Source organism: Pseudahrensia aquimaris, assembly GCF_042676045.1.
GTDB classification, from domain to species: Bacteria; Pseudomonadota; Alphaproteobacteria; order Rhizobiales; family Rhizobiaceae; genus Pseudahrensia; species Pseudahrensia aquimaris.
Genome location: NZ_JBHTJV010000026.1, coordinates 114088 through 225329, shown reverse-complemented (window position 1 = coordinate 225329; position 111242 = coordinate 114088). Strand labels below are relative to the sequence as shown.

Sequence of the window (111242 nt, the reverse complement as noted above, 5' to 3'; positions counted from 1 at the left end):
ATGAGCGAAGAGGAGGCCTATGAGGTGTTGGGGCTTTCGCCGGGGACTGGTCCTGACGAAATCCGGAAGGCCCACCGACGGCTGATGAAGCGGGCGCATCCCGACAGCGGCGGCTCCACCTTTCTGGCGGCCAAAATCAACGAAGCTAAGGATGTTCTTCTCAAAAGACATACCTGATTTTCCTTTACGCAAAACAAAAGCGGAAAACTGGTTATTGGACAGAGCGCTGTACGAGCGTTCCTATGGAGTGGGGAGTGGCTAACCGCTCCCGTTCTTTCGGTGTTTCATTCGCTCCTCACAATTTCAAAGCGATGCAGCGGAAGTCCTGTTTTTTCAGAACCTTGCATGCGGAGTTCGCGGCGCTTTGGCTTTCAAAGCCAGACATGCGCGCGCGGTAGAGTTTGTTGCCGTCGCGAACGACCTTTTCGGTATAGGCGGCCATCCCGCGCAGCATTTTGGGATTTTTAATTTGAGCCGTTTTAAGCACTTCTTCTGCACGCTCGCGTTTGTCGCTGGCGGCAAGCTGTATCTGCCAACCGCTTGGCTTGACCTTAGCCATCGTTGCAACGCTGGCAGTCACGACACTGTCGATAACTTTCTTGGGCGCTTTTTCCTCGGTTGAAGGACGTGGATCAGGAGTAGGGCGCTTGGACTTCTTCAGATTGGCGACCTTATTAGCAACGTCTTTAATGCTCTTTTTGGGCGTGGTGTGAGCGGCGACAACACGCTTGTTGACCGCTTTACGCGCATCGGCGTTGAGCTTCGCAGTGCGAACGTTGGACGATGAGCGGAACCGAGCGACCAAACGGCGTTGGTTGCCCCGTGACGCCTTTGGCAAATATTTGCCGATCAGCTTTTTCATGTGCGCGTTGCGCGAACGGCCAGAGCGACCACCCATAACAACGGCAACGATCTTACGACCGCCATGGCTAACAGATGAGACGAGGTTGAAACCCGAGGCACGTGTGTACCCCGTTTTGATGCCGTCAACGCCGCGGACGCGGCCCAGCAGCTTGTTATGGTTGCCCATGCGACGCTTGCCGAACTTGAAGGAACGGGTTTTGAAGTATGAGAACTTGCGTGGAAAATGTTCTCGCAGAGCAAGGCCCAGCTTTGCCATATCGGCAGCCGTGGTTAGCTGGCCACGAGCGGTCAGGCCGTTGGCGTTTTTGAATGTAGTGCTTTTCATACCAAGCTGGCGCGCCTTCAACGTCATGCGGCGAGCGAAAGCTGGCTCCGAACCGGAGATGTGTTCTGCGATCGCAGTTGAGACATCGTTGGCCGATTTGGTGACGAGCGACAAAATAGCTTGCTGCAGCGAAATGCTCTGGCCAGGGCGGACACCCAATTTCGATGGTGGGCGCTTTGCAGCGTTGCGGGTCATTTTTATTCGGCTGGATTTTTTCAACCGCCCGGCGCGCATCTCTTCAAAAACGATGTAAAGCGTCATCATTTTGGTGAGAGATGCCGGATAGCGCTTGGCGTTGCCGTTGCGTGAAAACAGGACTTTACCCGTTTTGGCATCGATCACGTAAGCAGCGTATTTTGGATTACCCTTCGACTTTCGCTTTTTCGCATCAGCATCTGCCACAGGAGCTAGGATAAGCGCTGCGGCCAAAAGGGCTGTGAAAATGGAAGTGAAAAACGTGCGGCCCTTGCGGTCCGGCTTTTGTTTTTTTGAGAAGAACACGGTCAATCCCTGAATTCTAAGGGCCGAGTTGTGGCCCTACGCATTTACAGCGGGTGACGCGCCAAAGAGGCTGAACACCCAATCAAGGATCGAAAGTAAACAGGTGTGGTTGCCAAACCTTTAAGCGTTCCAAGAAAATTCTCTCAATCGTGCGCCGCGTCCTTATGCCGTTAGCGCTGATGATCAAAAAATTGGTCTGGCTGTTGTTTGGTGGAAATGAGGGGCTTAAACTTGGCTTGCGACGCCCTATATCGGGTCGTACGGAATTTTGGCGGTTGAGGGATCTTGTGCCCGGCCGCAATCAGCGAAGACGACATTGATATGAGACGTCGGACAACGTGGCATATGATGTGGAGTGGTAATTTGAAGGTGCACAGCCGGTTGGAAATGAACGCAAATTTGCTGGTGATGCAGTCGAACGATGATGGCGATAACGGCGATGCAGATGGTCGCAACGACACATCGGTGATCACGCGCACCAAGCCGCAGGTTAAGAAGCCGAGCCTTTATCGGGTTTTGTTGTTGAATGACGATTTCACGCCGATGGAGTTTGTGGTGGACGTACTGGCTAGATTTTTCTCCATGAATTTGGAGATGGCAACCAAGGTCATGCTCCATGTCCATCAAAACGGCGTCGGAGAATGCGGAGTGTTCACCTACGAAGTGGCGGAAACCAAGGTAACGCAGGTTATGGACTATGCCCGCGAAAACCAGCATCCTCTGCAATGTGTGATGGAAAAAAAGTAACGAATGGGCAGCCCGCCGGGCTGTTCGAAACCAAAAGGAACAGCTTTTGCCGAGCTTCACAGAGTCACTGGAACGTGCGCTGCACAACGCGCTGACTTTCGCCAACGAACGCAACCAAGAGTACGCAACGCTGGAGCATCTGCTGCTGGCGCTTTGTGATGATGGTGATGCGGTCGCGGTTTTGGAGGCTTGCGGCGTAAAGCTCGATCAGCTCCGCCGTGATTTGTTCGAATATATCGATACCGAACTCGCCAATCTCGTGGCTGACGGAAACATCGATAGCCAGCCGACCGCTGGCTTCCAGCGGGTGATCCAACGTGCGGTCATCCACGTTCAATCGTCGGGCCGTGAAGAAGTTTCCGGTGCCAACGTTCTGGTAGCTATTTTTGCGGAGCGGGAAAGCCACGCCGCTTACTTCCTCCAAGAACAGGACATGACGCGCTATGACGCAGTCAACTACATCTCACATGGTATCGCCAAAAAGGCGGGTGCTTCCGAAGCCCGGCCGGTGGAAGGCGTGAATCAATCTGGTGCCGCTGATGCTGATGGGGATGCTGACAAAGCCGATGCGCTTTCCGCCTATTGCGTGAATTTGAACCAGAAAGCGTCTGATGGAAAAATTGACCCGCTGATTGGCCGCATGGAGGAGGTCAATCGCACGATCCAAGTTCTGTGCCGCCGCTCGAAGAACAACCCGCTTTATGTTGGCGACCCCGGCGTGGGCAAGACTGCGATTGCAGAAGGCTTGGCTAAGCGGATCGTTGATAAAGACGTGCCGGAAGTGTTGATCGATGCGACGATCTATTCGCTTGATATGGGCGCTTTGTTGGCTGGCACGCGTTATCGCGGTGATTTCGAGGAACGCCTTAAACAGGTGATGAAAGAAATTGAAGAGACACCCGGCGCAATTATGTTTATCGACGAGATACACACGGTGATTGGTGCGGGCGCGACTTCTGGCGGCGCAATGGATGCGTCGAATCTTCTTAAACCGGCGCTTTCCGGCGGTGCGATCCGCTGCATCGGTTCGACTACCTATAAGGAATACCGTCAGTTCTTTGAAAAGGACCGCGCCCTCGTGCGTCGTTTCCAAAAGATCGATGTGAACGAGCCGACAGTGGAAGACGCTATCGACATCATGAAAGGGCTGAAGCCTTATTTCGAAGACTTCCATAAAGTGAAATACACCGACGAAGCCATCGTCTCGGCTGTTGAGCTTTCATCGCGCTATATCAACGACCGCAAACTGCCGGACAAAGCCATCGACGTGGTGGATGAAACAGGTGCAAGTCTGATGTTGGTGCCTGCAGAAAAGCGCAAGAAAACGATTGGCGTGACGGAGATTGAGGCGACCATCGCTACAATGGCCCGGATACCACCGAAGTCTGTTTCGAAAGACGATGCCGAAGTGCTCAAAAACCTTGATGAGCAGCTCAAACGCATGGTTTACGGGCAGGGTAAGGCAATCGAGGCGCTTGCTTCGGCGATCAAACTGTCCCGCGCTGGTTTGCGTGAGCCAAACAAGCCGATTGGTTCCTATCTGTTCTCCGGCCCTACCGGCGTCGGCAAGACGGAAGTGGTGAAGCAATTAGCTGCCTCCATGGGCGTAGAATTGCTGCGCTTTGATATGTCGGAATACATGGAACGCCACACGGTTTCGCGCCTGATTGGTGCGCCTCCAGGCTATGTAGGTTTTGATCAAGGTGGTCTTCTAACAGACGGTGTGGACCAACATCCCCATTGTGTGCTTCTGCTCGACGAAATCGAAAAAGCGCATCCTGATCTGTTCAACATTCTGTTGCAGGTGATGGATAACGGCGCGCTGACCGACCACAATGGCAAGAAGATCGACTTTCGTAACGTCATTTTGATTATGACGACCAATGCGGGTGCCTCTGAAGCACAGCGCGCTGCCATTGGCTTTGGCTCAACAAAGCGCACGGGAGACGACGAAGAGGCGATCAACCGCCTGTTCACGCCGGAATTCCGCAACCGTCTCGATGCGATAATCCCGTTCGGCTCGCTGCCACCAAGCGTGGTTCATCAGGTTGTTCAGAAATTCGTCATCCAGTTGGAAGCACAGCTTTCCGAGCGCGGTGTAACGTTCGACTTGGACGAAGCGTCGATGAACTGGATTGCCAAAAAGGGCTACGATGAGCGCATGGGTGCACGGCCTTTGGGGCGTGTCATTCAGGAATATATTAAAAAGCCACTCGCGGACGAAGTTCTGTTTGGTAAGTTGACCAAAGGCGGGATTGTTAAAGTAACGGTTGAAAAGAAAAAGGACGGTGAAACCGGCCTGAAACTCGAAGCTGTGAAAGACACGCCTGTTAAGCCGAAGAAAGAGGCGGTTCCGAAACGCAAGACGACCGCCAAAAAGGCGGACGCTAAAACTGCGCCGAAGAAAACAAAGGCCGCCGCTAAGAAGACGCCGAAGCCAAAGGGTGGCGGAACGGCCAAAGCCAAAAAACCAACGCCGAAAAGCGGTGGCGGCGGAACGGTGCCGAAAGTTCCGCTAAAGAGCTGATTGGCCTCTTTTTTTAAAATTATCAACGCCCGGTCCGTTCGCGGATCGGGCGTTTTTGTATGGGGAGTTAGATATGGCAACCAATGTTTATTTCAAACGGATTGTGCGCGATTTTGCTTCATTGGAACCGTCAGCAGAAATAGCCATTGGAACGACCGGCTTCTCGGGTGACGGTCAACGTCTCTTCATTCAGCACAATGGAGTGGGATTGCTGATGAGCAATGACGATGCAAGAGACTTTCTTCGTGCTGCTATGCGGGCAGCCGCCGAATTGGGTGTTGAACCTAGCATTGACTAGAACAATGACGCTGAAAGATCTGGTGAGGTAGGTTTGTTGCCCACCAACAACTTGCCTGGCGTGGATTGTCGCCGCAATGTGAGGCTATCCGCCAAACTCCTGATTGCCAACTATTGTCCCCTCCAAAAACCCCAATCGAAGACCCTATAGACAGCGTGCAGGGCTATGATTGGTCCTATGCGCTTAAGGGACTTGCTATGATGTTTTCCCTGCCCACGCTGGTCTTGCTGTCGATGTTTCTTGGCTATGGCGGTGTGGCTCATGACGCAGGGTTGAGCCTGTGGCAGACTGCGTTTTCAGTGGTCACTATCTGGGCTTTGCCATCCAATTTGATCCTTGTGGCGGGTATCGCGTCAGGAGCGTCGCTGTTTGCTATTGCGCTTGCTGTGGCATTGGCCGCTTTGCGCATGATGCCGATGACCATCGCCTTGGTGCCGGAAATACGCAGTCCGAATACGCGGCGTTGGCACCTTTATCTGGTTTCTTGCCTCGTTGCTGTGACTGCTTGGGTTCACACGCTGCAAGTGGCCCGTGAACTGCCGGTGCGGGGGCGGTTGCCATATTTTGTAGGCTTCGGGCTCGCTTTGATGCTGTGCGCGACCGCGGTTTCGATGATTACGTGGTCCATTTCATCCCAGTTGTCGCCAATTGCGATGGCTGCGCTGTATTTCCTCACGCCGCTCTATTTTGCCATTTCGATTTGGCGTGCGGCGCGGCTTTGGGCAGAGCATTTGGCGCTGGTGTTTGGCTTTGTTCTAGGACCGCTTTTGGCCCTTGTTGCACCGGGTGGCAATATCTTGATTGCCGGAGTTTTGGGCGGTGTCGGGGCGTATGGAGCGCACCGCATCTGGCGCAATCGGGAGGCGACGCAATGACATGGTCTGCCGATCCCTCTTGGTGGCCTTTTGTTTTCATTCTGTTGGCGGCATCCCTGCCGACAATGGGTTGGCGCTGGCTTGCGGTGGCGATTGCCGCTGATATTGACGAGGATTCCGAGCTTCTGATCTTTGTCCGGTGCCTATCCACGGCACTGGTGGCGGCTGTCGCTGCGCAGTTTATCTTTTTTCCCAATGGTGCTTTGGCCGAAACTTCATTCCTGCTGCGTGGAGGCGCGGCTGTTGCGGGGTTTAGCGCCTATTTAATCAGCCGCTCGTTGTTTGTTGGAATTTTGGTGGGCGAGGTTCTTCTGGTTGCGGGCATGGTGCTCAACTAAGCCCTACTGTCACTTTTTAAGCGCAGCTTTGATCTTCGCTGCATTTTCCTGAAGTCTGGCGGTATCTTCCATTTGGGTGTTGGAGCGGTTCAGCCGGTCACCCTCATGGCGGGGTATGACGTGGACATGGAGGTGAAACACCACTTGGTTGCCAGCAGCTTCGTTGTTCTGCTGGATTGTAACGCCGTCTGCGCCGAAGGCTTGCACCACCGCGCGTGCCAGTTTGCGTGTGGTTTCCGCAACTGCGGCAAGCGAATCGGGTGCTACGTCCAACATATTGCGCGCAGGGGCTTTTGGCAGAACGAGGCAGTGGCCGTCACACCATGGCATGATGTCCATAATTGCGATGGTGTGGTCGTCTTCGTAGACGCGTACGCTTGGAATTTCGTCGCGCAGAATTTTGGCGAAGATGTTGTCTGGATCGTAAGGCTGGCTCATCAGGTTTCGCTTTCGCTTGGCATGGTGCCACCTTTTTTGAACGGCCCGTGTTTGGCAATCAAGCGCGCTTCGCGTTCGACTGCGCGTTTTTCGTTTTCCAAATAGTCTGCAACCGCACGGCGGAAGTCCGGGTGGGTGATATAATGGGCCGAATGGGTGATTTGGGGCAGGTAGCCACGGGCCAATTTATGGCCTCCCTGTGCGCCCGCTTCCACACGATCAAGCCCGTTTGCGATGGCGTAATCTATGGCTTGATAATAACAGACCTCAAAGTGCAGGAACGGTACTTCCTCAACGCAACCCCAGTGGCGGCCATAGAGTGTGTGGGAGCCGATGAAATTGATTGCGCCTGCCACATAGCGTCCGTCGCGCTTAGCCATGACCAAGAGAATGTCTTTCGAAAGGCGCTGGCCCACAAGGTTGTAGAATTCGCGGGTCAGATACGGGCGCCCCCATTTGCGCGACCCAGTGTCGACGTAGAAGCGGTAGAAAATATCCCACACGTCTTCGGTCAATTGATCGCCCGTCAGCCACTCTATGGTGACGCCGCTGGCTTCCAAAGCAGCTGCACGTTCCTTTTTGATGTTCTTGCGCTTGCGAGATGAAAGCTGGGCAAGGAAATCATCAAATGTCTTGTAGTTGTTGTTCAGCCAATGGAATTGCTGATCTGTTCGATGCAGGTATCCGCTCGCCTCCAAAGCGTCGGCTTCCTCAGGTTCGATAAACGTTACGTGCGCTGATGAGACGCCAAGGCGGGTGCAGACCTGTTGCAATCCGCCTGCCAAAACGTCGCGCCTAGCGTCGGATTCTTCGCCATTGCCCACCAAAAACCGCCGGCCGGTTGCTGGCGTGAAGGGCACTGCGCATTGCAGCTTAGGGTAATAAGCGCCGCCTGCGCGCTCGAAAGCGTCTGCCCAGCCGTGGTCGAAAACGTATTCGCCCTGGCTGTGGTTTTTCAAATAGCAGGGCAGAACACCGATGACGGAATTATCGCCAGCACGTTCCATGACGAGGTGTTGGCCGAGCCAGCCCGTCTCCGCGACCGCTGATTTTGACTCTTCAAGCGAGAGGAAGAATGCGTGGGTGAGGAATGGATTATACGGGAAGTCCGCGCTGGCCTTGCCAACAGGGTTTGCACATTCGTCCCAAGCAGTTGCATCGATTTCCGACATGGAATCCACAACGCGAATGGTGACGTCATCGGGATCGGGTTTTTCGTCGGTCACTTCAACCATGATTGTTGCGGTTGAGGGTGTTGGGTGGCGTAAAGCCTTCAAACGTCATTTGGTCTGCGTGGGCGAAGGTTGCCTCCACCTGTTCGGGGGTGCGCACGGTCCATGTGATAACAGGCAGTCCCAGTGATCGCATATCGTTCACAAATGTGCTCGGCAGTTCTTTCACATTGTATGAGACGAATTGCAGATCGAATGTATCCATAGCCTCGCGGTGAATTTGTGTCGTGTCTGCTCCGCCATAGGCAGTGAGGCCGCGAGGAGTGTTGGGCATCCGGTCGGCAAATTGGGCGCAAATCCAATGGTCAAAGGACATAACAGCGACTTGACCATCATATCCTTCCAGCGCTTTCGCCACGCCTTCAACAAAGCCCGCATCTTCGCCTTCCACGCCCTTGAGCTCCAACACCAAAGGCACGCGGCCTGCGACCTGCTCCAGATGTTCTGACAAGGTGTGAATGGTGTCGTTCGTGTCGAGCAATTTATGCTTTGACAATTGTTGTGGCGTTTGACTTCGCACGGTGTCGGTCGCGCCTGTCATTCGTTCCAGATCGGGGTCGTGAAAAACGACGCTTTCGCCGGTTTTGGTGACCTGCAAATCGCATTCTATGGCATAGCCCGCATCAATGGCAGCTTGAAATGCGCTCCACGAGTTTTCCGCACGGCCTTTGGTGCGGTCATGAAGTGCGCGATGGGTTATGGGGCGCTCAATCAGCCATGATGGGGCAGGGGTTAGCATGGCCTCACGCGATCTCGATCACTGCATCAACTTCCACTGCCACACCGCGTGGTAGAGAGCTCATGCCGACGGCGGCGCGGGCGTGGCGACCGGCATCGCCCAGAACGTCCGCAAGCAGGTCGGATGCGCCGTTGACGACTTCCGGATGGGCTGTGAAATCGGGTGTCGCGTTCACGAAGCCTTGAATTTTCATCACCTGTTTGATGTTGGCCAAGTCACCCAGCGCCGCTTTGGCCTGCGCCAGAATGTTGAGCGCGCACAGGCGGGCTGCGTCTTTGCCCTCTTCAACATCCATCGTATCGCCAAGTTTGCCGACAAATTCCACACCGTTTGGCCCTAAAGGTATCTGCCCTGAAATGGTCAGGATTTTACCCGCTATTGTGTAGGGAATGTAGTTGGCCGCAGGCGCAGGCGCATCGGGAAGGGCGAGGCCCATGGCTTCTAGTTTTTGTTCCGGTGTTTGCGCCATTGTAGTCGTATCCTGTGAGGCATTAGCAGCATTAGGCGTATCGCTTTTGGGCTTGGTGTGAAAGAGCGTTCCCGTGTCGCAGGGCTTCTGTTAGAGCTTGTGCGCAGCGCCAATGAATCGCCGCAGCCTCCTTTGAAAGAAAGACATTATCCATGACCAAGGCCCTTTTCGCGTCGGTCCTTATCGCGTCCCTATCTGCCAGCAGCGTTGGCTACGCCGCTTCGTCTCTGAAGCCGCACCGTGCAGTTTATGATTTGGTGCTGGATCAGGCCAGCAACCGTTCCGGCATCACCTCAATGGAAGGGCGTATCGTCTATGAGGTCACCGGGTCTGCGTGTGAGGGCTTTGCGTCGCGGTATCGGTTCCAAACAGAGGTGAGAGTCGGCGGCAAAGACTTCATCAACGACCAGCGCAATACCACCTTTGAAAGTGGCGACGGCACGAGCTTCAACTTTGTCACGCAATACTATCTCAACGGCCAGTTGGAACAGGATATGCGCGGCGCTGCTGAAAAGACAGACGAGGGGCTTGAGGTGAAAATTTCCAAGCCGGAAGAGCGCGAGGTTGTCTTGGAGGACGCTGTCTTCATGAACACCCATATGGAGATGATCATGGAAGCCGCCACGAAGGGCGAAACGGTCATGCAAGCGCGGGTCTTTGATGGATCTGATGATGGCGACTCGTTGGTCGATACCACGACCATAATCGGAGTTGAGCGCAGCTTGGACAACGCGCAGAAGGACGAGCCGGAAACTGTCTTAAAAGCTCTTGGCACGAAGACAGCTTGGCCTGTCTCGGTCAGCTATTTCAATGCCGATCAAATCATCGGTGGCGGAGAGCGCATACCGCACTATCAGATTTCGTTTTTGCTTCAGAGCGATGGCATCTCGCGGGATCTGAAAATGCGCTACACGGACTATTCGCTTTTTGGCACACTGGTGAATATTGAATATCTGCCGAGCGAACCCTGCAATTAGGCTAGTCCGGTTTCGTCTCTCGCTTGGACTTTGAGCCAAAGGTGAGGCCGAGTTCTACCGCCTCGCCGCCGAAACGATCACGGACTTTGTCCATGGCTCGTTCCACCGCCGCGCGGCGGGTTGCGCCTTCGTCGATTAAATCGCCGGGGTCGGCGCGTTCATCGGATTGAATGTCGGATACGCCGATGCCGAGCAGTCGGAATTTTGTGCCATCGAGTTCTTTTTCCAAGAGCGTTCGGCCAACGCTGAACAGTCGGTCTGCCAATTGGGTGGGGTCCGCCAGTGTGTGATTGCGAGTGCGGCTTTTGAAGTCCTTGGTCTTGAGCTTTAGAACGACGGTCTGTCCGGCTTGCGAAGCGCTCTTCAACCGTGCGGACACCCGTTCGCATTGGCGACGAAGGATGCGGGTGAGTTCTTCGCGGTCTGAAATATCTGTGTTGAAGGTCGTCTCTGAACTGACGCTTTTGGCTGAGGAGCGCCCCTCAACGCGCCGATTGTCCATGCCGCGTGCCAACCGCGAAATATGCTGCCCCATTGAGCCATATCGGCGCATCAGGTCCGCTTCGTCCGAATTTTGTATGTCGGAAATCATGGTAATCCCGTCGGCGGCTAATTTTGCCTGCATCGCTTTGCCGACACCCCAGATGAGCGAGACGGATTGTTTGCCGAGAAACTTGTAAGCTTCGGCTGCGCCAATGATTGAAAATCCACGGGGTTTTTCAAAGTCGGACGCCACCTTGGCAAGGAATTTGTTGGGGGCAAGACCAACAGATACGGATATGCCGACCTCTCTCTCCACCCGCTTGGAAAACCTCGCCAGCGTTAGCGCCGGCACGCTGCCGTGGAGCCGGGTTGTGCCTGACAGATCAAGAAATGCCTCATCGATGGATAGCGGTTCAACGGCAGGCGTGAGCGAGCGCATCATCTCACGTATCTCGCGGCCTACGGCGCTGTAGTGATCCATGCGCGGTCTGATAATCACTGCCTGCGGGCATTTTTCCAGAGCCTTGAACATCGGCATGGCGGAGCGCACGCCATTGATGCGGGCGATGTAGCAGCAGGTTGTGACAACACCCCGTGTTCCACCACCCACAATAACTGGCTTGTCGGCCAAGCTGGGGTCGTCGCGTTTCTCCACCGAGGCGTAAAAGGCATCGCAGTCGATGTGGGCAAGGGACAGTTCGGTTAGTTCCGCATGACGCAGGATGCGCGGGGAGCCACAGGCTTGGCAGCGGCGATGGGGGGCGTCTTGCACGGCAAGGCAATCGCGGCAAAAGCCGTTTGTGCCTGTCAGTGGTGTTGTGCAGTCCGCCATTGGTTTCGCTGATAAGGGGTTAGGTTTCGGCCATTAAGACACTGCGGATGCCGCTGACAGCTTCACCCCAATGACCCGTTGAGAAATGGGCACCTTCAATGCCCTGTGCCATGGCGCGGAAGCGATCGTTGGCCATGAAGTGAAACAGGTGCAGATCGGGAAGCGATTCACGTGCTTGAATGAGGTTTGTTGGCGTATCATCGATGAAACCGACCTGCGCCTGGCGTGTTTTCATCAAGCGATCCATCGCGGGCACTTTGGAGCCCGAATTGGTAACGAGTGGATGGTTGAGGCCGTGCTCGGCCAGATAGTCGATGCGAATTTCACGGTAGGCATGGGGCAGATTGGTGAGAAACACGATGTCGATTTCTTCCGCCAGAGTATTCAGTCCATCGATTACACCATCAACGATGCCTTGGCGGCTGGCCTGCTGCTGGAACAGCACGTCCAAACCATTCCAGACCTCTTCCTGCGTCGCTTCACGGTGGGTTTCGCTGCAAAACACGTTACCGGTTAGCTGAAACGAATGGGATTTCAGATAAAAGCCCTGTTCGTTCAACACCTGTTCGAACGGGTCCACCAGATGCAACACGACTTCGTCAACATCGCAAATGAGGAGCGGGCGCGTGCCGTGATCGGCGCTTTCATGGAAGCCGAGACTTTCCAATTGTTGCGTCGTTTCCGCGCTCATAGTGCGGTTTTTTTTTGGTTCTGTCATCTTATTCAAAGCCTGTCGCATCTTCCGGAGCCAGCGCAAAACGGGCGCGCGCTGCCTCTTCAGGGTTAAAACCATCGGCCTCTGCCCATGCCAGTAAGTCAGGCTCGTGGGAAAGGTAAAAATCCAGAACACCAACCATGAAGCCTGGATCGCTTGCCGCCTCACGAATGTCGTTGGGCAAAATACCGGTAATCGAAGAAAACCGCATCAAAAGATCGTCATCGCCGGCCAGACGCACCAACCCGGAGATTGCAAGGGTTTCGGCATGGTCTTTGGAGAGTGGTGTCACGTTTATAAGTCCTAAAGGAAACCGATGTTAATGTCTTATCAAAGAATCAAGCTGTAGGCCGTTCGTGTCCAGCAGGATAGGGCGGAAAGGTCATCTATATGCCGAAGCGCGTATTGATCGTTGAGGACAACGAATTGAACATGAAATTGTTCAACGATGTGTTGGAGGCGCAATCCTACGAGACGATTCAAACCCGCAACGGGTTGGAAGCTCTCGATTTGGCACGCAAGCATAAGCCGGATTTGATCTTAATGGATATACAACTTCCGGAGGTTTCCGGGTTGGAAGTGACGAAATGGCTGAAAGAAGACGACACGCTGCGCAACATTCCGGTGATCGCAGTGACAGCCTTTGCGATGAAGGGCGACGAGCAGCGCATACGCCAAGGCGGTTGTGAGGCATATATTTCCAAGCCGATCTCGGTGAAGAAATTTCTCGCAACGGTAAAATCGTATCTCGAGTAGATGCAGCGCGACTGGGGTTCTCAAACGTTGTTTGGGTACGGATTGGAAAGTTTGGAGTAGCAAGACGTGACAGCTCGAATATTGGTCGTCGATGACGTCAAAGCGAATGTAAAATTGATGCAGGCTCGCCTGATGGCGGAATACTTTGATGTGGTGTCAGCCTATAATGGCCCTGACGCACTCGATATCTGCCGACGAGGCTTGGTTGATGTTGTACTGCTCGATGTGATGATGCCCGGCATGGACGGTTATGAAGTATGTCGTTCGCTTAAAGCTGATTCGCGTACCGCGCACATTCCCATTGTCATGGTGTCTTCGCTGGATCAGCCCAGCGACAAGGTCGAAGGGCTGTCCTGCGGCGCAGATGATTTTCTCACCAAGCCGGTCAATGATCTGGCACTAACCACCCGCCTACGCTCGCTTTCGCGGCTGAAAATGGTCACAGACGAGCTTCGTCTTCGGGTGAGTTCCAACAACGAAATGGGCGTGAAGGAAGAATTTACCGACGACCATATCGATCCGAAGGACGGTCGTGAGGGCAGAATCCTCGTGGTGGATGAAAGGCAGTTTTCGTTCAAAAATCTCGTCAAACCGCTGGAACGTGAGCACACGGTGGACGTCGTGACCGTGCCGCAAGAGGCGTTGTTTCGTGCAGCTGAAAACGAATATGATCTGATCATCGTGTCGCTGGCGCTTGAAGAGCTGGATCCGCTGCGCTTGTGTTCGCAACTCCGCTCGCTGGACCGCACGCGCAATACGCCGGTTTTGGTGGTTGCCAATGAAGGGGATGACTCCATTGTCATCCGAGCCATTGATCTGGGTGTGAATGATTACATTTCCCGGCCGCTGGACAAGAGCGAACTGCTGGCCCGTGCACGCACGCAGGTGCGACGCAAGAGGTTGAACAACCGGTTGCGCGACAACATGCAGGCGACGATGGAATTGGCCGTGCGCGACTCGCTGACGGGAATGAACAATCGCCGCTATTTCGACACCCACATGGAAAGCCTTTTCAATCAGGCGTCCGTGGGTGGTCGTCCGCTCTCGCTGATCTTGGTGGATATCGATCACTTTAAAGCGGTCAATGACACGCATGGACACCAAACGGGCGACGATGTGCTTCGCCTGTTTGCTCAGCGTTTGGTCAAAAGTGTCCGCTCGCGCGATTTGGCTTGCCGCTATGGTGGCGAGGAATTTATGATTGCCATGCCTGATACTGACAGTGAATTGGCGATGGTGGTGGCCGAGCGCATGCGCCGCGAAATCGAAGGGCAGCCTTTGGGCGTCCGCAACGGTGAAATGCATGTGTCGATCACCATGAGCGCAGGAATCGCCTCCATCCAGGGGCCGGACGATACCATTGAACAGATGGTGGCGCGTGCTGACAAGGCGCTTTACGAGGCTAAGAAGTCTGGCCGTAATCAGGTTCAACTGGCCGCTTGATAGTTTGAATTTGTTCTAAATTTGAACGGTTTTTGCAAGCAGACGTTAAGCCTGTAAATTTACCTTAACCCTTTACTACACAACGATAATTAGCTTTATCGAACATTGCGATACGCTGCCGTTTGGCCCATTTTGCGCTCTCTAGCGCAAGGTGTGGTCTCGCACTCCATCTTGCCCTTGAAATACCCCTCGGGGACGCCCAGGCCCGCCGCATCTCCTGGGTCCGTGGGGTCGGTCGGCCGGCAGTGCAAGATGTGCCTCCTCGTACGTTTCGCATATGCCGACCGGCCACTTTCATTCTCAGATTTTGCTATCTTCAGACACAAAAAAGCCACCGGCAAAACGCACAGTGGCTTTCGAAGTTCTTTTTGGCCTTACGCTAGGCCACGGAAAACAAGATCTACTTGATTTTGCCTTCTTTGAACTCGACGTGCTTTTTGGCAATCGGGTCGTATTTCTTTTTGGTCAGCTTTTCCGTCATCGTGCGCGAGTTCTTTTTCGTCACGTAATAAAAGCCGGTGTCAGCGGTCGAATTCAGCTTCACCTTGATCGTGGTTGCCTTGGCCATCGTTTTGTCTCTTCAGAATAAGCGCGTGTCGCGCGAAAATGCTTGCGCAGAGCAGAGGCTCGCGCTGTGTGATGCGTGTTTAGAACGACTGCGAGATTTGTCAACCTTCACAACCGCGGCAGATGCCTCATTCAGTCGGGCCACCAGCCTCTTTCCAGTCTCCAAACCCACCGACATTGGTGACTGATGCATATCCCATGTCTTTAAGCGTCTTGCCAGCGAGTGCGGCTTGACCGCCTGCGCCACAGACGAGGTAAATATCTGCGTCCTTTTTCAGCGCCGGATTGTGGAAGTTTTCCATCGACGCATCGGCAGCAAATTCCATCATGCCACGGGGAACGCGCACCGCGCCTGCGATTGTGCCGCTTTGTTCGATGGATGCGCTGTCACGCACGTCGATGAACACAGCATTCGGCGCACCGTGCTTTGTTACGGCTTCTTCTGCGGATATGCGGGGGACGACCGCGTTGGCTTCAGCAAGATAGTCTTTAGCACTTTTCATCGGATGGTTTCCTTTGTGGAGGTCAAATCATATCGCGCAGGAATTGCTTACCGCGCAGGTGGAAAAACGGCAGTTCTGTTTCGGGCTTCAAATCGGGGTCAGCAGCGAGGCGTTCTTGTAATTCTTTGAGAACCGTCACCGTAATGACTGGCAATTCAAGTTTGAGCGCGTCTTCCAGAGTGAGCCAGTGAATGTCTTCCAGCTCCTTCGTTGGAAGTTCTTCGAGCCGGTGGGCGATGGTTTCGGCCCTTGCGGTGAAGAACCACGCATCAAAGCGCCGGTTGCGACCTGGCGGAGTTATTGCACGGGCTATCAAGCGCAGTTCGCTAAGAGACGGCATAACGCTGTGGTCGGCAAAGGCGCACCAGTCCTTATGGTCGATGGGTTTGTCGTGATCGCACTTTTCGCCAAGCAGAAGCCCCGTTTCCTCATAGGTCTCGCGGATGCTGGCCAAAGCCAAGGCACGGGCGCGGCGTTTGGTGGGGCGCTTGCGCAAGGTGTTGACGATCTTTGCTTCGACAATGGGATGCAATTCGCTTGATGCCGGGGCGGAGCCGTCGAATTTGTCCACACGGCCGCCGGGAAAGACGAAAAGGCCGGGCATGAATTTGTGTTTCAGGCTGCGACGGCCCATCAACACCTTTGGATTTGAGCCTTTGCCATCCAGCACAATCAGCGTTGAGGCATCGCGCGGCGGCATGTTGGGGCTGCGCTTGGAACCGTCCATCGCCGCAGCCTCGTCCATCTCGTCGCGAGTCATGCCGCCTGACAGGATCTTTGGTGCTCTGTCGTTCATTGATCGCCACCCTTGTCATCAGGATGCCCGCCGAATCCGTGCATGCGCGTGGCCCATTGCATGCCGATCACGCCGCCTTTGAGCGGCTGCAGAAGCGCCAGCGACATGGCGATGGTGAGCGGGATCCAAATGGCGAGATGCGCCCACGTCGAGATCGCATAGCGAACCTCAACCAGCAAAACACCAGTAATTATGACGTGGCCAACGATGAAAATAACAAGATAAGGCGGAAAATCATCGGCACGGTGGTGGTGCAATTCTTCGCCGCAAGAAGGACATTCGCCGTTCACTTTCACAAATGAAGAGAACATTTTACCTTCGCCGCAATTTGGGCAGCGGCTGCGCAGACCTCGTTTGATCGCGGGCCAGATCGGGCGTTTGGTTTCGGTGAAGGTGGTTGTGCTCATCGTCTGCCTTGTCCCTATTAGCGCCCGCGTGAGGAACGCTTCTGGCCGAATTTGTTTCCACCACCTGCTCGCTTCGGCGGCCGTTTTGGCTTGCCCGAAGGCGAACCCGGTCGGGAACGCTTGGTGCGGGGCAGGGCATCGCCTTCGCGCCCTTCGCTAATCATCTGGAAAAGCAGCGCCCCTGCCAAGGGGGTGGCTTCTATCAATTTGACGCGTACTTCATCGCCCATTTGGAACAGTGTGCCAGAGTGTTCGCCCTGAACCGCATGAGTTGTTTCGTTGTAGATATAATAATCATCGCCCAATTTGGAAATCGGGATGAAACCATCCGCACCGGTTTCGGTGAGCGTAACAAACAAGCCAGCGCGGGTGACGCCGTTGATGCGTCCATCGAATTCTGCGCCGATCTTGTCCGCCAAATGTGCCGATATGAGGCGATCCACGGTTTGGCGTTCTGCCAGCATGGCGCGCCGTTCGGTGAGAGATATTTCTTCGGCAATCACGTCCAGCCGCGCTTCTTCCTCCGGCGTGATGGCGCCGTCACCCAGTCCCAATGCGCCGACGAGCGCGCGGTGGACGATTAAATCTGCATAACGGCGGATGGGTGAGGTGAAGTGGGCATATTTAGCAAGGTTCAGGCCAAAATGGCCGATATTGCCTTGGGTATAGGCCGCTTGCGACTGTGAGCGCAGCACAACCTGATTGACCAATTCCTTGTGCTCGGTTTCTTCCACCTGCCGAAGAATGTCGTTGAAATGGGTGGGCCTTAATTGCCCAGCGCGGGCGAGCGGAATGGCAAGCGAACGCAGAAATTCGCGCAGGCTTTCCAGCTTCGCCATAGAAGGTGCATCATGGGTGCGGTAGATCAGCGGCTGCTTTTTGCGCTCCAGCGTCTCAGCTGCGGCCACATTGGCCTGAATCATGAATTCTTCGACCAGTTTGTGCGCATCCAGCCGTGGGGGAACGATCACGCGGTCAACGTTGCCGTTCTCATCCAGCAGGATTTTACGCTCGGGCATGTCGAGTTCCAGCGGTCCCCGATCATTGCGCCCTTTGCGCAAGGCGAAATAAGCCTGCCACAGCGGCTTGAGCACATTTTCAAGCCACGGTTGGGCGCGGGGCGCGTCGCGCCCGTCTATGGCGTCCTGAGCCTCGGTATAGGCCAGTCGGGCATGGGAGCGCATCATGATGCGGTGGAACGTGTGGCTGCGTTTGTGGCCGTCTGCGTCGAAAATCATTCTGACGGCAAGAGCAGGGCGGTCGACGTCTTCCTTCAGTGAGCACAATTCATTGGAAATACGCTCCGGCAGCATCGGCACGACGCGATCAGGAAAGTAGACAGAATTGCCGCGCTTTTGGGCTTCCTGGTCCATCTGCGAGCCGGGGCGCACATACCAAGATACGTCCGCGATAGCCACAGTGACAACGAAACCGCCTTTGTTGTTTTCATTATCATCGGGCGCGGCATAAATCGCATCGTCGTGGTCTTTGGCGTCAGCCGGATCGATTGTTATGAGGGGCAGTTCGCGCCAATCCTCGCGCTTTTTCATGTCAGCGGGGCCAGCCTTTTCGGCCTCTTTCATCACCGCATCGGGAAAATCGATGGGGATCTTATGCTGATGCAGCGCAATCAGTGACACGGCTTTTTCCGAACGGTAGTCGCCTATCACGCGCTCGATTTTTGCCCGTTTCAGGCCATAGCGACCTGATTTTGCGATTGTTACCTCGACCAAATCGCCGTCCTGAGCGTCACCCACTGCGTTTTCCAGCACCATCAATTCGTCTTGCTTGCGCTCAACGGGCTCAATGCGACCGGCCATGCCATCTTCGGGCTTTTTGTTGGCGCGGTAGACGCCGAGCACCGTGCCACGGTCTTTATCCAAAATCTTCATGACTTTGGCGCGGTAGGAGCCGCTTTCGTTGCGTATCCGTGCAAGAACGCGGTCGCCTATGCCTGCCGTTGGCCCTTTGGCATTGCGGTCTTGGACGATGGCAACGGTGGGCGCTTTGCCGCCTGTGGCCTCGTCCCAATCAACAGGCTTGGCCAGAAGTCCGCCGTCGCGATCGCGGGTGAGAATATCCAGCACTGTCACGGTCGGCAGTGTGCCGGGTTTGGCAAAACGTTTGCCCTTTTTCTCCAGCACACCGTCTGCCGCCAGATCTTTGAGCATGGCCTTCAGGTCAATCTTCTGTTGTCCCTTCAAATTGAACGCACGGGCGACTGAACGCTTGTCCGTCTTGTCGGGATTGTCCTTGATCCAAGCAAGTAGAGCCGCCCGCGAGGGCAGGCCGGGTATCTTCTTTCGCTTTGGAGACGGGGCCACGCGGCTTTATTCAGCCGCCTTGGCAGGCGCTTTCTTTTTGGCGGGAGCCTTCTTCTTCGCAGGCGCTTTTTTCTTGGCCGCAGGCTTTTTCTTGGCAGGAGCCTTCTTCGCTGTACCGCCAACTTTCTTGCCGTCTACGCCTTTGCCCGTCTTCTCGATGCGGGCGTTGATGAGTTCTACCGCAAGTTCGGCGGTTACAGCCTGAGGGTCCGTGCCCGAGGGAAGTGTGGCGTTGACCTTGCCTAGATTGACATAAGGCCCATAGCGGCCGTCCTTTACGCTCATCGCGCCGCCAAGCGTCGGGTGATCCCCCAGTTCTTTCAGTGCAGCAGCGCCCCGGCCTCTGCCTGGACCTTTGGCGGCTTTTTCCGCGATTACGGTCACCGCGCGGTTCAACCCAACGGTAAAGACCTCATCGACTGATTCCAGATTGGCATATTTGCCTTCGTGCAGAACGAATGGGCCGTAGCGACCAATGCCTGCCGTGATCATCTTGCCCGTCTCTGGGTGCGCACCCACTTCGCGTGGAAGCGACAGCAGCCGGAGCGCTTGTTCTAGATCGATTTCCGATGCGTCCCACCCCTTTGGAATTGACGCACGTTTTGCCTCTTTGCCTTCGCCGCGCTCCACATAGGGGCCGAAGCGACCTGTCTTGAATTTTACCTCTTCGGAGAAATCCGGATCGACGCCGAGCACCTTGTCTTCTTGGGCCGCTTGGCTTTGTTCCAGACCTTCTGCGCCCAATTGGCGGGTGAATTTACACTCTGGATAATTGGAGCAGCCAATGAATGCGCCGTAGCGGCCGACCTTCAGGCTCAAGCGGCCTTCGCCGCAGGTTGGGCATTCGCGGGGGTCTTTGCCGTCGCCTTCGTCTGGGAAGGCGAGCGGACCGAGCGCTTCGTTGAGGGTATCCAGCACTTCCGTGATGCGCAGGTCTTTCGTTTCGTCCACATGCGCGGAGAATTCGGTCCAGAAATCGCGCAAAACATCTTTCCACTTCAAATCACCGGCGGAGATTTTATCGAGTTTCTCTTCGAGGCTGGCGGTAAAATCGTATTCCACGTAACGGCTGAAGAAATTCTCCAAAAACGCTGTCACCAAACGTCCCTTGGCGTGGGGGGTCAGGCGGCGCTTGTCGATCGTCACGTAGTCCCGGGCCGCCAGAGTCGCCAGGGTTGATGCGTAGGTGGACGGGCGGCCAATGCCCAGTTCTTCCATCTTGCGGATGAGCGATGCTTCCGAATAGCGGGCAGGCGGCTCGGTGAAATGCTGCTTGCTCTCGATGGATTCGCGGCTGATTGCTTCACCTTCGGTCAGTGGAGGCAAACGCTTGTCTTCGTCGTCCCCCTCTTTCTTCATGTCCTGATAGACGGACAAAAAGCCATCGAATTTAATTACAGAGCCATTGGCGCGCATCGTGGCGATTTTGCCATCAGCACGGCCTTCAAGCTCAACGGTTGTGCGTTCGATTTTGGCTGATGCCATCTGGCTGGCAATCGTGCGCTTCCAGATCAGATCGTAGAGTTTTGCACCGTCTTGATCGAGCTTTCCGGCGACATCGCGGGGGTGCCGTGTAAGATCGGTTGGCCGAACAGCCTCGTGCGCTTCCTGTGCGTTCTTGGCCTTTGACTGATACAGTCGGGCTTTTTCTGGCAAGTAAATTTTACCGAATTTTTCGCCGATGACCGAACGGGTCTGATCAATGGCTTCCGGCGCCATCTGCACGCCGTCGGTTCTCATATATGTAATCAGACCGACCGTCTCGCCACCCAGATCAATCCCCTCATAGAGCTTCTGCGCCACTTGCATGGTACGCGAAGCGGAGAAGCCCAGCTTGCTGGATGCGTCTTGCTGCAATGTCGATGTGGTGAAGGGGGCATAGGGATTGCGGGTCGTGGGCTTGGCCTCAACTGACTGCACTTTGTAATCCGCTGCCATCAGCATTTTACGGATGGTCTCTGCCATGTCGCCGTTTGGAATATCGAGGCGCTGTAGCTTCTTGCCTTCAAAGCTGGAAATTTTCGCTTCAAATTCCACACCCGACTTGTTTTTGAACACGCCGGTCATCGACCAATATTCTTGCGGCTTGAAACGCTCAATCTCGTTCTCACGCTCGCAAATCAGGCGCAGTGCGACCGACTGCACGCGCCCAGCCGAACGGGCACCGGGCAGTTTGCGCCACAAAACGGGGGAGAGTGTGAAGCCTACGAGATAGTCGAGTGCGCGGCGGGCGAGATAGGCGTCGACCAATGGCACGTCCAATTCGCGTGGATGCTCCATAGCGTCAAGAATCGATTTTTTGGTGATTGCGTTGAAAACAACGCGCTCAACTGTCTTGTCCTTGAGAACCTTTTTGTCACTTAGCACTTGCAGCACGTGCCACGAGATCGCCTCGCCTTCGCGGTCGGGGTCAGTGGCGAGGATGATGCGTTCGGCGTCTTTGGCAGCTTTTGTAATGTCTGCCAGTCGGGTCTTTGCCTTGCCATCGACCGTCCATGACATCGCAAAATCTTCGTCCGGCAAGACTGATCCGTCTTTAGGTGGCAGATCGCGCACGTGACCATACGAGGCCAGAACTTTGTAATCGGACCCAAGGTATTTGTTGATAGTCTTCGCCTTGGCAGGGGATTCAACAATGACAAGTTTCATGTCAGGAACGCGCACTTTATGATTGGAGATTGGCGGCAGGACATAGTGCGCTTCTTGCAGGAACGCAAATGCGCACGCAGCCGCAGCACTAAAAAGCGCCGCAGCACCTGCGCGTCAAATACACCAAAAAAGTGTGTATGTTGCATATTGCAATCAATTTTAGGTTGTGACACCTTCCGTCATGTTGGGGGGCAATCCTGACAATTGAAACCGGGCGGTTTGTGGTGCGCGCGCTTAGCGGGTGCAAGATGTAGGATGTCGTTATGTCTGATAAGGGCGCGTTGGTGAGTGCTGATGCATTGGAGTATATTGAGGAAATGCTGACCCAATTACGTTCCCTTAGCGAGGAGCAGAATCAGCATTTTCTGAGTTATCTTATTGAAATGGCAATGGTTGAAGCCGGGACACTGCACAAGATCTCCGCAGGCGAAATTCTGACGAACGAAGGTTCTGCTTCACCGGAAGAGCTCGCCCGAGCTTATATGGATGGCACGCTCTAGTATCAGATGATGGAGACTTTGTTTCCGGGGTGTCGCTCCAGCCTTCCTGCAAGATCCAGTTCCAACAACAGCATGTGGAGGTTGGCGGCCTCAATATTTGTGAAACGGACGATTTCATCGACATGAACCGGCGTTCGGTCCAGTGCGTCTATCAGGCGCTGGCGTTCGCTGTCGCTGGGGTTTGCATCAAGCGGCTGACGCTCGCCTTCTTCTAATGTGTAGGCGCTCTGCATATTTATATCGCGGAGAGGCGAGAGCGTTTCCACGATGTCTCTGGCCGATGTGATCAGGGTGGCTCCCTGTTTGATGAGGTGGTTCGCCCCTTCGCTGCGTGGGTCCAGCGGCGAACCCGGGACTGCAAAGACGATGCGGCCCATTTCGTTTGCCAGACGGGCAGAAATGAGCGAGCCGGAGCGTTTCGCTGCTTCGACAACAACCAACCCCAAAGCTATGCCCGCGACTATACGATTGCGCCGTGGAAAGTCTTGCGCCCTTGGCTGCCAGCCAAGCGGCATTTCGGAGACGATGGCACCGGAATTTGCGACTATGGCTTGAGCGAGCTCGGCGTTTTCGCGGGGATAGATATGATCCACACCACCGGCAAACACTGCGATGGTTCCTGTCTCAATGCTGGCATGATGGGCTGCGGCGTCGATTCCCCGCGCCAGTCCGGAGACGGTGGCGAAGCCTGACTTCCCGGTTTCTGATGCCAATTGGCCCGTCAGCTTGATGCCGGAGAGGGATGCGTTGCGTGAACCTACGAAAGCGACTGTGTTTTCTGCGAAAATCATTGGGTTGCCGATAACTGATATCACCGGTGGCGGTGCGTCCACAGCCCGTAAGGCGGCGGGATAATCCGGTTCCCCAAGGCAAATGACTTGGCCGTTGAGTTGTGAGAGAGCTTCCAGTTCCTGCGCAGCTTGATCTTCGCTCGCAATTGTAATGCGTTTTCCAGATTTGGCACGGGCGGCAAGGTCTGGAAGGGCATCGAGAGCAGCCGACGCTGTGCCGAAATAGTTGATCAAATCTCGGAACGTTGCCGGACCGACACTTTCGCTGCGCACGAGCCGCAACCAGGCGAGCCGTTGAGTGTCGTCCAGACGGATGCCGGAGCGGGGTGAGAGAAGGTCGCTCATAAACGATTCACGGCTTGTCTTTGGATTTGGTCCCGATCTTGCTTTCGGTTCCATTCAGAAGGCGTTGGACGTTTGGAATATGTTTGAGCCATGCCAGCGTCGTCATAAGCGAAAAGGCGAATGCGATTTCGAGCCTTCCGGCGAACCAGAAGGCAAGCGTAGTGGCTAAGGTGGCGAGGATCGCGGCGAGAGAGGAATAGCGCGTGGTCGCAGCAACGATCAGCCAAACAGCTGCGAAGGCTGCTATGCCTTGCCACCAAAACGCTGCGGCGACGCCCACAAATGTCGCTATGCCTTTGCCGCCTTTGAATTTGAGCCAGATTGGGAACAGATGGCCCACGAATGCGCCGAAGCCTGCGGCCAGCGCGGCTTCGCCGTTTGGTAGAAAAAACAAGACGGGCAGGGTGCCCTTCAAGGCATCGCAGATGAGAGTGGCGGCGGCCAATCCCTTTTTGCCGGTGCGCAACACGTTTGTAGCGCCGATATTGCCGGAACCGATGGCCCGCACATCGCCGGCACCGCCAAACTTGGCGATCAGCAGGCCGAAGGGAATTGAACCCGCCAGATAGCCCACAAGCAGAGGAACAGCGATGATGCCAAAAATTGCAGAAATCATGCTTTCACCCCCGACAGCGCGCAGTTGCGCTTCACAGTGAAAACACCTTGCGGCCACCCACCCACGTTTTCAAGACACGGCCCATCATACGTGCGCCTTCAAAAGCGGTGTTTTTGGAGCGGGAGCGCAAGTCGTCTTCGCTGACCACCCACGGATGATCCGGGTCGAACAAGATCAGATCAGCTGGCGCGCCCGGTGCAATGCGCCCCGAAGGCAGGCCCAGGCGGTTGGCCGGGCCTGTGGAAAGGCAATGGAGCAGGCGGGTCAGCGGTATATCCGATGAGTGGTGAAGACGCAGACTTGCGGCAAGTAGCGTTTCGAGGCCAACCGCGCCATCTTCAGCTTCGGCAAACGGGTGGCGCTTGGTATCGACGTCCTGCGGATCGTGGTTGGAGCAAATGACATCGATCGTGCCGTCTCGCACCCCTTCGACAAGCGCCAGCCGATCATCTTCGCCGCGAAGCGGCGGAGAGACGCGGAAAAATGTGCGGTAAGAACCGATATCGTTTTCGTTGAGGCTTAGGTTTGCAATCGCGACGCCTGCGGTTACGTCTAGTCCATCACTTTTAGCTTTGCGTACAATATCAAGCGATTGAGCCGCCGAAAGTGTGGCAGCATGGTATTTGCCACCAGTCATAGCGACCAGCCGCATGTCGCGTTCAAGCGCGATGAGTTCTGCCTCTTGCGGAATGCCGGACAAGCCCATTCGGGTAGCATTTGCGCCCGAATGCATGACACCGGAGCCAGAAAGGGTCTTTTCCTGCGTTGTGGCCATAATCAGAGCGTCAAAATCGCGGGCATATTGCAAGGCGCGACGGAAAACTGCTGCGTTTTCGATTGTGTTGCGGCCATCGGTGAAGGCAACGGCGCCAGCTTGGCTGAGCAACCCCATCTCCGTCATTTCCGTGCCTTTAAGCGCACGTGTAACCGCTGCTGTGGGGTAGACGTGGACTTTGGCGGTGTCGGTTGCCGTGCGACGCACGAATTCGACCAGCGCGACATCGTCAATGGGCGGGTCTGTGTCGGGCATCATGACAAAGGACGTGACGCCACCCGCAGCTGCAGCCTCAGCCGCGGAAGCTATGGTTTCGCGGTATTCCGTACCCGGTTCACCTACAAAAACGCGGGTGTCGACCAAGCCCGGCGCAAGAACAAAACCACTGCAATCAATAGCTTTCACATTTTTCTTGAGCGATGACTTATCAACTGACTTGGCGACCGCAGTTATCTTGTCGCCTTCGACAAGAACTTCACCGGGACCATCAAAGCCCGAGGCGGGGTCGATCACACGTGCGTTGATGAAATGACGCTGGTTCATGTTTCGCTCCGCTGACGCACTTCCATAAGCGCTTCCATCACAGCCATACGGACGGCAACGCCCATCTCGACCTGTTGAAAAATCACGCTTTGCGGTCCGTCAGCGATATCTGATGCGATTTCGACGCCGCGGTTCATGGGCGCCGGGTGCATGACAATGGCGTCTTGCTTGGCGTATGCCAGCTTTTCACGGGTGAGGCCAAAGAAATGGTAAAACTCGCGCACAGATGGCACATACGCTCCGCTCATCCGTTCATTTTGAAGGCGTAACATCATGATCACATCGCAACCTGAAAGGCCTTCTCGCATTGAAGTGAACGACTTAACGCCGAGTGAGGTTATGGAACCAGGTATGAGGGTTGATGGTCCGATAACACGCACTTGTGCGCCAAGGGCGTTTAGAAGTTGAATGTTTGAGCGGGCAACTCGGGAATGGAGAATGTCGCCGCAAATGGCAACTGTCAGTCCTTCAATCCGCCCTTTGGCGCGGCGGATTGTAAGCGCGTCCAGCAGCGCTTGCGTCGGGTGCTCATGAGCGCCGTCTCCTGCATTTATGACGGCGCAGCCAACCTTTTGGGCAAGCAGTTCCACAGCACCAGAAGCGTGATGGCGCACGACCAGTAGGTCTGGCTGCATCGCGTTCAGCGTCATTGCGGTGTCTAGCAGGGTTTCGCCCTTTTTCACCGACGAATGGGCGACTGCCATGTTCATCACATCCATACCAAGCCGCTTGCCTGCGATCTCGAACGACGACTGCGTGCGGGTGGATGCTTCAAAAAACAGATTGATCTGTGTGCGGCTGGAAAGCGTGTGGCGCTTTTTTTCTGCTTGGCGCGAAACGCTGACCATTTCGTCCGCGCGGTCGAGCAAATAGGTGATTTCAGAAGTGCTCAAGCCTTCTATGGCGAGCAGGTGCTGCAAAGCAAACGGTTTGGGCTGGAAGGCCGCTGCGTCGGTTTCGCGTGGTTTTGATGTATGTGCCATTAAAAACGGGTCTATAGGCGCTTGTCGTGCTTGCGGCAAGCGGCGCTTGCGTTTTGGGTGGGCTGCATGTTTCTTCTCCCCAGAACGTTGCAAAAAGGGGTGCTGTGCTTTGAGCCAGACCATTACGAATATCGCGCCGTTGCATGAGAACTATAACGCATACACCAGCGACGGCGTTTTGCTGCATCTGACTAATGCAATGGGCCAAGATGTGCACCAGGAATTGATGTCTCACGGGCGCTGGGTTGGCTCCGCAGAGGCGCTTGATTTGGCGAGGATGGCAAACGAGAACCCGCCTCGGCTCCGTTCCCTCGATGCGCGGGGTGAACGGCTGGACCAAGTGGAGTTTCATCCTGCCTATCATGCGCTGATGCGCAAGGCGGTATCCCAAGGCTTGCACTATTCGGTTTGGGATCGCTCTGATGACGAGGCGGGACAACGACACCTTCGCCGCGCATACCGCTTTATGCTCACATGCCAGTTGGAAGCGGGGCACACATGCCCGATTACCATGACAAACGCTTCTGTTGCCATCTTTCTTGCTGATGAAGCGCTCGCCCGCGATTGGCTGCCACGCATCAGTACCCGCACCTATGATTCGTCCAACAAGGCACCCGGTAACAAGCGCGGACTGACTGTCGGCATGGGAATGACTGAACGGCAGGGCGGCACGGACTTGCGCCAAATCACCACTCGGGCCGAACGGGCCGGTTCCGGCGCTAATGCTGGCATGTGGCGGCTTTCGGGAGAAAAATGGTTTTTCTCCGCGCCCATGTGTGACGCTTTCTTTGTTTTGGCGCGCACAGACAAGGGTATTTCTTGCTTCCTCCTGCCTCGACTCTTGCCCGACGGCAGCAACAATGGACTGCGCATCCAAAGGTTGAAAAACAAGCTGGGCAACCAATCCAATGCGTCTTCTGAAATGCTGCTCGACAATGCCTTCGCGACGTTGGTGGGGGAGGAGGGGCGTGGTATCGCCCTGATGCTGGAAATGGTGACGCTTTCCAGGCTCGATTGTGCTGTATCGTCAGCCGCCCAAATGCGCACGGCCCTCGCTGAGGCTGTTCATCATGCCCGCCACCGCAAGGCTTTCGGCAAGCCGTTGATCGACCAACCGCTGATGGAGCGCGTGCTGGCCGACATGGCGCTTGATGTCGCTGCCGCACAAGCGCTGACGCTGCGTCTGGCGCGGTCTTTTGATGCTGCTGCAACGTCTGATGCTGAAGGAGCCTACGCGCGTCTTATGACCCCTGTTGTCAAATATTGGGTCTGCAAAGCGGCTCCTGCGCTTGTGGTTGAGGCGATGGAGTGTTTGGGAGGCAACGGCTACGTCGAAGATGGCATCATGGCGAGGCTTTACCGTGAAGCGCCGCTCAATGCCATTTGGGAGGGCTCTGGTAACGTCATGTGCCTCGACGTTCTGCGCGCTATGGGCAAAAGTCGTGGCTCGGTCGATGCGGTGCTTGAGACAATTTCCCAAGGTATGGGCGCAACCAGCCAACAAACCATCGATGTTCTGCGTATCACGGCCGACATGGCGATGGCTGATGAGGGCTCTGCCCGGTTGTTCACCGAACAATTGGCGCTAACGGCTGCTGCCGCTGAAATGCGGTTGTCTTTGCCTCCAATGCTGGCTGATGCGTTTGTCGAGAGCCGTCTTGGTCGACCCTGGCGGCACACCTACGGCATGATGGATGCACGAATGGATGCCCGCGCTATCATCGATTTTGTCCTACCAGAATAATCGGGCGGGGCTTTGTGCACAGACGTTAAGGTTAACAATTAGTTATCGTTGCGGCGCCGTTCGCAACACTTCAGGTTGAATTGGTAATCGAGCGGCACTGGATACGACGAACAATGAAAACCTGGTTGAAACTTTGGAGTTTGCCCCTTGGTTTTTTAATCGTCTGGTTCACCCTTTCCTACAATGACTGGAATTTTGGCACGTTCCTTTTTTCACGCGAAATGCACGATCAGTTCCTTGAATTATACGCCCGCATGCTCGGGGTTGAGATTTCCGAATTGCCGAGTTTACTGCTCAAGGCACTCGTATTTGATGGAGCCCTGCTGCTGACGATCTATCTGTTCGTCAAAAAGCGAAAGCGAATTTTCGCTTGGGCGAAGCGCAAAATCGCTGCTTTTCGTGAGCGCGGCGACGCTACCGCCTGAATTCGTACAATCTGTCCAAAGCTGCTTGCAGGATCACGCTTGCTGCGACCGAGTCGATGCGCTCGGCGCGTTTGGCGCGGGAGAGGTCGGCTTCCAGCATGGCCCGTTCTGCTGCAACGGAGCTGAGGCGCTCGTCCCAATACATCATCGGCAGTGCCATGAGCCTCGACAGATTGCGCTGGAAAGCACTTGTGGCCTGACAGCGCGGGCCTTCGGTGCCGTTCATGTTGATCGGCCAACCGATGACGAGGCCATGGATGTATTCCCGCGCTACAATCTCTTGAAGCGCGGCAGCGTCCTTGCTGAATTTTGTACGCTTGATCGTGTGCAGTGGCGAAGCGACTGTCCACATGCTGTCGGAAATCGCCAAGCCGATGGTTTTGGACCCCAAATCAAGCGCGAGCAGGCGGCCAGCCCCTTGCAGCCGGGCGGCGAAGGCTTCAACGTCGTGCAAATCGGACTGGTTCACGAATGGAGGCTTTCGCAATGAAGATCACTTGGTATGGGCATTCCGCCTTTCGCATCGAAACGCAAGAGGCACGCATTCTCATTGATCCGTTCTTTAGCGGCAATCCCGTCTTTCCCGAAGACAAACGGGCGGAAGCAATCAACGGGTTGACTCATATTTGCCTCACACACGGGCACGGCGATCATGTGGGGGATACGATTGCCATCGCCCAGCAAACCGACGCTACCGTGATCGCCAACGCAGATCTGGCTTCCTGGCTGGGCAAACGCGGTGCGGAAAAGCTGGATGTGGGCAATACGGGCGGCACAGTTCACCACGACGGCTTTTCTATGACATGGGTTCAGGCATTCCATTCGTCAGCGCATGTAGATGAAGACGGCATTGCCCACGATCTTGGCCTGCCGAACGGGCTGGTGTTTCACTTTGCGGATGGAAAATCTCTCTATCACATGGGCGATACGGATATTTTCGGCGACATGGCGCTGATAGAAGAATTGCACAAACCGCAGATTGGCATCGTGCCCGTGGGAGACCGTTTCACGATGGGTGGGGCTGTGGCAGCGTTGGCCTGTCAGCGGTTCTTCAATTTTGATACAGCAATTCCGTGTCATTACGGCACTTTCCCGCTGATCGACGCAACACCGGATACGTTTGTTCAGGGCATGAAGGGCCACAAGACTGCTGTGAAAGTAGCGACAATTGGCGAGGCTTTCGATGCGTAGAGCTTTGCTGTTTTCGGGCGCGATTTTGGCGCTGTTTCTCGGGCCTGCTACAGCGCAATCGTTGGAAGTGCGAGAAGATTTGAACTGGATCGAAGGCATCTACGCCACGCCGGATGGTTGCGCGAAAATGAAAGCACGTGTGGCGGCCGGCGAACCGCGCTCTTTTGCTAACGCGGTCAGCTATCTCACCAAGGACGGCTTCACGGACGGATGGGAAGGATCATGCGATTTCCACGCTGTGTTTGTGCGTGGTGATTTCGCAACGGCGCAGTCGATCTGCCAAGAGGGCGCTTCTGTCTCGTTTACGCAATTCTTATTTTCCAGAGAGCAAGTCGACAGTGAGAGAGCGGACATCTATGTTTTCTACGATGAGAGCTCAAACGCTGACCCTGCCACCATCCAGCCCGAAGGCGAGCTGCACCGCTGGTGCGAAGTCCATCCGCAATAGCGTCGTTTCAATAGCAAAGCGTTCGAGCAGGCGTTGCGCGGGCTTGTCCGCTTGCCTATAAGCGGCGCAGAATTTCCCAAGGTTTTATGAAAAAGAGCAGGGCCAATGTCCGTCGATATCGCCACAGTCAAACGTGTCGCCAAGCTGTCACGCATCGCCATCACCGACGAGCGTGCGGCCTCCATGCAGGATGAGTTGAACACCATTCTCGGCTTTGTCGAACAGCTCAACGAGCTTGATGTTTCCGGCGTGGAGCCGATGACATCGGTGGTCGATATGACCATGCGCAAGCGTGCTGACAAAGTAACGGACGGTGACAAGGCCGACGATATCGTCGCCAACGCGCCTGCAACCGAAGATCACTTTTTCCTTGTTCCTAAAGTGGTGGAGTAAGCGCTTTGACCGATCTGACCGCACTCACTATCGGCGAGGCCCGCGACGGGCTCAAGGCCAAGACATTCACTTCCGCCGAACTGACGGATGCCTATTTGGCGGCAATTGATTCCTCCAACGACGCCTTCAACGCTTACATCAAAGTGACGCCGGAACTGGCGCGTTCGCAGGCTGCGGCCTCGGATGAAAAGTTGGCCAAGGGTGAAGGTGGGATTCTCGAAGGTATCCCACTGGGAATAAAAGATCTTTACGCCACTAAAGGCGTTCATACGCAGGCTTGTTCGCATATTTTGGACGGATTTGAGCCGCGCTACGAATCGACCGTGACGCAGAACCTGCTGGACGATGGCGCTGTAACCCTCGGCAAGCTGAACATGGACGAGTTTGCGATGGGCTCTTCCAACGAGACATCGTATTACGGTCCCGTGGTGAACCCTTGGCGCGGTGCGGATGGTACGAAGCTGGTGCCGGGCGGTTCGTCTGGTGGTTCTGCTGCGGCGGTGTCTGCGCATCTATGCGCTGGGGCGACCGCATCTGACACGGGTGGGTCCATTCGCCAGCCTGCTGCGTTCACAGGGACTGTTGGAATTAAACCCACTTATGGCCGCTGTTCGCGCTGGGGCATGGTGGCGTTCGCTTCTTCGCTCGACCAAGCGGGACCGATTTCCCGCGATGTGCGCGATGCTGCAATCATGCTCAGTTCGATGGCCTCGCCAGACCCCAAAGACACCACCTGCGTGGACATTCCCGTGCCGGACTACGAAGCGTTTATTGGCAAAGGCGTGAAGGGCATGAAGATTGGTATTCCCAAGGAATACCGTCTGGATGGGATGCCTGCGGAAATCGAAGAGCTTTGGCAGAAAGGCATCGCGATTTTGAAAGATGCTGGTGCCGAAATCGTCGATATCTCGCTGCCGCACACGAAATATGCTCTGCCAGCCTATTACATCGTTGCGCCGGCCGAGGCGTCTTCGAACCTCGCGCGCTATGATGGCGTGAAATACGGGCTCCGTGTTGATGGCAAGACCATTGACGAAATGTATGAAAACACCCGCGCTGCCGGTTTTGGCGAAGAGGTGAAGCGGCGCATTATGATCGGGACTTACGTTCTGTCTGCTGGATATTACGATGCCTATTATTTGCGGGCGCAGAAGGTTCGCACACTTATCAAGCGTGATTTCGAAACTGTGTTTGCCCAAGGTGTCGACACGATCCTGACGCCTGCTACACCATCAGCGGCGTTTGCGATTGGCGATAAAGAAATGGCCGCCGATCCGGTGAAGATGTATCTCAACGACGTCTTCACGGTCACGGTGAACATGGCTGGATTGCCGGGCATTGCCGTACCTGCGGGACTATCTGCTGACGGCTTGCCGCTGGGCCTCCAATTGATCGGACGGCCTTTCGAGGAAGGCACTTTGTTTCAGGCTGGCCATGTGATCGAAGAAGCCTGTGGCCGCTATACGCCGGAGAAGTGGTGGTAGCGCTTAGCTGCGGGCGGTCGTCAAGCTTTTAGATGACTGCCTACGAGGGTTTACCCGCCAGCAACCGATCCAGGGACAGTGCGCCCGCTCCTTTGACGATGAGAATAGAGAGCAACACGAACCAAAGAGTGCGCTGATCCATGATGGCGGATGCTGAGTCGCGGTCAAACCATGCGCCGATTGTTTCTGCTCCGACCTTATGAACCGTCAGGTCTACGAAGGTCTGCACTGCGACGAAGCCAACCATTCCCAGTGCGGCGATCCGGGTGAACAGGCCAACGATAATCAGCGCAGGCAGGATGAATTCTGCCCATGTGCCAGCATATACAATGAGATCGTAGAAGAACGGCACGTTGGCGGTGTCGAAGTCGTATGCAACCAGTGTTTCTTCGCCGAGAATGGAAATATAAGCGCCGGTACTGGGGTTGAGAAACCCAAAAAAGCCTTCGCCTAGTTTAGTGATAGCTGATTGCCAGAAATAGCCTGCCAAAACGGTGGCGAACGCGAAGCGGGCAAGCGTTGGCAGGAACCAGTCTCCTGCGATGCGTTCTATAGCTGAAAAGATGGAATGATGAATATTTTGAAGAAATGACATGGTGCGCAATCTCGCATCTAGGATGATTTGGATTTTGAAGAAGTGTCTCTAAGTGTTTGAAATAGTGAAAATTGAAGGCTCAAGGATATGAGCTCGGCAGGGTTGTATGCGGCATCGATTTCCATCGCGTTCGCAACAGCCTTTCCCAGCGGCTCCCCGTCAAGCAGGGACGCCAGACAGGCAGAATCGGAATGAGAAAGTGGGATGACCTGCACTGAAAAATCGCTGCGGGTTATCAGCACATTTTGTGGCGTGTTGAAGTCAACGTCTTGTGCTAGAGGCTCAAAGCGGCATTGGAAAAGGTCAAATACGCACCACTGTGAGCGGATTAGGTGCGTGGCATTGGAGGGCAAAAGAGTCAGCTGTGTTGATTGCTCCGGCGTCAGCCCCGCCAACTCGTCTGCTGTCAAAGGCTCTTGATCGAGCGCGTGGTATGCCTTGTTCCACGCCCATTCGACGCCTGTGAGGTCGGCGACGAAAGGCAGTTCGCTCAGAGCGGCTAGTTCTGCAGTGAATTGGGGGAATTCTGCACCATAGTTCTGCATCATTGGCGATTGCGGTGGATGCAGTGCCACGAAAGCGCGGGCGATGCGGTCGAAGTTCTCGTCGCCCAAAAGTGACTTTGTGGAGGGGTAGGCGGCGGCCAACGCTTCCATCAGGCTGACAACAACATTGTTGCGATAGACGGAAAAGCGCTTTGGCGCGGCCTCGGCGTCTTTTCCTACGCCATCGGGGACGAGCGTATCAGGATCCAGCAATGCGCCAGCAAAAGCACCGCTGCGGGAGGGCCAATGTGGGGATTGTGCACTCATTGGATTGGTCTACGCAGCGTGACGGTCGCGGGCGGATGCGCGGTCAAGATGGCTTTGAGTGCGTGTGATCTCTTCGGCCAATACCGACCATTTAGGCACTTCGTTGTCCCATTCTACGAGGCTTGGGATTTTGCCAGTATGGCCGAGTGTCCGCTCGTAGAGTGTCCACACATCGGTGGCGACTTCACGGTCATGGGTGTCGATCAGCAACGGGTTGCCATCGTCGTCCACATCTTCCGCATGGCCTGCCAGATGAATTTCCTCGACCAAGTGCAGCGGGTAAGCGTCGATATAGGCCTCTGCGGAGAGACTGTGGTTCTTGGCGGAGATGTAGACGTTATTGACGTCGAATAGCAGGCCGCAGCCGGAGCGCTTGGCCACTGCAGCCATAAAATCGACTTCTGCCCAAGTGGATTCTTCAAACGCCACATAAGTAGAGGGGTTTTCAATCAGTACCTTGCGTCCAAGCGCAGTCTGCATGTGATCGATGTGATCGACGATGTTTGCCAGCGTTTCATCCGTATAAGGCACTGGCAGAAGGTCGTTGTAGAAAACATCGGTGTGGGTCGACCAAGCCAGATGTTCGGAGACCATGCCCGGCTCGTAAATCTCCACAAGGCGTTTGAATCGGGCCAAGTGGTCTGCGTTTAAATCGCTGGGTCCGCCAATCGACATGCCGACACCGTGGAGTGAAATTGGATAGTTTTCGCGGATGGCTCGAAGTTGTGCGTGGGGCAGGCCGCCGCCGCCCATATAATTCTCCGCATGAACCTCAAAGAAGCCAACATCGGCTTTGGCTTCGAGAATTTCTGCGACGTGTTCGGCCTTCAGGCCGGCGCCTGCTTTGTCGGGCAGGGCGCGGGGTGCATAGCGGGGGGAGTGCAACGGGGCGTCAAGAATTGTGTCGACCATCGTTTTCTACCTCCCGCTATGCGTATTGTTAGGATCGGTCAGCGATTAGCTGAGGTCGCGCTTCAGTGGCTTGTCTGAGCCTTTGCGGCCACCTGGCAGAGCGATCTTGTCGCATGATTCGGCTTGCACGTATTTCCATGCATTACCTTGATAATCCACTTTCGACGTGCCGGCGCATGTGGTGCCGGGGCCAGCTGCACAATCGTTCTGGCCTGCTTTGGAGACGCCGTAGCATTTCAGTTTGGCGGCTTCGGCAGTTGTTGTGGTTGCCATGGAAAGGCCAGCTGCGAGTGCGCCTGCGACGATGGCTGCGGATGCGATAGATGTTTTGGACATGGGGTCATTCCTCAAAAGTTGGTTCGTTTCGGTTAGCGCCAGTTGTGGGTGAAGCAGTGTGCCTCGGCTGTGGTGCTGCGACAAGTTGGACAGGCTCGCCGATCAATGGGAAATCAACTAAATGTTAGACGAGGGTGAATGAGGAACCGTGTGGTTCCGAATTCTTGTCCGTCAATGTCGTGATTTTGACGGGCATGCTGCTTGATTTTGTGGGCTTTTCGGCGAGACTCGCGGTAGGGCCGTGGAGTACATTTGTTCACGGGTTCTTGAAATTCGCCAAATCGAGTGACGAAAATAAATTTAAGCAGAACCAAATGGGGACTGGAATGGATCTGAACGACATCATAGACCTCGAAACCTATCCGATTTTTGATGAGACATTTTGCGAAAAGTCAGCAGGCACGCTCGATTCGAGCGGCGCATTGGTGTTGCCTGGTTTCATTTTGCCCAAAGCCCTCAGCGCCATGCAGGCAGAAGCGGAGGAAAATGAGAGTAAGGCTTACTTCTGCGCCCAAAACCATACTGTCTATCTGGGGCCGGTTGATGAAACTCTGCCAACCGATCATCCCAGAAACCGTATGGTTGAATCGTCCAAGGGCTGTATTTGCGATGATGATGTGCCGCAAGCCTCGCCCCTTCGTGCGCTATACGATGCCGATGGCTTCCGCGCTTTCGTGAAAGCGGTCACGGGTGAGCGCGAGTTGCACCCCTATGCGGACCCGCTGTCGTCAATCAACATTCACTACGCCAATCGCGGTCAAGAACTTGGCTGGCATTTCGACAACTCGTCCTTCGCCATCACCTTATTGATACAAAAGCCAGAAGCGGGAAGCCGTTTTGAATATATCAAGGACCTGCGTGACGCTGATGCTGGCGAGATGAACTACGATGGCGTCGGCGCGCTTCTTGATGGCGCTTTGGAGCCAGATGTTTTGATGATGGAACCGGGAACGCTGGTTCTGTTCCGCGGTCGCAATTCTATTCACCGCGTATCGCCCAACCAAAGCGACAAAACTCGGATGCTGGCCGTGCTGGCCTACAACAATGCGCCGGGAGTGGAATTGTCCGAAAACGCGCGGATGACGTTCTATGGGCGGTTAAGTTGAGTGAGGAAACTAAAGTGTCCGTTGAACCATTAGGCGTAAGCCGCATTAAACGCAGTTTCAAAGGCAGTGCACTAGGCATCGAGATTCCCGCTCGAAAACGGGTTATTCAATTGCCATTTTTGGCTATCTGGCTGGCTGCATGGACTGTGGGCGGCATTATGGTCATGGGAGGATTATTCGGTTCTTTTGGGAACAGTATCAATTTGTTTCTTGCTTTTTGGTTGTGCGGGTGGGCGATTGGCTGGTGCTATGTTGCCTTCAGCATATTTTGGATGCTTTTTGGACGGGAGCGGATTTTCTTAACCTCTGGCGTTTTGACTCACCAGTTCCATCTCTTTTTTCCTTGGCGTACCAAGCGATACGAAGTTGCCCACATTAAACGTGTGCGCAATATAGGCGAACCGTCGAGCGGTTTTGCGTCGCTGACCAGAAACCGAAGAAATCCGATGGGAAGTCCCGGTCTTTCGTTTGACTATGGCAGCAAGAGCCGTGCGTTCGGCTATGGGGCGGACAGCGCCGAAGCTTATGAAATCATCGAAATTTTGAAAAAACATATGCCATCGGTTTTCAAACAGCATGGTTCTGACTAGATACGGGGTAAGAATTTGATGGCGGTTACAGCGCCGCGCTCAGGACCAACGATATGACCGAATTGATTGACGTTCGAACGCCGAACCCGAAGCATTTTTTTCCTGGTGAAGACCACGACTGGGAATTGGTGATCGGACTCGAAGTCCATGCTCAGGTGACATCGGAAGCCAAGCTGTTTTCCGGGGCCTCGACGCAGTTTGGCAATGAGCAAAATGCAAATGTGAGTCTTGTAGACGCGGCGATGCCCGGCATGTTGCCTGTCGTCAACGAAGAGTGCGTTCGCCAAGCGGTGCGTACCGGGCTTGGCATGAATGCAAAGATCAACAAGCGTTCTGTCTTTGACCGCAAGAACTATTTTTATCCTGATCTCCCGCAGGGCTATCAGATCAGCCAGTTGTATCACCCAATCGTGGGCGAGGGCACGATCACTATTCAAGTGGGCCCGGACAAAGAAGGCAATTTTGAAAGCGTCGATATCGGCGTTGAGCGGCTGCATTTGGAACAAGATGCGGGCAAGTCGATGCACGACCAGCACCCGACGATGAGCTATGTGGATTTGAACCGTTCAGGCGTCGCGCTGATGGAAATCGTGTCCAAACCCGACATTCGCTCCATCGACGAAGCCAAGGCTTACGTCACCAAGCTGCGCTCCATCGTGCGGTATCTCGGCACGTGCGACGGCAACATGGAGCAGGGTTCCATGCGAGCCGATGTGAACGTGTCGGTGCGCAAGCCGGGCGGAGAGTTTGGCACGCGCTGCGAGATCAAGAACGTCAACTCGATCCGCTTTATGGGGCAGGCGATTGAGTACGAGGCCAAGCGCCAGATCGACATTCTGGAAGATGGCGGCCAAATCGATCAGGAAACGCGGCTGTTTGACCCTGTGAAGGGCGAAACGCGGTCCATGCGCTCGAAGGAAGAAGCGCATGACTATCGCTATTTCCCCGACCCTGACCTGTTACCGCTGGAATTTGATGACGTATTCATCGAAGAAATCCGCGCAACGCTGCCGGAACTGCCGGACGAAAAGCGTGCGCGTTTTCAGGCTGAGGGTTTGTCTGAATACGATGCTTCGATTTTGGTGTCCGACAAGGCAATTGCTGATTTTTACGAAAAAGTGGCCGATGGCCGCGATGCGAAAGTCTCTGCCAACTGGGTTATCAATGACCTGCTCGGCGCGCTGAACAAGGCTGGACTTGATCTATCTGACTCTCCGGTGAGTGCCGATCAGTTGGGCGGGATTGTTGAACTGATCAAAGATGGAACGATTTCTGGCAAAATCGCCAAAGACCTCTTCGAAATCATCTGGAACGAAGGCGGCGACCCCGCCAAGATCGTCGAAGAGCGCGGCATGGCGCAGGTGACGGACACAGGGGCTATCGAGGCGGCTGTTGATGAAATCATCGCTGCCAACCCCGACAAGGTTGAGCAGGCACGCGAAAAGCCAAACATGATCGGCTGGTTTGTTGGTCAGGTGATGAAGGCGACCGGCGGCAAGGCTAACCCGCAAGCGGTCAACGAATTGCTGCGCAAGAAGATCGGTGGCTGAGGCTGATCAATTTATCGTTCGGCAAGCGACCGCCGATGAAGTCCAAGCGGCGCGTGATGTAACAAATCGCTCATGGCTGGTGACATATCCGTCATTGATCGGGCTGGAGGAAACGCGGGCATTGATTGCTACCAAGCACTCGGTTGAGAAGTTTCATCATCAATTTGAAATTGGGCGTGATCAGTTTCTTGTGGCCGTGCAGAAGGACAGGGTTGTCGGACATGTCTGGGGGTTCGAGAAAGATGGGTTCTATGTGGACCGTCTGCATGTCGATCCGAATTGCAAAAGGCTTGGTATTGGCAGTGAACTGCTAAGCGCGTGCGAGGCAACGCTTCCGGAAAAGAGCCGGTTTTGGCTGGATGTGCTTAAAGGCAACGACGCTGCGCTGACCTTCTATCTCAATTTTGGGTTTGAGCGCGGGGCTGAAGTGGAAGGTTTGGTGGGAGTGAACGCTATCGTGATGGAGAAGACCGTTCGTAGGCCATCCTAATATTTTCGCGTCTCAGCGTCCACGCGAACAGCGCAACCCAGCCGAATTGAAGTGTGCCTAAGAGACGTTCAACAAGACCATCCCAACCCGTGCCCATGTTGAAATAAAACACCGCAACCGCGATCCAAGCGACACCCCCGATCAGGTTTAGCGCCACCCAAAAGCTGTTCCATCGGCGCAAGACGGGCAGTGTGGTTAGAAGCAGTGCAATGAAGGCGAAGCCGTAGGTGTAGACAAGATAGGAGTGGATGACGATGCCTTGTGGAGCATCCTTACTGTAGCGTTCAACGCTCGCCATCAGCATTAGTGCTGCGGCCATCGCGAGCAACATCATGCAAGCCAATTTCCAGCATAAGCCACGCCCCACACCAACGAACATTGCAATGGCAAGCGCAGCCAACGCCAGTGCTTCGATGTGCAATGCAGCATCTTGGACCCAGTCAAATGGTCCGGCAGCAACATCGCTGATCGTATCTGCAACTGCATTGGAATTGGGTGTCATCAAAGGCGCTAGAGCGGACAGCACGAAAGCTATGGCCAATCCGATGAGGGCAGCTACAGCCAAATTGGCGGCGCCCGAAGAACGACGGACGATATTGTTATCAATCAAAGTGGTCACAGCGTTTTCCTTTTCTTGGCTAAAAGGAAAACGTTTTTACCCGTCCCGGGTTCCGTGATGATGAGTGCTTATTATTGAAAAGCCTATTTACCTATCGCCTCCAGTCGGGCCAACAATGATGATGTATCCCACCTATTGCCGCCCATACGCTGCACATCGGCATAGAACTGATCGACGAGTGCGGTGACTGGAAGGCTTGCGCCTTGGGCATTGGCTTCTTCGAGGCAAATCGCAAGATCCTTGCGCATCCAGTCGACGGCAAAGCCGTGTTCATAGTGGCCTTCGTTCATCGTCTTGTGGCGGTTTTCCATCTGCCAGGAACCGGCAGCGCCTTTGGAAATAACGCCAACAACTTTCTCAATATCGAGACCGGCTTTTTTACCCAGATGGATGGCCTCGGAAAGACCCTGAACGAGGCCCGCGATGCATATCTGGTTCATCATCTTGGTCAGTTGGCCAGCGCCCGTGTCGCCCATCAGGCCGACCATTTGCGCATAGCAATCTATGACTGGTTTAGCTTTGTCGAACGTCGCCTGATCGCCGCCGACCATAACCGTCAAAACACCATTTTCCGCGCCTGCCTGACCACCTGAAACAGGGGCATCGAGAAACCCAAAGCCGCTCTCTGCGGCAATGGCTGCCAGTTCGCGGGCGACATTGGCGGAAGCGGTCGTGTTGTCGATAAAGATTGCGCCTTTGGTCATGCCCTTAAACGCGCCATTTGCGCCGATGGTCACCTCGCGCAGGTCATCATCGTTGCCGACGCAGCAAAATACATAGTCAGCACCTTCAGCGGCGGCACGAGGGGTAACCGCAGCAGAGCCGCCGTGTTCGTCAGCCCATTTTTTAGCTTTTTCGCTGGTTCGGTTGTAGACAGTGACATCGTGGCCGCCTGCCTTCAAATGTCCTGCCATTGGATAACCCATTACGCCCAAACCGATGAATGCGACTTTTGCCATGCGTGAAAACCCTCTAACTACGTAAAACGAATTTGTCGGGAGGGTTTAGCCCAATGACGCGCTTGTTGAAATGGTTTGTTGGTGGTTTCCTCACCGTTGTCGCTTTGGCTGCTTTGGCAGGCATTGTGCTGTTTGCAATTGCAACCCGCAGCGTGCAGCCGCTTTCCGGTGAGGCAAAGATTGCCGGGCTTACAGCGCCCGTCTCGGTTGTGCGTGACGCCGATGGCATTGCCCATATCGAAGCGTTGACCCAAGAGGATGCCGCGCTTGCGCTTGGCTTCACCCATGCGCAAGACCGATTGTGGCAGATGGAATTGCTGCGCATGACGGGGCAGGGGCGGTTGTCTGAAATGTTTGGCGTCAATGAAGACGTCCAGAACGTCGATTTGCTTTTGCGAACATTGGGTTTTCTCGACCAGTCGAAAGCCTCCATTTCGGCCTTGTCGCCCAAAAGTCAGGCCGTTCTTCGGGCCTATTCGGCAGGTGTGAATGCCTTTTTGGGGCGTAAGACCGGGTTGGCGGAGCCGTCGCTGCCACCTGAATTTTTGATCCTGGGCCACGCGCCGGAGCCGTGGTTGCCCGAGCATTCGCTTGTGGTGCTGAAGATCATGGCGCTCAATTTATCGAAAAATATGAGCTTGGAGATCGATCGTTTGAAGCTGGCCGCTTACGGCCTTACGCCCGGTGAGATTGACGATATTTTGCCCTATCACAAAGGTGATGTTCCACCGCCTTTGCCTGATCTGACGAGCTATTATCCACTTGTGGCACCAAAAGAGAAAACGGCTGCCAATGATTTCTCACGTTACGCTGGCATCACACAGCGATGGCTAGAAGAAAGAGGACGCTTCGCCTCTAACAATTGGGTGTTTTCCGGTTCGCGCACGAAAAGCGGCAAACCTTTACTGGCAAACGATCCGCACCTCGCCTTAAACGCGCCCAGTCTTTGGTATCTAGCGCATATGCGTTGGCAGGGCGATGACGGCAAACCAGTCAACGTGATCGGCAGCACGATCCCATCTGTTCCGGCTGTGATTTTGGGGCGTAACGATCATATAGCGTGGGGTTTTACCAATGCCGGTGGCGATGCGCAGGACGTGTTTGTTGAGAAGGTAAAGCCCGACGACGCTTCGCAATATCTCACCCCCGATGGTTGGAAACCGTTCGAGAGCCAAGAGGAAGTCATCCGCGTAAAGGGCGGTATGGATATCACTTTCAAAAGGAAGGTGACACGGCACGGCCCAGTCTTACCCGGTAGCTACAAAGACCACAGCGAAGTGCTGCCGCCCAATCATGTGCTTGCTCTGGCGTGGACCGGGCTATCGAACAGTGACCGAAATTTCGATGTGGTAAGTGGCTTCGCAACAGCCAAGAGTGTGGCAGAATTTGGCGCGATCGTTGAGCCCTCGGTCGCGCCGATGCAGGTAATGGTGGTGGCTGATACGCAGGGTGATATTGGCTTGTTTGCCAAAGCGGCTCTCCCGAAAAGGGGGGCAGACAATGCATTTGCAGGCCGCGCGCCTGCACCGGGTTGGTTGGCACAATACGATTGGCAGGGGTTGGTTTCGCCGAGAGCGATGCCGGCTATCGTCAATCCTGCCAATGGCGTGCTGGGAAGTGCAAATTCGAAGTTCGTCACCGAAAACAAAGAGCCGTTTTTAACGTATGATTGGGCTGAACGTTTTCGCCACGAGCGCATGACAAGCACGATCCTGAACCGCAACGATAAGGCCGATATGGCCGCAATGATCGCCGGGCAGAACGATAGATACTCGCCAGCGATGATTGCTGTGCGCGATCGCGTGTTGAGCGCACTTGGTGACAGACCGAACGAAAAGGCGCGGATTGACGGCTTGCGCGCTTGGGATGGGCTCATGTCGGCCAATGCGCCTGAACCTCTCATGATGACTGCGATCTTCCGCCATGCGCTTAAGCGGATACTCAAGGACGACCTCGGGCCGCTGTACAACACCGCGCTCTCACGACCAGCTGAGGCTTTGATCGGCATTTTGGATTCTGGTGGCTCTCGAAATTGGTGCGACTTGCGCACGACCCCACGAACCGAGACATGCCGCGAAGCACTGCAAGGTGCTTGGGATGATGCGATGGCTGAGCTTGAAGCGGCGCATGGTTCGAATTGGAAAGCGTGGCGTTGGGGCAGTGCACACATCGTATCGAACGAGCATCAGCCTTTTGGTAAAGTGTTCCCTCTCAATATGCTTTTTGACATCGAACGCCCCGCAAACGGTGGTGCGTATTCTCTTCAACGGGCGAAGAACAAGCTATCGGATGATCGACCTTACAGAGCTGTGCACGGGGCTGGGTTCCGTGCGGTCTACGATTTTGAGGATTTGAACAAGTCGGTGTTCATTCAGACCACGGGCCAAAGCGGCAATCCATTTTCCCGCTTTTATTCCTCGATGGTCGACCGTTGGGTCGCTGGAGAATATGTAACGATGACCACGCGAGAAGAGGACTACCGAGCTAAAGCCGCCGGAACCTGGAATTTGGTGCCAGCGGATCAGTCGAAGCTGGAGTAGGGCAAAAAGCGCACGGGCGTGCCACGGTTGAGGCTGGTTGTTTCTTCGTCGATTTCGATCAGTCCGTGCGATTGCGTTAGCGATGAAATGAGGCCTGAACCGTCGCGCGGAAATCTTTCAACAGCGAGCTCTCCCGTTTCATTGGTGGTAAGAACACCGCGTAGGAATTCGCGTCTGTCGGGCTTCTTGCTAGTGATTTCGAAGTTGGCAGGGACCATGAAAGCCGCGATGGGCTGCGGGTTTGCTCCTGCCAGACGTAAGACCATTTCCCGTCCATACAGCAGAAAGCAGACAAAGGCGGCAACCGGGTTTCCCGGAAGGCCGAGATAAAGGCAGTCACTGCCTTCAACTTTCTGAATCTGGCCAAACATCATCGGGCGGCCGGGCTTGATAGCCAATTGCCACAGATGGCGTTTACCTAGCGCATCAAGGCAGCTGAGCATGTGATCTTCTTGTCCGCGCGATGCGCCTCCTGTTGTAATGATGAGGTCGCACTTGGTTGACGCAAGTTCTAGGGCGTTTCGGACGACAGCCTCGTTATCCTGTATGATTGATTGATGGACGAGTTCGACGGGTAACGCCGCCAGCAGACCGCGCAACATCGCAGCGTTGGTGTCCCAAACTTCACCGGTGATGAGCTCGCCTTTCTGATCGCCCGGAGTGCGCAGTTCGTTGCCGCTTGAGAGAAGCGTTACGCGCAGCTTTTTGTACACCGCGACTTGCGCTGCGCCAACCGAAGCCAGCGCCGCCGCATGGACGGGGCGTAAGCGAGTGCCTTTTTCGACAGCTACATCCCCCTTTTCTAAATCCTCACCCGCCAAGCGGCAGTTCGCGCCCGACTTGAGGCCGAGAGGCAGAGTGACGAAATCAACATCTGTCGTGCAATCCTCCTGCATTGCGACGCTGTCAGCGCCGTTTGGCATCGGTGCACCGGTGAATATCCGAACGGCTGTTCCAGCCTTGAGGGGAGCTATCGCTGTGTCGCCCGCAGCAATTTTGTTGGAGATGGGCAGTCTCTGTCGAACCAAATCGACATGGGCGAAGGCGTAGCCATCCACGGCGGCATTGCGGTGCAACGGGACCGCGTGCGGAGCGATGATGTCTTGTGCCAGAACACGGCCCAAAGCGTCCGAGCTGTTGATGGTTTCCGTCCCAACAACGGTGGAAAGATTGGCCCGCAATATTGCCACCGCCTCGTGATGGCGCAGCCGCTCCTGGTCATGAAGAAAGCAGTCATTGATGAGGCGGGGTTCGTTCATCTGTCTGGCGTCGTGCTGATTATATAGTCCGCGATAGCGGTGACGTCGTCGATTCTGAAGAGGGACCTTCCTTGCGGGTCAACATCGTGGTCCGCCGCAATCGCAATTACGGTTTCATTGGTTTCCCACATTGGCGTGTGCTCGCGAGCATCACTACGCATTGTTTGGAGCTTGGGAATAGCGCTCGTCTTAAAACCTTCCACAAGGACCATATCGCATGGCGTGAGGCGTGCCAGCATCGTCTCCAGTGTTTGTTCCGGCTCAGAAGCATCAGCCTCATGCATAACAGCCCAGCGAGATCCTGCGGCAATTGCCACCTCGTACGCGCCCGCTTTTTTATGTGCGAATGTGTCGGTGCCATCATGGTCCAGTGTGTAGGTGTGGCTCGCATGCTTGATCGTGCTAACGCGCAGCCCACGTTTGGTAAATTCCTCCACCAACCTAGCAACCAGTGTGGTTTTGCCAGAATTTTTCCAGCCCGTGATGCCGAAGACTTTAGTCATGTGAACCGCCGATACGCCTCTGGGCGGCATGAAGATCTTCTGGCGTGTTGATATTAAAGAAGGGGTCTTCATCTTCCCCATCGAAGACGACTTCCAGCAAGTTATAGCGCTCGGCGAAGGTGAGGATCTTACGCTTGTTTTCGATGCGCAGATATTGCTCCAGTGACATCGCCAAATGAACAGGCCATAGCGCAAAAACGGGGTGAATACGCCCGCCGCTCTTGGCCATCACGATAGAGTATTCGGTGCGCAGTGCCGCGCAGAGGCGTTCACGCAGGTTTAGCGGGAAAAAGGGGGTGTCGGAGGCGACAGTAAGAATGTGCGAGAAGCCGTGTGCAGAACCCCAGTTCATACCGGTCAACACGCCTGCCAGCGGGCCTGCAAAGTCTTGCTCGTCATCTGGAATTACAGGCAATTCAAACGCGCTGAAACGGGTTGCGTCGCCATTTGCATTGAGGGCGATTTTGGAGACTTGAGGAGCCAGACGCTCCCATGCGTGGGCTAGAAGCGGGCGATCGTTGAGTGAAAGCATCGCTTTGTCCGCACCGCCCATGCGTCGCCCCTGACCGCCTGCTAAAATGATGCCGCCAACGCCTTCAACTGCATAGCTCATGATTGGGCTGCCTTGCGCTTGTGGCGTTTGTCTTCATCGATGCTATCTGCGGGATTGGCGTCGAAGACGATGCGGTCCTCGCCAGCTAGAACGAGAAACCGTGAACCGCGCGCCCGCCCAATCAGTGTAAGCCCAGCCTGGCGGGCAAGTTCCACACCCCAAGCGGTGAAACCGGAGCGAGAGACGAGGATAGGAATACCCATCATGACGGTTTTGATCACCATTTCGCTGGTGAGACGGCCTGTTGTGTAAAAGACTTTGTCGTGCGCAGGCTCATCGTTTACCGCCATCCAGCCTGCGATTTTGTCGACCGCATTATGACGGCCTACGTCTTCCATATAGACAAGAGGTTCGTCCTGACGGCACAAAACGCAGCCGTGGATTGCGCCAGCTTCCAGATATAGGCTTGGCGCGGTGTTGATTTTCTTGGTGAGTGAAGCCAGCCAAGAGGTGTTGAGTTGCGTGGTGTTTGACAGTTTCACATCAGCAAACGCGTCAATAACATCGGCAAAAACGGTGCCTTGAGCACAGCCCGATGTTCGGACTTTTTTCTTCAGTTTCTCCTCAAACTGCGTCTCCACTGGCGTGCGCACGACAACAACGCCGAGTTCATCATCATAGTCGATTTTGGTGATTTCATCGGTCGGTTTAAGCATGTTCTGATTGATCAGGTATCCAAGCGCCAACAGATCTGGATAATCGCCAATGGTCATCATGGTGACGACCTCTTGGCTGTTGAGATAGAGCGTTAGCGGACGTTCGGTGACAACGTTAAGAGATACCGCTGCACCCGTCTGATCAATGCCAGTAACAGGTGTGGAAAGACGGGGATCTTTCGGGTTCGGCTGCAGTAGGAATTTGGTTGGCTCGCTCATGCGCAAAGCGTTAGCGTCTTGCAGCCTGCGCTGCAATCAAAAGGCGATCAGTTGGCAATCCCAGCCCGCGCGCGCCGCCACATCCAGATGGCAGAAAACGTCCCGCTCAAGGTTGATAATGCCATGACTATATACAGTGGCATGGCAGCATTTTCGACTGATATTAGCGAACCGGCAATCGTCGCCAGCACAGCGCCGATGCCTATCTGTAGCGAACCGGCAAGGCCGGAAGCGGAGCCTGCAAGGTCCGGCCTGACGCTGACCGCGCCAGCGTTTGCGTTGGGCAGCATCATACCGTTGCCGAAGCCAACAAACATCATGGGAACGAACAGAAACAGCGGGTGAGGTGTGAACAGCCCCATAAGAAAGAGTGCGATAATTGTTCCGAGCAACCCAATCAGTGATCCGTAGAGCATCATTGGCTCAATGCCGATACGTTCTGCGAAGCGGCCGGTTATGAAATTGCCGCCCATGTAACCCAGCGCAACGAGAGCAAAATAGGGTCCGACCTCGGATGGGCTTAGTCCGAGGATATCCAAGCCGACGAAGGGTGCTCCGCCAAGAAATGAGAAATATGCGCCTGAGCCCAAGGTTGCGGTAGAAATGTAACCCCAGATGGCTGGCTCTTTCAGCAGTGATTTGTAGTCAGCAACTTGTCTTGACACCGAGCTTTGCGAAGGCGTGTGGGTTTCGCCCAAGTCAAACCACGTCAGCAGCAACATCGTTATGCCAAGGGCGAAGAGTATCCAGAACGTCGCCCGCCAGCCAAAAGCCTCGCCTATGTAACCGCCCAATGTGGGTGAAATCATCGGCATGACAGCCATTGCCATGGTGATGTATCCGATCATGCTGGCAGCGCGTTCGCGGCCATGCATGTCTCTCACGATCGCTCGTGACAGAGCCATGCAGGCGGCGGATGATGCCTGTAGCAATCGACCGATCAGCAGCCACGTAATGGATGTGGAGAAGATACACACCAGCGTGCCCAACAAAAAAATCGCGATAGCCCAAAGAATCACTGGACGGCGGCCATAGCGGTCTGACAGTGGCCCGATGAACAATTGTAAGATGCCAGTCGCAGCGAGATAAAGTGTGAGGACGTATTGTGTCGTCGCATCGCTCACCCCCAGATCGCGCCCGATGAGGGGCAGCACCGGCAGAAATACGTTCATCGCCATAACCGACGCACCTGCGATCAAAATCAGCGTGAACACGTGAGGCGGCGTTCGTGCGCCAGTGGTCAGCGATGGGGCGGAAGGTGTGGTCATGTTTTGAGATTTTGCGCAAAATAAGAGAAGCAGGGATACGCTTCATGCTGCTCAGTGTCCAATGTCAGCGTGGCGCGACTTGCCGCAGCTTTGTGCGACGCTCGCGGTAAAAAGTGAAAAGGCCCGACGCCACGACAATCGAAGCACCCAGTAATTCCAGCAATGTTGGGACGTCTGAAAAGACGAAATAGCCGATCAGCAATGCCCAGATCATAATGGAATAGCGGAAGGGCGAAACGAAGCTCACTTCCCCATTGCGCATCGTCAGCACTGCGCAAATATAGCCAAGCGCTATCGCAGCAGCTGCGAGGGAGAGTGAAAGAACATGGACAGGCGCGATGGCTTCCCATGGTTTGCCCAGCGAACCAGCAGCGCCAACGATAGCGATTACTATTGCTGTGACGAAGCTGACGAAGAGCGAGGGAATTTCATCAGGCATTTTTCGGGTTGCCAAATCGCGTACGGTGACAGCGACAACGGCACCAAGTGCATAAATTGAGTAGATTGAAAATTCGCTTGTCCCCGGTTGCAGGATGAGCAGAACGCCGAAAAACCCGACTAAAATAGCGCCGTAACGCCTCCAGCCAACCGCTTCGCCGAAAAAGAGAGCTGCACCAAGTGTAATCGTCAGCGGTAGCAATTGAAGCACCGCGGTTACATTTGCGATGGGCAGATTGAACAGAGCTTCAAGAAAGAGAAATGTAGCGGTTGCTTCCGCGCAGGTTCGGGCGACGAAGGCGGGGTTCGTCATCGTCGCGCGTAGCCCTAAAGGCAGGGTGAATGCATTTCGCCATCGCGCTATGAAATAAAGCAGAGTGACGGCGAACAGGCCACGAATGAGAATTGCCTGAAAAATCGTCACATCTTTGGACACGAGCTTCATGAAAGTGTCGTTAAGCACGAAGCCGGCCATCGACAGCATCATAAAAACCGCACCCAAGGCGTTGGCGGAGAGGCCGCCGGATGACGATGCGGTTTGTCCAGAATTGCTCATGATACAGCGGTGCGCCGGAACGCCGCCGCTGTCAAAGAGAATTTATTGTTTGAGGAAAGCGAACCTCAGCCTTCGTCCTTCTTGATGGCCTTTGCTTCCTTCACTTCCTTGCAAAGCTCGGAGACTTTCCAGCTTGCCGAGAAATTGATTTTACCAGCAGCACTCCAGCCTGGCTTCACATCCACAGTTGCCGTGATGGTTTCAGGACGGCGTGGTTGCTCGCACGTCGTTTCGCGTGCCGCTTCCATGAAGGTTGTAAGCTGGCTAGCCAGCTGCAATTTCGACGGGAAAACCTTAAAGAAGGAATTGGCTGGATTGACCTTAAGCAAACCAAAACCATCGCCCATGCTGCGCAGTACGGAAGAGGGCAGCGCCTGATTGCGCGGAACGGTGTAAATACCCTGCATTGTGCCATTGGGGTCTACCTGAAGATACCAATCTTGGCTGTGCAGAAGAATTTCGGTGAATCGGACATCGGGTGCGAAAACCGTCATCACGTCGCGTGGCTTTGCATTGGACGTTGATTTTTCTTCGTCAAATTCAACGACGATCCGGCCCTTGTCGTTGACGCTGCTTTTGTAGCGTAGCAGCGGCACAGGCTGTTGGGGTTTTTTGTCTACCGCGCCTGTTGTCAGGCCATCTTGATTGTCAAATGCAAGCGGCAAGGTCTGCTCGACGAGTGCGCCTTCAGCCATTGCGGCCATCGTGGCCACGCCGAACACTGCGGTTGCCAGAAGAGCTGTTTTGATCATGGTATCCGCCCAAAATTGGATCAACTTTGATTAAAGTTGTCCCACAAGAAACTTAATGGCTTCTTTCGATTGCGCGTTTCCCGGCTAGCCCAGATTCAGTTCCGAGAAGAAGTCGTTGCCCTTGTCGTCAATGACGATGAATGCTGGAAAGTCCACGACTTCGATTTTCCACACGGCTTCCATGCCAAGTTCCGGATATTCCAAAACCTCAACCTTGGTGATGCAGTCTTGCGCCAAGCGCGCAGCCGGTCCGCCAATGGAGCCCAGATAGAATCCACCATGCGTTTTGCAGGCTTCCCGCACTTGTCGGGAGCGGTTTCCCTTGGCGAGCGAAATCATTGAACCACCGAAACTTTGGAATTGATCAACATAGCTGTCCATGCGGCCTGCCGTTGTCGGACCGAATGAGCCGGATGCCATTCCATCCGGTGTTTTCGCGGGGCCGGCATAGTAGACTGGGTGTTGCTTCATGTAGTCTGGCATTGGCTCTCCCGCTTCCAGCCGTGCCCGAATTTTTGAATGGGCAAGATCTCGAGCAACTATAATGGTTCCGGTGAGTGACAAGCGGGTTTTGACAGGATGCTTGGATAATTCAGCCAGAATTTCCTTCATCGGACGGTTGAGATCGATTTCCACAACGCCCTGTTCAAACTCGCTCTCATCGATGTCCGGCATATATTTTGCCGGTTCCGTCTCCAGCGCCTCAAGAAAAACGCCGTCCTTTGTGATCTTTCCCTTGGCCTGACGGTCCGCCGAGCAGGATACGCCAAGCCCGATGGGCAGCGAAGCGCCGTGTCGAGGCATGCGGATGATACGCACGTCGTGGCAGAAATACTTGCCACCGAATTGTGCCCCAACGCCCATTGATTGTGTGAGCTTGTGAACTTCCTTTTCCATTTGCACATCGCGGAAGGCGTGACCATCTTCCGAGCCTTGCGTGGGCAGGTCGTCCAAATATCGAGTTGAAGCGAGCTTGACGGTTTTGAGGTTTTGTTCAGCCGAAGTGCCACCAATTACAATGGCGAGGTGATAGGGTGGGCAGGCGGCTGTTCCCAAAGTGAGAATTTTTTCCGCTAGGAAGTCGATCATGCGATCGTGTGTCAGCAATGATGGTGTTCCTTGATAGAAGAAAGTCTTGTTTGCCGAACCGCCACCCTTGGCGACAAAGAGAAATTTGTAGGCGTCTTTACCTTCGGAATAGACGTCGATCTGCGCTGGAAGATTGTTTGCAGTATTTTTCTCCTCAAACATCGAAAGCGGTGCGAGTTGTGAATAGCGCAGGTTCTTTTTGAAGTAGGCATCCATAATGCCTTGGCTGATCTCGTCTTCATCCAGCGACTGTGTGAGAACATTGCGTCCGCGCTTCGCCATGACGATGGCCGTGCCGGTGTCCTGACACATTGGTAAAACGCCGCCCGCGGCGATGTTCGCGTTTTTCAGCAAATCAAAAGCGACGAACCGATCATTGGGTGTGGCGTCGGGGTCTTCCAAAATGGCGGCAAGCTGCTTCAGGTGACCGGGGCGGAGCAGGTGATTGATGTCTATGAACGCCTGTTCGGAGAGTAGCCGGATTGCCTCTGGCTCCACTTTTAAGAAGGTGTGGTCACCCAATTTCTCAACTGAAACATGGTCTGACGTTAGTTTCCGATAGGGCGTGGTGTCCTCGCCTATGGGTAGAAGATCGACATAGGCGGTTTTTGGAGAAGCGGACATTTATGGTGCTCTTTTCGCTCAACAAATGATCTGTGTCGCCTTAATGGCATACTTTTTCGCCGTTGTTAGCTATCCTTTGATCTAACGTTTGCTGAATTGACACACGCAGGCCATGCGTTATGGCTGAAACTTACGTTAGGTCAGCCATATTGCGGCGGCACTGCGGGATATGGATATGAGCGACTATCTGAAATTCGTTGAAGTTCAACTGAAACAGAAACCACCAGGCGCTGTTCAGCTTGCTGTGGCGACCTTTCTATTCAAAGTCATGCCGGTTGATGGCGAGACCCATCCCAAAGAGCTCGAAAGGTTGAAGCGTATTTTGAGCGACGAGTTTGGGCTTGAGGAAGACAACGCTGAAAAACTGATTGAGTATGCTCGCAACGAAGCCAACAGCGCTGAACGTCTTAACGAACTGGCTTCAATGCTGAAGGCAAATGCGGGCCATCAAGAACTGCTAACGCTAATTTCCCATATGTGGGAAATGGTCTTTGCTGACGGGCGGATGCACGAAACGGAAATCCTGTTCGTTGAACGGGTGGCGGAATTGTTGGATATTCCTGAAGAAGACGTCGCAGCAGCAATGAGCTTATAGGGTGTTCTAACTCTCGTCGGACTGTAATGGTGGGCGATACTGGGATTGAACCAGTGACCCCTGCCGTGTGAAGGCAGTGCTCTCCCGCTGAGCTAATCGCCCGGAACCGTTTGCGCTTTGTTGGAGCGCGGACCCCGTTGGCGCTCTTCTATTGAACGAGCCGCCCTAAGGTCAAGCGCAGAATTGGCAGTCCCTCAGGTGAACCTTTGCGCCACCAGAGCAGTCAGTGCCGCATCGAATTCATCGAAATGAGAGATCACGATATCCGGGTCGAGATCGGTGACGGGAATATCGGTATAACCGAAGTCTACTGCGATCACCGGGATGTCTGCGTCTTTTGCTCCCGCAATATCGCTGATCGAATCTCCCACCATCACCGTGGCGCTTGGATTACCGCCAGCAAGTGCCGCAGTTGCTGCGATGTGTCTGCCATCAGGTTTTTTGAAATCAAACGTGTCGCCACCCGTCAGGGCTTTGAACCGATGCCGTTCGCCCAAGGTTTTCAAAAGACTTTCAGCCAAGTGTGCGTATTTGTTGGTGCAGACTGCCAATATCCAGCCATCTGCTTCCAGTCGGTCTAACAATGGCAGGCAGCCGTCGAAGAACACCGTATGCTCTGCGGTATGTTTTCCATATTGGGCGAGGAAAACTTCTAAAAGCTCTTTGTGCAAGTCAGGCGTGAGCGGCTTACTTTGCAGATCAAACGCCCGAGCGATCATTTTCAACGCGCCTTGTCCGACCACTTTTCCAATTTCTTCGGCCTGAATGGGGGCGAGTCCTTGAGTATCGATAGTATAATTAAGCGCGGGCAGAAGGTCGCGGATGCTGTCCACCAGTGTTCCGTCGAGATCAAAAACAATGGTGCCGCCGTCGGGTGCGGTGGGAAGTGAATTTTCTGCGGACAAGGCGGGTTCTCCAAACAAATGCAGGCGCATGCTGTGGTTTCGACCCGCGTTAGCATGATAGGAGCGAACTTGCACAGTGATGGGCTAGACGCAGCGGAAAAGACATGAGTGAAGATCTGAAACGCGAAGCGGGTAAGGCCGCGCTATCCTTCGTTAAGCCGGGCATGAGGCTGGGTATCGGTACAGGTTCGACGGCCGAAGCTTTCATTCGGGAGCTCGCGCCCAAAGTGAAAGCGGGCCTCGAGATCATCGGCGTGCCAACATCAGAAAGGACGAGGGCGCTTTGCGAGGAATTGTCTGTTCCTTTGACCACTCTGGAAGAGACGCCACAATTGGATTTGACAATTGATGGGGCTGACGAACTGGATGGTCGCCTGAACCTGATTAAAGGTGGCGGCGGCGCGTTGCTACGTGAGAAGATTGTCGCGCAGGCGTCGAAGTCTATGATCGTGATTGCAGATCAATCAAAAGTTGTTGAAGTGCTTGGCGCTTATCCTCTGCCCATTGAGGTCAACCGATTTGGTTTGACCGCAACACGCAACGCAATTGATGCCCTGGCCTCTTCGTTGAACCTTTCCGGCGAAATTACGTTACGTGAGACAGATGCCGGTAAATTGTTCGAGACCGATGGCGGACACCTTATCGTTGATGCATCTTTTGGCCGCATTCCGCAGCCACAGGCTCTCGCGGTCGCGCTAAACACAATTGCTGGTGTGGTCGAGAACGGATTATTTTGCGCACTTGCTGACAAGGCCATAATCGCCGCTGCTTCGGGTGTGCAAATTATGGAGCCGATGAAGTGATGCGCAATTGTTTTTGAAATTTCTTTGCACGGAAGCGTCTGCAAGGCTAAACCCGCCTTTGAGGGCTTTTTGGCGCTAAGGCTCGCAACCCTGCCGGTTCCTTTCGGCCAAACCAAATTTGGAGACTAAAACCAAAATGTTCCCAACCATCCGCAACGCTTTTGTCTCTGCAGCTATTGCGACCGCTGCCATCTCTGGGTCTTTTGCTTTCGCGCAAGAGATTGATGAGGCGACTGATAAAGCGGCCCGCGCGGCAATCAGCGCGACGCAAGCCACTGACACGTTTGATAACATTCTCCCGCAGGCTTCGCTTGCGCTGAAAAACAACCTGTCAGCAAACAATCCAGACAAGGCGTCGGAAATTGATGCGATTGTTGATGAAGAGGCACTAAAACTTGTGGAACGGCGTGGTGCACTGGAGCGGGAAGCTGTGAAGCTGTTTGCTGCCAATTTCACGACCGAGGAGCTGCAAACTATCGCTGATTTCTTCTCTTCGGAAACCGGCAAAAAATATCTTGCTACAACTCCGCTCTTAGCACGTGAACTGTCCAAAGCGGGTCGTGTATGGGGGCAGGGCATTCAGCGCGATCTTGGCCAGAATGCCAGCAAGCGTGTCGAAGAGCTTTTGGCGCAGTAAACATATTTCTGCGCTGCCTGTCGTAAGGGTTTTGGTGCGCAAACCACGGGGGCGGGCATGAGCTACGATTACGACCTTTTCGTCATTGGCGGCGGTTCTGGCGGCGTTCGCGCAGCGCGGCGTGTGGCTGGGCTTGGTAAGAAAGTCGGCATTGCTGAGGAGAGCCGCTACGGTGGCACGTGCGTAATCCGTGGTTGCGTGCCGAAAAAGCTTTATGTGTACGCATCGCATTTCTCCGAACACTTCGAAGACGCAGCTGGCTACGGCTGGACGGTGGGCGAGACCTCTTTCGACTGGAAAACACTGGTCGCTAACAAGGAGCGTGAAATCACGCGCCTTGAAGGATTGTACCGCAAGGGACTTGAGGGCGCAGGCGCAGAACTGTTCGACACACGTGCCGAATTGCGCGGTCCCCATGAAGTGTGGCTGAAAAACGAAGATCGCATTGTAACGGCAGAGCGCATCGTGATTGCTGTTGGAGGGACGCCCAATCCCCATAAAGATCTTGAGGGACATGAGCTTGCTATCGTTTCCGATCAAGCCTTTGACCTCACAGAATTGCCGGAAAAAATTATCATCGCCGGGGCGGGTTACATCGCGGTCGAATTCGCCGGAATTTTTCACGGTCTGGGTGTGGATGTAACGATTCTGTATCGCGGGATGGAGATTTTGTCCGGCTTTGACGACGATGTTCGGGAAATGTTGCATGAGCAATATGAGGAACACGGCATTAAAATCATCACCCATCAGGTTTTTTCCAAGCTGGAAAAGGGCAGCGACAGGGCAATTCGCGCGCATCTGAGTGATGGTGATGTGATGGATGTGGATCAGGTGTTTCTCGCCCTTGGCCGAGTGCCGATGACCGATGGGTTGGGGCTGGAGCATGCCGGCGTTGAGCTTGATCAACGTGGCTTTATTAAAGTGAACGAGTATTCGCGCACTAATGTTGGCTCCATTTGGGCTTTGGGGGATGTGACCGGACGAGAGCAACTCACGCCAGTCGCAATCCACCAGGCTATGTGTTTTGTGGCGACCGAATATCTTGATCGGCCCGAGCGGCCTGACCATGAGTTGATTCCAACCGCAGTATTCTCACAGCCGGAAATCGGAACAGTCGGTTTGACCGAACACGATGCGGCAGAAAAATTTCGTAATCTTGAAGTCTACAAGGCGACGTTCCGCCCCATGAAATACGTTCTGCCCAATCGACAGGGCAAAATGCTGATGAAGCTAATTGTCGATGCCGATAGCAATCGTGTTGTCGGCGCCCATATTCTGGGGCCGGACGCTGGCGAGATGGCGCAGCTTATCGGCATAGCGATGAAAATGGGCGCATCAAAAGCTGACTTTGATCGCACGATGGCGCTGCATCCTTCAGCTGCGGAAGAATTGGTGACGATGTATGAACCAACCTACCGCATAATCGACGGCAAACGCCAAGACGACTAGACGCCGTCAGGCCATTTTCCTGCTAGAGCAAAGTTCACTACCATTGGCCAATGTTCAGCATTGCGCGGACGAAACCATGCGAAATGCCCGATGGGTTTTTCTGCTGTGGTTTTGAGCGAAAAGTGCCGCAAGTCGGCGTTCTCGTAATGGCTCATAAAGTGTTCAACCGCCCGCTTGGTTCCCCAAGTGTCGTCTGAAATACGAACAGACAGAAAGGGAAGGGTGACATCCCGGAAACGGCTGATTTCGGGTAGATCTGTGTCATCAAAGAAGTAATTTGGCTGAGCGATCCATCGGGTCCAGTCGATAAAGATGCGCCCTGGCATTTCTTCGCCCAAGCCGCCCCATTTGGGGATTCGTCCCATGAGCTTTGCGAGTGAATTTCCGACAATCTGGGTCTTGAGATAAATGCTCAAAGGCTCTGCTGTGTCACGCCAATAACCTGACATGGTAGCGACCGTCGCATAGCGGGTGAAGAGCTCGGAAATACCTGAAAGACCAAGCGCCTGTCCGCCGTAAGAGTGGCCGATTCCGACGAGCTCATTGTCGGGGAAACGATCGCGCAGATACTTTGCAGCGGCTGGGAAGTCGAGCAGCGCCCAGTCCTTCATTGCCAATTCTGACCAACGGAATCGGGGAGAAGCCGAATCGCCCATGCCGCGATAATCGTAGATCAAAACTGCTCTTGCGCCTCGTTCCACAAGGTGCTGTGCGAATGCAGCATAGAAGCCACGTGGTATAGCGGCCGCGCCGGAGAGTAAAATGGCGGGACCAGCGTTGTGTTGAGCGCTTTCAAACAGTGTCCCTGCGAGAAACCAATCGTCTCCGTTATCACTGGGTGCGGTGATGGTTGTTGCAGATTTTATAAGCTTCACTTCTGGCAATCGCTTGTCTGGCAGCGCAATTACGGTAGGGGTAAGCGATGAGCAACAGTTTGACTACCGCACATACTCAAGCCGGGACATTTGCTACATTTGGCTACGGTTCGCTGGTCAATCCAGCAACGTTGCGCACGCCATATCTCGCAACACACCGCGCCAAACTCAAGGGTTGGCGGCGGGTTTGGCTTGCCCGACCGAAGATCGAAGGCACGTTTGCGCCGATTGATAATTTGGCGTTTTTGTCAGTTGAACCCGATCCGCAATGTGAATTGCTTGGATGCGTGGTTGTGGACCTCATTGAAAGTTTAGCCGCTCTGGATGAGCGTGAGTTTCTCTATGAAAGGCACAGTGTTGAAGCGGATAACTTAACTAGTTTGGACAGCGGTTTTGACGGCTCGGCTATGCCTTACTTTGTTTATGCGGCACAACCGCTTGAGGCGGCATCTGCTCAACCAAAAATTCTGCGTTCTTACCTTGATGCTGTAGCGCAGGGTTATCTTTCAGCATTCGGCCGGGAGGGACTGCGGCATTTCAAGGCGACCACACGCAACGGACATTTTTCAATATATGAAGACCGTTCAATGCCGCTCTATCCGCGCAGCATAAATTTGAACCAAGACGAAAGAGCCGCCATCGACGCGGCGTTTCCTAGCCAACCATGAGCGAGCATTTCGATACGATTATTCTTGGCGCAGGCGGAGCGGGGCTCATGGCGGCTGCCACTGCAGGGCAGCGTGGCGCTCGGGTTTTGTTGCTCGATCATGCTGACGCGCCGGGAAAGAAGATCCTGATATCAGGTGGTGGTAGGTGCAATTTCACTAACCTCAACCCGCGTGCTGAATGCTATCTTTCGCAAAATCCGCATTTCGCCAAATCTGCAATGAGCCGCTATACCCAGCACGATTTTATCGCGCTCGTGGAACGCCACGGCATCGCCTGGCATGAAAAGACATTGGGCCAGTTGTTTTGTGACGGCTCTGCCAGACAGATCGTGGCGATGCTGTTGGCCGAGTGCGAGAGCGGGGGTGTGGACATGCGCTTGTCGATGCCAATCGAAGAAGTGGCCTGTGAAGAGAGCGGTTTTCGTGTGTCGAGCGGTGGTAAGCAGTTCCGTGCGGGGAGTCTGGTGGTCGCGACGGGTGGACCGTCAATTCCCAAAATGGGTGCAACCGGCTTTGCCTATGACGTGGCTCGGCAATTCGGTTTGAAGGTAGTGGAACCGCGTCCTGCGCTCGTGCCGCTAACTTTGGGCCGCGAAGAGGCTTTGTTTCGTGATCTATCCGGCGTAGCAGCACCTGTGGTCGTACGCTGCGACAAGACAACGTTTCGTGAGGCCGCGTTGTTCACTCATAAAGGCCTGTCAGGGCCGGCAATCCTGCAGATATCTTCCTACTGGAAGCCCGGGCAGGCTATTTCTATCGATTTTGTGCCGGAACTTGGCGCTGATTTTCTTGCCGTGTTGAAGAAAAGCAATCCTGCGCAACTGGCCCGAAAAGCACTCATAGGACTTCTGCCGGAACGCCTTGTGGAGGCGCTTTGCGTGCGGACGGGGCTGGATGGACGTTTGGGCGATCTCAAAGATGGTTTTCTCTCATCTGTTTCGCAGCGCCTGCACGATTGGACATTCCAGCCCAATGGCACTGAAGGTTTTGCAAAAGCTGAAGTGACCATTGGGGGCGTCTCCACCGCTGAACTCTCGTCTCGAACGATGGAAGCAAAATCGGTGCCGGGGCTGTTTTTCATAGGGGAAGGTGTTGATGTGACCGGCTGGCTAGGCGGCTACAATTTTCAGTGGGCTTGGGCGAGTGGCGTTGCCGCTGGCGAGGCCGTAGCGGAGCGCAAAGCCTCATGAAGCCAAGTTGCAACATTTGTGGTGGCGATGAATTCGTGGTTTATCGAGGACGGGCAGCCGAGCAGTGCACTCAGTGCGGTTCTAAAGCACGGCACCGCATCGGATGGGATGTGTATGCCACCCATTTACTACCGATGATGAAACAACGGCCAAAGGGTAAGGTGCTGCACCTTGCCCCTGAAGCTGCGCTGCATGATTTGCTGAGCGATGAGTTGGGAGCGGGCTATATGCCTGCCGATGCTGCGCCCGAGCGTTATCCGCATGCGCAGTGTTTGAAGTTGTTCTTTCCTGATGATTTTACGATTTTTCCAGATGGCTATTTTGACGCCATCCTGCACAACCACGTGCTTGAACACATTCCCGGTCATTATGGCGACCATTTGCGCGCGTTCACGCGCTTGCTGTCGCCCGGTGGGAAGATGATTTTTTCGATACCGGGGCCTTATCTCGACCGTGAAACCATTGAAGGTGGCGAGCATCTGTCCAGCGATGCGGAGCGACTGGAGGCATTTCTGCAAGAAGATCATTTTAAGCTGATCGGCAGCGATTTTCCTGGCACGCTTACAAGCTTGGTGGGCGGTGCAGTCTTGGAAGATGGTATCACGGATGCACGTCGCGCCCAACTTTCTGTGCGGCCCGGCAAAGCGCCATTTTTTATCTGGCAGCGAGACGGATAATCAGTCTTCGACTGGCGGGGTAGGGATGACAAGCATATCGGCCACCATGGCCGTTGCTGGTTGGTCGATCATAAATACGAAAGCCCTGGCGATGTCGTCGGCACGCAGCGCTTGTGGTTTTTCATCGTCAAAGAACGGTGTGTCGACCATTCCTGGCTCCAGATTGGAAACACGAACGCCGGTACCGCTCAGTTCTTGCCGAAGATTTTGCACGTAGCCGCGAATGTACCACTTCGTTGCGCCATACACAGAGCCAGACAGCGTTGCGCGGCCTGCGCGTGAGCCGGTCATTACCAGATGGCCTTTGGATTTCTTGAGCACAGGAATGGCGACGTGGGCGGTCAGTGTTGCCCCGAATACATTTGTGTCGATCATTGTTTTGAAATTGTCAGGATCGCCATTTTCGGTGCCAGCTGCGCTCGCGCCAAGACCTGCATTGGCAAAAACAACGTCGACTTTGCCGTAGTGTTCGACGGCTTTCTCAATCATTGCCTTTTGCTCGTCCAAACTGGTTACATCGCATTCGATGGCGAGCGCGTGATCTTTACCCAGTTCGTCAACGAGGTTTGCCAGCTTGTCTATCGAACGCGCTGCAATTGCCACTTTGTGGCCTGCCTTCACGATGTGATGGGCGCAAGCCGCGCCTATTCCTGATGAGGCTCCGGTGATCAAAACGACCTTAGGTTCAGACATGCTTGTGTTCCTTTATTCAATGGATGAGCGGAAGAAACCGTTTTGAAAGCCAATGGTTCCGACCCGATTCAAAAAGGCCGGACATTGCTGCCCGGCCTCCTGTATTCGCGAAGTTCCGCCGTTTAGAGCGAGTAGTACATGTCGAACTCGACCGGGTGCGGGGTCATTTCGTAGCGGTCGTTTTCTTCCTCTTTCAGCTCGATATAGGCTTCGATCTGATCTTTTGTGAAAACGCCGCCTTCCAGCAGGTACTGATGGTCTTTGCGCATGGCTTCCATAGCTTCACGTAGCGAGCCGCAGACGGTTGGTATCTTTTTGAGCTGCTTTGGCGGCAGGTCGTAAAGGTCTTTGTCCATTGGCTCGCCTGGGTGGATCTTGTTTTTGATGCCATCAAGACCAGCCATCAACATCGCAGCAAATGCGAGGTATGGGTTGGCCATTGGATCCGGGAAACGCACTTCCATACGCTTGCCTTTGGGCGACGCTACATGCGGAATGCGGCATGACGCGGAGCGGTTTTTCGCTGAGTAAGCCAATAGAACAGGCGCTTCATAGCCCGGCACCAAACGCTTGTAGGAGTTTGTCGACGGGTTGGTGAACATGTTCAGCGACTTAGCATGCTTGATGATGCCGCCGATGTAGTACAGGCAAGTTTCGGACAGGCCGGCGTATTGATCGCCAGCGAACAAGGGCTTGCCGTCTTTCCACAAAGACTGGTGAACATGCATGCCTGTGCCGTTATCGCCAAACACTGGCTTGGGCATGAATGTCGCCGTTTTCCCATAGGCGTGGGCGACGTTGTGGACAGCGTATTTGTAGAGCTGCACTTCGTCGGCTTTACGGGTCAGCGTGTTGAAGATCATAGACAGTTCGTGTTGAGCGGCTGCGACTTCGTGGTGATGCTTTTCAACTTCCACGCCCATTGAACCCAAAACCGACAGCATTTCGGAGCGAATATCCTGGCAGGAATCGACTGGGTTTACGGGGAAGTAACCGCCTTTCGTGCGCGGGCGGTGGCCCATGTTGCCGGCTTCGTATTCGGTGCCAGTGTTCGTTGGCAGTTCATCGCTATCGAGCTTGAAACCTGTGTTGTACGGATCGGAGTTGAAGCGCACGTCATCGAAGATAAAGAATTCGGGCTCGGGGCCGAAATAGGCCGTGTCGCCGAAGCCACCAGATTTGATGTAGGCTTCTGCGCGCTTGGCTGTCATGCGCGGGTCACGCTCATAGCCCTCGCCAGTGTCTGGCTCGAGAATGTCGCAGAAGATTGCCATCGTGGAATGGCTGTAAAACGGGTCCATATAGGCCGTTTCTGTATCTGGCATCAGAACCATGTCTGAATCATTGATTGCTTTCCAGCCTTCGATCGACGAGCCGTCGAACATTGCGCCGTCAGCGAACAGGTCTTCATCTACCTGGCTGTTGTGCAGCGTTACGTGCTGCATTTTGCCCTTTGGGTCTGTGAAGCGCAGGTCGAGATACTCAACGTTCTCGTCCTTCATTTTTTTCATTAGGTCATTAGCGCTCGTCATAGGGATAATCCTCTAGTGTCGTTTGATTGTTCTTGATTAAACAGCTTCCGCGCCGGTTTCGCCGGTGCGAATGCGGATAGCTTGCTCGATGGATGAGACAAAAATTTTCCCATCACCGATCCGACCTGTTTCGGCCGCTTTGCGGATGGCTTCGATGGCAGGTTCCACCTGATCGTCGTTGACGACGACTTCAATTTTCACTTTCGGCAGAAAGTCGATGACATACTCGGCCCCCCGATAAAGCTCTGTGTGGCCTTTCTGACGGCCAAAACCCTTGGCCTCCAAAACGGTGATGCCCTGCAGGCCCACTTCTTGAAGCGCCTCCTTAACTTCATCAAGCTTGAACGGCTTGATGATCGCCTCGATTTTTTTCATCTGTGACCCCTGTTTCTCTCGGTCGCCAAGTTTGAGGCGGCATCTCGTGCAGCCGTTTCGGTGCTGAAGAACGCGGAACTGCTGGCACCTGCGCGCAGCTATGCAAGGGGTGTGCCAGTTTTAAACGTTGGATTAGAATTCTTGCGAAACGAAGCGTCGAAAATGGTTGAATCGGCGCATTTCGGTCAAAAATGCTCTCAACAGCATTGAATTTTGGGGATTTTGAGCGGTTTTGGACCAATAATGTGCCTCGATGGGGCCAAAGTGGGGTGAAATTTGAAGGTTTCGCCATTCACCGCTCAAATTTGCGCCAGATTGCCTAAATTGTGGGCATATTTCTGCCATTGACGGATGCCCCAAGCGTGCTAAACCGCCCGCACGACGCTGCGGCTGTGGCGGAACTGGTAGACGCGCTGGATTTAGGTTCCAGTATCGCAAGATGTGGAGGTTCGAGTCCTCTCAGCCGCACCACGATATGTATTGTGGATAATGTGTTTCAGGGGGTAAACGCCCCAACCTTCACCCCTCACTTGCTGAGATTCAAGCATTAGGCATCGAGATTACTGGCCTTTGCCTCTGTTTGACCTTCTGGGACGGCCTTCAGTTCTGCTGGACGACGGGCGATTGCCGCCTGCGCCTGCTGGTCTAGGCTTCTTGCCTTTGGGTTTGCCAGCAACCGATTTCTCGCCAGCACGCTTCGGGCCAAGGCCCGCAGGCTTTTCTTGGGGCTTATCGCGTCCAGGGCGACGGTTGGTGCTTTTTGGCTTGGACGGATGCTCTTCTGACAAGCCGTCCGCTCCTCTCGCAAATTGTTTCTTTGGCGAACTGGGATTAGGTTTTGATCCAATGCGCTTGCGGGAGGGGCCTGCCTTGGCTTTGCCACCACCAGTTCCGCTGCGATTACCACCACGATTTCCGCCGCCACCACCGCGTTGAGGCGCTTCGGCTTTATCATATTTCGGCCGTTCGCCGCTGGCGACGGGTATAGAGATGCCAACGAGGCGTTCGATCTGCTTCCACAAATCAACATCGCCTGCGGTGCAGAACGCGATGGCCTCGCCACCTTTACCGGCGCGGGCCGTGCGGCCGATGCGGTGTATATAATTTTCCGGCACTTCGGGTAGATCAAAGTTGTAGACGTGACTGACGTCTGGAATGTCAATTCCACGGGCGGCGACGTCGGTTGCCACCAGCACTTTGATCGTGCCGTCTTTAAACTCTCGGATAGCGCGGTCGCGCTGGCCCTGGCTTTTGTTACCGTGGATAGAAGCGGCCTTGTAACCAAATTCGACCAGTTTGTTCTTTAGCTTCTCTGCGCCGTGCTTCGTGCGAGCAAATACAATGGAGATACCATCCATATGTTCGCGCAGCATGTCGTCCAGCCGGTGTAACTTGTCGTTGCGGCCCATAAAATGAACACTCTGGCGAATTTTGTCTGCGGTCTGACCCGGAGGCGCAGTTTCGACGCGCACAGGGTCGCGCAGATAGGAGCGAGATATTTCTTCCATCAGTTTTGGCATCGTTGCCGAAAACAGCAGCGTCTGGCGCGGTGTCGCCAAGAGTTTTGAGATTTTTCGCAGATCGTGGATGAAACCCATGTCCAGCATCTGATCGGCTTCGTCCAACACCAGAAACTTCGCCTGATCCAAGCGAACAGCTTTGCGGTCGACCAAATCGAGCAGGCGACCCGGTGTTGCGACAAGAATGTCTGTGCCTTTTGAAAGATTGCGGGTTTGCACGTTGAGCGAAGCGCCGCCAACGACAACCGTGATGCGAATATGCGTACCCTTTGTGAACGAGCGCAGGTTGGCTGCGATCTGATTGGCGAGTTCGCGGGTAGGGGCCAGGATCAGCGCCTTGGTGGTCGTCGGTTCGCGCCAAGTATCGGCGCTCATGAGGTTTTGAACCAGCGGCAGGCCGAAAGCGGCCGTTTTGCCCGTGCCTGTCTTGGCGAGCCCCATAATGTCGTGTCCCTTCAGGATCAGCGGGATGGCTTGCTCCTGAATTGGGGTCGGAGTGACGTAATCGAGCGCGGCTGCCGCGTCGAGGATGCGCTCGGCAAGGCCGAGATCGTTAAAAGTTGTCAAAGTGAAAGCCTGTAAATATGCCGCGCGATAGCCGCTGCGGTCTCGTATTGTTGTGTTATGGCACGATCATGGGCAAAAAGCGACGGTAGATCGCGGCCACGCTCTGCCATTGCCACGCGCCCCCATTGCCCTGCCACAATCGTTCTGCTAATTGCCGCCGCACACATTGCGGTGTGCCCGTTGTAAGCCCCTAAACAAAGGGATTTCTTCGCGGCCACGCTCACAACGATCTGATCCACTTTCTCGTCTTTTTCAGGACGGCAATCACATCAGCCGGTTGAAGCGGTTTTCCCTGTTTCACTTGGCAACGCATACAAAGGCTTGAACCCATGCAGGTAAACGAAACGCTCAACGAAGGCTTGAAGCGCGAAATCGAAGTCGTCATTTCCGCCAAGGATATGATCAAAAAACGCGACGAGCGCCTGCTGGACCTTAAAGACAAAGTCAAAATCAACGGTTTCCGCCCAGGTAAAGTGCCGTTGTCGCATGTGTCCAAGCTTTACGGTAAGTCTGTGATGGCCGAGCTGGTCAACGAAACCATCGACGAGAACACAAAGAAGGTTCTCGCTGAACGTGCCGAGAAGGCAGCTCAACAACCCAAAGTTTCAATGACCGAGGACGAGGCTGAAGCGGAAGAAATTCTTTCCGGTAACAAGGACTTTAACTTCACCATCTCTTACGAAGTGATCCCACCATTCGAGATTGCGGATTTCTCGAAGATCAAGGTGGAGCGCCCGGTCGTTGAGGTGACCGACAAGCAAATCATGGAGCAAGTGGAGCGCATTGCGGAAAGCAACGCCACTTATCAGGAGAAAAAGGGCAAAGCAGCCAAAAAAGACCGCGTGACAATGGATTACCTGGGTAAAATCGAAGGCACGCCGTTTGATGGCGGTGCCGATACAAACGCACAACTGGTTCTAGGCTCCAACACGTTCATCCCCGGTTTCGAAGATCAATTAATCGGTATGAAGGCTGGTGATGAAGGCGAAGTGAAGGTTTCTTTCCCTGAAGACTATCCAGCCGAACATCTTGCAGGCAAAGACGCTGTATTCGACGTGCATGTTCACGAAGTTGCCAAGCCGGCAAAGACGGAAATCAATGACGAGCTGGCTAAAAATCTTGGCCTTGATGATCTCGATAAGCTGAAAGAGGTTATCAAGGACCAGATTTCAGGCCAGTACGAGCAGCAGACCCGCCAGAAAGTGAAGCGTCAGCTCCTTGACGAGTTGGACAAGACCCACAAATTCGATTTGCCGCAGGGTATGGTAGAGCAAGAGTTCAATAATATCTGGGCACAGATTACCCGCGATCTTGAACAAGCTGAACGCACTTTCGAAGACGAGGACACGACCGAAGAGAAAGCCCGCGAAGACTATCAGAAACTGGCGGAGCGTCGCGTGCGTCTTGGTTTGGTATTGGCGGAAATTGGCGATAAGGCCGAAATTCAGGTCACCGAAGAAGAATTGCAGCGAGCTCTTTACGAGCAGGTTCGCCAATATCCGGGTCAAGAGAAGGAAATCTACGATTTTTTCCGCAGTAACCCGGATGCAGTCGGAGGTCTTCGGGCGCCTATCTTTGAAGAAAAGGTCGTTGACCACATTCTTGAAAGTGCCAAGGTTACCGAAAAGACGGTGACCGAAGAAGAGTTGCTGAAAGACGACGAACTGCCAGTCTAGGCCTTTCTTAATATTTGTAGTTATAAAAAGGCGCTATCTCATTGAGATAGCGCCTTTTTTGTTAGTCGCACGTAAGCGCTCGATTGCCACGGGTGTTGGTGAAAGTACATCTGTAAGGGCCGCCACCAGAACGGTTATCGTAGACCGGCATGTTGGGGTTCCCCGCTGCCGCGCGTATGTCGCGTGTTATCAAGATGCGATAATAGTGGGGTTTGAGCACTTGATGAAGCTTTTCATGGCCACGCCCGTTATATGAATGGATCTTTTTCACTGCGGAATGCACTTGAGTGTCTTTCGCGCTTATCGAAAGCAGATGGGCAGGTGACGCTTGAGAAGAACCGGCTGCGATCATCGTAGCCGCCGCGGCTGCGACAATGGTTGTGGTGGCATGGCGAAACATGGGGCTTTTCCTTTATCCTAGGTGTGTTGGGCACGGAGTGGTCCCAAAATAACGCTTGGCCAATGTCGTGGCTGTGTCATTCTTCACACTGTCACACGCCGGAAAATTCTATGCTTTTGCGCATTGTGAGCACCCAGCCCATGACGTCGTGACCCGGCAGATGGTCTCCATGCTCGCGGGATAGGGTGGTCAGACGGCCCGATGCCTCCATTGCGTCTAGCTTCTTGCGCAAATGACCTTGCTCCCAAAACGGCTCGTTGAGTGCGATGATGAAGAGACCGTTGGGCTGAAGAATTCGTAGTAACTCATCACAGGCATCCGGATCGACGTGGCCGAATGAAAATACGCCAACTGCAACCACTGCCGCGAAGTGATTAGGAGGAATTTGCGCAAGCGGTTGGTTCAGGTCGGCTTCAAACAAGGCGGTGTAAACAGACTTTGCTTCAGCTTGATTGAGCATTTCCGGCGAGAAATCACATCCTGTGATGTCGTCGCAGCCGATCGACCTCAAGGCTACGCCTGACAAACCCGAGCCGCACCCGGCATCGAAGACCTTGCTGTGGACGTCAAAGTTCTGATCGACCAAAGCTTGGGCCACACGCGATGGCTGGGCGTAGCCATTTTCCTCCCCAATTTCCCGATCATAGTCTGCCGCCCACTTCTTGTAGTGATCGAGCGTGGCGTCCTTGCTATCCAGGCTGTAAGCCCGCGAAAAATGACCATTAGCGGGATCTTTTTGCGAATCGTCTGCCACAAACATTCTCCCGATCACTCCATTCACATCATGCAGACAGTGTGCGGCGCTGAGGCGGGTCTGTCGAGGTTTGAATGGGGCGGGATAAAGGTTCGTAATGTGTCCAGATGGCAACAGTTTGGAAACAGAATATTGGATATACAGTCCGTATGGCAGTTTGCCGTTATTCAACCACAAACCCTGCTCATTTCTGGTTTTACTCCGCGCATGACGCGAAAAATATCGGACACGGCAGGCAAGCGCCTTAAAACGCGCGATAGTCGACGAAAGAAAGACATTTTATGGACGCCAAGGTTTTCGATAAGAGCAAGTTGCCCAGCCGCCACACGACAATGGGGCCTTCGCGTGCGCCGCATCGCTCGTATTTGTATGCGATGGGTTTGTCGGAAGAGCAGATCAATCAACCGCTCGTTGGCGTTGCGACATGTTGGAACGAGGCTGCACCCTGTAACATTTCGCTGATGCGTCAGGCACAGCATGTCAAAAAAGGCGTTGCAGCAGCTCACGGCACACCGCGCGAATTCACCACGATCACCGTCACCGATGGCATTGCTATGGGGCACCAAGGGATGAAAGCATCTCTCGTCTCTCGTGATGTGATTGCGGATACGGTTGAATTGACAATGCGCGGCCATTGCTATGACGCGATTGTCGGTCTTGCCGGTTGCGATAAATCTCTGCCCGGCATGATGATGTCTATGGTGCGCCTGAATGTGCCGTCGATCTTTATCTATGGTGGTTCAATCCTTCCCGGTTCGTTCAAAGGCCGCCCTGTGACCGTACAAGATGTGTTTGAGGCCGTTGGCCAACATTCCGTCGGCAATATGAGCGATGAAGACCTGCATGAGCTTGAGCAGGTCGCTTGCCCTTCTTCAGGTGCATGTGGCGCTCAGTTTACCGCCAACACAATGGCAACGGTGTCAGAAGCGATTGGCCTTGCGCTGCCTTACTCTGCCGGTGCGCCTGCGCCTTATGAAATCCGTGACCGCTTTTGCTCGGCAGCTGGTGAAAAGGTGATGGAACTCATCGCGCGCAACATCCGCCCTCGCGATATCGTTACTCTGCAAGCGCTTGAAAATGCGGCTACTGTGGTGGCCGCTTCAGGTGGTTCGACCAACGCCGCGCTTCATCTTCCCGCAATTGCCAACGAGATCGGGATCAAATTCGATTTGTTCGACGTAGCTGAAATTTTCAAGCGCACGCCTTACATCGCGGACTTGAAGCCCGGTGGGAAATACGTGGCCAAAGACATGTTTGAGGTCGGTGGTATTCCATTGCTGATGAAAACACTGCTCGATGGTGGGTTCCTGCACGGCGAATGCATGACAGTCACAGGCCGCACAATTGCCGAAAACATGGATTACGTGAAATGGAACGATGATCAGGACGTGGTTTATCCGGTTTCTAACCCAATAACGCCAACCGGTGGCGTCGTCGGCCTGAAAGGTAATCTCGCACCGGAAGGTGCAATTGTGAAAGTTGCAGGCATGGCCGAACAGACATTCACAGGTCCGGCGCGCTGTTTCGACAGTGAAGAGCTCGCCTTCGAGGCGGTAAACAACCGCGAATACGAAGAAGGTGAAGTTCTGGTAATCCGTTATGAAGGACCAAAGGGTGGACCTGGCATGCGTGAAATGCTGGCAACTACCGCTGCGCTTTACGGACAGGGTATGGGTGAGAAAATGGCACTCATCACCGATGGTCGTTTCTCTGGCGCAACGCGCGGCTTCTGCATCGGCCATGTCGGGCCTGAGGCTGCAGTTGGTGGGCCGATTGGCTTGCTGAAAGACGGCGATATTATCTCGATTGATGCAGTGAACGGCACAATCGAAGTGGACTTGAGTGATGAAGAACTCGCCGCTCGGGCCAAAGAATGGAAACCGCGTGAGACGGACTATACGTCTGGCGCGATCTGGAAATACGCGCAGACTGTCGGCTCAGCCGTCAACGGCGCGGTCACTCATCCAGGGGGATGGGAAGAAAAGAACTGTTATGCGGATGTATAAAACCCTTGTTGCAACGGCTCTGACGGCAGGCGTCCTTTCGGCGTCTGCAGGTTTTGCTGTCGCCTTTGACCCCACCAAGGTGGGTGACGGCGATGCGGGACCACAGATCATCTTGCGATACGGCTATGATGCTTTGAAAGCTGGTAAAATGGAGGAGGCGCTAGGCGCTTTCCGCCACAATGCCGATCAGAACCATTTGCCGTCGCAATGGAAGCTGGCGCGTATGCTGCAGTCCGGCAACGGCGTTCAGCGCGATCAATTGGCTGCCTATGAACTTTACAGCAAGATTGCTGACCGTTTCGCAGAGCGCCCTCCAACGCGGTCTGAACGTCCTTATGTTTCAAGCGCTATTGTGGAATTGGGCAAATATGCGCTCGTTGGCATTGAAGGGACCCGCGTGATGGCTGATGCTCAAATAGCGGAGACACATTTCAACAGAGCAGCGCTGCTCTACGGTGATGCTAATGCTCAATATTATCTCGGTCATCTCTATCTTGATGAAAGCCGTGGTATGGTGAACCCCGTTCGTGCAGCCCGCTGGTTCAAGCGTGCCAGCCGCAAGGGGCATGTTTTGGCACAAGCACAGCTTGGTCAGATGTTGTTCCACGGGCAGGGTGTTCGCCGCAATCCGGTTCTGGGTCTTGTTTATCTTACTCGCGCTTCAGCGACTGGAAGAGCCCAGAAACTGCGGCAGCTTCGCAAAGATGCATTTGCATCGGCCAGCGATGCGCAACGTCGTGCCGCAAAAAAGATACTCGATAAGCTGAACATCGTTGTCGAAAATGAAGAGCTTGCGCCCATCCCCTCCGGCGGCGGTGCGTTCGGCCTTCAGGCAAATACATCCGAGTGACCCCGTTCCCCGGATGCTACTGGTTGGGTAATCGGGGTTAGGGCTTGCGACTGCTTGCGGGACGACCTACGGCTGATGTGTTGCTCTCCCCTGCAAGCGTAGCCGTCTATGGCGACTTTCAAATCAGCAAATTTTTACATCGATAACTCACGATGGCTGGTGGCAGGATTTCTGCTGACTCTGTCGTCCGCATTTGGCCAAACATTTTTCATCTCAATTTTCGGATCGGAGATTCGCGCTGAATATGGCCTAACCCACGGGGAATTTGGCACAATATACATGGTGGCAACGCTGGCGAGCGCCCTGTGTTTTCCCATAGTTGGACGTCTGGTTGATGTAACATCGGTCTGGAAATGCAGTTTGCTGGTCATGTCGATGCTGGCACTTGCTGCGCTTTCTATGTCGCTCATTTCATCCGTCTGGTTGTTGGTTGCCACGATCTTCGCGCTGCGTCTGTTTGGCCAGGGGATGATGGGCCACACGGCGCTTACCGCTATGGGCCGATGGTATTCTTCAAACAGAGGCAAAGCCGTGTCTGTTGTCTCTATCGGGCACCAAACCTCAGAGGCCATTGTTCCAATTCTATTCGCTTCTATCGCGCTCTCCTTTGGTTGGAGACAGGCATGGCTGGCGGCGGCGGTATATGTTGTTGCGATGATACCTCTCGTCGTTTCGCTGATGCGTGTAGAACGCATGCCGGCACAGCAAGCGGCGGAAGAGGGCAGCCGCAACGAGGTGGGCAAACAATGGCGTCAGGGAGAGGTGCTTCGAGACCCGTTGTTCTGGATGGTTTGCATGGGTGTGCTGTCGCCAGCCTTTATCGGTACGTCGATTTGGTTTCACCAGGACTACTTGATTGAGTTGAACCAATGGCCGGAGCAAACCTACTATGCATCATTTTCATTGATGGCGTTTACGACGATTATCGTTTCGCTGATCACTGGAGTTCTGATTGACCGTTTCAGCGCCATTCAGATGCTGCCGTTCTTTCTGATCCCACTCGCCATTGCCTGTTTCGTGTTGGGAACGCAGTCGGCGGTGCCGGCAATCTTTGTCACGATGTTCACAATCGGCTTGAGCTACGGCATGTCGTCTCCGATATTTGGCGCCTTGTGGCCGGAGGCCTACGGAACCCGCTATCTGGGAGCTGTACGATCGTTGGTGATGGCTTTCATGGTCTTTGCCTCTGCGGCGGGGCCCGGCGTTACGGGTATTCTGATTGACCTTGGTGTTTCCTTTCCTCGCCAACTGGTCTTTATCGGTGCCTATTGCCTGATAGCTATGGTTGTGATGATTCCCGTGTCGCGCCAACTTGTTGCGCGCCGTGTTGCTTATGGTTGGCAGCCTGCGTCGTAAGGCGCAAACAAAGACGAAGCGAGAGAGATTGATGAAAGACTTGGCCAAACCCATCGTGCGTTTTGCGCCATCGCCCACGGGGCGGTTGCACATCGGCAACTTGCGCACCGCGCTTTACAATTGGCTGTTTGCCAAAGGGCAGGGTGGCTCCTTTATCTTACGTTTGGATGACACGGATACTGAACGATCCACCGATGCATTTGCGCAAGGCATTGTCGAAGATCTTGCATGGATAGGCATCGTTCCAGATGCGTCCGACAAGCAATCGAACCGGGTCGCCCAATACGATGCCGCGGCAGCGAAGCTGAAAGAGGCTGGACTGCTTTATCCTTGTTATGAGACGCCTGACGAGATCGAACGCCGCCGCAAACGGTTGATGGCCCGTGGTTTGCCGCCGATCTACGAGCGTACTGGACTGAAACAGACCAACGAAGAACGAGCAGCGCTGGAAGCAGAGGGCCGCACTGCCCATTGGCGTTTTCTCCTGCCGAATTTCACCGATGATCCGTTTTCGCCCACACGCACTGAGGTGCATTGGGATGATGCCATGCGCGGCGAGCAGACAGTTGATCTGGCGTCAATGTCTGATCCTGTATTGATCCGTGGCGACGGCACCTACCTTTATACGCTGCCCTCTGTGGTCGACGATAGCGATATGGGCGTGACCCATGTTATTCGCGGGGGCGACCACATTACGAACACGGGCGCTCAGATCGCCCTGTTTAAGGCATTGGGTGCCCAGCCACCAGCGTTTGGCCACCACAACTTGCTTACCGATGCTTCCGGCGATGGTTTATCGAAGCGAACCGGTGCTTTGTCCCTTGCCTCTCTGCGTGAAGGGGGCATTGAACCGATGGCTCTTGCTTCTCTGGCTGCACTGATTGGCACGGGGCAGGCTGTTGAGGTCTGTTCATCGATGGACGAATTGGCTCAATTGTTTGACCCGACGAAGGTCTCCCGCTCTCCTGCTCGCTTTGATGAACGAGAGTTGGAAGCAATGAACGAGAAGCTGCTTCACGCTATGCCTTATGCGGAGGCGCAGCCTCGACTCACAGCGAAGGGCATGGACCACGGCGAAGCGTTCTGGAACGCCGTGCGCCCCAATCTTGCTCGTTTCGATGATGTTGCCCAATGGCACAGCGTCTTGGAGGGCAATTTCGTGCCTTTAGTCGCTGATGTGGAAGACGAGGAATTTCTGGCGGTTGCCCGAGACATGCTACCAGCCGAACCTTGGCCGGATGATGTATGGAAACAGTGGACAAGTGCTTTGAAAGAGAAGACTAGTCGCAAGGGTAAGGCACTGTTTATGCCGCTGCGCAAAGCGCTAACAGGCAAAGAACACGGACCCGACATGGGGGAATTTTTACCTCTTATCGGACCGGAAAAAACCGCTCGCCGATTATCCTAACCTGCGGCGCTTGGCGTAACGCGTCTTTGGCGGCTGGTGCGGGTATGGATCGGCGCAGTCCAGTAACGCTCGCCAATTGCAGGTTCTTTTGTTCCATGGCGTGTGCACGAAACGTTGGCACAGCCATGTTAATCCGTCCGGCACGTCGCGCCCATTCAGGGTCGATTGCTGGGCGAACGGAGGCTTTAGCTTCTTCTTTTGGTTGCCGGAATTTACATCCGCAGGCGGGGTTATACTTGGTCTTGAAATTAAGTGCTGTTGGCAAGTCACCGTAAGAGCGGCCCGTTCGGGCAGACCGCATATCGCTTGGTTCGTCAGTGGTTCCGCGGACGTAGTAGAGCTTCATCTCGGTTCCCGGGCAGCGGCTTTGACAAGCCTGCTCATCGCGAACCAGACCGGCAACGGACGATGCAGCCCCAACGGGGAAGAAGAATCCATCGCAGGTTCGCACGCACATGGTGCGGTAAGTGCCGATGATTCGGGGTGATCGTTGCTCGTCAATGTTCCGTTTGTTCAGGCGCGAGCGCTTGTTTCGCACTCGGCGTTCCAGTTCCGTGATACGGCGCCGCAAGTCCTTGCGGCTGTTCGCACTAGCGTGGCGAACGGCACAATTTTCGCGGCGCAAAGCACGCTTGAGCCTCGCACGCTGGCGTTGGACTTGTGCCATGCCGTTGCGACCGCCAAGCTGATTTGCCTTCCGCTGCAGTTGTTCTAGATTTCGCACCATTGTCTGTTTTGAATTCAATAATGCGGGACAGCGTGCATTTTGTCCGCGCTGAAACAGGGAGCGCCGCTTGGTGCAGCTGAGTCGTCCAATCGAACGATCAATGCGGGATATCTGCTGTTTCTGGTCTGATACTGCCTTGCGGTAACGCTTGAGTAACGGTGTCGCTGAAGCATTTGTTCCTAAAGCCGCGAGCTGTCCGTGCAGGCGTGAACAGGTGGCCGATTGGGCGTCGGCATCAGTGGCAACTAAAATAAAGGCAGAAACAAGCAATGCGAGCGATACCGAAGCGACGCGCGCTGCGGCAAAGCCGTGAAACCAGATTTGAAGCGCGCCCACAAGGGAGCCTCCCGCTGCTCAGACAATCGCCTCCGGCCGCATCGCCGGAAGGCTGGGAGGGTAATAGCAAAGGCGGAGCGGCTTGCGGGAGAAAGGTTCTGTAAACCTTAATGCGTATCGTTAAAAGGCGTGGGGAAAGAGGCCGCCGTCTATCAGCAAGTTCTGTCCTGTAATGTATCCAGCATGTTGTGAGCACAGGAAGGCGCAGGTATTGCCGAATTCCTCCGCTGTGCCGAACCGTTTAGCGGGGATTTCGTCGCGCTGCATTTGCGCCGCGTCTTCCACGGAAATGCCCCGCGCCTTCGCGCCACCCACAATTCCTCCTTGCAAGCGTTTGGTGTCCATCTTGCCCGGCAGGACGTTGTTTATGGTGACGTTACGCGCTGCGTAAAGCGGGCGAACACCGGCGAGGAAAGCGGTCAAACCTGCACGAGCACCGGAGGAGAGGTCCAACCCCTCTATGGGCATAACGACCGATGCTGATGTGATGTTGACGATGCGGCCAAATCCGCGATCAGCCATGCCGTCGATCACTTGCTGAATGAGTTCGACGGGCGTGACAAAATTTTGCACAACACCTTCGATCAACGCTTCACGATCCAACTCTTTGAATGAGCGGCGCGGCGGTCCACCGTTGTTGTTGATTAAGATATCGGGGTTAGGGCATGCCTGTAGAAGAGCGGCTTGCCCCTCGGCCGTGCTTACATCCACCGCAATCGGCGTGGCAGTGACGCCATAAGTCTCTGCGATTTCGGTGGCGGTAGATTCGACATTTTTCTGCGTACGGCCATTGATGACGACATCGCAACCCGCTTGCGCCAGTGCGATTGCGCATCCGCGTCCCAAGCCTTCACTGGAGGCGCAAACAATTGCTTTCTTTCCGCTGATACCCAAGTCCATTATATCTCTCCGCTCTACCGATTTTCGCCAGCCTTAGAGATCATTTTCCATGACGCCAAGTGTTCAATTGAACCTTCCAACCTTTACGGACGTTGAAGAAGCTGCCGCACGCCTTGCAGGGCATCACGTGGTTACTCCATTGATCGAGTCTACCATTTTAAATGAGCGTTGCGGTGGCCGTGTTTTTCTTAAAGCAGAGTGCCTTCAACGCACGGGCAGTTTCAAGTTTCGTGGCGCTTACAATGCGATCAGCCGCCTGGATGCGTCCGGCAACAAAAAGATCGTCGCGGCATCGTCGGGAAACCACGCGCAAGGTGTGGCAGAAGCTGCGCGAATGCTGGGTTTCGATGCTACTATTTTGATGCCGTCCGACGCGCCCCGCATTAAGGTCGATCGTGTGAAACGCTCAGGCGCGACCATTGTTGAATACGACCGGCGCAGCGAAGATCGTGAGGAGATCTTGCGTTCGCTCGGTGCCAAGCATACCGCGCCGATTGTTCATCCATACAACAATTTTCACGTCATCGCAGGGCAGGGAACGGCGGGGCTTGAAGCGGCAGAGACCATGAAAGCCCGTGGAATCACCGTAGATCGCGCTGTGGTCTGCGCTGGAGGCGGTGGCTTGTTGGGCGGCATGATGCTGGCTCTGCACAGCAATTTTCCCGACTGCGCGGTTCATTCAGCTGAACCTGAAGGATACGACGACCAAAAGCGCTCTCATGAAGTCGGTCATATTGTATCGATTCAAGCAGATCATGACAGCGTGTGCGACGCAATCGTCACGCCTCAACCGGGTGAAATGGCTTTTGCAATCGCAAACGGTCACATCGCATCGGGTCTCGTTGTGTCTGACGAAGAGGCACTGGAAGCGGTGGCTTTTGCGTTTAACGAATTAAAGCTGGTCGTTGAACCGGGTGGTGCTGTTGCTTTGGCTGCGATTTTGTCGGGCAAGATCGACGTTCGTGGCGAGAATATTCTGGCAACGCTTTCGGGCGGCAACATAGACCCGGCAATGCTGGCACGTGCACTGGCGTGAACTCAAACCGCTGGCCCGTGGACCTTGCTGCGCGAACGTGGCAAGGAATATCGGGGCATAGCGGTGGTAAGATTGGCGAGCAGGCCCGTTGAGCGAGACAAGTATTTCAGACGCAGAGGTGATCAAGAACGCCGGCACACAAACCGACGGCGTTTTAGCGCGTCTAAATGTGATCCGACGCGACGAGGGTACAATCCTACAATGCAGTGGTGAATGGACATGCGAGGGCATACACGCAGTTGATCAGGAATTGCGGGACTTTGCAGCGTCTTCTGGCCAATCGCTTACAATGGATTTTTCCCACGTAAGCGGTTTTGACTCCGCTGGTGCCTGGCTTGCCGTGCGCACACAACATGCTGTTGAGGCTGATGGTGGTGTCTACATTTTGAAAACAGCGCAGCCGGAGCAGGGCGCCTTGATTTCAGTTATTGGAGAACACTGGGAAAGCCTCTCGCAACCGCGTGCGCCTGCAAAGGCTAAACTTGGTCCGCTGGAACGGTTCGGCAAATCTGTCTATGGCTTCGGCACAGACTTTATAAACGTGTGCAATATGATCGGTGCAGCGCTGCGAGGCACTGCCATCAAGACAGGCGCCCGTGGCGGCATTCGCTGGACGTCCCTGATCAATCAAATTGACCATATGGGCATTCGCGCCATTCCGGTTATCACCGTGATGAGCTTTCTCATTGGCGCAATCATCGCACAGCAAAGCTCTTTTCAACTGAAAAGTTTTGGCGAAGAGCTTTTAACCGTGAACCTGGTAGGCATCCTGCACCTGCGAGAAATCGGCGTATTGCTCACCGCTGTAATGGTGGCGGGCCGATCTGGCAGTGCCATAACCGCTGAAATCGGCTCTATGAAAATGCGAGAAGAGATCGACGCCTTGCAGGTTATCGGTCTTAGCCCAATAGGCGTTCTCGTAGTCCCTAGATTGATGGCTTTGGTGATAACGCTTCCAATTCTGACTATATTGGCAGATTTCTCTGGCCTTGCTGGGGCGATGATCGTTTGTTGGCTTTATATCGGCATTGAACCTGTTCAGTTCATAGACACCTTGAACGGCGCTATCGACACTTCAACCTTTTTGTCTGGTCTCATCAAAGCGCCCTTCATGGCCTTGGTTATTGGCCTCATCGCCACGCTGGAAGGCATGAAAGTGAAGGGAAGCGCAGAATCGTTAGGCCAACGCACCACCAGCTCAGTCGTGCGTTCCATCTTTGCCGTGATTTTCATCGATGGCCTTTTTGCAATGTTCTACGCATCGATCGGGTATTGATCACTATGGCCGTTGAACCCAAGAACCCAGTTCTCTCCGTGCGCGATATTCATGTTTCGTTCGGGCCTAACCACGTGTTGAAAGGCTTGGATCTCGATGCTTACCGTGGCGAGATCATTGGCTTTGTGGGCGGGTCTGGCACTGGTAAATCCGTGCTCATGCGCACCATTCTTGGACTGTGCCAAAAACAAGCGGGCACGATCAAACTGTTCGGACTGGATTACGACCAACTCGACGATGAACAGCGCAGCGCGACTGACAGGCGCACGGGCGTTTTGTTTCAACACGGAGCGCTGTTTTCGGCGTTGACTGTGAAAGAAAACATTCAAATGCCCATGCGCGAATATCTCAGCTTAAGCCAAACCCTAATGGATGAATTGGCGGCGATGAAGTTGTCGCTGGTTGGCCTGCCAATGGATGCAACTGATAAATATCCCTCAGAACTCTCTGGCGGCATGATCAAACGGGCGTCCTTGGCGCGGGCCTTGGCGCTTGATCCGGAGTTGCTCTTTCTTGACGAGCCAACCTCTGGTCTTGATCCGATTGGTGCAGCTGAATTTGACGAACTGACGGTATCGCTCAGCCGCACATTGGGCCTGACGGTTTTCATGGTCACACATGACTTGGGCAGTCTGCACGCCATTTGCGACAGGATAGCCGTTTTGAAGGACGGGAAAGTCTTGGCAATTGATACGCTGGAACGAATCGAGAAACTCGATGATCCTTGGGTTCGTTCTTACTTTGGTGGCCAACGCGCCATCTCTGCGCAACATGCGTTGCGGACAGGCTCAGGCATGGTCAATGCACGCATTGAAGGTTAAAGGAAGCTGATGGAAACCCGCGCCAATTACATCGCTGTCGGCTTTTTGACGCTCGCTGCAATCGTGGGTGGCTTTTTGTTTGTGCTTTGGATTGGAAACTACGGCTCCAGCCAAAATACGCGCGAGGTCGATATCACTATTCGTGGCTCTGTTTCGGGCCTAAGCGAAGGCAGTCCGGTGCAATTTAACGGCGTGCCTGTGGGGCGCGTCACAAAACTGGCGCTGGACAAAGAAAACCCGGAGCAAGTGATTGTCACCACGATGATCGACATGAACGTGCCATTGCGCCAGGACACCCGCGCCAGCATTGGCGTGCGAGGACTTGCTGGCGGCGCGTTCGTGCAATTACAAGGCGGCAGCAAAGACGGGGTTCCGCTGTTCGGTACGCCGGGCGAGCAGCCTGCACCCGATACGGGGCAGGGGCCGCCACGTCTTGTGGGTGATCCTTCCAGTATTAGTGAATTAATTGACCGCGTGAACGGCATCGCTACGCAGACCGAGCGGGTGATGAGTAGCCTCGAATCATTGGTTCGGCAGAACGCCGATTCGGTTTCTGCAACTATCAAGAATGCCGAGACATTTTCTCAGGCATTGTCTCGCAACAGCGAAGGCGTCGACACGTTCCTACGCAGCGCAGAGTCGCTTGCGGGATCTATGGAGCAGCTTTCTGGTGGGCTTACGACCACCTTGGATCAGATCGAAAAAATTGTCGTTGCGGTGCAGCCAGACACGGTCCGCAAAGCTGTTGATGATTTCGGCGCGACCGCAGAAAGCGCAAGAAGGGTTGTCGATGGTGTTAACCCCGAACGGATTGAGAAGCTGGTTGCTGATTTAGGCCGGGCAGCGGAACAATTGTCCGGGGTTCTTGAGGGAGTTGAGGGTGCGGCAGTGGCCGATGCGGTGTCGAAGATTACCAGCCTTGCCGAGCGCGCGGACAAAATAGCGGCAGCCATTGAGCCGGAGAAAGTTGCTAAAACCGTCGATGATATTTCGGCAACAGCAAGTGCAACGCGCGCTCTTTTAGATGGCATCGAACCGGGTGCGATCAACACTCTGGTTGCTGAATTGAACAACGCCGGAAGCAAAGTCTCCGCCGTGATGGATGCTATTGACGCGGAAAAGGTTAACAAGGCTGTCGATCAAATTACTGGTGCTGCCGAGGGCGCACAAGGCATTGTGGATGATGTGTCCAAAGTGACATCACGCTTCGGTGCAAGAGCTGAGGATATTGACCAGATGGTCACCGACGCTTCGCAGTTAGCTGCACGTCTCAACGAATCGTCAGCGAAGCTCGATGGTGTTTTGGACGGCATTTCGGGCCTGCTTGGTTCTGGAGAGACAGATGGTCTGTTTGCTGATGCGCGCGCTACGCTGGCTGAATTTCGCCGGACGGCTCGCAATCTGGACGCTCAGGTCGCCAGTGTAACGTCAGGTATCAACCGTTTCACCGGGCGTGGCCTTGCGGACACACAGGGTCTGATAAGTGATGCACGCCAATCGCTTCAACGACTTGACCGTGTTATCAGAACCTTTCAAGACAACCCGTCTAGCCTGATCTCGGGGGGAGGCGGGTCATCGATCAAGGAACGCGGAGCAGGGCGCCCACGGCGCTGATGCTGCACCTTTTCAGACAGGCAAAACACTTTTCATGACGTCGCCGATCCGCACTTTTCTCGTCCGATGGACGCTGCCTGCACTCGCAGCAGTAGTCCTCTCCGGCTGTGCACTTCTAAAAGCGCCGGAAGCGCCGAGGGATAGCTATGAATTGACCGCTCCAGACTCAGTGTCTGGTCTTCGTGCGTCGACCAACGCTCAAATTTTGGTAAAAAAGCCCAATGCGCTCAAGTCTTTGGATAGCGAACGATTGGTTCTTCGTTCTAACGGCTCCGAGATAACCTATCTGGCCGGGGTGCAGTGGACTGACACTGTGCCGAACATGGTGCAAGCCAAGCTGGTTGAAGCGTTTGAAAACACTGGCGCAACGGGCGCGACCGCAAAGCCAGGCGATGGGCTGGTGATCGACTACCAACTCATCAGCGATCTGCGCCGCTTTGAAGTGGTGACGGATGGCGCGGGGCAGGCGGTGATTGAACTGTCCATCAAACTGCTTTCCGATAAATCCGGCAAGGTGCTGGAAACCCAAATATTCACCGCAACCGCGACGCTGGTCGGCCGCGAGGGAGATGACTACGTTCGCGCACTAGATGCAGCGTTCGATGAACTGGCTGTGGATGTCATTCGTTGGGTTTTGGGGCGGGTATAGAAGGCGAAATAGAATTCCCGGTCGTTAAAAAACTGCACTGAGTGCTTTGGCAAACAGATACGGAACTCAATTTGGGCTATCAGCGAAAACGACAGCTCCTTTCCTTGCTATACTGAGGTGGTTGGCTTGATCACCTGTCATGCAAAATTTGGAACTGTTCAATCCAACGCCCATAACGGCAGAAATGGAATAGTTGCTGCATCTGCCGTTGGAGATAACCGTGAAGAAAAGCATGTTTGTAGGCACGTCCGGATCAAGAACCCAACGATCTCCAGTACAGTCAATCGGTCTGGCCCAGCTATAACTTGGATAGAAGCAGACCGTCTGCACATCAGCGCCGACCAGTTTGCGCACTGAGAGCGCTTTGCCATCGCCAATTTCAATGTTTGTGATATCGCTCTTTGCCAACTGCAAAAGAAATACAGCGCTGATTCCCACGGTTATCAAGACAATGAAAGTGAGCAGGGACGTCTTCGTTAGCATGGTCATACGCTTCAAATCAGCTCACGGTATAATTGCGGCTAGATGTTCGGTCTAACATTCCCATGCCACATCGCACTTAGCAAATGTGGTTAGATCATTTGTCAAAGCCAGTTAGAAGTGGCTCTTGTCTGGCTACTTAGAAATGTCTCACATCGGGGTTTCCAAGCCAGTGCACGCGGATCAGGACATTGGCGTGACCGCCTAGAGTCAAAGCCAATGGACCCGCCGAAACGGAAAACAGACGCCCGACTTTAGCCTCCTCAGTTGGAAAAATTCTTCGGGTGTTGTCTAAACTGTGCTCTTCTGCGCCTTAACCAAGGTGATTTCGAGCAGTTGTCCGTCAGTGAATTTTGCGCAGTAGTCATACCACTCGCCAGACGTGTCACCATCGCCATAAAATCGGACTTCTCCATCAAAATTTTGATCCGACCCATCCAAATGAAGTCGCCCATTGGCGGTGATCGTATAAACCCGTAGATGGGGATCTGGTGTATCTTTTGTCTGAAATTCAACCCCATCTGGGGCAATCGGTTCTGGCAAAGGATATTCACAGATGATGTTGTCGTATAATCCCAACTTTGAGGCTCCTATCTTCTAGCGACAATGCGCATCACTAAATATCAAAACATGTGCCCAGTTTGCCCAGTCCGTCTCGGCGCTGATTGGCTTCTGGAAACCTCACGTTCCGCCTGCATGGCCGCAATCATATCAAGCGCAGGGCCAAGACGTTTGTTCTCGACCACTTCAGCCCGGTTCACCGATTGTACTTTGTCGAACGTCCTATAGGGCAGGGTGACACCATCGTATTGAATCTCCAACCGTCCGTCTGGATAATCGCAGATCGTGACGCGCTTGCGGGCCAGACCTGTTGTGAAGTCTGAGGGTTCGATGATGAACAACACTTTGTCATAGCGCAGTGTCAGTGTGTGGGAGAGTGTCCTGAACTCCTTGTGACACATGGCTCCGTCCAGGCTGTCATGCTCTGAGAACGGTCGATGCATGTCCTTATCGTTGCGCGGTGCTTTGCCAAACCGGGCGTTATAGTCCGCCATAAACTCTGACATGTAGGCGTTGGCGTCTTTGATAGAACTGATGTTCCGAAGTCGCAACTCCTTCACCAGTCTGTCCTGCAACGTCTTGTTGGCACGTTCCACGCGGCCTTTGGCCTGCGGAGAGTTGGCGCAGATGATGTCAATGTTCAACTCGTGCAATGCGCGACCGAACTGGGTCATACCGGTCGTGGCATCCTTGTTGGACACATGTGTCGTGCGGAAAACAGCGTGTTTGTCGCTATAAAAGGCGAGGGGCTTCCCGTACTCGCTCAGGTAATCCTTCGTGGAATGGAAATAGTCGAAGGCGTTCTCGGATTCAGCAAACCACAGGTGAACCAGCTTGCTTGTCGCATCATCGACATAGACCAATAGCGCAGCCTTTGGTCCACGGTCTTCAAACCACCAGTGATGTGAACCGTCGATCTGGATCAGCTCACCGAAACAATCGCGACGATTACGCGGCTGATAAACACGGGAACGGCGTTCCTTGCGCGTCTTCCAGATGCCGGCATCCGTCATCCATTTGCGCAACGTCTGTTTGGACACGGTTATGTCATGGTCTTCGGCCAGCTTCTCCAAAGCGAAGGTTGGGCCAAAGTCGGCGTAGTGGAGCCTGACAAGCTCCAGGACGTAGTCACGGTAGCCATCGGTGTATCGTCGGTTGCTTGGCTTGCCGCGCTTCCCAGAGATCAATCCGGCAGCGCCATTGTCACGGAACGCACGAACCAATCGCGTCATCTGTCTGCGACTGATACCAGCCAACTCAGCGCCTTGGACAACGCTCAACCGTTGAGCCTCAATATCCTCAATTATCTTCAGTCGCCCAAGGTCGCGCTCGCTCATCACAAATAGTCCCACTGGTACGCCTCACAAACTCAAAACAGGGCTTTGAAAAGTGAGACATCTCTAACTTGCCAAAGTGAGACATTACTAAATGGCTGTTACACATAATAGTTGCATAAGATATATTATGGAACATATTTATTCGTATCATTTGTCAGGCAGCACTGCCAACTCATTGATATCTAGTCATATGCATAAACTGATACGCACGAATGTCACGCTTACTAGACACTCACAGACACAGCGACAAGGCACTATCCGCGCTCAATCGTCCAGCGTAATCACCATGCCGTCGAAAGCTGGCTCTACGTGGTTGGGCGTGGCGTCTTTGACACTCTGGTAGTCTAGCGGCGTGTGCATGTGGGTTAGCACGGCGCGTTTGGGTTTTAGCTTGTCGATCCAGCCCAAGGCTTGGTCGAGGCTGAAATGGCTGGGGTGTTCGCGGTATTGAAGCGCGTCAATGATGAGGACTTCCAGCTCGTTCAAATGCGGTAGTGCTCGATCGTCCCATGCGCTCACGTCGCTGGAATAGGCAAGGGAGCCTATACGAAAGCCGAGCGAGATAATGGAGCCGTGATCTTGTTCATAGGGCAGGATGATGATGGAACCACCCTCCCCGTCGATCTGGAATGGCTCGCCAGGCACGATACGGTTTTCGATCAGAATGGGCGGATAGTTGGAGCCCTTTGGCGTCTCGAAACAATAGCCGAAAGCCTCATGCAGGCGTTCTGACGTTGGTTCATCGGCCCAGATGTTCACGCGTTCGCGGCTGTTAATGACGAAGCTGCGCAGATCGTCAATGCCATGAATATGGTCAGCATGCGCATGGGTAAAGATCACGGCATCAGCTGTTCCCACGCCAGCGTCGAGCATCTGTGCGCGGAAATCCGGACCAGTATCAACAATGACGGTTGTCTTGCCGTGGTCGGTTATCCGCTCGATCAGCAATGCGGCGCGGCGGCGGCGGTTTTTGGGATTGGTTGGATCACATTTGCCCCAGTCGTCGCCAATGCGTGGCACGCCAGGTGATGAGCCGCAGCCTAAAATGGTGAAGCGCATCTTTGCCATCGCTCAGGCTTCCGGGATTTGGCGTTCGGGGGCAGGCACTTTGGAGAACAGGCGCAAGAAATTTTCTGTCGTCTGCCTCCACACACTCTCGCGGTCGAGGCCCCAAACGTCGCCCAAAGTCTGTGCCGTGTGCACTGTATAGGCGGGCTCGTTGCGTTTCCCACGGTTTGGCATGGGGGCGAGATAGGGCGAGTCGGTTTCCACCAAAACACGGTCGCGGGGCATGTCGCGGGCTATATCTCTAACTTCTTCGCTGTTCTTGAAGGTCAAAATACCGGAAAACGAGACATAGAGGCCCAATTCAATTCCACGCTCGGCAAGTTTTCGGCCCGATGAGAAGCAATGGAGCACAGCCGGGAAGGCCCCTGCCCGTGTTTCCTCTTCCAGTATCGAAATCATGTCTTCGTCGGCGCTGCGGGCGTGGATAACGAGCGGCAGACCGGTTTCACGTGCGGCCGCGATATGGGTGCGGAACCCTTGTGCCTGGGCGTCACGGGGTGATTTATCGTAGTGATAATCGAGGCCCGCTTCGCCTATGGCGACGACTTTGCGGTGTTGCGAAAGTTCCACCAGTTTGTCGGTGGTAACGTCCAATTCTTCGGCAGCATTGTGCGGGTGCGTGCCGACCGAACAGAAAACGTCGTCAAAGCGCTCAGCGACAGCAAGAACGTCCGGAAATTTCCGCACTCGTGTGCAAATCGTGACCATTCGGCCAATGCCAACGCTGCGTGCACGGGCCACTACATCGTCGAGTTCTTCGGCGAAATCTGGGAAATCCAGATGGCAATGGCTGTCGACTAGCATCAGGTTGTCTCTACATAGCGCGGGAAAACGCCTTGTGGCTGGTCGATGACGGTACCGTAAGCAAGGCGCCCAGCCTGCCCCAACGATGCGAAATCACGAGAAGCGGCGTTGATGGTCAATTGATCGAGAAGTTTTTCAGCGCTTGCTGGTAGAAACGCTTGTGTGAGAATTGCGACCTGGCGAACGACTTCTGCGGTGACGAAAAGTACGGTTTTCATCCGCTCGGGATCTGTCTTCTTCAATCCCCATGGCGCTTGCTCGTCGAAATACCGGTTGGCTTCGTCCAAAACGCTCCAGATTGCGTCCAGCGCCTCGTTTGGATGTGTCGCATCCATCGCCGCACGACAAGGCTCAATCACACCATCGCACAGCGCTAACAACGCTTCGTCAGCTGCGTTAAAATCACTGCCCGGCGCTATGACGCCTCCGCAATTTTTGAAGATCATCGATAAACTTCTCTGAGCAAGATTACCGAAATTGTTGGCAAGGTCGGCATTCGTGTGGTTGACGATATCTTCATGGCTGTAAGAGCCATCGGAGCCGAACCGCACCATACGCAGGCAGAAATAGCGCAGTTGGTCGATGCCATAGACCTCCGCCATGCCGAACGGGCTTTCGACATTTCCGAGCGACTTCGACATTTTCTCGCCCTTGTTGAGCAAAAATCCGTGCCCAAAGACCGCCTTTGGCACCGCAATGCCAGCGGACATTAGGAACGCTGGCCAATAGACAGCGTGGAAGCGGGTGATGTCCTTACCGATCACGTGCAAGTCGGCTGGCCAGAAACGCCAAAGCTCGTCTTCAGTGTTTGGGTAGCCGACACCCGTGATGTAGTTGGTAAGCGCGTCAACCCACACATACATGACGTGTTTTTCGTCGCCCGGCACCTTTACGCCCCAATCAAATGTGGTGCGTGAAATGGACAGATCGATCAGCCCACCTTTGACGAAAGAGACAATCTCGTTTCGTCGGCTTTCAGGCAAAATGTAGTTGGGTTGGCTTTCGTAAAGCGCTAGCAGCTTGTCTTGATATTCCGACAGTTTGAAGAAATAGCTCTCCTCATCAACCCATTCGACAGGTGTCCCCTGTGGGCCAAGGCGTGTGCCTTCATCGCTTAGCGTGATTTCGCTCTCGTCGTAATAGGCTTCATCGCGCACTGAATACCAGCCAGAATAAACTGACTTGTAGATGTCGCCATTGGCCTCCATCGCCTTCCAGATCGCTTGGCAGGATGCGTGGTGGTCGGCGTCAGATGTGCGGATGAAACGATCGTAAGAGACGTTTAGCAGATCGGTCATACGCTGGAATTCGTCGGAATTTTTGGCTGCCAATTCCTTTGCGGTGATGCCCAGATCGCGTGCGGTCTGCCACATTTTCTGGCCGTGAACATCCGTGCCAATCTGAAACCGTGTGTCGTATCCGTCCAACCGCTTGAAACGTGCAATCGCATCGGCGCAGATGAACTCGTAAGCGTGGCCTATATGCGGTGCGCCGTTGGGATAGGATATTGCGGTCGTAATGTAATAAGGCTTTTTGGCCATTGAAATGGGCTCGTGCGCTTTCAGAATTTAGCGGACAGCGGCGTTGCGTTCGAAAACGAGCGCGAAGAGGTTTAAAATCACCTGTTTGCGGTCGAGATTGAATGCATCGGACACCGTCACCATGCGGGTTGCCTTTTCCCACACGTCGCCCCAAGTCGCAAGCAATTGCAGGCTTTCGGTGGCGGCATTTCGCTGCGCCGTACCGCCAATCCATGCGAGGGCGAGATCAATGAAGAGTGTGAAGTCTTGCTCAGCGTCACGGCGCGACAACGCCTCGGCGATTGAGTGAGCTTTGGCCCACTCGCTTGCTGCACCGACAGCGCCCTGCCCCATCAGCGTTTCAAAGGTTGAGTAGTGGCTGAGCACCTTGCCGTGGAGAAGCTGGATCGCACGCCGCGGACTGCCTCCAGACAGTGTGCCGATGCGGGCGCGGGTATCGTCTCCGCTCTGCACACCGAGATGGTCGAGCGTCGAGATAACCGCATTATCGGGCAGTGGGCCCAGCCGCAGCATTTGGCAGCGGGAACGTATAGTCGGCAACAGGCTTCCGGCCGAATGGGTGATCACGAAGAAAATAGATTGTTTTGGCGGTTCTTCTAAAATTTTCAGCAGCGCGTTGGCAGCGCTGGCGTTCATATCGTCGGCAGCGTCCACGATGGCCACACGCCACCCGTCGCCGCCGGCTGTCATGCCGTAGAAATTGCGGGTGCGGCGGATTTCATCAACCGATAATTGTGTTTTGAAGCGCTTGCCTTTGTCATCCCAAGGTCTGGTCAAATGCAGCAAGTTTGGATGCGCACCATTCGCCACCTGCGCTGCGCTGGATTCCGTTACATCCCGCAGCGTGACGCCGTCCGCAGCGCCCTTGGGGTGCGACAGCAACCCCTTTGCGAGGTGAAACGCCAGCGTTGCTTTGCCGATGCCGCGCGGGCCGCTGATGAGCCATGCATGATGCAGCCTGCCGGATTGCCACGCTTTTTCCACGCGACCAAAGGCATCGTCATGGCCAAAAAGGCGTGTGGATTGTGCAGGGTGGGTAATTTCGTCCAGCCGGTCTGCTACAGGACGTTCTTCGGCCTCAAGCATCCTCAAACGCTCCCAAATATGCATCCACCGCCGTATCGACAGCTTTGTTCACATCAGCAATTGGTTGGCTGGCATCAATGACCAGACAACGGTCGGGCTCATCCTTTGCAATTTTCAAGAATGCTTGGCGGCGGGCTTCTTGCTGCGCTAAAGCCTCTTTTTCATAACGGTCCGGTTGGTCCTCCGTGCGTCTTTTTGCGGCCCGTTCAGCGCCAATCTCGGCGGGAAGATCAAAAATTAGAGTGAGGCCGGGGCGTGCGCCTTCTGTCACGGCTCGCTCCATTTGCAGCACGAAATCCATGTCTACATTGCCAGTCATCCCTTGGTAGACGCGGGAGGAATCGAGGAAGCGATCACACAGCACGATTTTTCCTGCACGTAAGGCCGGCAGGATGATGTTTTGCACGTTATCGCTGCGGGCTGCGGCAAACAACAGGGCTTCCATTTCCGTGCCATAGGGCTCTGCGGCTCCTGAAAGGATAACGTGGCGAATGGCTTCTGCGCCAGCCGTTCCGCCTGGTTCGCGTGTAATAAGTACTGAATGACCCTGTGCTTCCAGTCGCTCGGCAAGACGCTTAATCTGCGTTGACTTGCCTGCCCCTTCCCCGCCTTCAAATGTGATGAAACGTTGGTTCATTGTACGACAATCATTTCCGCAACGCTCTGTGCGCAATTGATCGATACAACCGCCATGCCACTAGAAGCGGATCAGACCGACCAGCAATTCCTGTATCGCATCCGTTGCCCGCTGGGTAATCGTGCCCTGCTCCACCGATTCAGCGGCATAGAGCAAGGTTTCCTGGCTCACCGCACCGTCAATCAACACTTGTAGTTTAGCCACCTGATCGCCCTCATTTACGGGGGGCAAAAGCGGACCCTTGAAGACGATCTGCATTCTCAGTCGGTCACGGAAACCAATCGGTACGAAGATCTTCAGCGCACCGTCTGCTGCGCGCAGAGAAACGCCACTTTTTGCGCCTCCGTAGACATCTGCCTCGCCCACGCTTTCGCCTGCTGCGAAAAGCTCAATCGGTTCGAAAGCGCGAAAACCCCAACGCATGATTTTGACGGCTTCAGCAGAGCGTTCGCGTATGGATTCCAACCCGCTCAAAACTATGATGACACGACGGCCTTCTTGCTGAGCAGAGCCGACGAGCGCGTAGCCTGAAGCAGTTGTGAAACCTGTTTTCAATCCGTCTGCGCCGTCAACCTTGCCAAGCAGGGGATTGCGGTTGCGTTGGTTTATGCGGCCCCATTTGAATTCCGGCTCGGAATAGATGCTGTAATATTCAGGGTGGTTGCGGATTATATGGCGGGCCAGATACGCCAACTCGCGGGCTGTCACTTTCTGCTCATCGTCCGGAAGGCCCGTGGAATTACGGAATGTGGACTGCTCCAAGCCAATTCTTCGGGCGAGCTGGTTCATCAGCCCGGCGAATGCGACTTCCGAACCCGCCATACCTTCGGCAATTGCGATTGCGGCATCGTTGCCTGATTGGATGATCACGCCGCGAATAAGGTCCTCAAGGCGAATATCGTCATTGAGTTTGGCGAACATTGACGAGCCGCCGGAATTTGCGCCACCGCGCCGCCAGGCGTCTTCAGAAATTGTGAAAGTGTCTTCAAGCGTAAGTCGACCGGACTTCAACGCATCGAAGACAACAGCCATTGTCATTAGTTTGGCAAGCGACGCCGGTGGTATCAGTTGGTCAGCGTTCTTCTGGAAAAGGATTGTGCCCGTTTCATAATCCATCACCACGGCTTGCTTGGCCTTGGTTTGGAAGCCTTGAGCATAAGCAAGCCCAAAGCCCACAAGCGAAAATACTAATGTTAAAACAATAGTTTGAATAGTATTCTGAATGTGAAGATGCAAGCTAATGCTCCGTGGTGCCGCCAACCGTTGAGTTGGTAGCACAGTAGAGCGCTGTCAGACCCAGTTCAACTGAATTTGGGCACCTGTGACAATAATCAGAGCCTGTCTATCTCCAAGGAACGAAACCAAGAGCACTAAGACGGCTACGATCAATCCGAGGTGTGTCTAGCACTGGCAGCGGCTTTGGTGGCGAAGAACTGCTTGAAGCAACTTGTGTTGCACCCTCCTCGCGGAAGGTTCCGGCCAGATATTGTTCATCCAGACCGTGCAATGGCGCTGGGCCGACATATTCCACACGGACATTTGCAATGCCTTTTGAACGGTATTCCAGCATTTGCGCAGCACGGGATGACAGATCAATTACCCTGCCATCGTGAAATGGTCCGCGGTCGTTGATCCTTACGACTACGGACTTTCCGTTGGCCAAGTTCGTTACGCGCGCGTAGCTGGGCAGCGGAAATGTTGGGTGAGCGCCAGAGAGTGCGTTCTGGTCATAAACTTCGCCGTTTGCTGTCAGCCGTCCGTGAAAGTTGGGGCCATACCAAGAGGCTTGACCCGTGCGGTTATAGCCCGGCTCTTCCTTTGGCTCATACCATTTCCCGCGCACTTGATACGGTTTTCCTACATGACGCCGCCCGCCGCCTTTGCGCACCTTGGCTGAAGTTGTCACCCGTGGACTGGCAGCGACTCCATATTCTTCACTGGAAAACTTGGTTTTGTCGTTTATGGGAGCGCTTCCCACGGTAGCAGTTGTCGTGCTGCCGTAGAAGCAACCAGAAAGCGCAGCTAGCGAAAGCATCGCGGGAATTGTAATCACGAGACGCATAAAGTTTATCCAATCTTTGACGAAAGATTGGATAAATATGGCGCAAACGGATTGCTTGTTGCTTAAGCGAAGTGATTACCGATCTGTTAACGGCTGAGCGGACGCGCTAGTTGACGATCTTTGCGGTGCCACTGTAGCCATCGTTACGCGTCCATTTGATGCTGTCTGCACCCGTCTTTTCGATCTTGAAGCAGTAGGGTTTGCCATCATACCATGTGGGCCATGACTGGCACAGTTGATTTTCAGAAATCCACCACTTGCCCTGCTCTTTCGGCGCGAAGAAACGTACGAGGCCGGTGTTGCTGCCATCGCCAATGACAGTCATATCCGCATTGTAGCGCAAGGGCATTTCACCGTAGGTGGTGCTGAGGATAACTTTTTTATCAGTGATGAGCGATGGAATATCTACATCTTTCGCATACGCTTGAGTGGAAATTGAAAGTGCGGTCAGTACGGCTGCACTGGCCAAAGCTGTTATCGAGCGTGTCATCTCAAGTCTCCAATTTCGTTTTGAAGTTATACGGAACCATCCGACGCAAAGTTTCAGTTTTGTGTCACAGCTTGACCCAAGACGGCATAATTCAATTTGCCGCAAGGCTGATGTTTTCATCAAAAATTGTGAAGGTCATGAAATCAGTCTCAAGCGATATATTGATCCGCTTGAGAAATGGCGGTGAGGGTGGGATTCGAACCCACGGTACGCTTCCACGCACGGCAGTTTTCAAGACTGCTGCCTTAAACCACTCGGCCACCTCACCACACCTTTGCTATGGGTGAACCTTTGCGGGAAATCAAGACCAAGCTAAGCGTGAAAGGCAAAAAGAAGGGGCGACCAAAGCCGCCCCGTCCTATTTTCTATAGATTGCAGCTTGATCTTACTGAGGCAGCTTGTCGTCTACACCTTTGACGTAGAAATTCATGCCCAACAACGTGCCGATATCGGCCTTTTCGCCCTCTTTCAACCAGACCGTGCCGTCTTGTTTCATGATCGGGCCAGTGAACGGCTCGAACTCGTTGGCTTTGATTTTGGCTTCTGTTTCGGCCGCCATCTTGGCAACATCTTCCGGCATATTGGTGTAAGGTGCCATTGCAACAGAGCCGTGGTCCATGCCGTGCCAGACGTCCTGCTGTTCCCAGGTTCCGTCCATCACCGCTTTCACGCGCTCAATGTAGTACGGCGCCCAATCGTCAATGATCGACGTGAGCTGCGTTTCGGGGCCGAACTTGATCATGTCAGATGCCTGCCCAAAGGCCTTGATACCGCGTTCAGCGGCCACCTGAAGCGGTGCGGTGGAATCCGTGTGCTGTGTAAGGATATCGACGCCCTGGTCGATTAGCGCCTTGGCTGCATCAGATTCCTTAGCGGGGTCAAACCACGTGGATACCCAGATAACCTTCAGCTTGAAATCCGGATTGACTGACTGAGCGCCCAAGATAAACGAATTGATGCCGCGCACCACTTCGGGGATCGGGAAGGAGGCGATGTAACCTGCCGTGCCAGTCTTGGACATTTTTGCAGCGATTTGGCCCTGAATATAACGACCCTGATAGAACTTTGACGAGTAGGTTGAGACGTTGGGGTGTTCGCGCTTGTAACCGGTTGCGTGTTCGAATTTCACGTCAGGGTATTTAGCGGCCGCTTTGTTGGTCGGGTCCATGTAGTTGAACGACGTGGTGAAAATGATGTTGCAGCCTTGGCGAGCAAAGTTTTCGATGGGGCGTTGGGCCTCAGCGCTCTCTGGCACATTCTCCAGATAAGCGGTTTCAACTTTGTCGCCAAACTCGGCTTCGACCGCGAGGCGGCCTTGGTCGTGCTGGTATGTCCAGCCGAAGTCGCCTGTTGGGCCGATATAGATGAAGCAGGCTTTGGTTTTTGCATGACTTGCGGCCATTGCAGCGCCGGATGTGAGCACAGCAGCGGAAGCGGCGAGTGCGATGAGTATTTTTTTCATTCGGGAGGTCTCCTGGGAGTTGACGAGGTTTGTTTTCACCTCTGGCTTTTATGTTAGGTCGGCCCGGCTCTGATTGCCAATGCTGCGTGCTGTCACGGCCTGTGGATTATCAGCTTATCTGTCCGGCACAAACGGTTGGCCGAGAGATGCGGGCGTGTTGATGAGCGTCATGCGGCGGTTTCTGGCAATGATAACGAGCACAACTATGGTTGCGATGTAGGGCAGTGAGGAGAGGAATTGTGCGGGAATGGCGATCCCGTAGGCCTGCGCGTGAAACTGCGCCAGTGTTACAGCCCCAAAGAGGTAGGCACCGATCAGAACCCGCGACGGGCGCCATGAAGCAAACACGACCAGCGCAAGCGCGATCCAGCCCTTGCCCGCCGTCATGCCTTCCACCCATTGCGGCACTTGGACGAGCGACAGATGCGCGCCTGCAAGCCCCGCACATGCACCACCGAAAGCGATGGCGAGGTATCGGATGCGGATGACAGGGATGCCGAGTGCGTGGGCGGATGTGTGACTGTCTCCGACGGAACGCAGCATCAAGCCTGCTCGGGTTTTAAATAGGAACCAAGTGACGCCAGCTACAACCACAAGAGAGACATAGAAGATTGCGTCCTGACCGAACAGAAGCCTGCCAATAACAGGAAGGTCGGTCAGAATTGGGATGTTGAGCGCTTCCATCTTCACGCCCGGTTGACCGACAAAACCCTCGCCAATCATGCCGGACAAGCCGAGGCCAAGGATGGTAAGCGCCAAGCCTGTCGCCACCTGATTGGTGACGAGAGAGAGCGTGAGAAATGCAAAAAGCTGGGAAAAAAGTGCGCCTACGATCACCGCGCCGACGGCACCGAGATAGGGATTGCCCGTCAGTTGCGCGAAGGAGAAGCCTGCCACCGCTCCCATGATCATCATACCCTCAACTCCGAGATTGAGAACGCCAGAGCGTTCCACCACGAGTTCGCCAGTGGCAGCTAGAAGCAGGGGCGTGGCTGCGGCGCACACGGATAGAATTACGGAGATGATGACGGTGAGATCCACAGTCTATGCCTCCACCACGGTTGGCTTGGTCGAGACAACCTTTACTCGATAGCGAATGAGCGTGTCGCTTGCGAGAACGAAGAACAGCAGCAAGCCTTGGAACACCCGCGTCGCGCGGTCGGAAATGCCTAAGACAATTTGCGCCTCCTCCCCACCGATGAAAGTGAGTGCCAGTACAAGGCCGGCCAGCACGATTCCAAGAGGATTAAGCCGACCCAAGAAAGCCACGATTATCGCAGTGAATCCATAGCCGAGCGAGACTTTGTCATCCAGTTTTTCTACTGAGCCTGAGACTTCCGCGATGCCTGCAAGGCCGGCCATTGCGCCGGAAACGAGGAAGGCGAATACGGTCATTTTCTTGGCGCTGAACCCGGCAAAGCGCCCTGCCCTTGGGCTTTCACCCAACACGGTGACCTCAAAGCCTTTAAGCGTACGCGACAGCACGAACCAGAAGATCACGGCCAATAATACTGCAAATACCGCCCCGTAGTGAGCGTCTCCCCGTTCCAGGATATTCGGCAGCACAGCGCTTTCGTTGAACGGCTTTGTGCCCGGAAACCCCATCCCCTGCGGGTTGCGCCAGGGCGCTCGCACCAGCCAGTCGACAAGTTGTTGGGCCACATAGACCAGCATCAGGCTGGTGAGAATTTCGTTGGTGCCGAAGCGCGATTTCAGCACAGCCGGAACGGCTGCATACAGAGCGCCGCCAATTGCTCCCATCAGCAAAACCAAGGGCAAGACAAGGAGCGAATTCCACTCGTTGAAATAGACCGGGATGATCGCGCCGAACATTCCGCCGATGATGTATTGTCCCTCGGCACCGATGTTCCAGTTGCCAGAGCGAAAGCAGACAGCAAGGCCGATGGCAATCAGCACAAGCGGTGTTGCCTTGATGACGATTTGTTCCAGCAACCAGGCGTCTGTAAGAGGCAGAACGAAGTATGTGTAAAGCGCGGTCGCCGGGTTCTTGCCAAGGAAAGTGAACATGATCGCACCGACGATCATGGTCAGTGCCATCGCAAATACGGGCGACAGCAAAGCAAAAAGCGCTGAAGGATTATCGCGTTTTTGAAGTTCGATACGCATCCTTATGCCGCTTTCGTGGCAGGCTTTGTGCCAGTCATCATCAGGCCAATGCGCTCACGGTTCATCGCAGCTGCCGGTTCGGCGGCAGACAGTTGGCCATCAGCGATCACCGCAATGGTTGTCGCGATTTCGAACACTTCGTCCAGGTCCTGAGAAATGACCAACACGGCAGAACCGGATGTAGCCAAGTCAATCAGGGATTGGCGAATGAATGTCGCGGCACCCGCATCCACGCCCCATGTGGGTTGATTGACTACCAACAAACGAGGCTTTCGGTCGAGTTCGCGGCCCATCAGGAACTTCTGAAGATTGCCGCCAGATAACGCCGATGCGGCGGGGTTCTCCGACGATTTACGCACGTCCATCGCCGCGGACACACGCTTTGTGGCGGCAGCAATAGCGTCGCGCAAGATTACTTTGAGCCTGCCCATTGCGCCGAAAGCATCCGCATCGCTTTCGTGGCGGGCGAGAAGCATGTTGTCGGTGAGTTTCATGCCGGGAACAGCCCCATGCCCGAGGCGTTCTTCCGGCACGAAGGCAGCGCCGAGCTTACGACGCTGCGAAATGCCTAGGTTACCAACGGTTTGGCTATCGATAAGAATTGTATCAGCACGGTCCTGCGTGATCTCGCCAGAGATGGCGTCGAACAATTCGCCCTGCCCGTTCCCCGCAATTCCTGCAATGCAAAGCACCTCACCGGGATGAACAGCAAGATTGATGTTGCGCAGCGCGACAGCGAACGGATGGCTTGCTGAAACGGACAGACCGTTTACTTGCAATATTGCTGTTTCACCGAAGGCCACTTTCTCACGAATGACATCATCTAGGTCTGCCCCAACCATTTTTGCAGCCAAAGTTGCAGCGGTCTCTTTGCGTGGGTCACAAGCGTCCACCACCTTGCCGTGGCGAAGAATGGTTGCTGTGGAGCACAATCGCTTCACTTCGTCCAAACGGTGGCTGATGTAGAGGATTGCCCTGCCCTCATCGCGCAGACGAAACAGCGTCTCAAACAGGGTGTCGGCTTCTTGGGGCGTTAGAACGGATGTTGGTTCGTCAAGGATAATCAACGCCGGATCCTGCATCAAACAGCGGATGATCTCCACGCGCTGGCGCTCTCCAACAGACAGATCGCCCACTACCGCACGTGGGTCGAGCGGCAGGCCATATTGGCGCGATAGCTGCGTCGTGCGGGCTTCAATTTCTTGCAGATCTGTATCGCTAGAAAAGCTAAGCGCGATGTTTTCCGCCACTGTCAGAGCTTCAAACAGCGAAAAATGCTGAAAAACCATGCCGATGCCAAGCGCCCGGGCGTCTGCTGGCGAGTTGATGTTCACTGGACTGCCACGCCACAATATTTGGCCTGCGTTTGGCTGCAGCGAACCGAATATGATTTTGACCAGCGTGGATTTTCCAGCGCCATTCTCACCCAGAAAGGCGTGGATTTCGCCAGACTTTATCGTCAAATCAACCGCATCATTGGCAACCAGATCGCCAAATTTTTTGGTGACAGCGCGCACTTCCAAGAGCGGAGATGCGCTTTCCAATTTCGGCTGTGATGCCGCTTCCACCATTGACGCAACCCGGATATGCGTTGAACAACAGAAGGCTAAGCCAATTCAACGCTCAAGGCTATCGTAAGGCAAAGGCCTGTCCACGTCTTTGTGGTTTTTATGGAATCAAAATCGTGGAGCCAACGGTCTTGCGGGCTTCAAGATCGCGGTGCGCGTCTGCAGCATCTGCCAAGGGGTATTGTTGGTTGACGGCGATCTTCACGTCTCCGTTCGATACGACTTCGAATAAGTCATGGGCAGTTTCATCAAGTTCAGACTCGCTGGCAATGTAGTTGAACAGCGTTGGCCGCGTAGCAAAGAGCGAACCTTTTTGTGATAGAATTCCAAGGTTTATGTCTGGCAAAGCGCCCGATGACTGACCGAAACTGACCCACATACCGCGCATTTTCAGGCAATCGAGCGAACCGGGGAATGTGTCTTTGCCCACGGAATCATAAACCACGTCAACGCCGACACCAGAGGTGATTTCCTTGACCCGTTCAACGAAGTCTTCCTCACGGTAGTTGATCATGTGGTCGTAACCATTTTGCAGTGCCAACTCGCATTTCTCAGCGGATCCGGCAGTGCCGATTACCGTTGCACCCAACTTACGCGCCCATTGACCCGCAATGAGACCAACGCCACCCGCGGCGGCGTGGAATAAGAGTGTGGTATCGGATGTGACGTCAAAGGTTGCGCGCAACAGATATCGTGCGGTCATGCCCTGCAGCATCATGCCTGCGGCTGTCTCGTCGGAAATATCATCCGGCACGGCCACGATGCGTGAGGCGTCAATAATCCGCTCTTCGCTATAAGAGCCCATCGGGCCGGCATACGCGACGCGGTCGCCTTCCTTGAAGCGGTTCACGCCTTCCCCGACGGCCAGAACATGCCCAGCCCCTTCCATGCCGGGAACGAACGGCATTTGTGGTGCAGGATAGAGGCCCGTTCGGAAATAAACGTCGATAAAGTTCAAGCCTACTGCAGTGTGACGGATCAAAACCTCGCCCGGACCGGGTTCCGCCACATCGAGATCGACCAGTTTGAGGACTTCAGGGCCGCCAGTCTCACTAATCTGAATTGCTTTGACCATTGGATGGATGACCTTTCACGAGTTCGCTGCTCAACAGATACGATGTAGCGGCAAGGGGCACAATGCACAGCAGCGCAATGCGCAGGCCGATACTGTCTGCGAGGAAACCGATAAGCGGCGGCGCTACCATAAAGGATGTAAAGGCGAACATGGAAATTGCTGCTACGTTGTCTTCCGCATTACCGGGTCTTCTGGCTGCGGCGGAGACAGCTACGGGATAGCATATTGCAACGCCCAACCCTGAGAACACAGCCGCAATGAATGCCGTTGGCGTATTGGGTGCCAATGCGAAAACTGCGATCCCGAACATTGCCGATAGTGCGGAAATTCTAGCCACCCGAAGCGGGCCAAACCGTTCAAGCAACGCATCGCCGCTGAGCCGTGTTGCGGCCATAACCAGAGAGAACGCAGCATAGATCAAGCCGATCGCGACCGGACCACCCTCCAGCACGGATTTTACGAAAACGGCTGACCAATCAATAAATGCACCTTCGACAAGCATGATGCCAATAGGCATGACACACAGTGCCATCATGCTACGCGACGGCAGTTTGAAGGGCAGTCCCCCACCATCGGCAATGTCTGGCACGGCGCGGTTTTTGATGAACCATCCTGCCGTCACCCCCATCGCAAAAGCGAGGGGCATGGCGATTGCGAAATGGGCTGCGGGATCAAACCCCGCCCATGCGAAGCCTGCACCCACCAAAGCACCCACAAGCGAGCCCAAGCTCCAGCAACCGTGGGAGCGCGACATGATCTCGACGCTTGATCGCTTGGTGACTTCTTCAGCAGCCGTGTTCATCGCCACCTCTTGCACACCGACCGAAATTCCCGCCAGCAACAAGACCCCGCACAGGCTTGCAAAATCGGGCATCAGGGGGGCAAGGCCGATAAAAAGAGCCCAAAGCGGGTTTGCCAGCATATTGCCATGTTTCAGCCCAATGGCGCGAACAAGCGCCCCGGAGAATGTGAAAGAGACAAGCGTGCCTGCGCTGATGACGAACAACGCCAGCCCCAAATCGCTGGCACTAAGCCCGAACTGGGCCTTGACGTCTGGGATTCGAGGAATCCAGTTGCCCAGCACAAAGGCTTCACAGAAGAACACCGCGAAGACGGGAAATGCTCCAGCCCTACGCAGGCCATTGAGGTTTATCATTGGCCGGCGTTCTTGCGGCGTCTGTTGCTGGCCATGATGTTGAATGTCTCAACCAACACCGAAAAACCCATCGCTGCATAAATGTAGCCGCGTGGAATGTGGAAGCCGAAGCCGTCTGCCACGAGCGAAACGCCAATAAGCAGCAGGAAGGCAAGCGCCAGCATTTTTGTCGTTGGGTGGCGGCGGATGAAATCTGAAATCGTGCCGGACGCGAAATACATCACGCCGATGGCAACGACCACTGCAGCGATCATCACCTCAACGTGCTCTGCCATGCCGATAGCCGTGATGATGCTGTCGACGGAGAATACCATGTCCACAATAATGATTTGTCCGATAATGGCGGAGAATGCGGCTGACGCGAGCCTTCCAGCCTGTTCTTCTTCGGTCTCTCCCTCAAATTCCTCGTGTATTTCAGCGGTAGCTTTGTAAACGAGGAACACACCACCCGCGATCAAGATTATGTCACGCCAAGAAAAGGCGTGACCGAAGGCTTCGAAAACATCAGCCTGCAGGCCAATGATCCATGTAAGAAACATCAAGAGAATGATGCGGAAAATCAGAGCCAGAGCGAGCCCGATCTTTCTCGCACGCTCGGCCATTTCTGGAGGCAGGCGATTGATGATGACTGAGATGAAAACGATGTTGTCGATGCCAAGGACGATTTCCATCACTGTCAAAGTCAGGAAACTTATCCACACCGTTGGGTCCGACAACAGTTCCATATCGCTTGCACCTCAATCGGTTGTTTACGCCCGCACTCAGGCCACCTTTTTCAAAAACTGAAGCACGAAGCCCACGCAATACAGATACAGTCCCGTTAGCGCGATGCCGATCTGTACAATCAATGGAACGTTCTCGTTGTTGTACCCAGCGTAGAGCGCAATCGCTCCGCACAAGCTCCAGATCGCGAAGATGGAAAGCGTTTGCACGCGCCACGTCTTAACGCGAACGGGGTGGACGAACAGCAATGGTGCGAAGGTCAATCCGGCCGAAATGATGACGACCGCAAAAGCGACGTACCAATTGGGCTGTATGACAAAGAGTGTAAATATCAACATATTCCAGCAGACTGGAAAGCCGATAAAGCAATTGTCGCGGCTTTTCATGCGGGTATCGGCGTAATAGATCGCACTGGTGCAAACGATCAGGGCCGCGCAGATGAAGGATGCATATTCCTCAAGAAAACCTGACTGATAGAGAGCAAAGGCTGGAATGAGCACGAATGTCACGTAGTCGATGATCGAATCCAGCATTTCGCCAGACCAGTTTGGCAGCACGCTTTTGACATGGAAATAGCGTGCCAATGGGCCGTCAACGCCGTCGACGAGCAGAGCAACGCCCAGCCAGAACCACATCTGCGTGAAATTGCTGGCGGCGGCAGCCGTTAGCGCCATAAACGCCCAAAAAGCGCCGGAGGCTGTGAAAAGGTGTATTGAAAACCCAATCAGCACATTGTTTGGCGGCCGCGTCACCATGCCTTAGCTGTGCCAGTCCAACTTGCAGATTTCAGCCGACAGGCCGTCCAGCTTCCAGTTTCGGCCAAAGGCGCGGAAGCGGCTTTTCTCGGAACGGGCGACGATAATGTCTTCGGCAATCCAGTATTGCGAGTTCTTGATGACCGTGTGGCCGTCTTTGTCGTTACCTGGAATTGGCGTGATGCGACCGTCGATCATTTTCGGGATTTTGATGATGCGGGTGTCGTTTTCCATCTCGTAGCTGATGGGGTGGTGCGAAACGCCGAGGAAGTTGCCGACCAGAATAGACAGCAGATGCGTTGTGCCACCTGCCTTGCCCGTGAAAATCTTGGTCAGCGCTTTAGTAGCGTAGATGGAGGCGCCTTGGTCGACCATCAGGCCAGCCGTCCAGTTACCACGGCTCATGTAGCCCGGAATTTCCATAATCAGACCAAGATTGATACCGGAAAGGTCGGTGTCGTTGAAATGACCTTCATCGATGCGGAAGCCTGCCCATGTCTGGCAGTAGCCTTCCGTCGGTGGGTGATCGCCCAGCGAAAGAACGCAGGGGCAGAATACGGTGCAATTACAAGAAAGGACCAATTCGCCCTTCATGCTCCAGTCGTCTTTAGCCATCAGATAGTCACTCCCAAATCTGTAAGCGCTGCGAGAACGAGCAGCGCCCCTCCCCAAAACATCAATATGCAGCCAGATACAAGTGAAGTCACATTGCCGCGACCACTTTTTTCAACAATCGCAAACAGGGTGAAGAAGGCCATCCAGACAAGATTCATTGTTCCCACAACGAACATTACCAGCATGATTGCCCAGCAACAGCCGATGCAAAACACACCCTGCTCTATTCCCAACTTGAAAACACCAGATCGATCTGTTCTCCAGCTTGCAAACAAAGTGTTGAAAGGATTGCGACATTTTTCCAGGCAGGCGTCTTTGAGAGCGCTGAATTGGTACAGTCCGGCACCCAGAAGAATAAACCCGCCGATCCAACCAACCAGCGGAGCGGCTGCGCCTGCGTTTAATCCGATCATAATCGCCATCTGCAAAGCGGCGATCGCGAGCGCGAAAACACCCCAGATAAAAATATATCCGCCTGCAAGAACTGAGAGACTTACGGTCGTTTCCCCTCTTTCGCGGGCCACGTGAGCAATATCAGCGTAGGTGCGCAACATCGGCGCCGCAGATGGCAGCATCATCGCCACCGACATGGCCAACCACATGGAAAACAGCGTTGCAAAGGTTGCCAGGTCTGACGACAGGCTTTGCGGCGTGCACAGATAAAGCAGGCTTTCAAAAAACGGCGAGGTTTTTGCACGTTCCGCGATCCAGCCCAGCGCGGGCTCAAGTATACGCATGCCGGGGCCGAGTTCTTCGGTCGAGAATGCCATAACACCCGCAGACTGCACACTCAGCCAAGCCCACGCGATAACAACAATCGCTCCACCTGCCACAGCCATCAGCCATTGCGGAAACCGCGCCGCGCGGGCAATGCCCTGATCGAGCGGCTGCAAATTGCTGTGATCGTTGTGGTTCATGAAACTGCGCTGATTTGGTGGATGGCATCTTGCCGCGTGACGCTGCGCGGCTCTTTTGTCGTTCACTTTCCAGACTTATGTTGTTTGCGCAAGATAAACCTTAGAAAGCGCAGCCGAGTAGCCATGAGTGAAGCAAACAACAGCACCAACGGAATTTACGACTACGCAGTGGTCGGTTCCGGCCTCACGGGACTAACGGCAGCTCTGGCGTTGGCTGAAATTGCTCGTTCGCAAGGCAAGCGACTGGTGCATGTCGCGCCGCGCAACGAGGGGCAGGATGGACGCACAACCGCGCTTTTGATGCCGTCAATCAGGATGCTCGAAAATATGAATGTTTGGGACGACGTTGCCGACGAAAGCGCGGAGTTGCAGACCATGCGACTGGTCGACGGTTCGAAGCGGCTTCTACGGGCCCCGTTGACAGATTTCCGCTCAAGCGAACTGAACATTGATGCATTCGGCTACAACATTCCCAATGCCAAGCTCGGCGTTGCGCTGGAAGCGAAGCTGACAGGGCATGAAAGCGTAGACCGTTTGGAAGGCATGGTCGCCCACGCTGATTGTGGCGCTGACGGCGTGACACTCACACTTGATAGCGGTGCTGTGGTCCACGCCCAAACGGTTGCGGCAGCTGATGGTCGCAATTCACCACTTCGGGAAGCTGCTGGCATAGGGGTGCGGGAATGGTCGTATCCGCAGACCGCTATCGTGATGAATTTTCAACACTCCCTGCCCCACAACGGCGTTTCCACCGAATTTCACACGGAGACCGGGCCATTCACTCAGGTGCCGTTGCCACCGCTTCCGGAAACGCGTCATCGCTCGAGCCTCGTTTGGGTTGTCCGCCCTGAACAGGTCGATGAAATATTGGCGATGGAAACAAATGCGATGGCGCTGATGGTCGAAGAGAAAATGCAATCCATGTTGGGTCGGATAACCATTGAAAACCAGCCTCAAACATTCCCGCTGAAAGGTATGGTCGCTAAACGCTTTATGGTAAACAATGTGGCGTTGTTGGGTGAAGCCGCACACGTTTTCCCGCCTATCGGCGCACAGGGTTTCAATCTTGGCCTACGTGATGTGGAAGCGTTTGCTGATGCTGTGTCCAAAGGCAGTTCGGTCGAGATGCGTTACAATGCGAACCGTCTGGGCGATGTTGTAACCCGCACTGGGGCTGTGGACTTGCTCAACCGTTCTCTGCTTATCGATTTCCTGCCTGTTCAGGCAGCGCGTGCCATCGGTTTGGCGGCTGTTGGACAATTGGGTTGGCTGCGGCGTCAGTTGATGCAGCGTGGCTTGGGCGCAAAGGTTGCCTAGCTAGCGGGAAACAGATCAGGCGGCAGGGTTCCAGTTTTAATCAGCCATAGCAAAGTGGTAACTGTCACCACCGATACAATGGTCGAAACCAACACCATTGAAGATGCTCTGGCGACCCACACGTTGTATTGCTGCGCGATGACGAAAACATTGGTCGCCGTCGGCAAGGCTGCCAGCAAGACCGCTGTATAGACCCAGATCGGCGGGAAATCGCCCATCCAGCTCAGCAGCACATAGATAATGACTGGATGAATCAGCAACTTAATCGTGATGAGCGGCGCGAGCACTTTCGGCATCGAGCCACGGGGAGACATGGCTACGGTCACGCCCATTGCAAACAGGGCGCAAGGGGCTGCTGCATTCTGGAGATAATCCAACAAGGTTTGGACAGGAACGGGTGGACGAAACTCGATGAGTGCGGCCACCACGCCGGCGATGGTGGACAAAATGAAAGGGTGGGTAAATATTTTCTTGAGCACAGCTAGCGCTGTGACCCATGCCGGTTTGCGGTCGGCACCGCCGCCCATAGCCATCATGAACGGAGCCATCGCAAAGTGCATCGTGTTGTCGAAGCAAAAAATGATCGCCACCGGCACCGCCGCTTCGGGTCCGAGGGCGGCAATGGCAAGACCTGGCCCCATATAACCGATATTGCCATAGGCTCCGGCCAAGCCTTGGATGGTCGACTCTGGTATGTCGCCGTCGGTGGAAAATACGCCAACGCAAAACGCGATTGCAAAAGCGCAATAGGTTCCGAAAGTCGCTGCGAAGATGAAGCCCCAGGAGGCTAGTTCGTTTACGGGTGTGCGGGCGATAAGATTGAAGAAAAGAGCTGGAAGCGCGATGTAGATGATGAAAAAATTCATCCACGCCATGCCTTCCATTGGCAATTTGCGGACTTTGGCTGCGATGAATCCCAAAAAGATCAGGCCGAAAAACGGCATGGCCAAGCCAAGAATTTCTGCCATTTGGTTCGTTAGCCCTCACAAAATCCTGCGCTTGGCTAGAAGAGCTGCGCACGACCGTCAAGCAACCGTGTCACAGCTTGGTTCTGTTGTCATGGGCGCAAAAATGGTGCGATAAGATCCAAAAGAGCGTCACAAGAGGCCAATTTCATGATCCGCGAAGCCAAGTTTCAGATTGGGCAACTCGTCCGCCATAGGATTTATCCGTTCCGGGGCATCGTCTTTGATGTTGATCCTGAGTTCGACAATACCGACGAGTGGTATGAGGCCATTCCGGAGAACGTGCGCCCGACGAAAGATCAGCCGTTCTATCATCTGTTTGCCGAAAACGAAGAGACAGAATACGTGGCTTATGTGTCGGAACAGAATTTGCTGGCCGATCAACCCGGTGAGCCGCTGCGTCATCCGCAAATAGACGAAATGTTCGTTCGCCGTGAGGACGGGAAATATGAAATAAAAGAAGCGCTGCACCACTAAGCGTGATGCAACGCTTCTGAAATTCGACGCAGCCCGCAGGCAACAATAAGACTAAGCTTAACCGCCGTCTTTGGCCTTCTGCTGAGCCTCTTCGAGTTTTTTGCGGGTTTCTTCCGCTTTCTTCTGAAGCTCTTCTTCCAGCTTTTTCTTGCGATCGTCTAACTCACCCTGCTTGATTGGCGCGCCATCGAAGGCAGCGGTGAAGCCGGAGAGTGTGACGTTGACGGGATTTTTCTGTGTGCGGAAATTGGTGGAGGTCAGCGTGATCTTGCCACCAGCTTTCAGCGCGTTGACCAGATTGTTCGACAATCCTACTTCGGCAATGCAGCGATCCGGAAGGCAGATGCTGTACGGCAAAGTATTCTCTTTGCCCTCATCAATTTTGATTTTTACGCCTTCAGGAATGTAGCGACCTGTGGGGACGGCAACCTGAAAAATTCTGCGCTTCACCTTGCCTGTGGATGTAAGCAGGTTCACGCCCGTGATCAGGCGACCCTGCGGTGTCAGTACGTTGTACTGCACGTTGCAGATATCAGTCTCACCAGCTTTGGAGCACACTTTTACCCATTGTGGCTGGCTCGCCTGTTGTGCGTGGGCGGCACCACCAGCTGCAAACGTTGCGGCGGCGAGTGTGGCTGCTGACAAATAGTGGGCGATGCTTTTGCTCATGGGGAAGCGGCTTTCCAAAAGTGAGATTGTTTGACCCTTGAGCACGAAGGCTACCGAGATGGGCTGACTTATGTTTCGTGTCGTTAGCAAATAAGGCATGACGATGGCAACTACGGGGGCAACTGCGAGTGTAAACAAGGGCAGCATCCTGCATCAGCCAAAGTCTGGTGGGCCTGTGCATGGGCGCAACGTCTGCTCACCTGTATGATGACACAATGATTCGCCGCAATCTTCGTTTCGGGTATTCCTATGTCTAATTTGCGTTTGTCGCTGAACCCGCGCAGGAAGCCATGCGCCCTCATTTCGGCCCTGCTGTTTGTTTTGTTCATCAGCCAATCGGCAAGAGCTGACGAGTTTGTGCATGGCATTGCGATGCAGGGCGAACCGGCTCTGCCAGCTAATTTCACCCACCTGCCCTATGCCAACCCGAATGCACCGAAAGGTGGCCGCATTGTCTATGGAGTCGGTGGTTCGTTCGACAGCCTCAACCCTTTCATCGTCAAGAGCATTCGGACGACGGCACGGGGACTTTGGGATCCGGCGTTTGGCAATCTTGTGTTTGAAACGCTTTTGAAGCGTTCCCGCGATGAGCCGTTCACGCTGTATGGCCTGCTGGCGCAAGGAATTGCCATGCCGGATGATCGCTCTTGGATTGAGTTTGAAATGGATGCGGACGCCAAGTTCTCCGATGGTCAGCCTGTGACCGTGGAAGACGTTATGTTCACTTTCAATTTGCTAAAGGAAAAAGGCCGCCCGCCCTATTCCAGCAGAATGAAGCAGGTGGAAAAAATGGAGCGTGTTGCTGACAATCGCGTTCGGCTAACCTTCAACGCCACAGCTTCGCGCGAAACGCCGCTGCTTTTCGGTCTTATGCCTGTGCTGCCCAAGCACGCCACCAACGCCGAGACATTCGATCAAAGCACTCTTGTTCCCCCAATAGGCAGCGGGCCTTACACTGTGAAAACTGTAAAGCCCGGTGAGCAGATCGTCTTTCAGCGAAACGATGACTATTGGGGCAAGGATAAACCGGTAAACCGCGGTTTTTACAATTTCGACGAAGTGCGTGTCGATTATTATCGCAATGCATCTGCCCAGTTTGAGGCATTCAAGAAGGGCTTGTTTGATGTGCGCACGGAATCAAGCCCTGCCAAATGGGAGACAGGATACGACTTCGCTGCTGCCACCGATGGGCGGATAGAAAAAGATATCATCCCATCTCGCACGCCTAGTGGGATGTTGGGCTTTGTTTTCAATACCCGCCGGGCCCCCTTCGACAACCGCAATGTGCGCAAAGCGCTTGCGATGGCGTTTGATTTTGAATGGGCGAATGAAAACCTGTTTTTCGGTGCCTATCAGCGGACTTCGTCTTACTGGCAGGATTCGGAACTTTCATCACTGGGCGTTCCAGCCGATGATCGGGAGAAAGCGCTGCTTGCTGACTATCCTGATGCGGTCTTGCCGGAAGTGATGGACGGAACTTATCGGGCTCCAATTACCGATGGAACCGGCCGTGACCGCAAAGTGTTGCGGGAGGTATTGAGTATTTTGCGCAGTGAAGGCTATTCGCTTGATAGTGGGCAGATGGTGGATACAAGCGGGCGGCAGCTTTCGTTCGAAGTTCTGATTGCGGGCGGAGCCGGCCTTTCAGGCCAAGACCTTGAGCGGCTGGTTCTTAGCTACAAAAACACACTCGCCAAACTTGGCATCGCGCTGGAGCCTCGGTTTGTGGATGACAGCCAGTTTCAAGCCCGCAAAGGCTCTTTCGACTACGACATGACGATCAACCGCTATTCATCCTCGCTTTCGCCGGGTGCAGAACAGGTGTTCCGCTGGGGCTCGTCTTCCCGCGACCAAGAAGGCAGTTTCAACTTTGCCGGAACAGCAGAGCCTGTGATCGACACTCTGATCGACGCCATGCTGGCGGCCCGAAACCGCGAAGACTTTCGAGCCGCCGTCAGAGCCTTTGATCGCGTGCTCATTTCAGGCCACTATGTCGTGCCGCTCTATCATATCGGGGAGCGGCGATTGGCGCATTGGGCACGGGTTTCACATCCCGAATATGTGCCGCTCTACGGACCGCAATACCCAACATGGTGGGCAACAGAACAATGAGCGACAGTCCTCATATCACCATTGACGTTGTCTCCGACGTCATGTGCCCTTGGTGTTACATCGGCAAGCGGCGTCTGGAGCAGGCGCTTGCAATGACTGATGGGGTAACGACCGATGTGCGATGGCGTCCTTTCCAACTGGACGCGACGCTTCCCAAGGAAGGGCGTGACCGAAAAGACTATCTGGAGACGAAATTCGGCGGGCCGGAGAAGGCCAAAGAGATTTATGGCCGAATTGAAGAGGCTGGTCGGCTGGAGGGACTGGAATTCAATTTCAGCGATATTGCAGTTTCACCCAATACGCTGGACGCGCATCGTTTGATCCGCTGGGCCGCCAATGAAGGCGAGGAAGTGCAGAACAAGCTGGTAGAGGCTTTGTTTCGCCGCTTCTTCATGGAGGGCGCCCATATCGGACGCGATGATGTTCTGGTGGAAATAGCCGAAGAAGCGGGCATGGATGGCAGCATTGTTGCTGCGCTTCTGGCAACAGACAAAGACAAGGCCGAGACCGACAACGAAATCCGCACCGCGCAATCAATGGGCGTGACGGGCGTTCCATGCTTCATAATAGACAACAAGTACGCCGTGATGGGCGCACAGGAGCCAGAGCATATTGCGCAAGCGATTATACAAGCCGCTGAAATGAAAAAGGCCGGTGCACCGGGTCGATCGGCTGATTAAAGCCCTTTTGCGATACGATCAAAAGCCATGAGCTTCTCAATCAAGGCCGGCATGTCCTTCAGTGGCACCATGTTTGGCCCATCGGAAGACTTCGTGTTGTCCGGGTCGTCATGTGTTTCAATGAACAAACCGCCCACACCTACTGCGACAGCTGCGCGTGCCAGCGTTTCAACAAATTCGCGCTGGCCACCCGTTGACCCGCCCAAGCCTCCGGGCTGCTGCACAGAATGGGTCGCATCAAAAATTACGGGCGCACCCGTTTGTGCCATCGTTGGCAGGCCGCGGAAATCGTTGACCAAGGTGTTGTAGCCAAAGCTCGTGCCGCGTTCTGTCAGCAGAACGTTTGGATTGCCGCTATCTGTGATTTTCTTCAGCACATTCTGCATGTCCCACGGCGCAAGGAACTGACCTTTTTTGACGTTGATTACGCTGCCGGTCTTCGCAGCGGCCACTAGCAAATCTGTCTGACGGCACAGGAAAGCCGGGATTTGCAGCATGTCCACGTGCGGTGCAACGAGTGCGCATTGCTCTTCGTTGTGAATGTCTGTCACTGTTGGCAGGCCGAATTCCAAGCGCAAATCGGAGAAGATTTCCAGCGATTTTTCCAGCCCCAATCCACGCGTTGCCGTCAGGCTGGTGCGGTTGGCTTTGTCAAATGACGACTTGTAAACAAGACCAATGCCCAATTTGCCGCAAATCTCTTTCAATGCGCCAGCCATTTGAAACGCATGGTTGCGGCTTTCCAACTGGCACGGACCCGCGATGAGCGTGAACGGTGCGGTGTTGCTGAACGACGTGTTGCCGACGGTGACTGTGGTGTTCGCGTTCACGCGGAAACCTCCTGAAATGCAATTGTGCAGCCCTGCCCGGCTGACGGTGGGACGACGAGTTTGTCGCCAAAAACAGAGGCAGCAATTCTTTGTTGGATCAGATGGGCTTCCACGCTCGCCAGATCAACCACACCAATGACGTAGGCAGTCAGGCGCAGTCCACGCTCGTTTTTCTCCGCTTCCAAGCCATAGAATGCCCGCATTCCGTCTGGCGACAGAACACTCACCTTCGTATTGCCGCTCTCGAATTCGATGCCGAAGGAATTGTTGTCCATTTCGCGCTGGTCGAGAAAGTCTTGCAGGAAGTATTGGAAATCGGATGGATTCGGCTCGCTGATCACCACTTCCAGCAGGCCCTGTGCGCCGTTTGCGTGGGTTTTGAGCGCTGTTTGATCAACTCTGGGGGCGCTTACAACTTCGCAGGCAAAAAATCCTGCATCGGGAGCTCTGCGATCTGCGGCGAATGCGAGTTTGAAGCTCGCTTTGTCTCGCTTGCCTTCCAGTGTTTTGAAGGGGCGCGAAAAGCGCACCATTGACCCGCCGGAAATTGCAGCCTTCACGTAATCCTTGTGGTCAGCGCTGGCATCGTCGGTCTTGATCACAAGGTGGGAAAAGCCCTCCTGCCCGCGGCGGAAACGATATGCCTGATCGTTGGCAACAAACGTGTTGCCCTTCAGCGCTGCCGCCTCACATGTTTCGCGGTGCGCGACAGCGATTGGCTCCAGAAAAGTATCGTCGTTGAAAAACACGCAGGCGTTTTCAGTGCCGAACGGATGGGTGCCATTGGGAGCGACGGTGAAGCCCAATTGCTCGTAGCGAGCGCGGGCAACGTCAATGTCGATGACCGGAAGGACCAGATGATCGATGACGCGAGGTTTTTGGGTGATGCTCATGTCGGTTCCTTGCCCGATTGGTCTTTGCTGTTCAAGAGCGCATGGCCCGCGATTGCGGCTTGCTGTTAAAGCCCCTAAGCCTGTTTGATGAGCATTGCACGCCCAGCCATTGAAAATCCAAAGAGCGGCCTCCTGCCTGAGAAAGGTTGGCGTCAGCCGGCAGTGCTTTTGATGTTAATGGCCGCTGCCATGCAGCTGTCTTTCGCCGCATGGTGGACGCTGCAATACAATTTCGCCGCCGAAATGCTGAATTTCACTGGCAAGGAAGTCGGTATTCAGCAATCCATCCGCGAAATACCGGGCTTTTTGTCATTTGCCGCTGTGTTCCTGCTGTTTTTAATGCGGGAACAGACCTTGGCAATGGTATCGCTGGCGCTTTTGGGCATTGGCATTGCGGCAACTGGATTTTTCCCCAGTGCGTTGGGATTTTATCTTACTACCTTTATCGGTTCCATTGGCTTTCATTACTACGAGACGATGCACCAATCGCTGACGCTGCAATGGCTGCCGAAGAAAACCGCTCCTGCAATTATGGGGCGCATCATGAGTGTTGGTGGGTTTGCGCAGCTTTTAACCTACGCCTTCATTTTTCTGATTGGCAGCCTGTATGAGCTTAGCTACCTGACTATGTTCGCCTTTGCCGGGGGCGCAACTTTGGTGGGCGTCATCATCATGATCACAGCCTTTCCAACCTACCCCGAAGGCGAGTTTCAGACACGTTCTTTGATTTTGCGAAAGCGGTATTGGCTTTATTACCTACTCACCTTCATGGGTGGTGCGCGACGACAAATTTTCATGGTCTTCGCCTCATGGATGATGATTGAGAAGTTTGGCTATGCGTTCAAAGACATTGCAGCACTTTTTCTGGTCAATGCGGCAGGTGTCATGATCATCGCGCCATTAGTGGGGCAATTGATTTTAAAACTGGGCGAGCGAACCGCACTTCGCATCGAATACGCGGCTTTGGCACTCATTTTTGTGGCCTATGCTTTCGTCGAGATACCGGAAATCGCCATCGCGCTTTATATTCTCGATCATGCGTTTTTCTCATTCGATATAGCGCTGAAGACCTATTTTCAGAAGATCGCAACCAATTCAGATATTGCTGCAACCACCGGCGTAGCTTTTACAATCAACCACATCGCGGCGGTCTTCATTCCTGTGATCTTCGGCCTGTTATGGCTCTACAGTCCGGCCAGCGTGTTTCTTGCAGGAGCGGCTATGGCAACTCTCTCGTTGGTTCTTGCGTATCTTATTCCAAGGCATCCAACTGACGGTTATGAAACGGTGCTAAAGCGCGCTTAGTCGGGTGCGCAAGAAAAGTTGAAGATTGGTGGCTTTTCAACGGCCACAGAGTCCAGCTAAGGATTTATATGCGCGTTCAGTCGAGACATTTGAAAGTACTCTGGGTGTTGGCATTTGCCGCATTCCTAACTGCGTGTTCGACTACCGGCGACAAAGTCTCGGTCGATTACTATCAGATCAAAGGCAACAGCACCGCCGCTCTGGACAAGGATATCCGCCGAAAGGGTCCGAAACTCGACAGTGGGGCGCACGCCATTGCTGTTGCCCGCATCAAAATGCGGCCCCGCATGCGCTACGCGACGGCCAATTCGCAGTGTCGTGTGGCAAGCGCAAAGGTGGATGTTAACGCCCGCATCACCCTGCCTGAATGGAAAGGCCGCAAGACAGCAACCGCAGAAATGGCACGTGCCTGGGACAACGTAGACCGCTACGCCCGCCTTCATGAAGCTGTGCATGTCGCAATTGCGTTCAAACACGCACGCTTGATGGAAGCCGCAATCCTTCAACTGCAAGCCGAACCAAATTGTAGGACAATGCAAGCGCGTGTGTCGTCACTGTTTGTGGAAATGCTGGAAGATCATGACCGCGAGCAAAAGAAGTTTGATGCAGACGAGCAAAAACGGATAGCGTCATCTATGTTGAAAAGGCGTGGGTAACAAAACCGTCACAACAGCATGGTCGGTTGTTTGCGTTAAGAGCTAAGGAACTTCCGTGTTGTAGCTTTTTGTATTCGGGGGCAGTTTGGCAAGATTAAGTGGGACCGTTTTTGACACCATGACCAAAAAAACTGCAAATCCTCTGATAGTTGGCCTCGCGGCAGGACTCTTCGGCTTTTCGCTTCCTACGTTGGCATCAGCTGAAGTTCGGATTACAGAGAAAACAAAAAATTACATTATTACAGGCACTAATGCTCGTGATTTCGCGCGTTCTATGAGTAAAAAAGGCCCGTATTCACGTCAACATCGCAAGCGTGCGTGGGCGACCGCCAGCCGTGACCTTACGTTCCAGATTACCAGAAAGAAATCTCGATCAGGCTGTAGGGTTCGCAGTGTGAAAGTTTCTTTGGCGATCAAATACGTACTGCCAAAACTAGCAAGCACACGAGGTGTATCTGCTCGTGAACGCAAAAAATGGAAGCGCATGAAATCGCTGCTGGTAAAGCATGAGCGCACGCACGGGCGGTTTTATAAAGAGTTGGCTAAAAAGACTGAAAGATCCATCAAACGCATGGCGCCGGCTAAGTCCTGTCAGCAATTGGAGCGCAACGCTTTGAAACTCGCCAAGAAATTGAGCGCCGAAGACTCCGCTCGAAACGATCTTTTCGACGCGCGGGATTCCCGAAATTACCGGCTTATGGCTCGAATATACGGTAGTTAGACGGGGCTCAGGCTTGGCGTTCGGGTACGTGCACGATGAGGCCGTCCAGATCATCGCTCACCTTTACCTGACAGGATAGACGCGACGTTGGCTTCACCTCATAAGCAAAATCCAGCATGTCTTCTTCCATAGCTTCGGCAGAACCGACCTTGTCGGTCCACGCGTCGTCCACATAAACGTGGCAGGTTGCACACGCACATGCGCCGCCGCATTCGGCTTCAATGCCGGGCACCGCGTTTTTGATCGCATTCTCCATTACAGTCGTGCCATTTTCGGCTTCGACTTCAAATTTCGTGCCATCGTTTGCGATATATGTGATCTTAGCCATGCTGGTCTGCACCCCGACTGAAAAACTGTTGTGGGGGATTTAGCGTGCGACCGCTGCAAGTCAAGCGCGGGTGTGCTCGCGCTGAAAAAGGTCGCAGGGGGCCGTGCGCGGGAATTATGCGTCGAGAATAGTGCCGATGAAGTTTTGAGCTTCGCCAATTGCCAGCGTGAGATCGCGCATGTCGCCTGGCTTGTCGCTGGACAATTCAATTTTCTCTGCCTCTTCGGCCACGGCCCAAGCGCCAATGCCACGAGCAGAACCAAGAATTGTGTGGGCAGCCATTTTGCGTTCGTCAGACGTCTTGGCGCAGGTTAGGCGGTCTAGATACAGTTTCGACTGGCTGCGGAAGAGCGACAGAATTTCAATTTCCAGCGCACGGTCACCAAGAGACTGTTTTGCCAGATGCACCAAGTCTACCGGGCGTACATTGGCGGTTCTGTTTCCGCGTTTTGGCTTTGAAGCCGCGTTGTTCGTTACAAACGTTGAGCCCGAAGGCGTTGCGAAAGCTGCCTGTGCCATCTTTTCCATCCCAAGCGAGTGACAGCGACATGCTGTCGTCAAGCTATGCAGTCTCACCCCAAAGTCGTTGAGCGTTCTTTAACCGCGCCGTAAGCCTGACAACATGGTGAAGATTTGGTTTCCTTTGTGTGCGGTCGGTCGTTAACCTTTTCGTAAGAAATACGCTTGCTTCAGGCTCGCGCGGGTGCCTTGGGCGGTCAAATTGGTCTAGTGTCCGCCTGCGGTGGGGTGTGCATGCGCCCCTGCGGAGCCTTGAAATACGTGTATTTCATGTCTTGGCAAAACGGTTGGTGGGCTTCGATAGTGCACTAAAAGCATGTGTTTTGAGGGCAAAAGAGCCTTGTTTCCACCGCACGGGTGCCCATAAAGGGCGCAAGACTTTGTCCCGTCAGTTGGCAGGGCAAACAGTACCGCGAGGCGTTTGCATATGGCCAAGAAAGCCGCTCCATCAAACCAAGTTGTCGAAGACGCTTTGAATGCTG

The 111242-nt window shown here is 54.3% G+C and carries 116 protein-coding genes and 3 tRNA genes (2 of these 119 only partly in view); 47 read left to right on the top strand and 72 right to left on the bottom strand.

The genetic code is table 11. The features are described 5' to 3' along the window. A protein-coding gene (locus ACFQ14_RS16820; RefSeq protein ID WP_377213914.1) for a DnaJ domain-containing protein crosses the window boundary here: on the top strand, positions 1–177 show its final stretch. It extends 540 nt beyond the left edge of the window; the window shows 177 of its 717 coding nt (coding positions 541–717); its start codon lies beyond the left edge, outside the window; its stop codon occupies positions 175–177. 118 nt (positions 178–295) lie between these two features. On the opposite strand, the gene ACFQ14_RS16815 is transcribed toward ACFQ14_RS16820, so the two are convergent. Further along, on the bottom strand, positions 296–1690 hold the full coding sequence (locus ACFQ14_RS16815; protein ID WP_377213913.1) for an SPOR domain-containing protein: 1395 nt from the start codon (positions 1688–1690) through the stop codon (positions 296–298). 387 nt (positions 1691–2077) lie between these two features. Between ACFQ14_RS16815 and clpS the strand changes: the two genes are divergently transcribed. The 5 genes from clpS (at position 2078) to ACFQ14_RS16790 (ending at position 6475) form a co-directional block, all read left to right on the top strand. Further along, complete coding sequence (gene clpS / locus ACFQ14_RS16810) at positions 2078–2437, top strand: ATP-dependent Clp protease adapter ClpS (RefSeq protein ID WP_377213969.1); 360 nt, start codon at positions 2078–2080, stop codon at positions 2435–2437. A gap of 46 nt (positions 2438–2483) precedes the next feature. Beyond that, positions 2484–4964: an ATP-dependent Clp protease ATP-binding subunit ClpA gene (gene clpA / locus ACFQ14_RS16805; RefSeq protein WP_377213912.1), complete on the top strand. Its 2481-nt coding sequence runs from the start codon at positions 2484–2486 to the stop codon at positions 4962–4964. A 73-nt stretch (positions 4965–5037) separates the two neighbouring features. Beyond that, positions 5038–5262, top strand: a complete 225-nt coding sequence (locus tag ACFQ14_RS16800) for a hypothetical protein (protein WP_377213911.1) — start codon at positions 5038–5040, stop codon at positions 5260–5262. 197 nt (positions 5263–5459) lie between these two features. Continuing rightward, positions 5460–6137: an AzlC family ABC transporter permease gene (locus ACFQ14_RS16795; RefSeq protein WP_377213910.1), complete on the top strand. Its 678-nt coding sequence runs from the start codon at positions 5460–5462 to the stop codon at positions 6135–6137. After that, entirely contained in the window at positions 6134–6475 is a 342-nt protein-coding gene (locus ACFQ14_RS16790; RefSeq protein ID WP_377213909.1) for an AzlD domain-containing protein, read from the top strand. The genes ACFQ14_RS16795 and ACFQ14_RS16790 overlap by 4 nt, the downstream gene beginning before the upstream one ends. A gap of 9 nt (positions 6476–6484) precedes the next feature. Here ACFQ14_RS16790 and ACFQ14_RS16785 read toward each other — a convergent pair whose 3' ends face one another. Genes ACFQ14_RS16785 through ACFQ14_RS16770 form a run of 4 tightly spaced genes read right to left on the bottom strand, consistent with a single transcriptional unit; the run spans position 6485 to position 9353 of the window. After that, positions 6485–6916 (bottom strand): HIT family protein, encoded by a 432-nt coding sequence (locus tag ACFQ14_RS16785; protein ID WP_377213968.1) that lies wholly within the window; start codon positions 6914–6916, stop codon positions 6485–6487. Then, positions 6913–8148 carry a GNAT family N-acetyltransferase gene (locus tag ACFQ14_RS16780; protein ID WP_377213908.1) on the bottom strand — a complete coding sequence of 412 codons (1236 nt, stop codon included), beginning with the start codon at positions 8146–8148 and terminating at the stop codon, positions 6913–6915. Before ACFQ14_RS16780 ends, ACFQ14_RS16785 begins: the two co-directional genes overlap by 4 nt. After that, the gene (locus ACFQ14_RS16775; protein WP_377213907.1) at positions 8141–8884 is read right to left on the bottom strand and encodes a glycerophosphodiester phosphodiesterase family protein; all 744 of its coding nucleotides are present in this window, start codon (positions 8882–8884) and stop codon (positions 8141–8143) included. Before ACFQ14_RS16775 ends, ACFQ14_RS16780 begins: the two co-directional genes overlap by 8 nt. A 4-nt stretch (positions 8885–8888) precedes the next feature. Then, positions 8889–9353 (bottom strand): RidA family protein, encoded by a 465-nt coding sequence (locus ACFQ14_RS16770; protein ID WP_377213906.1) that lies wholly within the window; start codon positions 9351–9353, stop codon positions 8889–8891. 152 nt (positions 9354–9505) lie between these two features. Between ACFQ14_RS16770 and ACFQ14_RS16765 the strand changes: the two genes are divergently transcribed. Next, positions 9506–10330, top strand: coding sequence for a cell envelope integrity EipB family protein (locus ACFQ14_RS16765; RefSeq protein WP_377213905.1), 825 nt, complete (start codon positions 9506–9508; stop codon positions 10328–10330). Between the two features lies 1 nt (position 10331). On the opposite strand, the gene ACFQ14_RS16760 is transcribed toward ACFQ14_RS16765, so the two are convergent. Genes ACFQ14_RS16760 through ACFQ14_RS16750 form a run of 3 tightly spaced genes read right to left on the bottom strand, consistent with a single transcriptional unit; the run spans position 10332 to position 12652 of the window. Beyond that, positions 10332–11645 carry a DNA polymerase IV gene (locus ACFQ14_RS16760; protein ID WP_377213904.1) on the bottom strand — a complete coding sequence of 438 codons (1314 nt, stop codon included), beginning with the start codon at positions 11643–11645 and terminating at the stop codon, positions 10332–10334. Positions 11646–11664: 19 nt separating this feature from the next. Then, positions 11665–12363 carry a hypothetical protein gene (locus tag ACFQ14_RS16755; protein WP_377213903.1) on the bottom strand — a complete coding sequence of 233 codons (699 nt, stop codon included), beginning with the start codon at positions 12361–12363 and terminating at the stop codon, positions 11665–11667. A 1-nt stretch (position 12364) separates the two neighbouring features. Then, positions 12365–12652 carry a DUF3572 domain-containing protein gene (locus ACFQ14_RS16750; RefSeq protein ID WP_377213902.1) on the bottom strand — a complete coding sequence of 96 codons (288 nt, stop codon included), beginning with the start codon at positions 12650–12652 and terminating at the stop codon, positions 12365–12367. A 98-nt stretch (positions 12653–12750) separates the two neighbouring features. Between ACFQ14_RS16750 and ACFQ14_RS16745 the strand changes: the two genes are divergently transcribed. Together ACFQ14_RS16745 and ACFQ14_RS16740 are read left to right on the top strand one after the other, a co-directional pair. Further along, a complete protein-coding gene (locus tag ACFQ14_RS16745; protein ID WP_377213901.1) occupies positions 12751–13116 on the top strand; it encodes a response regulator in 366 nt (121 codons plus the stop codon). Positions 13117–13182: 66 nt separating this feature from the next. Continuing rightward, on the top strand, positions 13183–14559 hold the full coding sequence (locus ACFQ14_RS16740) for a PleD family two-component system response regulator (RefSeq protein WP_377213900.1): 1377 nt from the start codon (positions 13183–13185) through the stop codon (positions 14557–14559). A gap of 400 nt (positions 14560–14959) precedes the next feature. Here ACFQ14_RS16740 and rpmG read toward each other — a convergent pair whose 3' ends face one another. From rpmG to topA, 6 genes are all read right to left on the bottom strand, one after another. Further along, positions 14960–15127: a 50S ribosomal protein L33 gene (rpmG, locus tag ACFQ14_RS16735; protein WP_377213899.1), complete on the bottom strand. Its 168-nt coding sequence runs from the start codon at positions 15125–15127 to the stop codon at positions 14960–14962. 127 nt (positions 15128–15254) lie between these two features. Further along, the gene (locus ACFQ14_RS16730; protein ID WP_377213898.1) at positions 15255–15629 is read right to left on the bottom strand and encodes a rhodanese-like domain-containing protein; all 375 of its coding nucleotides are present in this window, start codon (positions 15627–15629) and stop codon (positions 15255–15257) included. A 22-nt stretch (positions 15630–15651) separates the two neighbouring features. Further along, positions 15652–16425, bottom strand: coding sequence for an NUDIX hydrolase (locus ACFQ14_RS16725; RefSeq protein WP_377213897.1), 774 nt, complete (start codon positions 16423–16425; stop codon positions 15652–15654). Next, on the bottom strand, positions 16422–16832 hold the full coding sequence (locus ACFQ14_RS16720; protein ID WP_377213896.1) for a DUF983 domain-containing protein: 411 nt from the start codon (positions 16830–16832) through the stop codon (positions 16422–16424). The genes ACFQ14_RS16725 and ACFQ14_RS16720 overlap by 4 nt, the downstream gene beginning before the upstream one ends. A gap of 17 nt (positions 16833–16849) precedes the next feature. Further along, positions 16850–19156, bottom strand: coding sequence for a ribonuclease R (gene rnr / locus ACFQ14_RS16715; RefSeq protein WP_377213895.1), 2307 nt, complete (start codon positions 19154–19156; stop codon positions 16850–16852). 6 nt (positions 19157–19162) lie between these two features. Continuing rightward, a complete protein-coding gene (topA, locus tag ACFQ14_RS16710; protein WP_377213894.1) occupies positions 19163–21805 on the bottom strand; it encodes a type I DNA topoisomerase in 2643 nt (880 codons plus the stop codon). 263 nt (positions 21806–22068) lie between these two features. Here topA and ACFQ14_RS16705 point away from each other — a divergent pair, with 263 nt between their 5' ends. After that, complete coding sequence (locus tag ACFQ14_RS16705) at positions 22069–22305, top strand: hypothetical protein (protein WP_377213893.1); 237 nt, start codon at positions 22069–22071, stop codon at positions 22303–22305. Positions 22306–22307: 2 nt separating this feature from the next. On the opposite strand, the gene dprA is transcribed toward ACFQ14_RS16705, so the two are convergent. From dprA to ACFQ14_RS16685, 4 genes are read right to left on the bottom strand one after another with little or no spacing between them, the layout of a single operon-like run. After that, positions 22308–23441: a DNA-processing protein DprA gene (gene dprA / locus ACFQ14_RS16700; protein WP_377213892.1), complete on the bottom strand. Its 1134-nt coding sequence runs from the start codon at positions 23439–23441 to the stop codon at positions 22308–22310. 7 nt (positions 23442–23448) lie between these two features. After that, on the bottom strand, positions 23449–24057 hold the full coding sequence (gene plsY, locus ACFQ14_RS16695) for a glycerol-3-phosphate 1-O-acyltransferase PlsY (RefSeq protein ID WP_377213891.1): 609 nt from the start codon (positions 24055–24057) through the stop codon (positions 23449–23451). 31 nt (positions 24058–24088) lie between these two features. Further along, positions 24089–25375 carry a dihydroorotase gene (locus ACFQ14_RS16690; protein WP_377213890.1) on the bottom strand — a complete coding sequence of 429 codons (1287 nt, stop codon included), beginning with the start codon at positions 25373–25375 and terminating at the stop codon, positions 24089–24091. Further along, entirely contained in the window at positions 25372–26358 is a 987-nt protein-coding gene (locus tag ACFQ14_RS16685; RefSeq protein WP_377213889.1) for an aspartate carbamoyltransferase catalytic subunit, read from the bottom strand. Before ACFQ14_RS16685 ends, ACFQ14_RS16690 begins: the two co-directional genes overlap by 4 nt. A gap of 109 nt (positions 26359–26467) precedes the next feature. Here ACFQ14_RS16685 and ACFQ14_RS16680 point away from each other — a divergent pair, with 109 nt between their 5' ends. Both ACFQ14_RS16680 and ACFQ14_RS16675 read left to right on the top strand, forming a co-directional pair. After that, positions 26468–28102, top strand: coding sequence for an acyl-CoA dehydrogenase family protein (locus ACFQ14_RS16680; protein WP_377213888.1), 1635 nt, complete (start codon positions 26468–26470; stop codon positions 28100–28102). Positions 28103–28215: 113 nt separating this feature from the next. Then, positions 28216–28527, top strand: a complete 312-nt coding sequence (locus tag ACFQ14_RS16675; protein ID WP_377213887.1) for a DUF6105 family protein — start codon at positions 28216–28218, stop codon at positions 28525–28527. On the opposite strand, the gene ruvX is transcribed toward ACFQ14_RS16675, so the two are convergent. Beyond that, positions 28517–28996, bottom strand: a complete 480-nt coding sequence (ruvX, locus tag ACFQ14_RS16670) for a Holliday junction resolvase RuvX (protein ID WP_377213886.1) — start codon at positions 28994–28996, stop codon at positions 28517–28519. The genes ACFQ14_RS16675 and ruvX overlap by 11 nt on opposite strands. Positions 28997–29013: 17 nt before the next feature. Between ruvX and ACFQ14_RS16665 the strand changes: the two genes are divergently transcribed. The 4 genes from ACFQ14_RS16665 to gatA all read left to right on the top strand — a co-directional run bounded on the left by ACFQ14_RS16665 (position 29014) and on the right by gatA (position 32043). Beyond that, positions 29014–29718, top strand: coding sequence for a metal-dependent hydrolase (locus ACFQ14_RS16665; protein ID WP_377213967.1), 705 nt, complete (start codon positions 29014–29016; stop codon positions 29716–29718). Continuing rightward, entirely contained in the window at positions 29711–30166 is a 456-nt protein-coding gene (locus tag ACFQ14_RS16660; protein WP_377213885.1) for a hypothetical protein, read from the top strand. Before ACFQ14_RS16665 ends, ACFQ14_RS16660 begins: the two co-directional genes overlap by 8 nt. A 105-nt stretch (positions 30167–30271) precedes the next feature. Then, on the top strand, positions 30272–30559 hold the full coding sequence (gatC, locus tag ACFQ14_RS16655; RefSeq protein ID WP_377213884.1) for an Asp-tRNA(Asn)/Glu-tRNA(Gln) amidotransferase subunit GatC: 288 nt from the start codon (positions 30272–30274) through the stop codon (positions 30557–30559). A gap of 5 nt (positions 30560–30564) precedes the next feature. Beyond that, positions 30565–32043, top strand: coding sequence for an Asp-tRNA(Asn)/Glu-tRNA(Gln) amidotransferase subunit GatA (gene gatA / locus ACFQ14_RS16650; protein WP_377213883.1), 1479 nt, complete (start codon positions 30565–30567; stop codon positions 32041–32043). Between the two features lie 40 nt (positions 32044–32083). Here gatA and ACFQ14_RS16645 read toward each other — a convergent pair whose 3' ends face one another. Genes ACFQ14_RS16645 through ACFQ14_RS16630 form a run of 4 tightly spaced genes read right to left on the bottom strand, consistent with a single transcriptional unit; the run spans position 32084 to position 34698 of the window. Next, positions 32084–32638 carry a DoxX family protein gene (locus ACFQ14_RS16645; protein ID WP_377213882.1) on the bottom strand — a complete coding sequence of 185 codons (555 nt, stop codon included), beginning with the start codon at positions 32636–32638 and terminating at the stop codon, positions 32084–32086. 17 nt (positions 32639–32655) lie between these two features. Beyond that, positions 32656–33450: an HvfC/BufC family peptide modification chaperone gene (locus tag ACFQ14_RS16640; RefSeq protein ID WP_377213881.1), complete on the bottom strand. Its 795-nt coding sequence runs from the start codon at positions 33448–33450 to the stop codon at positions 32656–32658. 9 nt (positions 33451–33459) lie between these two features. Beyond that, positions 33460–34362 carry an MNIO family bufferin maturase gene (bufB, locus tag ACFQ14_RS16635; protein ID WP_377213880.1) on the bottom strand — a complete coding sequence of 301 codons (903 nt, stop codon included), beginning with the start codon at positions 34360–34362 and terminating at the stop codon, positions 33460–33462. 45 nt (positions 34363–34407) lie between these two features. Next, positions 34408–34698, bottom strand: a complete 291-nt coding sequence (locus ACFQ14_RS16630; protein WP_377213879.1) for a BufA1 family periplasmic bufferin-type metallophore — start codon at positions 34696–34698, stop codon at positions 34408–34410. Positions 34699–35024: 326 nt separating this feature from the next. Between ACFQ14_RS16630 and ACFQ14_RS16625 the strand changes: the two genes are divergently transcribed. From ACFQ14_RS16625 to ACFQ14_RS16610, 4 genes are read left to right on the top strand one after another with little or no spacing between them, the layout of a single operon-like run. Then, positions 35025–35804: a HalD/BesD family halogenase gene (locus ACFQ14_RS16625; protein WP_377213878.1), complete on the top strand. Its 780-nt coding sequence runs from the start codon at positions 35025–35027 to the stop codon at positions 35802–35804. A 14-nt stretch (positions 35805–35818) separates the two neighbouring features. Next, positions 35819–36394 (top strand): hypothetical protein, encoded by a 576-nt coding sequence (locus ACFQ14_RS16620; RefSeq protein ID WP_377213877.1) that lies wholly within the window; start codon positions 35819–35821, stop codon positions 36392–36394. A 53-nt stretch (positions 36395–36447) separates the two neighbouring features. Continuing rightward, positions 36448–37944, top strand: coding sequence for an Asp-tRNA(Asn)/Glu-tRNA(Gln) amidotransferase subunit GatB (gene gatB, locus ACFQ14_RS16615; protein WP_377213876.1), 1497 nt, complete (start codon positions 36448–36450; stop codon positions 37942–37944). Next, entirely contained in the window at positions 37937–38434 is a 498-nt protein-coding gene (locus ACFQ14_RS16610) for a GNAT family N-acetyltransferase (RefSeq protein WP_377213875.1), read from the top strand. The genes gatB and ACFQ14_RS16610 overlap by 8 nt, the downstream gene beginning before the upstream one ends. On the opposite strand, the gene ACFQ14_RS16605 is transcribed toward ACFQ14_RS16610, so the two are convergent. Both ACFQ14_RS16605 and ACFQ14_RS16600 read right to left on the bottom strand, forming a co-directional pair. After that, entirely contained in the window at positions 38397–39053 is a 657-nt protein-coding gene (locus tag ACFQ14_RS16605) for a DUF998 domain-containing protein (RefSeq protein WP_377213874.1), read from the bottom strand. The genes ACFQ14_RS16610 and ACFQ14_RS16605 overlap by 38 nt on opposite strands. Positions 39054–39136: 83 nt before the next feature. Then, positions 39137–40012, bottom strand: coding sequence for an NAD(P)-dependent oxidoreductase (locus ACFQ14_RS16600; protein WP_377213873.1), 876 nt, complete (start codon positions 40010–40012; stop codon positions 39137–39139). A 53-nt stretch (positions 40013–40065) separates the two neighbouring features. Between ACFQ14_RS16600 and ACFQ14_RS16595 the strand changes: the two genes are divergently transcribed. Beyond that, positions 40066–42552 (top strand): penicillin acylase family protein, encoded by a 2487-nt coding sequence (locus ACFQ14_RS16595; protein WP_377213872.1) that lies wholly within the window; start codon positions 40066–40068, stop codon positions 42550–42552. Here ACFQ14_RS16595 and ACFQ14_RS16590 read toward each other — a convergent pair. From ACFQ14_RS16590 to ACFQ14_RS16555, 8 genes are all read right to left on the bottom strand, one after another. After that, positions 42534–43811 (bottom strand): molybdopterin molybdotransferase MoeA, encoded by a 1278-nt coding sequence (locus tag ACFQ14_RS16590; RefSeq protein ID WP_377213871.1) that lies wholly within the window; start codon positions 43809–43811, stop codon positions 42534–42536. The genes ACFQ14_RS16595 and ACFQ14_RS16590 overlap by 19 nt on opposite strands. Next, positions 43808–44314: a molybdopterin-guanine dinucleotide biosynthesis protein B gene (gene mobB / locus ACFQ14_RS16585; RefSeq protein WP_377213870.1), complete on the bottom strand. Its 507-nt coding sequence runs from the start codon at positions 44312–44314 to the stop codon at positions 43808–43810. Before mobB ends, ACFQ14_RS16590 begins: the two co-directional genes overlap by 4 nt. Continuing rightward, entirely contained in the window at positions 44307–44927 is a 621-nt protein-coding gene (gene mobA, locus ACFQ14_RS16580) for a molybdenum cofactor guanylyltransferase MobA (RefSeq protein ID WP_377213869.1), read from the bottom strand. Before mobA ends, mobB begins: the two co-directional genes overlap by 8 nt. Then, complete coding sequence (gene fdhD / locus ACFQ14_RS16575) at positions 44924–45802, bottom strand: formate dehydrogenase accessory sulfurtransferase FdhD (RefSeq protein WP_377213868.1); 879 nt, start codon at positions 45800–45802, stop codon at positions 44924–44926. The genes mobA and fdhD overlap by 4 nt, the downstream gene beginning before the upstream one ends. A 47-nt stretch (positions 45803–45849) precedes the next feature. Then, a complete protein-coding gene (locus ACFQ14_RS16570) occupies positions 45850–47070 on the bottom strand; it encodes a multidrug effflux MFS transporter (protein ID WP_377213867.1) in 1221 nt (406 codons plus the stop codon). Positions 47071–47134: 64 nt separating this feature from the next. Further along, complete coding sequence (locus tag ACFQ14_RS16565; protein ID WP_377213866.1) at positions 47135–48064, bottom strand: DMT family transporter; 930 nt, start codon at positions 48062–48064, stop codon at positions 47135–47137. Positions 48065–48129: 65 nt separating this feature from the next. Further along, complete coding sequence (locus tag ACFQ14_RS16560; RefSeq protein WP_377213865.1) at positions 48130–48816, bottom strand: hypothetical protein; 687 nt, start codon at positions 48814–48816, stop codon at positions 48130–48132. Between the two features lie 84 nt (positions 48817–48900). Beyond that, positions 48901–50529, bottom strand: coding sequence for a fumarate hydratase (locus ACFQ14_RS16555; RefSeq protein WP_377213864.1), 1629 nt, complete (start codon positions 50527–50529; stop codon positions 48901–48903). Positions 50530–50704: 175 nt separating this feature from the next. On the opposite strand from ACFQ14_RS16555, the gene ACFQ14_RS16550 reads away from it, so the two are divergent. Beyond that, positions 50705–51124: a tellurite resistance TerB family protein gene (locus ACFQ14_RS16550; RefSeq protein WP_377213863.1), complete on the top strand. Its 420-nt coding sequence runs from the start codon at positions 50705–50707 to the stop codon at positions 51122–51124. Positions 51125–51151: 27 nt separating this feature from the next. On the opposite strand, the gene ACFQ14_RS16545 is transcribed toward ACFQ14_RS16550, so the two are convergent. Then, positions 51152–51226, bottom strand: a tRNA-Val gene (locus ACFQ14_RS16545). Positions 51227–51318: 92 nt separating this feature from the next. Beyond that, positions 51319–52029 (bottom strand): HAD-IA family hydrolase, encoded by a 711-nt coding sequence (locus ACFQ14_RS16540; RefSeq protein WP_377213862.1) that lies wholly within the window; start codon positions 52027–52029, stop codon positions 51319–51321. A gap of 104 nt (positions 52030–52133) precedes the next feature. Between ACFQ14_RS16540 and rpiA the strand changes: the two genes are divergently transcribed. From rpiA to gor, 3 genes are all read left to right on the top strand, one after another. Further along, positions 52134–52832: a ribose-5-phosphate isomerase RpiA gene (gene rpiA, locus ACFQ14_RS16535; protein ID WP_377213861.1), complete on the top strand. Its 699-nt coding sequence runs from the start codon at positions 52134–52136 to the stop codon at positions 52830–52832. Between the two features lie 136 nt (positions 52833–52968). Next, on the top strand, positions 52969–53469 hold the full coding sequence (locus tag ACFQ14_RS16530; protein WP_377213860.1) for a DUF2059 domain-containing protein: 501 nt from the start codon (positions 52969–52971) through the stop codon (positions 53467–53469). 57 nt (positions 53470–53526) lie between these two features. Then, the gene (gene gor / locus ACFQ14_RS16525) at positions 53527–54918 is read left to right on the top strand and encodes a glutathione-disulfide reductase (protein WP_377213859.1); all 1392 of its coding nucleotides are present in this window, start codon (positions 53527–53529) and stop codon (positions 54916–54918) included. Here the strand turns inward: gor and ACFQ14_RS16520 are convergent. After that, on the bottom strand, positions 54915–55793 hold the full coding sequence (locus ACFQ14_RS16520; RefSeq protein WP_377213858.1) for an alpha/beta hydrolase family protein: 879 nt from the start codon (positions 55791–55793) through the stop codon (positions 54915–54917). The genes gor and ACFQ14_RS16520 overlap by 4 nt on opposite strands. Before the next feature lie 293 nt (positions 55794–56086). Here ACFQ14_RS16520 and ACFQ14_RS16515 point away from each other — a divergent pair, with 293 nt between their 5' ends. From ACFQ14_RS16515 to ACFQ14_RS16505, 3 genes are read left to right on the top strand one after another with little or no spacing between them, the layout of a single operon-like run. After that, a complete protein-coding gene (locus tag ACFQ14_RS16515) occupies positions 56087–56461 on the top strand; it encodes a hypothetical protein (protein WP_377213857.1) in 375 nt (124 codons plus the stop codon). Further along, the gene (locus tag ACFQ14_RS16510; protein ID WP_377213856.1) at positions 56458–57651 is read left to right on the top strand and encodes a BaiN/RdsA family NAD(P)/FAD-dependent oxidoreductase; all 1194 of its coding nucleotides are present in this window, start codon (positions 56458–56460) and stop codon (positions 57649–57651) included. The genes ACFQ14_RS16515 and ACFQ14_RS16510 overlap by 4 nt, the downstream gene beginning before the upstream one ends. Then, positions 57648–58328, top strand: coding sequence for a class I SAM-dependent methyltransferase (locus tag ACFQ14_RS16505; RefSeq protein ID WP_377213855.1), 681 nt, complete (start codon positions 57648–57650; stop codon positions 58326–58328). Before ACFQ14_RS16510 ends, ACFQ14_RS16505 begins: the two co-directional genes overlap by 4 nt. Here ACFQ14_RS16505 and ACFQ14_RS16500 read toward each other — a convergent pair whose 3' ends face one another. From ACFQ14_RS16500 to ACFQ14_RS16490, 3 genes are all read right to left on the bottom strand, one after another. Then, the gene (locus tag ACFQ14_RS16500) at positions 58329–59021 is read right to left on the bottom strand and encodes an SDR family oxidoreductase (protein WP_377213854.1); all 693 of its coding nucleotides are present in this window, start codon (positions 59019–59021) and stop codon (positions 58329–58331) included. Between the two features lie 122 nt (positions 59022–59143). Next, positions 59144–60553 carry a type I glutamate--ammonia ligase gene (gene glnA, locus ACFQ14_RS16495; protein WP_377213853.1) on the bottom strand — a complete coding sequence of 470 codons (1410 nt, stop codon included), beginning with the start codon at positions 60551–60553 and terminating at the stop codon, positions 59144–59146. Positions 60554–60589: 36 nt separating this feature from the next. Next, entirely contained in the window at positions 60590–60928 is a 339-nt protein-coding gene (locus ACFQ14_RS16490) for a P-II family nitrogen regulator (RefSeq protein WP_377213852.1), read from the bottom strand. Between the two features lie 386 nt (positions 60929–61314). On the opposite strand from ACFQ14_RS16490, the gene ACFQ14_RS16485 reads away from it, so the two are divergent. Beyond that, positions 61315–61399, top strand: a tRNA-Leu gene (locus ACFQ14_RS16485). 89 nt (positions 61400–61488) lie between these two features. On the opposite strand, the gene ACFQ14_RS16480 is transcribed toward ACFQ14_RS16485, so the two are convergent. Next, positions 61489–63015: a DEAD/DEAH box helicase gene (locus ACFQ14_RS16480; RefSeq protein ID WP_377213851.1), complete on the bottom strand. Its 1527-nt coding sequence runs from the start codon at positions 63013–63015 to the stop codon at positions 61489–61491. Positions 63016–63344: 329 nt separating this feature from the next. Between ACFQ14_RS16480 and tig the strand changes: the two genes are divergently transcribed. Next, positions 63345–64691 (top strand): trigger factor, encoded by a 1347-nt coding sequence (gene tig, locus ACFQ14_RS16475; protein ID WP_377213850.1) that lies wholly within the window; start codon positions 63345–63347, stop codon positions 64689–64691. A gap of 61 nt (positions 64692–64752) precedes the next feature. Here the strand turns inward: tig and ACFQ14_RS16470 are convergent, their stop codons facing one another. Next, a complete protein-coding gene (locus ACFQ14_RS16470; RefSeq protein WP_377213849.1) occupies positions 64753–65091 on the bottom strand; it encodes a hypothetical protein in 339 nt (112 codons plus the stop codon). A gap of 91 nt (positions 65092–65182) precedes the next feature. Further along, entirely contained in the window at positions 65183–65845 is a 663-nt protein-coding gene (locus ACFQ14_RS16465) for a class I SAM-dependent DNA methyltransferase (protein ID WP_377213848.1), read from the bottom strand. A 281-nt stretch (positions 65846–66126) separates the two neighbouring features. Here ACFQ14_RS16465 and ilvD point away from each other — a divergent pair, with 281 nt between their 5' ends. The 4 genes from ilvD (at position 66127) to gltX (ending at position 71465) form a co-directional block, all read left to right on the top strand. Next, positions 66127–67851 carry a dihydroxy-acid dehydratase gene (gene ilvD, locus ACFQ14_RS16460; RefSeq protein ID WP_377213847.1) on the top strand — a complete coding sequence of 575 codons (1725 nt, stop codon included), beginning with the start codon at positions 66127–66129 and terminating at the stop codon, positions 67849–67851. Beyond that, complete coding sequence (locus ACFQ14_RS16455) at positions 67844–68701, top strand: tetratricopeptide repeat protein (protein ID WP_377213846.1); 858 nt, start codon at positions 67844–67846, stop codon at positions 68699–68701. Before ilvD ends, ACFQ14_RS16455 begins: the two co-directional genes overlap by 8 nt. Positions 68702–68809: 108 nt before the next feature. After that, entirely contained in the window at positions 68810–70057 is a 1248-nt protein-coding gene (locus tag ACFQ14_RS16450) for an MFS transporter (RefSeq protein WP_377213845.1), read from the top strand. Positions 70058–70088: 31 nt separating this feature from the next. Next, on the top strand, positions 70089–71465 hold the full coding sequence (gltX, locus tag ACFQ14_RS16445; RefSeq protein ID WP_377213844.1) for a glutamate--tRNA ligase: 1377 nt from the start codon (positions 70089–70091) through the stop codon (positions 71463–71465). Here gltX and ACFQ14_RS16440 read toward each other — a convergent pair. Both ACFQ14_RS16440 and ACFQ14_RS16435 read right to left on the bottom strand, forming a co-directional pair. Then, positions 71428–72132, bottom strand: a complete 705-nt coding sequence (locus ACFQ14_RS16440; protein WP_377213843.1) for a DUF2865 domain-containing protein — start codon at positions 72130–72132, stop codon at positions 71428–71430. The two genes, gltX and ACFQ14_RS16440, sit on opposite strands and share 38 nt — an antisense overlap. A gap of 516 nt (positions 72133–72648) precedes the next feature. Then, positions 72649–73428 carry an SDR family oxidoreductase gene (locus tag ACFQ14_RS16435; RefSeq protein WP_377213842.1) on the bottom strand — a complete coding sequence of 260 codons (780 nt, stop codon included), beginning with the start codon at positions 73426–73428 and terminating at the stop codon, positions 72649–72651. 49 nt (positions 73429–73477) lie between these two features. Here ACFQ14_RS16435 and ACFQ14_RS16430 point away from each other — a divergent pair, with 49 nt between their 5' ends. From ACFQ14_RS16430 to ACFQ14_RS16410, 5 genes are all read left to right on the top strand, one after another. Beyond that, the gene (locus ACFQ14_RS16430; protein ID WP_377213841.1) at positions 73478–74464 is read left to right on the top strand and encodes a threonine ammonia-lyase; all 987 of its coding nucleotides are present in this window, start codon (positions 73478–73480) and stop codon (positions 74462–74464) included. Between the two features lie 88 nt (positions 74465–74552). Further along, the gene (locus ACFQ14_RS16425) at positions 74553–75740 is read left to right on the top strand and encodes an ABC transporter permease (protein ID WP_377213840.1); all 1188 of its coding nucleotides are present in this window, start codon (positions 74553–74555) and stop codon (positions 75738–75740) included. A gap of 5 nt (positions 75741–75745) precedes the next feature. Beyond that, positions 75746–76561 carry an ABC transporter ATP-binding protein gene (locus ACFQ14_RS16420; RefSeq protein WP_377213839.1) on the top strand — a complete coding sequence of 272 codons (816 nt, stop codon included), beginning with the start codon at positions 75746–75748 and terminating at the stop codon, positions 76559–76561. 9 nt (positions 76562–76570) lie between these two features. Beyond that, complete coding sequence (locus tag ACFQ14_RS16415; protein WP_377213838.1) at positions 76571–78175, top strand: MlaD family protein; 1605 nt, start codon at positions 76571–76573, stop codon at positions 78173–78175. 34 nt (positions 78176–78209) lie between these two features. Next, positions 78210–78824 carry an ABC-type transport auxiliary lipoprotein family protein gene (locus tag ACFQ14_RS16410; RefSeq protein ID WP_377213837.1) on the top strand — a complete coding sequence of 205 codons (615 nt, stop codon included), beginning with the start codon at positions 78210–78212 and terminating at the stop codon, positions 78822–78824. 66 nt (positions 78825–78890) lie between these two features. Here ACFQ14_RS16410 and ACFQ14_RS16405 read toward each other — a convergent pair whose 3' ends face one another. The 22 genes from ACFQ14_RS16405 to ACFQ14_RS16300 all read right to left on the bottom strand — a co-directional run bounded on the left by ACFQ14_RS16405 (position 78891) and on the right by ACFQ14_RS16300 (position 99288). After that, complete coding sequence (locus ACFQ14_RS16405; RefSeq protein ID WP_377213836.1) at positions 78891–79322, bottom strand: hypothetical protein; 432 nt, start codon at positions 79320–79322, stop codon at positions 78891–78893. Positions 79323–79595: 273 nt separating this feature from the next. Beyond that, complete coding sequence (locus ACFQ14_RS16400; RefSeq protein ID WP_377213835.1) at positions 79596–79883, bottom strand: hypothetical protein; 288 nt, start codon at positions 79881–79883, stop codon at positions 79596–79598. Positions 79884–79927: 44 nt separating this feature from the next. Next, on the bottom strand, positions 79928–81202 hold the full coding sequence (locus tag ACFQ14_RS16395) for an ISNCY family transposase (protein WP_377213834.1): 1275 nt from the start codon (positions 81200–81202) through the stop codon (positions 79928–79930). A gap of 264 nt (positions 81203–81466) precedes the next feature. After that, positions 81467–82270: an MBL fold metallo-hydrolase gene (locus tag ACFQ14_RS16390; RefSeq protein WP_377213833.1), complete on the bottom strand. Its 804-nt coding sequence runs from the start codon at positions 82268–82270 to the stop codon at positions 81467–81469. Between the two features lie 3 nt (positions 82271–82273). Beyond that, positions 82274–83074, bottom strand: coding sequence for a TatD family hydrolase (locus tag ACFQ14_RS16385; RefSeq protein WP_377213832.1), 801 nt, complete (start codon positions 83072–83074; stop codon positions 82274–82276). Beyond that, entirely contained in the window at positions 83074–84615 is a 1542-nt protein-coding gene (gene metG / locus ACFQ14_RS16380; RefSeq protein ID WP_377213831.1) for a methionine--tRNA ligase, read from the bottom strand. The genes ACFQ14_RS16385 and metG overlap by 1 nt, the downstream gene beginning before the upstream one ends. A gap of 27 nt (positions 84616–84642) precedes the next feature. Continuing rightward, positions 84643–85701 (bottom strand): DNA polymerase III subunit delta', encoded by a 1059-nt coding sequence (locus tag ACFQ14_RS16375; protein WP_377213830.1) that lies wholly within the window; start codon positions 85699–85701, stop codon positions 84643–84645. After that, a complete protein-coding gene (gene tmk, locus ACFQ14_RS16370; protein ID WP_377213829.1) occupies positions 85694–86338 on the bottom strand; it encodes a dTMP kinase in 645 nt (214 codons plus the stop codon). The genes ACFQ14_RS16375 and tmk overlap by 8 nt, the downstream gene beginning before the upstream one ends. Before the next feature lie 60 nt (positions 86339–86398). Then, positions 86399–87514, bottom strand: a complete 1116-nt coding sequence (locus tag ACFQ14_RS16365) for a D-alanyl-D-alanine carboxypeptidase family protein (RefSeq protein ID WP_377213966.1) — start codon at positions 87512–87514, stop codon at positions 86399–86401. Positions 87515–87680: 166 nt separating this feature from the next. Next, the gene (locus tag ACFQ14_RS16360; protein ID WP_377213828.1) at positions 87681–88400 is read right to left on the bottom strand and encodes a septal ring lytic transglycosylase RlpA family protein; all 720 of its coding nucleotides are present in this window, start codon (positions 88398–88400) and stop codon (positions 87681–87683) included. Between the two features lie 106 nt (positions 88401–88506). Next, positions 88507–88890: a hypothetical protein gene (locus ACFQ14_RS16355; RefSeq protein WP_377213827.1), complete on the bottom strand. Its 384-nt coding sequence runs from the start codon at positions 88888–88890 to the stop codon at positions 88507–88509. Between the two features lie 178 nt (positions 88891–89068). Then, positions 89069–89158 (bottom strand) — tRNA-Ser (locus ACFQ14_RS16350). 117 nt (positions 89159–89275) lie between these two features. Further along, positions 89276–90352 (bottom strand): BMP family ABC transporter substrate-binding protein, encoded by a 1077-nt coding sequence (locus tag ACFQ14_RS16345; protein WP_377213826.1) that lies wholly within the window; start codon positions 90350–90352, stop codon positions 89276–89278. Between the two features lie 114 nt (positions 90353–90466). Continuing rightward, positions 90467–91378: an ABC transporter permease gene (locus ACFQ14_RS16340; protein WP_377213965.1), complete on the bottom strand. Its 912-nt coding sequence runs from the start codon at positions 91376–91378 to the stop codon at positions 90467–90469. An 18-nt stretch (positions 91379–91396) separates the two neighbouring features. Next, entirely contained in the window at positions 91397–92479 is a 1083-nt protein-coding gene (locus ACFQ14_RS16335) for an ABC transporter permease (RefSeq protein ID WP_377213825.1), read from the bottom strand. Between the two features lie 2 nt (positions 92480–92481). Then, positions 92482–94050 carry an ABC transporter ATP-binding protein gene (locus ACFQ14_RS16330; RefSeq protein ID WP_377213824.1) on the bottom strand — a complete coding sequence of 523 codons (1569 nt, stop codon included), beginning with the start codon at positions 94048–94050 and terminating at the stop codon, positions 92482–92484. 97 nt (positions 94051–94147) lie between these two features. Next, positions 94148–95122: a quinone oxidoreductase family protein gene (locus ACFQ14_RS16325; RefSeq protein WP_377213823.1), complete on the bottom strand. Its 975-nt coding sequence runs from the start codon at positions 95120–95122 to the stop codon at positions 94148–94150. Further along, a complete protein-coding gene (locus ACFQ14_RS16320; RefSeq protein ID WP_377213822.1) occupies positions 95100–96278 on the bottom strand; it encodes an MFS transporter in 1179 nt (392 codons plus the stop codon). The genes ACFQ14_RS16325 and ACFQ14_RS16320 overlap by 23 nt, the downstream gene beginning before the upstream one ends. Next, complete coding sequence (locus ACFQ14_RS16315) at positions 96275–97003, bottom strand: TerC family protein (protein WP_377213821.1); 729 nt, start codon at positions 97001–97003, stop codon at positions 96275–96277. Before ACFQ14_RS16315 ends, ACFQ14_RS16320 begins: the two co-directional genes overlap by 4 nt. Before the next feature lie 36 nt (positions 97004–97039). After that, complete coding sequence (locus tag ACFQ14_RS16310) at positions 97040–97756, bottom strand: CDP-alcohol phosphatidyltransferase family protein (protein ID WP_377213820.1); 717 nt, start codon at positions 97754–97756, stop codon at positions 97040–97042. A gap of 3 nt (positions 97757–97759) precedes the next feature. Beyond that, entirely contained in the window at positions 97760–98371 is a 612-nt protein-coding gene (locus ACFQ14_RS16305) for a DUF1326 domain-containing protein (RefSeq protein WP_377213819.1), read from the bottom strand. Then, positions 98371–99288: a DUF2182 domain-containing protein gene (locus ACFQ14_RS16300; protein WP_377213818.1), complete on the bottom strand. Its 918-nt coding sequence runs from the start codon at positions 99286–99288 to the stop codon at positions 98371–98373. Before ACFQ14_RS16300 ends, ACFQ14_RS16305 begins: the two co-directional genes overlap by 1 nt. Positions 99289–99411: 123 nt before the next feature. Between ACFQ14_RS16300 and ACFQ14_RS16295 the strand changes: the two genes are divergently transcribed. Beyond that, entirely contained in the window at positions 99412–100605 is a 1194-nt protein-coding gene (locus tag ACFQ14_RS16295; protein WP_377213817.1) for a UbiH/UbiF family hydroxylase, read from the top strand. Here ACFQ14_RS16295 and ACFQ14_RS16290 read toward each other — a convergent pair. After that, complete coding sequence (locus ACFQ14_RS16290) at positions 100602–101573, bottom strand: AEC family transporter (protein WP_377213816.1); 972 nt, start codon at positions 101571–101573, stop codon at positions 100602–100604. The genes ACFQ14_RS16295 and ACFQ14_RS16290 overlap by 4 nt on opposite strands. Positions 101574–101723: 150 nt before the next feature. Here ACFQ14_RS16290 and hspQ point away from each other — a divergent pair, with 150 nt between their 5' ends. Next, positions 101724–102047: a heat shock protein HspQ gene (hspQ, locus tag ACFQ14_RS16285; protein ID WP_377213964.1), complete on the top strand. Its 324-nt coding sequence runs from the start codon at positions 101724–101726 to the stop codon at positions 102045–102047. Positions 102048–102104: 57 nt separating this feature from the next. Here hspQ and ACFQ14_RS16280 read toward each other — a convergent pair whose 3' ends face one another. Beyond that, positions 102105–102854, bottom strand: a complete 750-nt coding sequence (locus ACFQ14_RS16280) for an invasion associated locus B family protein (protein WP_377213815.1) — start codon at positions 102852–102854, stop codon at positions 102105–102107. 111 nt (positions 102855–102965) lie between these two features. Between ACFQ14_RS16280 and ACFQ14_RS16275 the strand changes: the two genes are divergently transcribed. Continuing rightward, a complete protein-coding gene (locus tag ACFQ14_RS16275) occupies positions 102966–104828 on the top strand; it encodes an ABC transporter substrate-binding protein (protein ID WP_377213814.1) in 1863 nt (620 codons plus the stop codon). Then, entirely contained in the window at positions 104825–105508 is a 684-nt protein-coding gene (locus tag ACFQ14_RS16270) for a DsbA family oxidoreductase (RefSeq protein ID WP_377213813.1), read from the top strand. Before ACFQ14_RS16275 ends, ACFQ14_RS16270 begins: the two co-directional genes overlap by 4 nt. Here the strand turns inward: ACFQ14_RS16270 and kdsA are convergent. Beyond that, a complete protein-coding gene (gene kdsA, locus ACFQ14_RS16265; RefSeq protein ID WP_377213812.1) occupies positions 105505–106338 on the bottom strand; it encodes a 3-deoxy-8-phosphooctulonate synthase in 834 nt (277 codons plus the stop codon). The genes ACFQ14_RS16270 and kdsA overlap by 4 nt on opposite strands. After that, complete coding sequence (locus tag ACFQ14_RS16260; protein ID WP_377213811.1) at positions 106335–107231, bottom strand: VOC family protein; 897 nt, start codon at positions 107229–107231, stop codon at positions 106335–106337. The genes kdsA and ACFQ14_RS16260 overlap by 4 nt, the downstream gene beginning before the upstream one ends. Before the next feature lie 87 nt (positions 107232–107318). Between ACFQ14_RS16260 and ACFQ14_RS16255 the strand changes: the two genes are divergently transcribed. The 3 genes from ACFQ14_RS16255 (at position 107319) to ACFQ14_RS16245 (ending at position 109913) form a co-directional block, all read left to right on the top strand. After that, the gene (locus ACFQ14_RS16255; RefSeq protein WP_377213810.1) at positions 107319–108536 is read left to right on the top strand and encodes an MFS transporter; all 1218 of its coding nucleotides are present in this window, start codon (positions 107319–107321) and stop codon (positions 108534–108536) included. A 68-nt stretch (positions 108537–108604) separates the two neighbouring features. Further along, positions 108605–109192, top strand: coding sequence for a DUF922 domain-containing protein (locus tag ACFQ14_RS16250; RefSeq protein WP_377213809.1), 588 nt, complete (start codon positions 108605–108607; stop codon positions 109190–109192). A 118-nt stretch (positions 109193–109310) separates the two neighbouring features. Continuing rightward, complete coding sequence (locus ACFQ14_RS16245; RefSeq protein ID WP_377213808.1) at positions 109311–109913, top strand: DUF922 domain-containing protein; 603 nt, start codon at positions 109311–109313, stop codon at positions 109911–109913. 7 nt (positions 109914–109920) lie between these two features. Here ACFQ14_RS16245 and ACFQ14_RS16240 read toward each other — a convergent pair whose 3' ends face one another. Beyond that, on the bottom strand, positions 109921–110241 hold the full coding sequence (locus ACFQ14_RS16240; RefSeq protein ID WP_377213807.1) for a 2Fe-2S iron-sulfur cluster-binding protein: 321 nt from the start codon (positions 110239–110241) through the stop codon (positions 109921–109923). 114 nt (positions 110242–110355) lie between these two features. Further along, a complete protein-coding gene (locus ACFQ14_RS16235) occupies positions 110356–110760 on the bottom strand; it encodes a histidine kinase (RefSeq protein WP_377213806.1) in 405 nt (134 codons plus the stop codon). 427 nt (positions 110761–111187) lie between these two features. Here ACFQ14_RS16235 and ACFQ14_RS16230 point away from each other — a divergent pair, with 427 nt between their 5' ends. Beyond that, positions 111188–111242 carry the start of an apolipoprotein A-IV repeat region-like domain-containing protein gene (locus tag ACFQ14_RS16230; RefSeq protein ID WP_377213805.1) on the top strand. The gene runs 4073 nt beyond the window's last position, so the window shows 55 of its 4128 coding nt (coding positions 1–55); the start codon lies at positions 111188–111190; its stop codon lies beyond the right edge, outside the window.

What these genes read in the sequence shown, in the direction of transcription:
- ACFQ14_RS16440 (WP_377213843.1), bottom strand. Translation starts at nt 72,132, where the DNA reads ATGGCACAAGTCCAACGCCAGCGTGCGAGGCTCAAGCGTGCTTTGCGC.
- ACFQ14_RS16455 (WP_377213846.1), top strand. Translation starts at nt 67,844, where the DNA reads ATGTATAAAACCCTTGTTGCAACGGCTCTGACGGCAGGCGTCCTTTCG.
- plsY (WP_377213891.1), bottom strand. Translation starts at nt 24,057, where the DNA reads ATGATTTCTGCAATTTTTGGCATCATCGCTGTTCCTCTGCTTGTGGGC.
- rpiA (WP_377213861.1), top strand. Translation starts at nt 52,134, where the DNA reads ATGAGTGAAGATCTGAAACGCGAAGCGGGTAAGGCCGCGCTATCCTTC.
- ACFQ14_RS16775 (WP_377213907.1), bottom strand. Translation starts at nt 8,884, where the DNA reads ATGCTAACCCCTGCCCCATCATGGCTGATTGAGCGCCCCATAACCCAT.
- ACFQ14_RS16560 (WP_377213865.1), bottom strand. Translation starts at nt 48,816, where the DNA reads ATGATCAAAACAGCTCTTCTGGCAACCGCAGTGTTCGGCGTGGCCACG.
- ACFQ14_RS16645 (WP_377213882.1), bottom strand. Translation starts at nt 32,638, where the DNA reads ATGTCATTTCTTCAAAATATTCATCATTCCATCTTTTCAGCTATAGAA.
- ACFQ14_RS16795 (WP_377213910.1), top strand. Translation starts at nt 5,460, where the DNA reads ATGATGTTTTCCCTGCCCACGCTGGTCTTGCTGTCGATGTTTCTTGGC.
- ACFQ14_RS16300 (WP_377213818.1), bottom strand. Translation starts at nt 99,288, where the DNA reads ATGAACCACAACGATCACAGCAATTTGCAGCCGCTCGATCAGGGCATT.
- ACFQ14_RS16555 (WP_377213864.1), bottom strand. Translation starts at nt 50,529, where the DNA reads ATGTCCGCTTCTCCAAAAACCGCCTATGTCGATCTTCTACCCATAGGC.
- ACFQ14_RS16325 (WP_377213823.1), bottom strand. Translation starts at nt 95,122, where the DNA reads ATGGTCAAAGCAATTCAGATTAGTGAGACTGGCGGCCCTGAAGTCCTC.
- ACFQ14_RS16415 (WP_377213838.1), top strand. Translation starts at nt 76,571, where the DNA reads ATGGAAACCCGCGCCAATTACATCGCTGTCGGCTTTTTGACGCTCGCT.
- ACFQ14_RS16685 (WP_377213889.1), bottom strand. Translation starts at nt 26,358, where the DNA reads ATGGCACATACATCAAAACCACGCGAAACCGACGCAGCGGCCTTCCAG.
- ACFQ14_RS16640 (WP_377213881.1), bottom strand. Translation starts at nt 33,450, where the DNA reads ATGAGTGCACAATCCCCACATTGGCCCTCCCGCAGCGGTGCTTTTGCT.
- ACFQ14_RS16435 (WP_377213842.1), bottom strand. Translation starts at nt 73,428, where the DNA reads ATGGACTTGGGTATCAGCGGAAAGAAAGCAATTGTTTGCGCCTCCAGT.
- ACFQ14_RS16665 (WP_377213967.1), top strand. Translation starts at nt 29,014, where the DNA reads ATGAAGATCACTTGGTATGGGCATTCCGCCTTTCGCATCGAAACGCAA.
- ACFQ14_RS16720 (WP_377213896.1), bottom strand. Translation starts at nt 16,832, where the DNA reads ATGAGCACAACCACCTTCACCGAAACCAAACGCCCGATCTGGCCCGCG.
- ACFQ14_RS16660 (WP_377213885.1), top strand. Translation starts at nt 29,711, where the DNA reads ATGCGTAGAGCTTTGCTGTTTTCGGGCGCGATTTTGGCGCTGTTTCTC.
- ACFQ14_RS16360 (WP_377213828.1), bottom strand. Translation starts at nt 88,400, where the DNA reads ATGCGTCTCGTGATTACAATTCCCGCGATGCTTTCGCTAGCTGCGCTT.
- ACFQ14_RS16565 (WP_377213866.1), bottom strand. Translation starts at nt 48,064, where the DNA reads ATGAGCAATTCTGGACAAACCGCATCGTCATCCGGCGGCCTCTCCGCC.
- ACFQ14_RS16310 (WP_377213820.1), bottom strand. Translation starts at nt 97,756, where the DNA reads ATGGTGACGCGGCCGCCAAACAATGTGCTGATTGGGTTTTCAATACAC.
- ACFQ14_RS16780 (WP_377213908.1), bottom strand. Translation starts at nt 8,148, where the DNA reads ATGGTTGAAGTGACCGACGAAAAACCCGATCCCGATGACGTCACCATT.
- ACFQ14_RS16250 (WP_377213809.1), top strand. Translation starts at nt 108,605, where the DNA reads ATGCGCGTTCAGTCGAGACATTTGAAAGTACTCTGGGTGTTGGCATTT.
- tig (WP_377213850.1), top strand. Translation starts at nt 63,345, where the DNA reads ATGCAGGTAAACGAAACGCTCAACGAAGGCTTGAAGCGCGAAATCGAA.
- clpS (WP_377213969.1), top strand. Translation starts at nt 2,078, where the DNA reads ATGAACGCAAATTTGCTGGTGATGCAGTCGAACGATGATGGCGATAAC.
- ACFQ14_RS16725 (WP_377213897.1), bottom strand. Translation starts at nt 16,425, where the DNA reads ATGAACGACAGAGCACCAAAGATCCTGTCAGGCGGCATGACTCGCGAC.
- ACFQ14_RS16800 (WP_377213911.1), top strand. Translation starts at nt 5,038, where the DNA reads ATGGCAACCAATGTTTATTTCAAACGGATTGTGCGCGATTTTGCTTCA.
- ACFQ14_RS16470 (WP_377213849.1), bottom strand. Translation starts at nt 65,091, where the DNA reads ATGTTTCGCCATGCCACCACAACCATTGTCGCAGCCGCGGCGGCTACG.
- ACFQ14_RS16765 (WP_377213905.1), top strand. Translation starts at nt 9,506, where the DNA reads ATGACCAAGGCCCTTTTCGCGTCGGTCCTTATCGCGTCCCTATCTGCC.
- ACFQ14_RS16790 (WP_377213909.1), top strand. Translation starts at nt 6,134, where the DNA reads ATGACATGGTCTGCCGATCCCTCTTGGTGGCCTTTTGTTTTCATTCTG.
- metG (WP_377213831.1), bottom strand. Translation starts at nt 84,615, where the DNA reads ATGGCCAAAAAGCCTTATTACATTACGACCGCAATATCCTATCCCAAC.
- ACFQ14_RS16295 (WP_377213817.1), top strand. Translation starts at nt 99,412, where the DNA reads ATGAGTGAAGCAAACAACAGCACCAACGGAATTTACGACTACGCAGTG.
- ACFQ14_RS16730 (WP_377213898.1), bottom strand. Translation starts at nt 15,629, where the DNA reads ATGAAAAGTGCTAAAGACTATCTTGCTGAAGCCAACGCGGTCGTCCCC.
- ACFQ14_RS16270 (WP_377213813.1), top strand. Translation starts at nt 104,825, where the DNA reads ATGAGCGACAGTCCTCATATCACCATTGACGTTGTCTCCGACGTCATG.
- ACFQ14_RS16530 (WP_377213860.1), top strand. Translation starts at nt 52,969, where the DNA reads ATGTTCCCAACCATCCGCAACGCTTTTGTCTCTGCAGCTATTGCGACC.
- ACFQ14_RS16430 (WP_377213841.1), top strand. Translation starts at nt 73,478, where the DNA reads ATGACGCCAAGTGTTCAATTGAACCTTCCAACCTTTACGGACGTTGAA.
- tmk (WP_377213829.1), bottom strand. Translation starts at nt 86,338, where the DNA reads ATGAACCAACGTTTCATCACATTTGAAGGCGGGGAAGGGGCAGGCAAG.
- ACFQ14_RS16235 (WP_377213806.1), bottom strand. Translation starts at nt 110,760, where the DNA reads ATGGCACAGGCAGCTTTCGCAACGCCTTCGGGCTCAACGTTTGTAACG.
- ACFQ14_RS16355 (WP_377213827.1), bottom strand. Translation starts at nt 88,890, where the DNA reads ATGACACGCTCGATAACAGCTTTGGCCAGTGCAGCCGTACTGACCGCA.
- ACFQ14_RS16625 (WP_377213878.1), top strand. Translation starts at nt 35,025, where the DNA reads ATGGATCTGAACGACATCATAGACCTCGAAACCTATCCGATTTTTGAT.
- glnA (WP_377213853.1), bottom strand. Translation starts at nt 60,553, where the DNA reads ATGACGAGCGCTAATGACCTAATGAAAAAAATGAAGGACGAGAACGTT.
- ACFQ14_RS16600 (WP_377213873.1), bottom strand. Translation starts at nt 40,012, where the DNA reads ATGGCAAAAGTCGCATTCATCGGTTTGGGCGTAATGGGTTATCCAATG.
- ACFQ14_RS16390 (WP_377213833.1), bottom strand. Translation starts at nt 82,270, where the DNA reads ATGGCAAAGATGCGCTTCACCATTTTAGGCTGCGGCTCATCACCTGGC.
- ACFQ14_RS16745 (WP_377213901.1), top strand. Translation starts at nt 12,751, where the DNA reads ATGCCGAAGCGCGTATTGATCGTTGAGGACAACGAATTGAACATGAAA.
- ACFQ14_RS16770 (WP_377213906.1), bottom strand. Translation starts at nt 9,353, where the DNA reads ATGGCGCAAACACCGGAACAAAAACTAGAAGCCATGGGCCTCGCCCTT.
- ACFQ14_RS16255 (WP_377213810.1), top strand. Translation starts at nt 107,319, where the DNA reads ATGAGCATTGCACGCCCAGCCATTGAAAATCCAAAGAGCGGCCTCCTG.
- ACFQ14_RS16420 (WP_377213839.1), top strand. Translation starts at nt 75,746, where the DNA reads ATGGCCGTTGAACCCAAGAACCCAGTTCTCTCCGTGCGCGATATTCAT.
- ACFQ14_RS16335 (WP_377213825.1), bottom strand. Translation starts at nt 92,479, where the DNA reads ATGCGTATCGAACTTCAAAAACGCGATAATCCTTCAGCGCTTTTTGCT.
- ACFQ14_RS16590 (WP_377213871.1), bottom strand. Translation starts at nt 43,811, where the DNA reads ATGAACGAACCCCGCCTCATCAATGACTGCTTTCTTCATGACCAGGAG.
- dprA (WP_377213892.1), bottom strand. Translation starts at nt 23,441, where the DNA reads ATGAGCGACCTTCTCTCACCCCGCTCCGGCATCCGTCTGGACGACACT.
- gatC (WP_377213884.1), top strand. Translation starts at nt 30,272, where the DNA reads ATGTCCGTCGATATCGCCACAGTCAAACGTGTCGCCAAGCTGTCACGC.
- ACFQ14_RS16690 (WP_377213890.1), bottom strand. Translation starts at nt 25,375, where the DNA reads ATGAACCAGCGTCATTTCATCAACGCACGTGTGATCGACCCCGCCTCG.
- mobB (WP_377213870.1), bottom strand. Translation starts at nt 44,314, where the DNA reads ATGACTAAAGTCTTCGGCATCACGGGCTGGAAAAATTCTGGCAAAACC.
- fdhD (WP_377213868.1), bottom strand. Translation starts at nt 45,802, where the DNA reads ATGAGCGAGCCAACCAAATTCCTACTGCAGCCGAACCCGAAAGATCCC.
- ACFQ14_RS16290 (WP_377213816.1), bottom strand. Translation starts at nt 101,573, where the DNA reads ATGGCAGAAATTCTTGGCTTGGCCATGCCGTTTTTCGGCCTGATCTTT.
- ACFQ14_RS16275 (WP_377213814.1), top strand. Translation starts at nt 102,966, where the DNA reads ATGTCTAATTTGCGTTTGTCGCTGAACCCGCGCAGGAAGCCATGCGCC.
- ACFQ14_RS16450 (WP_377213845.1), top strand. Translation starts at nt 68,810, where the DNA reads ATGGCGACTTTCAAATCAGCAAATTTTTACATCGATAACTCACGATGG.
- ACFQ14_RS16260 (WP_377213811.1), bottom strand. Translation starts at nt 107,231, where the DNA reads ATGAGCATCACCCAAAAACCTCGCGTCATCGATCATCTGGTCCTTCCG.
- topA (WP_377213894.1), bottom strand. Translation starts at nt 21,805, where the DNA reads ATGAAACTTGTCATTGTTGAATCCCCTGCCAAGGCGAAGACTATCAAC.
- ACFQ14_RS16595 (WP_377213872.1), top strand. Translation starts at nt 40,066, where the DNA reads ATGACGCGCTTGTTGAAATGGTTTGTTGGTGGTTTCCTCACCGTTGTC.
- ACFQ14_RS16630 (WP_377213879.1), bottom strand. Translation starts at nt 34,698, where the DNA reads ATGTCCAAAACATCTATCGCATCCGCAGCCATCGTCGCAGGCGCACTC.
- ACFQ14_RS16245 (WP_377213808.1), top strand. Translation starts at nt 109,311, where the DNA reads ATGACCAAAAAAACTGCAAATCCTCTGATAGTTGGCCTCGCGGCAGGA.
- ACFQ14_RS16345 (WP_377213826.1), bottom strand. Translation starts at nt 90,352, where the DNA reads ATGAAAAAAATACTCATCGCACTCGCCGCTTCCGCTGCTGTGCTCACA.
- ACFQ14_RS16410 (WP_377213837.1), top strand. Translation starts at nt 78,210, where the DNA reads ATGACGTCGCCGATCCGCACTTTTCTCGTCCGATGGACGCTGCCTGCA.
- ACFQ14_RS16330 (WP_377213824.1), bottom strand. Translation starts at nt 94,050, where the DNA reads ATGGTGGAAGCGGCATCACAGCCGAAATTGGAAAGCGCATCTCCGCTC.
- ACFQ14_RS16550 (WP_377213863.1), top strand. Translation starts at nt 50,705, where the DNA reads ATGAGCGACTATCTGAAATTCGTTGAAGTTCAACTGAAACAGAAACCA.
- ACFQ14_RS16510 (WP_377213856.1), top strand. Translation starts at nt 56,458, where the DNA reads ATGAGCGAGCATTTCGATACGATTATTCTTGGCGCAGGCGGAGCGGGG.
- mobA (WP_377213869.1), bottom strand. Translation starts at nt 44,927, where the DNA reads ATGAGCTATGCAGTTGAAGGCGTTGGCGGCATCATTTTAGCAGGCGGT.
- ACFQ14_RS16320 (WP_377213822.1), bottom strand. Translation starts at nt 96,278, where the DNA reads ATGATAAACCTCAATGGCCTGCGTAGGGCTGGAGCATTTCCCGTCTTC.
- ACFQ14_RS16570 (WP_377213867.1), bottom strand. Translation starts at nt 47,070, where the DNA reads ATGACCACACCTTCCGCCCCATCGCTGACCACTGGCGCACGAACGCCG.
- gor (WP_377213859.1), top strand. Translation starts at nt 53,527, where the DNA reads ATGAGCTACGATTACGACCTTTTCGTCATTGGCGGCGGTTCTGGCGGC.
- ACFQ14_RS16490 (WP_377213852.1), bottom strand. Translation starts at nt 60,928, where the DNA reads ATGAAAAAAATCGAGGCGATCATCAAGCCGTTCAAGCTTGATGAAGTT.
- ACFQ14_RS16395 (WP_377213834.1), bottom strand. Translation starts at nt 81,202, where the DNA reads ATGAGCGAGCGCGACCTTGGGCGACTGAAGATAATTGAGGATATTGAG.
- rpmG (WP_377213899.1), bottom strand. Translation starts at nt 15,127, where the DNA reads ATGGCCAAGGCAACCACGATCAAGGTGAAGCTGAATTCGACCGCTGAC.
- ACFQ14_RS16500 (WP_377213854.1), bottom strand. Translation starts at nt 59,021, where the DNA reads ATGTCTGAACCTAAGGTCGTTTTGATCACCGGAGCCTCATCAGGAATA.
- ACFQ14_RS16505 (WP_377213855.1), top strand. Translation starts at nt 57,648, where the DNA reads ATGAAGCCAAGTTGCAACATTTGTGGTGGCGATGAATTCGTGGTTTAT.
- gltX (WP_377213844.1), top strand. Translation starts at nt 70,089, where the DNA reads ATGAAAGACTTGGCCAAACCCATCGTGCGTTTTGCGCCATCGCCCACG.
- ACFQ14_RS16385 (WP_377213832.1), bottom strand. Translation starts at nt 83,074, where the DNA reads ATGCTAGTCGACAGCCATTGCCATCTGGATTTCCCAGATTTCGCCGAA.
- ACFQ14_RS16240 (WP_377213807.1), bottom strand. Translation starts at nt 110,241, where the DNA reads ATGGCTAAGATCACATATATCGCAAACGATGGCACGAAATTTGAAGTC.
- ACFQ14_RS16305 (WP_377213819.1), bottom strand. Translation starts at nt 98,371, where the DNA reads ATGGCTAAAGACGACTGGAGCATGAAGGGCGAATTGGTCCTTTCTTGT.
- bufB (WP_377213880.1), bottom strand. Translation starts at nt 34,362, where the DNA reads ATGGTCGACACAATTCTTGACGCCCCGTTGCACTCCCCCCGCTATGCA.
- ilvD (WP_377213847.1), top strand. Translation starts at nt 66,127, where the DNA reads ATGGACGCCAAGGTTTTCGATAAGAGCAAGTTGCCCAGCCGCCACACG.
- ACFQ14_RS16760 (WP_377213904.1), bottom strand. Translation starts at nt 11,645, where the DNA reads ATGGCGGACTGCACAACACCACTGACAGGCACAAACGGCTTTTGCCGC.
- ACFQ14_RS16755 (WP_377213903.1), bottom strand. Translation starts at nt 12,363, where the DNA reads ATGACAGAACCAAAAAAAAACCGCACTATGAGCGCGGAAACGACGCAA.
- ACFQ14_RS16315 (WP_377213821.1), bottom strand. Translation starts at nt 97,003, where the DNA reads ATGGAACTGTTGTCGGACCCAACGGTGTGGATAAGTTTCCTGACTTTG.
- ACFQ14_RS16705 (WP_377213893.1), top strand. Translation starts at nt 22,069, where the DNA reads ATGTCTGATAAGGGCGCGTTGGTGAGTGCTGATGCATTGGAGTATATT.
- ACFQ14_RS16375 (WP_377213830.1), bottom strand. Translation starts at nt 85,701, where the DNA reads ATGCTTGAGGCCGAAGAACGTCCTGTAGCAGACCGGCTGGACGAAATT.
- ACFQ14_RS16675 (WP_377213887.1), top strand. Translation starts at nt 28,216, where the DNA reads ATGAAAACCTGGTTGAAACTTTGGAGTTTGCCCCTTGGTTTTTTAATC.
- gatB (WP_377213876.1), top strand. Translation starts at nt 36,448, where the DNA reads ATGACCGAATTGATTGACGTTCGAACGCCGAACCCGAAGCATTTTTTT.